The following is an 89,241-nucleotide window of genomic DNA, read 5'->3' on the forward strand; positions in this document are numbered from 1 at the left end:
CTACAATTGTTCAACCATTTGTTGATTATCCGGAAGATGTCGAGGTAGCAGTTAAAGAAGAAGCGAATAAAATCGTTTATCATTTAACGGTTAATCCTGAAGATGTTGGTAAGGTGATTGGCAAGAATGGTCGAATTGCTAAGTCAATTCGAACAGTCGTGTATGCCGCGTGTACAGATACAAAGAGACGTGTCTATCTTGACATTATGTAAGTCTTTAACAGGGGAAGGGAGAACCTTTCCCTGTTTTCTGTATAAAATGAACCCTCAATCAGGACATTAGCGTCCGTTATCATCCACCTGAATGATTTACCCATTCTCTCTATTTTGAGGTATGTGTTTAACGAACAGTTTTCTGTGAGAAACTGTATATGGTTAATAAAACAAGATAATTTTAAATGGTTGATTAATATCAATTAAGTCTTTAGCGCCATCAATTTACTTAGACATAGAAGCTGACTTGACAAATAGTCCAGCTAAAGACTTAACAAGTAGCATGATAGCAAAGAATCGCCAATTATTTGCAAAAGTAGGTGAAAAGATGACAACATTTTTTAATGTAGGTAAAATAGTCAATACCCATGGCATTAAAGGCGAGGTTAAAGTTGTCCGCATTACTGATTTTGAAGATCGATTTAAGGTAGGAAATATCTTATATTTATTTTTAAAGCATTCTCAAGAACCAATCAAGCTAACGGTTAAACAACATCGCAAACACAAGCAATTTGATATGCTATTGTTTGAAGGTTACACGTCGATTAATCATGTTGAACACTTCAAAGAAGGTATGCTAAAAGTCCATAAAGATAATCAGACCGCACTTGATGACGGCAGCTATTATTATCATGAAATTATCGGTTGCCACGTCTATACGGTCACCGACGAATATATTGGTGAAATTAATGAGATTTTATCGCCAGGAGCAAATGATGTTTGGGTGATAAAAAAAGAGGGAGAAAAGGATCTATTAATTCCTTATATTACCCCCGTTGTCAAAGAGGTAGATATTCTTGAGAAAAAAATTATAATTCAACCAATGGAAGGATTATTGTCATGATGAAAATTGACATTTTAACTTTGTTTCCTGATATGTTTGAAGGAGTATTGAATGCTTCGATAATGAAAAAGGCCCAAGAGCAAGAGGCGTTTCAATATCGTACCATTGATTTCCGTCAGTATACGACCAATAAGCATCAAAAAGTTGATGATTATCCATATGGGGGAGGCGCTGGTATGGTATTAATGCCACAGCCTATATTTTCGGCGATTGATGATATTGAAATCGATCCATCTAAAACACCTCGCATTATTTTAATGTGCCCTCAAGGTGAGCAACATACACAGGGAAAAGCTGAAGAGTTAGCTCAAGAAGACCATTTGATTTTTATCTGTGGGCATTATGAAGGATATGACGAGCGGATTCGTGAACATTTGGTTACCGATGAAATATCAATAGGAGATTTTGTATTGACCGGAGGGGAATTAGGGGCAATGGTGGTGATTGATAGTGTCGTGCGTCTTTTACCAGATGCCTTAGGAAATATTGATTCTGCAAAAGAAGACTCTTTTTCCACTGGTTTACTGGAGCATCCACATTATACAAGACCGGCAGAGTTTAGAGGTTATCAAGTTCCTGATATATTAAGATCAGGCCATCATGAGAAAATAGCAGAATGGCGAAGAAAACAATCATTAATTCGCACGAAACATAGACGGCCAGATTTGTTAGATAATTATCCACTATCTGAAGAAGAAAAGAATTGGCTAGGTGATGAATAAAACGGTTGTTTGTTCTTGAATCGCCCTTTTTTTTGTGTTATATTATTAGTTGTGCTTAAGTGAATACTTATGCAAGAAAACAATGTTCCGCTGTCATGAACTTATCTGGCATGAGCATTAGTTAAGAAGGAGTGTATAGACATGCAACAATTAATCGCAGACATTACTAAAGATCAGTTGCGTACAGACAGACCAGACTTTCGTCCTGGTGATACGGTCAAAGTTCACGTTAAAGTAGTCGAAGGTACACGTGAACGTATTCAGGTATTTGAAGGTGTTGTCATTAAGCGCCAAAATGGTGGAATTAGTGAAACATTTACTGTACGTAAGATTTCTTATGGTGTTGGTGTGGAACGTACTTTCCCAGTCCATTCACCACGAGTAGATAAGATTGAAGTAACGCGTCGTGGACGTGTTCGTCGCGCTAAACTTTACTACTTGCGTAATTTACGTGGTAAAGCAGCACGTATTAAAGAAATTCGCTAATTTTAAAGGTGAAAGAAGCTTGAAGATTCAAGCTTCTTTTTTCTACGTTAGGAAATAATTAAAATGTCGTCACAGAAGTGGCAAGCACCGAAGTACACATTTAAAAGGGCTAGGTATTAGAAAAGCGAATCCACTAATGTAAAGATGGTCGAAGTTATAAAACGCAGCTTCAATCCGTGAGCGTTTCATGGGCGGTTCTTTGATAAAATAGGCACTGGTGATTTGCAGGAATTGTAATTTAGGGGTGATAATATGACGATTCAATGGTTTCCTGGCCATATGGCTAAAGCCAAAAGAGAAGTACAAGAGAAATTAAAATTAGTTGATTTTGTCATTGAATTAGTTGACGCTCGAGCACCTCAAGCATCACAAAATCCAATGCTTCATCAAGTACTACAACAAAAACCAAAAATGCAAGTGTTAATGAAAAAAGATTTGGCTGATGCTAGCATAACTAAAGCATGGTTACTTGAGATTAAAGGAAAAGGTAATCAAGCGATTGCTGTTGATGTTCAAAAAAAAGAAGATATTCAACAGGTGATTGAAGTTGCTAGAGAAATGATAGTGGATAAGATGATGCGTTTACAGAAAAAAGGTGTTCGTCCTCGTCCCGGAAGAGCAATGATTATCGGCATTCCTAATGTTGGAAAATCAACTTTAATTAATCGATTAGCCCATAAAAAAATAACTAAAACAGGTGATCGGCCAGGTGTCACCACAGCTCAACAGTGGATAAAAGTCAAAAAAGATTTTGAATTGTTAGACACACCTGGAATATTGTGGCCGAAATTCGAAGATGAAGCTGTTGGCTACCGCTTAGCAGCATTAGGTACCATAAAGGATCAACTCTTATCTTTAGAAGATATAGCCAACTATCTGTTGCAGCATATGAGTCGTTTCTATCCTGAATTGTTAAATGAACGGTATCAACTCGAAGATACAAGAGCTGATGTCGTAAAAATGTTTGAACATATTGGTCAATTGCGAGGAGCACTTACAACAGGAGGAAATGTTGATATCGACAAAACAGCTGAATTAGTCATTCGAGATTTTCGTTCGGGTAAGATAGGGTCTATATCTTTAGAGCGGCCAAGCGAAGGTATCTAGAGCTAGAAACGCAAGCGGGATCTCACTTATCCCACTTGCGTTTTTGTATTTCATAAAAAGAACAGTAATTCGTTTAGCGACTTCAAGATGGTTTGATTTGGTCGATATATAAATTAAATTAAAGCAGAGGTGTAGACATTGGCTGATCGGACAATAAAAGAAATAAAAGCATTATTACAGACAGAGAAGGTAAGTGATGACTTATTAAGATCATTAGAGACTGATCAACGCCAAGGTGTAAAACAAGCGGTAACAACCTATAAAAAAATGCTAGAAAAAGAAGCAAAGTTGCAAGAACAGTGGCAATCCATGCAAGAGTATGAGCGTTATTACTATGATAAAGGAAAGCATTATATTGCTGGTGTCGATGAAGTCGGGAGAGGACCATTAGCGGGTCCTGTGGTGGCTGCGGCTGTTATTTTGCCAGCTACGTGTCAATTAGTTGGATTAACAGATTCAAAGAAGCTTTCAAAGAAAAAACGCGAATGCTTTGCAAAACAGATACAGAAGCAAGCGATTAGTATTGGCATTGGTCGCGTTGATAATGAAGTGATTGATCAAATTAATATATATCAAGCGTCACTATTAGCTATGGAACAAGCGATTAAGCAACTTTCACCAGTACCAGATCAATTATTAATTGATGCGGTTTCTTTACCACGCTTAACGATTGATCAAGACCCAATTATTAAAGGTGATCAAAAAAGCATTTCAATAGCAGCTGCGAGTATTATAGCTAAAGTGACAAGGGACAAAATCATGCTAGACTATCATCTTAGCTATCCTTATTATCAATTTGATAAAAATCAAGGTTATGGCACGCGTGCGCATTTAAATGGGATGGAGCAGCATGGCATCACTGCTATTCATCGTCAGTCATTTGCTCCTGTTCGAGACTATATTTAAGGAGGTATAACGATTATGGATTCCAGGCTTTCTACTATTTCTTCCTATGTTCAATCAGCAGAGACATCGCAGAACTCAAAGCCTTTAGCGCTTCGCCAAGGGCAGGTTATGTTAGGGAAGATAACAAAGTTGCTTCCAAATCAAGTGGCGACGGTTCAATTGGGAAATCACGAAGTGACGGCTAAACTTGAGACTGCCTTATCAATAGGGAAGGCCTATTTATTTGAAGTCGTCTCCATTGATGATATACCTCAGCTAAAAGTAGTACCAACACCTGTTACCGAATCGAATGTATCTGATCAAATTGTAGCATTATTAAGCAAGCTTGGCTATGCAGATGCAAAAGAAATGCAAGGGTTTTTGCAAGATCTTATGACCCAGCAAACACCCTATAAATTGCAAGATTTAAGTGAAGCTCTGTCCATTATAAAGCAATATCCGAGTGAGCAAACGAAGGCAGTACTGACAGACATGCTAAAGAAACAAGTACCTATTACAGAAGCAGCATTTCAGGCTGTAAAAGCAACGGAAGCTGATTCGATTGAAAGCCAGTTAACAAAGGTATTTCAAACGCTTAATCAACAAACGTCACTCAATCATGCTGAAAAACAATTATTATCTGAGCTTTCTACTTTACTTAATAAAAACACCTCGGACATTGGGCAGACAAATGATCAACAACAAGTCAATTTACCTACCAGTCATACCAATAAATTAACAAATCCTACCTCGGTGCGTTCAGATAATGCGGAACAAGTCGTAAGAGGTTCAGGAAAGCAAATAGCAAATCAAAATATTTTTCTATCGGATTTTAACAAGCAATTACCTTTAAGTAATAAATTAATTTACCAATTTCAAAAAGTTTTAACACTGATTTCTAATGATCAGCATCAGCCAGGTTCATCTGATCAAGGTTTACAGCAATTAGTGAAGTTATTAAACAATAATATAACTTTCACAAAAATAACGGCGCATTTAAATAGTCAAGTTATCACTGAGTTAGAAGCATTTGTTGAAGAACCTACGAGGCAGCAATTTTTAAAGGTAGCTGAACCGTTAGAACAACTGTTTAAAGCCCAATATCGGACAAGTGAGCAACCTGAACATTTTCACTTATTAAATCAATTTACTAATGCGTCTAAGGATCTGTTTTCAACACGTGATTTATTCCTCATTAAAATGAAAGATTATTTCCAAAATAGTGGGCTTGATTATGAATATAATATTAATAATCAAATAACACGTGATGGTGAGCATTCAACTCAGCTGAAGCAATTATTACTTCAGGTGATAAATAGTCCATCTAGTTCTACTCGAGAAATTGAAAGTGCATTAAATACGTTTACAGGACATCAATTATCCCTTATAAATGAAGATGCAAGTTTTATTCATATTTCTACACAAATCCCAGGAATGTTTGGTGTTAATGAAGATATCGGCCTAGAATTCTATAGTAAAAAGGATGAAAATGAAAAAATAGATCCTAACTATTGTCGAATTGCCTTTTATCTTGAATTAGACCAACTCGGCACGACTATGGTTGATATGAATGTCCAAAATCGATTTGTACAGATGACTGTCTATAACAATGAAGATATATCTAAAAGCTTACACGTTTATAAGCCGACATTAAAAGAAGGATTAGATAAATTAGGTTATACGTTAGCTACGGTGCATTATAAGCCTTTACCAGATGATCCTTCTGAATTATCAATACGGCCTGAACTCACTAAAGAAGTCAATCAATCGAGTCGTTTGGATGTGAGAATTTGAAAAAGGATAATTATTATAAGAAAGCAGTAGCACTCCAATATAATCAAGAAAAGAAGACAGCGCCGGTGGTAAAGGCAACAGGAAAAGGCTATGTTGCGGAAGAAATTTTGAAGCGAGCAAAACAGGCTGATGTTCCTATCCAGCAAGATAAAAGCCTCGTTGAAGTATTAGCTGAATTAAATATAAATGATCGTATACCAGAGGAACTCTATCAGGCAGTAGCAGAAGTCTTTGCTTATATATATAAAATTGACAAAAGTAAAAATGATGATAATTAAAAACACGAGTCTTTCAAGTATGTGGTGCTTGTCCCTTTTGTGAAACTGGCAGTATATCCAGCGCTTAAGACAGTAAATAATGACTGCTCATTATTTTATAAAACGACCTTCACTTAACGTCCGTTAGTTCCCGCCTAAATCGATAAGTTCTATTCTCTATTTTGAGGCGGGTGTTTTACGGACGATTATTTGTGATGAATGGCATACTGATTCAGTTTGCATCCAACTTATGTCATTTAATTATAGACAAATAAGCTAAGATTCAATAAACTGTAGATAAATATAAATAATAAGGAGTGTCTAGTATTGAATGACCCACGCTGTCGTCTGATTTACCTTGCCCAAAATCCACAGTTATCACGTTCGCTTCTTCTTACATTTCTAAAAGAAGACCACACATTAGAACCCCTCTTTACAGCTTCCGTGAAAGACTTAGCTAATAAATATCATTTGCCTGCCTCAAAAGCGCATACACTATACGGTTATGTTCGAGACAAAGATAACTTTGATCGTTTGCTGAGTCGATTGTCTCGTTTTAAAATTTGGACAATTCTTGACTCTGATTTTCCTTTACTGTTAACCTTAATACCTGACCCACCGCTTGTATTATATGGTTTAGGACAGGCTTCTTTAATAGATCAAATGCCTTCACTGGCTGTTGTGGGTACCCGACATCCATCAAAAACAGCTAAAAAGCACATGTATAAATTATTAAAGCCGTTGGTTGATAATAATTGGGTACTGATTAGTGGAATGGCGTATGGGATTGATGGTTATGCCCACCGATTAGCTGATTATTATGGCGGAAAAACAATAGCTGTTCTTGCAGGCGGATTAGAGTATCCTTATCCGCCTGGACATTTAAATCTCTATAACCGATTGATTGAAAATCAGTTAGTTATTTCTGAATACCCACCGTTCGATAAACCAAAACGCTATCAATTTCCTGAGCGCAATCGACTAATAAGTGGACTTAGCTTTGCGACATTAGTCATTGAAGCCAAACATAAAAGCGGTTCTTTAATTACCGCAGATCAAGCCCTAGAGCAAGGGAAAGATGTTTTTGCTGTCCCTGGAGCGATTAGTCAACCACAATCACAAGGCTGTCATGAATTAATTCAAAATGGTGCAAAATTAGTTCAAAATACCTATGATATATTACAAGAATGGGAATCATTTAACCGAAAATGGTGTCGAATGATGTTAGAAAGCAATCAAAATCCCGCTCTGGGATAAAATTTATTTACTGATAAATTTGACAAATACTTAAAAAGTATTTAATAATAGTGAAGATTTATTTCATCTCGTTTCAATTAAATAGAAAACCTCTTGGGAGGGAAAATGATGGCAGATTATTTAGTAATTGTTGAATCACCAGCTAAAGCAAAGACAATTGAACGCTATTTAGGCAAAAAGTATAAAGTAAAAGCTTCGATGGGACATATTCGTGACTTACCTAAAAGTCAGATGGGAGTGGATGTAGAAGACGACTACACACCCAAATATATTACCATTAGAGGAAAAGGCCCTGTTTTAAAAGAATTAAAAACAGCGGCGAAAAAAGTTAAAAAAGTATACTTAGCAGCTGACCCCGATCGCGAAGGAGAAGCTATTGCTTGGCACTTGGCGCATAGCTTAGAGATTGATGACCAATCTGATTGTCGCGTTGTTTTTAATGAAATCACTAAAGATGCTATAAAAGATTCTTTTAAACATCCAAGACGTATTAATATGGATTTAGTAGATGCTCAACAAGGGCGTCGAATTTTAGATCGCTTAGTCGGTTATAATATTAGCCCGTTACTTTGGAAGAAAGTTAAGAAGGGACTAAGTGCTGGTCGCGTTCAATCGGTCGCTGTTAAGATGATTATTGACCGAGAAAGAGAAATTGAGAATTTTAAGCCTGAAGAATATTGGTCGATTGATGGTCAATTTCTAAAAGAGGCTGATCAATTTGAAGGTTCATTTCACAGTTTAGACGGTAAAAAAGTTGATTTACCTAATAAAGATGAAGTCGATCGCATTTTAAGTCGACTATCAAATAAATCTTTTACAGTTGATCAAGTAAAGAAGAAAGAACGCAAAAGAAATCCGGCTTTACCTTTTACGACTTCCTCGTTACAGCAAGAGGCAGCTAGAAAACTAAATTTTAGAGCAAGAAAAACAATGATGGTAGCTCAACAATTATATGAAGGTATTGATTTAGGTAAAAAAGAAGGTGGAATTACGGGTTTAATTACCTACATGAGAACTGATTCCACGCGATTATCAGAAACAGCACAGTCTGAAGGAAGAAACTATATTACAGAACAATATGGTGAAGCGTTTTTAGGAGCCGCAAGGAAAAATAAAAATGCTGAAAAGGCTCAAGACGCGCACGAGGCTGTCCGGCCAACATCGGCTTTTCGTGATCCGAATTCGTTAAAACCCATTTTATCTCGAGATCAGTATCGACTATATAAATTAATTTGGGACCGATTTATTGCAAGTTTAATGGCACCAGCGATTATGGACACGATGACGGTCCATTTAGTGCAAAATGGTGTACAGTTCCGAGCTACCGGATCGAAAATAAAGTTCAAAGGTTTTATGAAAGTCTATATTGAGGGTAATGACGATAATAAAAAAGAGACAGATAAGTTATTACCAGCTTTGGAAGAAGGAATGGTTGTTAAGGCGGAAAAAATAGTGCCAAATCAACATTTTACACAGCCACCTCCACGGTATACAGAAGCACGTTTAGTAAAAACAATGGAGGAGAAGGGGATTGGACGACCTTCAACTTACGCTCCTACCTTAGATACCATCCAACGAAGGGGCTATGTAACCTTAGATAACAAAAGGTTTATACCAACTGAACTCGGTCAAATCGTCATTGAACTCGTGATTGAGTTTTTTCCAGAAATTATCGATTTAGACTTTACTGCAAAGATGGAAGATGATTTAGATGCTATTGAGGAAGGGACGACCAACTGGGTAAAAATTATCGACCATTTCTATCAAGATTTTGAAAAGCGCTTAGAGAAGGCTGAAAAAGAGATGGAAAAAGTTGAAATAAAGGATGAACCTGCAGGTGAAGACTGTGAGAAATGTGGTCACGAAATGGTCTACAAAATGGGGCGTTATGGGAAGTTTATGGCATGTTCAAACTTTCCAGATTGTCGTAACACAAAGCCGATTCTAAAAGAAATAGGTGTTGAGTGCCCCAAATGTAAGAAAGGGCAGATTGTCGAGCGTAAGTCAAAAAAACGTCGAACTTTTTATGGCTGTGATCAATATCCAGACTGTGATTTTCTGTCCTGGGATAAGCCTATTTCACGTCCATGTCCTAAGTGTAATGAATTGCTAGTAGAGAAAAAAGTGAAGAAAGGTATGCAAATTCAGTGTTCATCTTGTGATTATAAAGAAGAACCACAAAAGTAATCAATTAAAACTGTGCAATTGGGGGTAGGTATCCTTAGGGTCGATCCTCTTTTGCGCAGTTTTATTTTAATGTCCTCGTTTCAAATATAAGGTTTAACATTCAGGTGAATTTAAGGCAAAGCATGACATGTCCAGTTACTTTAAAAGTAATATTATTTTATTTGTTGACATAGACAAACAATAACGATATACTTACCCGTTGGTAAGTGTATTTGCTTGACAGGGTTTGAGTATGCTAAAATCATAATTAATAAAGGATTCAGAACTTTATCATAATTCGGTAAATGAGTTGCGTTAATTTCCATAATATGATACGGTTTAATCGCCTACTATAATGAGGTGAAAAAGTGGTAGTATATGATTCTATTGAAAAACAATTTTCTTTGTATTTACAAATTGAAAAGAATGCTTCTCCATATACATTAATAAATTATAAACAAGATTTAAATATTTTTTTTCAATTTTTACACAAAGAACAAATGAAATCATTAAATGAAGTAGATGATCGTGTTGTACGTCTCTTTTTAACTAATTTATATGAACAAAAGCTTAGTCGAAAAAGTGTTGCGCGTAAGATTTCAACTTTGAGAACGTTTTACCGATATTTAGAACGTGAAGAAATTGTAGAAAACAACCCTTTTTTGTCAATCGCTTTACCTAAAGCGGAACAACCATTACCTCACTTTCTTTATAAAGAAGAGTTAGCGCAGCTTTTTATGGCTAGTGATTTGTCATCGCCATTAGGGCAACGAAATCAAGCGCTACTAGAATTAATGTATGCTACAGGTATCCGTGTCAGTGAATGTCAGGGTTTGACCATTGATGCACTCGATTTCTCTTTACATACTGTACTTGTTTATGGGAAGGGAAGAAAAGAGCGTTATGTTCCATTTGGGACTTTTGCAGCTACAGCATTACAACGATACATAGCGGAAGGCAGACAGCAATTATTAACTAAGAGCAATCTAGATAGCTCGGCTGTTTTTTTAAATGCCAAAGGAACACCACTAACGGATAGAGGTATCCGTTTTATTTTAAATAAGATAGTTAAAGATGCTGCATTGACCATTCATATTCACCCACACGCTCTACGTCATACGTTTGCTACGCATCTATTGAATGAAGGCGCTGATTTGAGAAGTGTGCAAGAGCTGTTAGGTCATGACCATCTTTCGTCAACGCAAATATACACCCATGTGACGAAAGATCGCTTAAAAGATGTTTATATGAAAAATCATCCTCGAGCAAAGAAACGATAATAAGTAATGAGGTGAATGTATGGAAACACAATTTCATGCGACAACAATTTTTGCTACCCACCATAAGGGCAAATGTGCGATGAGTGGGGATGGTCAAGTTACTATGGGGAACGCCGTTGTTATGAAGCATAAAGCTAAAAAAGTCCGGAAGCTATTTAGAGGCCAAGTTCTTGCTGGATTTGCAGGCTCTGTAGCTGATGCTTTCACCCTATTTGAAAAATTCGAAGCTAGACTGGAAGCGTTTAATGGCAATTTAGAGCGTTCTGCGGTTGAGCTTGCTAAAGAATGGCGTAGCGATAAAACACTCCGTAAGTTAGAAGCGATGTTAATCGTTATGAACAAAGAAACGCTTTTGTTAGTATCGGGCACGGGTGAAGTTATTGAGCCTGATGATGGTATATTGGCGATTGGTTCTGGGGGACAATATGCTTTAGCAGCTGGTAGGGCATTAAAGCGTTACAGTCCGGATAAGACAGCAGCTGAAATTGCTAGAGCAGCTTTAGAAATAGCCGGTGAAATTTGTGTGTTTACCAATGATCAAATTGTTTTAGAGACACTCGATTAAGTCGCATTGGAGGTGGAGGGGTTGAAAGCAGATCTTTCGCCCAAAGAAATTGTTAAAGAATTAGATCGATATATTATTGGGCAGAAACAAGCCAAGAAGTCTGTTGCTATCGCCTTAAGAAATCGAGTAAGACGAATGAAATTAGAAGAAAAAATGAGAGAAGAAATTGTTCCAAAAAACATCTTGATGATTGGGCCTACAGGTGTCGGTAAAACAGAAATTGCTAGGAGACTTGCTAAATTAGTTGGTGCCCCTTTTGTGAAAGTAGAGGCAACGAAATTTACTGAAGTAGGTTATGTCGGACGTGATGTAGAATCGATGATTAGAGATTTAGTTGAGATGGCGATTCGAATGGTTAAACAAGAAAAGATGCAAGAAGTCCAATTAAAAGCTGAGGAGCAGGCGAACGAAAAACTAGTAAAATTACTTGTTCCAATAGTAAAAAAGCAGCAGAACCATATAAAAAACCCATTTGAAGTCTTTTTTTCACAAAACGATCAAGAGGATGACAGTGACGAGCAGTCGCAAGTAGATGAGGAAAAGCTTCAAAAAAGGAAACAACTCGCTCACCAGCTTGCGCTTGGAGAACTTGAAGATACAATGGTGACGATTGAAGTAGAAGAGCAACAAAACACAATGTTTGATATGATGCAAGGATCAGGCATGGAGCAAATGGGCATTAACATGCAAGATATGTTTGGGCAATTTATGCCGAGGAAAACAAAGAAGCGAAAATTGCCGGTTAGTGAAGCGCGCAAAGTATTATCACAACAAGAAGCACAAAAGTTAATTGATATGGATGAAGTTGCACAGCTTGCTTTAGATCGTGTGGAGCAATCTGGGATGGTGTTTATTGATGAAATAGATAAAGTAGCAGGTAAAAGTGATCATCAAGCAAACGTATCCCGTGAAGGGGTTCAGCGCGATATTTTACCGATTATCGAAGGTTCAACTATTGTAACGAAGTATGGGGCTGTGAAGACAGATCATATTTTATTTATAGCAGCAGGAGCTTTTCATATGGCGAAGCCTTCAGATTTAATCCCTGAACTTCAAGGGCGTTTTCCAATTAGAGTTGAATTAGAGAAATTATCCGTAGATGATTTTAAACGTATATTAAAGGAGCCATCGAATGCGTTACTTAAGCAATATCAGGCCTTATTAAAAACGGAAGACGTTCAAGTCCATTTCACTGATGAAGCCATTATAAGAATAGCAGAAGTGGCCTTTCAAGTTAACCAAGAGACAGATAATATTGGAGCAAGAAGGCTTCATACGATACTGGAAAAGTTATTAGAAGATCTATCGTTTGAAGCTAATGATATTACCATGCCATCAATTGAGATTACACCACAGTATGTAGACGAAAAGCTAAGTTCAATTGCAAAAAATAAAGATTTAAGTCAATATATATTATAGCTATAGTTACCACGAATGGAGGAATAACATGGAGTTATTAGATCGTGCAAGAAAAATAAATTCAATCTTACAAGGGACCACAGGTAAATCTGTAAACTTTAATGAAATGGCGGTCACACTGCAAGAGATTATCGCTGCTAACATATTTGTTGTAAGCCGAAAAGGTAAACTTCTTGGTTTTTCAATTAATCAACAAATAGAGAATGCACGTATGAAAGCAATGTTAGAAGAAAGACAATTTCCAGAAGCTTACACAGAAAGCTTGTTCAATATTCAGGATACGACACCAAATATTGATATAGATAGCCCGTATACTGCCTTTCCAGTAGAGAATAAGGATTTGTTTAAAGAAGGGTTAACAACGATTGTCCCAATTATCGGAGGAGGAGAACGATTAGGGACGTTAATTCTTAGTCGTTTAAATGCCGACTTTAACAATGATGATCTGTTGTTAGCAGAATACGGTGCTACAGTAGTCGGTATGGAGATTTTACATGAAAAAACAGAAGCAATAGAAAAAGAAGCGCGATCTAAGGCTGTTGTTCAAATGGCGATTAGTTCACTATCTTATAGTGAACTGGAGGCAATTGAGCATATATTTGCGGAATTAGATGGTAAAGAAGGGCTATTAGTAGCAAGTAAAATTGCTGACCGAGTTGGCATTACACGCTCAGTAATCGTTAATGCCCTTAGGAAACTTGAAAGTGCTGGTGTTATTGAATCCCGATCTTTAGGCATGAAGGGAACATACATTAAAGTATTAAACAGTAAATTCCTTGTAGAATTACAAAAATTAAAGACAAATAATGATTAAAGAGGCTTTGCATGAGGATTCATGCAAAGTCCTTTTTTTATGGAGAATAGTTATAGATTTATCACAGGTAGCCGTCCATAAAACGCCTGCCTCAAAATAGAGCGTAGAGCAAATCTATTTAAGCGGGAGATAACGGACGCTAATGTCCTGATCCGCTCAGCTACCTAATCAGTGGGAAAAGAATGAAGCCCTCACGGATTGAAGGTTGATTTTATCTACGACATACAACAGGATTGAATATTGCACTAAGTATTATTTTCTAGGTAACAAGTTTCATATTATTCGTGTATTAGTTAAGGGCGAGTTGGGTTTATCAATAAATACATGGCTTCATCCAAGTATTTACTAGTAAACGCTATTATATAGGACATTTTAATTAAAAAACCAAAAATGATTCGTTTGTCCTATTAATAATCGATAAAAGTCAACAGTTGGAAGGAAGCTGTGTCCTTTGTTTCACTAGCTGTTTATAAAAATATTGTGGTTTTTTGCTGGTTAATGTTGAATGAATGCTTATATGACAAGAACTTCGTCTGATAAAAATCATTCATAAATCATTTATACAATCAAAGCTGTGATTCCAGACTAATTGAAAAGATTTAGTACGATAGTATCAAATTGTACAAAATAGGTCTGTAACTTTAGTCAGAATATATCAAAACAGCGTAGACAGGGGCATTGTTTTACAATACAATGACAATTAGATTACGAAAAAAATGTAGAAGAACAGTAAAGGAGGTTGCATCATGTCAATATTTGGAGCTTCAATTAACAATATTCAACACGGTTTAGATTACGCAATGGCAAAAAACCAAACGATAAATAATAATATTGCTAATGTTGACACTGCCAATTATAAAGCTAAAGATGTTCAGTTTAAAAGTTTACTAGAGCAACAAACAGCGAAAAACTTCCAAGCGAAACGAACGCACCCTCAGCACATAGACTTCGGTAATGATGCACAAGGATTTCGCGTAACTACTAACCAGAATACCCAATATAATCATAATGGAAATAACGTTGATATTGACAAAGAAATGACAGAGCTAGCAAATAACCAAATTTACTATCAAGCGCTCATTGATCGGTTGAATGGCGATTTTGGTAACTTACAAAATGTTATACGTGGAGGGCGTTAATTTTGAGTATATTTAACGGAATCAACACTAGTGCATCAGCGCTAACTGCTCAACGGCTAAGAATGGATACGATCTCTTCAAATATTGCTAACGCCGAAACCACTCGTGCGACCATTAATGAAGATGGTGAATTCGAACCATATCGGAGAAAAACAGTTAGATTTCAAGAACAAGGTCAGTCTTTTGCTAATCAACTAAGTAGAGTGCGTAATCGTCAGGGGAATGCAACGAGTAATGGTGTGAAAGTAGCTTCAATTAACGAGGACGACGAACCATTCGTCATGGTCTATAATCCAACACATCCAGACGCTAACGCTGAAGGCTATGTGGAAATGCCAAATGTTGATCCTTTGCAAGAGACGGTCGACTTAATGAGTGCTACGCGTTCATATGAGGCAAATGTAACGGCACTAAATGCCAATAAAGGAATGCTGATGAAAGCACTTGAGATTGGTAGATAATCAAGAGAGGGTGACTGAAAATGAGTGTTAATCTTCAATTTTTACAATCAATCCAACCAACGACTCGTATGCATACAAACGAAGAGGTTGAACGTTCCGCATCACCACAACAATTTTCAAATCGTCTAAAAGAAGCGATAAATCAGCTAAATCAATCACAAGTTGAGACAGAAATAAAAACCGAAATGTTAGTCAATGGTGAAATCGATGACTTACATGATGTGATGATCACAGCGCAAAAATCGACAATGTCTATGAGTTTAGCCGTTGAGGTGCAAAGCAAAGTTATAGATGCCTACAACGAAATGATGCGTATGCAAATTTAAATTAAAGCACTTCACTTGAAGGTTGTTTGGTATGGAGGCACATAATGAAAGAGAAAATGAATGAATACAGGATCAAAACAATTGAATTATGGAACTCAAGAACGAGAAAGCAAAAAGGTTTAATCATATCATCAATTTTATTATTTATGTTAATTGTTATCGGTGGTAGCTTCTTAGCAACACGCTCCACAATGGTTCCACTATATAATAACCTTACTGTACAAGAGGCAGGACAGATTAAGGAAGAATTAGATGCTCGAGGGATTCAAAACGAAGTCAGTGACTCTGGGACAACAATACATGTTCCGGAGGGAATGGCAGACAGCCTAATCGTTGATTTAGCTGCACAAGGTATCCCTAATAGTGGAAGTATTGATTACTCATTCTTTAGTCAAAACACTTCTTGGGGTGTTACAGATAATGAATTTGATATTATGAGACTTGACGCTATGCAAACGGAGTTAGGAAATTTGATTACGGGCATTACAGGTGTTGAACATGCAAATGTTATGATTAATTTGCCACAACAACAAGTCTTCGTTAGTGATGCTCAAGAAGAAGGCTCTGCTTCGATCGTCTTAACGATCGCACCTGGATACCAGTTTGAAGCTGATCAAATTAGTGGCCTTTATCATCTTATATCTAAATCTGTACCTAACCTGTCTCCTGATAATATCGTCATAATGGATCAAAACTTTAATTATTATGACCTCGATCAAGGGAATCAATTTTCTAGCGGCGACATCTATGCCAATCAACAGGAAATCAAACGTGATATCGAACGTGATATTCAACGTCGTGTTCAACAAATGTTAGGCACAATGATTGGTGGCGATAAAGTCGTCGTTTCTGTGACAACAGATATTGATTTTACACAAGAAGAACGGATTGAACAATTAGTTGAACCTGTTGATGAAGAAGAAATTGAAGGCTTACCTGTTAGCATTGAGACCATTCACGAAACATACTCTGGCGAGGGAGCTTTTGCTGGCGAAGTTGGTGCAGGTGAAGAAGATATTATGAATTATCCTGCTGGTGAAGCAGGAGAAGGTGACTATGAGTTAATCCAGGAATCGATCAATTATGAATTTAATAGAATTCAAAGAGATATTAATGAGAGCCCTTATAAAATTAGAGATTTAGGTATTCAAGTTGCTGTTGATAATCGCAGCCACGTATTAAACGATGAAGGTGAACCAGAATTACTAACAGCTGCAGAACAAGCTGAAGTAGAGGAAGGTATCGCTTCAATATTAGATTCAATAATTTCAACATCAGTAGATGCGAGTTATGGAGAAATTGATCCAACTCAAAATACTTCTATTGTTTTTCAAGAGTTTACTGGTTTAGATACAACGCAACAACCAACGGCAACGGGTATACCTCTTTGGATCTATATTGTTGGTGGTATTTTACTCGTAGCAGTGATTGCACTTATTGTTTTGTTGGTTCGTAACCGTAGGAATCAAGAGGATGAGCTTGCATATACAGAAGAACTTGAAGAACAATCTAATGAAGTACCGGAGATTGAAGAACCTGAAGCAACTGAAGGTGCTATAAAGAAAAAACAACTCGAAAAAATGGCAAAAGACAAACCAGACGATTTTGCCAAATTACTTCGATCTTGGATTTCAGAGGAATAGGGGGAGAGCTTGATGGCTAGGCAAAACCAAAAACTTACCGGACGCCAAAAAGCAGCAATTCTGCTTATTTCACTGGGTCCCGATGTATCTGCACAAGTATATAAACATTTAACTGAAGAAGAGATTGAAAAGTTAACATTGGAGATTTCTTCAGTGAAAAAAGTGGAAACAGAACAGAAAGAGGAAATTCTTGAGCAATTTCATCAAATCGCATTAGCCCAAGATTATATTACCCAAGGTGGTATTGGATACGCTAAAACAGTACTGGAGAAGGCTGTTGGAAATGAAGAGGCGCAAAATATTATTTCTAGGCTAACTTCATCACTTCAAGTGAAGCCGTTTGACTTTGCGCGGAAAGCAGATCCTGGACAAATACTAAACTTTATTCAAAGTGAGCATCCACAAACAATTGCACTCATTTTGTCGTATTTAGACAATGAGCAAGCAGGTCAGATTCTTTCTGAATTACCTCAAGAGATGCAAGCTGACATTGCCAAGAGGATTGCCATTATGGATTCTACTTCACCAGAAATTATCTATGAAGTAGAACAAATCCTAGAGCGAAAGCTCTCTGCAACGGTTACACAAGATTATACACAAACTGGCGGTATTCCAGCAGTTGTAGAAGTGTTAAATGGTGTGGATCGAAGTACAGAACGAACGATATTAGATGCTCTTGAGATTCAAGATCCAGAATTAGCTGAAGAAATCCGCAAGCGTATGTTTGTCTTTGAAGATATTGTTACGCTTGATAATAGAGCTATTCAACGCGTTATTCGAGAAGTTGAGAATGATGACCTCCGTCTTGCGCTGAAAGTGGCTAGTGAAGATGTTCAGGAAATTGTCTTTAGCAACATGTCCTCACGAATGGCAGAAACCTTTAAAGAAGAAATGGAATTCATGGGTCCTGTTCGTTTACGTGATGTAGAAGAAGCACAAACGCGAATTGTTGCAGCTATTCGTCGTCTAGAAGAGGTTGGCGAAATTGTCATCGCTCGTGGTGGAGGAGATGATGTTATTGTCTAACATGCACCATGACACTCCACAAAAGAAAAAAGTTATTGGATTAAAACCAATTGTATTCCCTAGTCAAGATATTGATCAAGAAGATGATCAAGCGAAGCAAGCAGAGAATTTAGCTGATCAAGTTGAATCAGCTAAACAACAGCTAGCAGATATTCAAGATAAGATGGATCAGAAAAAACAACAAACAGAAGAGCAAATAGCCCAAGCCAAAGAAAGTTGGCTATCAGAAAAACAAACATTGATAGAAGAGGCGAAGAAGACCGGGTTTAAAGAGGGGTTCAAACAAGGGGAAGAAGAAGCAGAACAAACGTTTAAAGATAAATTAATGCTTGCTGATCAAATAATAGAAACGGCAGAAAAAGAACGGGTTGCTGTTATTGATCAAGGTGAACCGGTGATTTTAACTTTAGCAATGAAAGTGGCAAGTAAAATTATTGGCTACGAAGTAAATGAGAATGCAGCATTTATCAACATGGTTAAGAGAGCTATTCAAGATGTTCACAATCAGCCTTCTGTAAAATTGCAAACGAGTGTCAATCAATTTGAGTTTGTTAGAGACCGTAAGGAGCAATTGATGTCCGTACTTGAACCGGATGTTAGTTTGACCATTTATCCGTCAGATAAACTGAACGATGGGGATTGTATTATCGAAACGCCCTATTCACGTTTAGATGTTTCAATTGATCAGCAATTGAATAAGATACGAACCGGTTTAATGGAGTTAATGGAGGAGATCAACCGTGGACATCAATAGTTATATTGAGACAATTGATCATATCGATTCGTATAGACGCTATGGGAAAATTAAAAGAGTCGTTGGTCTTATGATTGAATCGATTGGCCCAGCCGTTAATATAGGTAATGTTTGCTATATTCATTCAACAAACGGTGATCAAATCATGGCAGAAGTCGTTGGATTTAATGATGAGAATGTACTTTTGATGCCATATGGTCAAATGACGGATGTTGGACCTGGTAGTTTAGTAGAGGCGACCAATAAGCCGCTTATGATCAAAGTAGGTAGACCTCTAGTTGGTAGTGTCGTTAATGCATTAGGGATGCCATTAGATCAGTCGCAATTACCTTTAGGGTTGAATTATGTCAATACAGAACAAATGCCTCCCAACCCTTTGATGCGTCCGCGTATAACCGAACCAATAGAACTAGGGGTTAGGTCAATTGACACACTACTAACCGTAGGTAAAGGGCAAAGGGTAGGGATTTTTGCTGGAAGTGGTGTAGGAAAAAGTACATTGTTAGGTATGATTGCCCGAAACAGTGAAGCAGATATTAACGTCATCGCATTAATTGGAGAGCGAGGACGTGAAGTCAGAGAATTTATTGAAACAGATTTAGGACCTGAAGGTTTAAAACGTTCGATCGTCGTCGTAGCTACATCTGATCAACCTGCGTTAATGCGGATAAAAGGTGCCTATACCGCAACAGCAATTAGTGAGTATTTCCGAGATTTAGGTTATAACGTTAACTTAATGATGGACTCTGTAACACGTGTAGCTATGGCGCAACGCGAGGTAGGTTTAGCAACAGGAGAACCCCCTACAACAAAAGGTTATCCACCATCTGTATTTGCTACACTACCTAAATTACTAGAAAGAACCGGAACCAGCGACCAAGGTACGATTACCGCTTTTTATACCGTATTAGTTGATGGTGATGATTTAAATGACCCAATTGCTGATACAACAAGAGGGATATTGGATGGGCATTTTGTCTTGGATCGCAAACTTGCTGAACAAGGCCAATTTCCAGCAGTTAACGTTTTGAAATCGATAAGCAGGGTAATGCCACAAATTACAAATGAAGATGAACAGCAATTAGCAACACAAATGCGATCATATCTTTCGACCTATGAAGAAAATTATGAATTGATCCAAATAGGTGCATATAAAAAAGGAACGAGTAAGGCAGTTGATCAGGCTATCCAATTGCACCCTAAAATCATCTCATTCCTAAAACAACACGTTGATGAAAAATGTTCTAGAACGGAAGCTGTAGATTTGATGAAAACGGTCTTGCATGGGGGAGTTAAATAATGACAACAGTAAAAGCTTTTCATAAAATTCTTAACCACCAAGAACGATTGAAAAATCAAGCATACCTTGATTATCAAGAAGCTGTTAATGCATTTGAATTAATTGCTGAACAACTTTATCAACTTTTATACAAAAAAGAGCAAGTTGAAAAAGAGTATAACTATTATTTAACTTCTTCAGGTACAGTGACAACATTGGCTACGCATTATGCTTTTATTGAACAAATTAAGCAGAAAATATACGAAGTTGAAATGGAAGTTAATCGAAAGCGTTCAATCATGGAGCAAAAGCAACAAAAGTTAACGTCTGCTCATGTTGAAGTCAAGAAATACGAAAAAATAATTGAGAATAAACAAAAAAGAGCAGAGTTAAAAGTCAAATACCTTGAAAATCAAACAATGGACGAGCTGTCGTCGAGACAGCACTTTAATTATGGAAATAGGTGAATAAGATGGCGGATCCTACAACAACTAAAAATGAAAAGAAAAAAATGAAGGTCTTTCAATGGTTATTCCTTATCCTGGTTCCTTTAGTATTAGCTATTGTCATTTTATTCATTGTATTATCAATGCTCGGGATGGATCCTATTGGAAGAACAAAAGAATTTGCTAACTCAATCCCTGTCGTTAGTAATTGGATTACAACTGATGAAGAAGCTGAAATTGAACGAAAGCAACGTCAATATGAGAATAAAATTGATAGCCTTGAAGAGGAACTAGCTGCAATGGAAAGTGATTTGAGTTCAAAAAAATCTGAAATTGACCAGTTAAATCAAGAAATTGTCAGATTAACTGCTCAGATTGAAAACACTATTGAAGAAGACGGTGAAGAAGAAAGTGAAGTCGAAAATTTAGCGAAGCTCATTGAAAGTTATGATGAGATGAATCCAGCAAACGCAGCAGTGATCTTATCTAATTCATCAAGTCAAGTTGCTTTAGCGATCTTACAAGAAATTGATGATGCACATCGAGCAGCTATATTAAGCGCAATGGACCCTGAACAAGCAGCAACATTTACTGAACAATTACTAGATTGATTTAATTGAAAGGAGGTGAAATAGTGAATATCAACTCATTACTTTTTAATCCGCCCACCCCATCTGTTGATGCCATTCGTGCTAAAGTGACAGTGGATCGTAAACAGGCAAACATATCATTTGGACAACTACTTGGCTCTTCTACCATGTCGTCTGAAATACTTACAACTAAAGAAGGTTTGGAAACTGAAGCGTCAGATAGTGATAAATGGAGTGAATTTATTCAATCTTTGGAAGAAGAGGAACTTGATCATCTTTTCGCTTGGTTTCAAGAAAAAACGGGTGAAACGATTACTGATATAGAAGGTGTTGTTGAGGCGGCTAAATTAGTCGAAGAACAGGCTGAAGAAATTGATGATGATCTCGTTAACCAATTTGTTTCCTTATGGATACCAGAACAACCTGTTTCCAGCCCTCCAACTGAAGTCGATTTGAACATGATCTTTAGTGGTTTAGAAGGCGTGAGTGATCTTAAGATTGATTCCTCTTCGTTAAAGAATTCAATTGAGCAATTGATTAGTCAATTTGATGAGCTTAGTCAAGATGAAGCAAAGCAATTGCTTGTGTTGTTGAAGCAGTGGACAAGTGTTGGTCAAAACGATGCGACGTTAACAAATCAATTTATCAATGATAATGAGCACAAACCTCATTTCAAAGCTTTTTTACAAGTGCTTAATAATTATCAAAACAAAGAAGTATTAAGTCAAAGAACAACTTATCAAGCAGATACAACAGTAACTTCAGAAGACGTTATGAAGTGGGTCAAATCAGCCGTTGCAAGACATAACAATCCTGCTAACGAACAGTCATCAAGTTTTGGAGCGTTATTTAACCAACAGCAAGGATTCTCAGCAATTGAACAATTGACGTTGCACTTAAATAGTCAGACAGAAACGGTTGATCAATTATCTGAACAATTAATGGCTAAGTTAGAAGAAGCACTTGAACAAAGTACATTCTTACAAGGGAAAAACGGGACCAACCAGTTGCTCGTTAGGTTGGCACCTGAATCATTAGGGAATATTGTGGTTGAGTTAACAGAAGTGGATGGGGAAATGTTGGTTAAATTAACAGCATCTTCTCAAATGGCTAAAGAAGCTTTAGAAGCTAACATAAGAGAACTTCGTCATATGTTTTCACCTCAAAATGTTGTGGTTGAAAAACAAGAAGATTCAGCACTAATATTTGAGCATCAATCACCACTCGATCATTTTAATGATGAGCAAGAGTCCCATAAGCATGACCAAGAAGCGACTATGGATCAGCAAGACCAGCAAGAGGAGCCAGAGATGAGCTTCGAAGATATTCTTTTCAATGAAAGGGTGTAAAGTATGACATCTATTGATCCGTCTTATTATTTGAAAAATCAACCGAGAAGTACACCAAGTGGCGAGTTAGGTAAAGAGGAATTCTTGAAGATATTAATGGCTCAAATCCAAAATCAAGATCCACTAGATCCAATGGATGATCGAGAGTTTATTGCACAAATGACAACATTCTCTCAACTTGAGCAAATGCTTAATATGAATACTTCAATCTCAAAATTGGTTGATAATCAAATGATGTCACCTGTGATTCAATATAGCCATCTAATTGGTAAAGAAGTACAGTATTATGCCCTCGATGATGAGACAGGTAAAATCATTGAACCGAAGGAGCTAGCAACAAGCACGGTGGTTGCGATCAGTGAGCGCGAAGGGTATGCTGTTATCGAATTAGAAAACGACCAAAAAATATATACAGATGAAATTTTACGTATTAATGAACCTTCTGTAGATTAGGGGGGATCAAATGGATCATCGGATTCAACATATACCGAGCCAAGCGTTACTATCCAATACACGATCACAACATGTAAAACCAAAGTCGCGTGGTGAATCATTTAAAACTTTATTTAACCAAGCACAATCCGCGCTAAAGATAAGTAAACATGCGCAAGAACGATTAACCGAACGTGGTATTGATATTTCAGACGCTAAATGGCAGGAAATTGCCAAACACGTTTCAGAAGCAAAAACCAAAGGGATTACCGACTCACTCGTGATTACAGAAGAAGCAACTTTACTTGTCAGCGCTAAAAATAATACCGTTGTAACTGCAATGAATCGCAACGAAGCGCAAAGTCGGATTTTCAATAATATTAATGGAACCATCATTTTAGATTAAGGCTGGACCGTCATAGGAGGCCGTTGACACTGTTGATTGAAAGAGACAGTAGTCTTTATAAGGAGGAATCGTTAAATGTTACGTTCAATGTACTCAGGTATTGCAGGTATGAGAGGATTTCAAACGCAATTAGATGTTGTTGGTAATAACATTGCCAATGTCAACACTGTAGGCTTCAAAAAGGGGCGTACGACATTTCAAGATATGATGAGTCAAACCGTGTCAGGTGCATCTGCACCAACAGCTATTCGTGGTGGGATTAACGCACAACAAGTAGGTTTAGGCTCTCAAATTGGTTCGATTGATAATATCCATACACAAGGTAACCGTCAAACAACTAACCGTGCCCTTGATCTGGCACTTGAAGGCGATGGTATGTTTGTGTTTGGAACGGATTTAGTAGACGGTGGTGCCGGCATTGATTTACAAGGAAGTCAATTGTTGTATTCACGTGCAGGAAACCTTTATTTAGATGATGAAGGTTACATCGTTAATGCAAATGGTCAATATTTAATTGGTCATGATAATGATGGTAACCCATCACGAATTAACTTACCTGAAAACATTGGTAGCTTCAGTATTCAAGGTAATGGTGTGGTTAATTACATTGATGAAGATGGTGAAACACAATCAGCCGGTCAAATTATGTTAGCGAGTTTCTCAAATCCGGGTGGTTTAGAGAAAGTCGGTTCAAATATGTATCGTTCTACTGTTAATGATGGCATGATTATGGACGGTGGAGTCGTGCAGTTAATTGCACCAGAATCAGAAGGGACAGCCGGCATCGTTTCCGGAGCACTTGAAATGTCAAATGTCGATTTGGCTGAAGAATTTACTGACATGATTGTTGCACAACGTGGATTCCAAGCCAATACACGTATTATTACAACTTCAGACGAGATTCTGCAAGAATTGGTCAACCTTAAACGATAGATAGGAGGAGGGAGCAAGTTCACTAACTTGCTCCTACCATAACATTATGATCGAACTAACAAACTTTAAAGGTGAGACGTTTACATTAAATGCATACTACATCGAGCGCATTCAATCCTTTCCAGACACGACCATAACATTAGTGAATGGGAAAAAAATGGTTGTTAGAGAAACCGAAAAAGAAGTCAGAGAGCTATCTATACAATTTTATCAAGCAGCTGGGATAAATCGCTGGCAAGAAAAAGTGGGTGAACATAGTGAATAGTAAAGTGTTTAAAATTATATTGGCTGTATTAGCTATTATAGCTATCTCAGGCATGGGTGCAATCATCTTTATTTTAGTGAATGAAGATGACCCAGATCGCGAATTAACCATCGATGAACAGGTTGAGTATTCATACACAACTGAACAAATAAGTGTTGATTTGCTAGATGGGCGATTTGTTCAACTTCAATTTAACCTCATTACGAACAATAGCGATGCAAGAGAAGAAGTAGAAAAGCGTCAGTTTCAATTTAACAATATTTTAATTAAAGAATCAGTTGACATGACATCAGATGATCTTCAAGCAGGTTTGTCAGAATTAGAAACGAATTTAAAAAATGAAATGAATGAATTAATGGAAGAAGGGGAAATTACCGACATTTACATTGTGGGTAAAATTGTACAGTAATTTAGCTCCTTAATGGGAGGTGAGAGCAATGGCAGAAGAGGTTTTGTCCCAAAATGAAATTGATGCGCTATTATCAGCACTGTCATCAGGCGAAATGGATGCTAATCAATTGAAGCAAGAAGAACAGGATAAGAAGGTTCGGGTTTATGACTTTAAACGCGCACTTCGTTTTTCGAAAGATCAGATTCGTAGTATTTCCAGAATTAACGAAAATTACGCTAGATTGTTAACAACATACTTTTCAGCACAGTTACGTACTTATGTACATATTTCTGTTGCTTCTGTTGATCAGATTCCATACGAAGAATTTGTTAGATCTGTACCGACCATGACTGTTTTGAACATATTCAGTATGGCACCGTTAGATGGTCGAATTATATTTGAAATCAATCCAAACATTGCTTATGCAATGCTAGATCGCATTCTTGGAGGAAAAGGAACGAGTTTAAACAAAATTGAGAACTTGACTGAAATTGAGTCAACAATTATGACTAATTTATTTGAAAAATCGTTAGATAATTTGCGTGATGCATGGGCATCTGTTGCAGAAATCGATCCAATGTTAGAAGAATTTGAGGTCAATCCACAATTTTTACAACTGGTTTCTCCTAATGAAACAGTAGTTGTTGTTTCATTAAATACAACCATAGGCGAAAGTAGTGGCATGATCAATATATGTATTCCACATGTTGTGTTAGAGCCAATTATGCCTCGTTTGTCTGTACACTATTGGATGCAGACGGAAACACAAAAAGAAAGAAAGCCTGAAGAGTATGAAAACTTGACCAAGAATATTGAAGCGACTGATATAGATTTACAAGTAGTTCTTGGTAAAACCAACATATCGGTACATGATTTATTAGCATTACAGGCTGGAGATGTATTAAATTTAAATCAATCGATTGATGAACCGTTAATTATGCAATCTGATGATGAGTCACTTTATTATGTTCAACCTGGACATAAGCGAAATAAGGTTGCTGTACAAATATTAGAAGAAATTAAAGGGGGGTCCCCAGATGATGAATGATGGTATGCTTTCTCAAGATGAGATTGATGCATTGTTAAATACGGATGAAGAAGGTCAAGATGAAGTTGTGGAAAATGGTGAAGGTCAAGATGACGACATTACCACAATTATGTCAGATCTAGAACGAGATGCTTTAGGGGAAATCGGTAATATTTCTTTTGGTAGTTCTGCTACAACCCTATCAACTTTACTTAACCAAAAGGTTGATATTACAACACCAACCATTTCCGTTATTCGCCGTAATGAACTAGAGGATGAATTTCCACATCCACATGTAGGGGTTGAAGTTGAATATACAGAAGGCTTTGAAGGTGTTAATTTATTTGTAATCAAATCAAATGATGCTGCAATTATTGCAGACTTAATGCTTGGTGGTGATGGTCAAACAGAAGCTACAGAGTTAAGTGATATCCACATGAGTGCTGTCCAAGAAGCAATGAATCAAATGATGGGCACGGCTGCAACAAGCATGTCAACTGTATTTTCTAAAAGAGTTGATATCTCCCCACCATCTACAATGATGATTGATGTGAAAGATGAATCAAGTGAGCAACACATTCCAGGGGATGACATCTTAATTCAAGTTAGTTTTCAACTCAAAATCGGTGACCTCATTGATTCGAAAATAATGCAACTACTCCCTACACATTTTGCTAAAGAAATGGTGGACGGTCTATTGAATGCACCAACTGAAAAAGTCGATAAACAAGAAACGAAAAAAGTGGAGAAACCAATGAATTCAACACAAAATCAAGAAGTAAGTCAGAATACGGAGAAAGTTAATCGTGAACCTCGTAATATTGGGGAACCAGCACAAGCTGGAGCTGACGTACAAAATGCTTCATTTTCAAGTTTTGAAGAGGTAAATTTGCCTGAAACAGAAAAACGCAACTTAGATATGCTGTTAGATATACCGTTGCAAGTAACGGTTGAACTTGGAAGAACTAAGCGTGCAGTTAAAGATATTTTAGAGCTATCATCAGGATCGATTCTAGAGTTAGATAAACTGGCGGGTGAACCTGTTGATATCCATGTTAACAACAAACTAATTGCACAAGGTGAGGTTGTTGTTATCGATGAAAATTTCGGGGTGCGAGTTACTGATATTGTCAGTCAGTCAGATCGATTGAAAAAGTTAAAGTAAAAGTTAAGGAGGAAATAGGATGGCACACTCAGTATTAATTGTTGATGATGCAGCGTTTATGAGAATGATGATCAAAGATATTTTAACAAAAAATGGTTTTAACGTGGTAGGAGAAGCACAAGATGGTCAGCAAGCAGTCGAAAAGTTTACAGAGTTAAAACCAGACCTTGTTACATTAGACATTACGATGCCAGAAAAGGATGGAATAACGGCTCTTAAGGAAATGAAAGAAATTGAGCCTAACGCAACGATCATTATGTGTTCAGCCATGGGTCAGCAAGCAATGGTAATTGATGCTATCCAAGCAGGGGCAAAAGATTTTGTTGTAAAGCCGTTTCAAGCTGAACGTGTTATTGAGGCAATTAATAAAGCATTGGACTGATTGAATGAAAAAGATTGTTATACTAACCCTATTGCTTTTTCTAATGACGCATATAGAACCGACTTTAGCTAATGCAGATAATGATTCAGTATCAGATTTTTTTAACCAAGAACAACTTGAATCGCCAGAACCAGATCAACAAGATCAACCTATTGTTGATCAAGGTGATGAAGAGATCACGACACAATTGACGAACAATCAAACCAATATAGTGGTGTTAATTTTTCAAATTATTATTGCACTCGCTCTAATTATTGGATTGATCTACGCGTTGTTAAAATTCTTTAATCGCTCGGGCCGTTTTAGTAAACAAGGCGACAGTTTGGAAAGCTTAGGTGGGCTTTCTTTAGGGACTAGCAAATCTGTTCAGCTGATTAAAATTGGGACAAAAGTGTATTTAGTTGGTGTAGGGGATGATGTTTCATTATTGACAGAGATAACTGATGAAGAAGTTAGACAACAGTTAATTGACCAGAAGTATACTGATCGATCGACTCAAATTCCTTTTTTAAATCAAATTAAATTTAAATCGTTACAGAAAAGTAGAAATCAACAAGATAATGATGAAAGTTCAAGTGAAGATACAGCTTTTGCTTCGTTGTTTAAGGGAGAACTTGATGCTATGAAGAAAAAAAGAGCAGAAATTAGAGCGAATTATAAGGAAGAAGAATAATTATGAATGATTTTATTGATATCTTTTCTGGGACAGATCCTGAAGCTGTATCAACTTCAGTTCAATTACTTTTACTGTTAACGATTTTCTCACTTGCGCCAAGTATCTTAATATTAATGACAAGTTTCACCCGAATTATTATTGTGCTATCTTTTACAAGAACATCATTAGCGACGCAACAAATGCCACCTAATCAAGTCTTGGTTGGAATTGCACTATTTTTAACTTTTTTTGTCATGGCACCAACGTTTCAAGAAATTAATCAACAAGCCTTGTCACCATTAATGAATGAAGAAATTAGTTTAGAAGAAGCTTATGATCAAGCAAGTGCGCCAATTAAAAGCTTTATGGCAGACCATACGCGTCAAAGAGATCTTGCTTTATTTCTAGACTATACTGATACAGAAAACATTGAATCGATTGATGATATTCCGTTAACTGTACTCGTTCCTGCTTTTGCTATTAGCGAATTGAAGACAGCTTTTACGATGGGTTTTTTGATATTTATACCTTTTCTCGTCATTGATATGACAGTGGCTAGTATTTTGATGTCAATGGGTATGATGATGCTACCACCTGTTATGATATCATTACCGTTTAAAGTATTACTATTTGTTATGGTGGATGGTTGGTATCTGATAACAGAATCATTATTATCAGGATTTAATTAGTGAGAAGGAGAATGTAGTGATGAGTGGAGAATTAGTTATAACACTTGCTGAACGTGGCATACTTACTGTTTTAATGGTAGCAGGTCCCCTATTAATTTTAGCATTGGGTGTAGGTTTGCTTGTTAGTATTTTTCAAGCGACTACTCAAATCCAAGAACAAACATTAGCATTTATCCCGAAAATTGTTGCTGTATTAATGGGTCTTGTCTTTTTTGGACCATGGATGCTTACGAGGGTGATCGAGTTTACAGCTAGTATACTGCAGAATCTCAATCAATATGTAGGTTAAGCAATGTTAACATTAATAGACTTGAATCTTTTACCTGCTTTTCTACTCATCTTGGCTCGAATCATTGCATTCATTGCTACAGTTCCAATTTTTTCTTATCGAAATATCCCCAATACATTTAAAATTGGCATAGCTATTTTTATGAGTTGGATTTTATTGTTTACAATTGATATTCCAGATATTTCGCTTGATTTATCTTTTGTACTGCTTGTTTTTAAAGAAGCTTTTGTTGGAATGATTTTGGGGATGGTCGCTTATGTGATTTTGACTGTCGTTCAAATCGCAGGTGGATTTATTGATTTCCAAATGGGATTTGCAATTGCTAATATTATTGATCCTCAAACAGGGGCGCAAAGCCCAGTGATTGGCCAATATTTCTATACGTTTGCTATATTGTTTTTACTGGCTGTAGATGGTCATCACTTACTCATTAATGGTGCTTTTTATAGCTTTGAACTCATAGCGATTGATCAATTTATCAATATAGGATCAGAAAGCTATATATTAACCGTGTTAACTATGTTTAACCAAATGTTTTTAATTGCTTTCCAGATGGCCATTCCGATTGTAGGCTGCTTATTTTTAGTAGATGTAGCTTTAGGGATTATTGCACGAACCGTTCCTCAACTGAATGTTTTTGTTGTTGGTATTCCATTAAAGATTACGGTTTCGTTGTTTGTGATTAGTATGTTTATTGTTCTGTATATGGGACTTGTTAGAAGTCTTTTTGGTTATATTATTGAAATGATGCATGTATTTATGCAAGTGCTAGGAGGGGTGTAGTCATGCAATGGCTTGCTTTAGATCTACAGTTTTTTTCCGGGGAAAAAACAGAAAAAGCTACACCTAAGAAACGTCAAGATACAAGAAAAAAGGGGCAAGTTAGCAAAAGTCAAGATGTAAACACTGCTGTACTACTCTTTTTTATGTTTATCGTTTTTATCATTATTGGTCCTTTTTGGAAGGAGCGTTTTACAGGCCTGTATCAGCAAATTTTCACTGAATACATGCTCTGGGAGTTAACTCCTGATCATTTGCGCATCATATTTATTGATATCATTACTTATATGGGATTTACGATTGCTCCAGTTATGGGTATTGCTATTATAGCTGGACTTGTTTCAAATTTAATGCAGATTGGTTTTTTATTTACGACAGAACCATTACAAATGAAGCTGGACAAATTAAATCCAATCTCAGGAGCAAAAAAGATTTTTTCAATTCGAGCAATAGTTGAATTGGTCAAATCAATTTTAAAAATTACTGTGGTTGCAACGGTCACGTTCTCAATATTATGGATGAATAAAGATGAGATGATGATGTTGGCCCACGGAAACCTTGATGGAGCGTTATCTTTTTTTGGTTCTACAGTAACATTAATGGGAATTTCAGCATCGCTAGCTTTACTTGTCCTATCGGTTATTGATTATATGTATCAACGTTTTGATTACGAAAAGAATATTCGAATGTCGAAACAAGATATCAAAGATGAGTATAAGAATATTGAAGGAGATCCTTTGATTAAATCTAAAATTAAAGAACGTCAGCGTCAGATGGCAATGCGCCGTATGATGAGTGAAATACCAAACGCTGATGTAGTTATTACGAATCCTACTCACTACGCTGTAGCGATTAAATATGATGAATCAAAAGCAGATGCTCCTTATGTTGTTGCTAAAGGCGTCGATTATGTAGCATTTAAAATACGTGATATAGCCAAAAATAATAAAGTGGCAATTGTAGAAAATCGTCCTTTAGCAAGAGCATTATATGCCGAAGTTGAGATTGGCCAAGCTATTAATGAATCGTTTTATCAAGCTGTAGCTGAAGTTTTGGCTTATGTCTATCAAATTGAACAAAAAGCTTAACACAGCTTGTAAGGAGAGGGAATAATGAAGGCAAAAGATCTATCCGTACTATTATTTGTAATCACAATTATTATTATGCTAATCATCCCGTTACCTGGTTGGTTATTAAGTATTTTAATATTGACAAATATATCCTTGGCTTTAATTGTTATTTTAGTTGCCATGAATACAACTGAACCATTGCAATTTTCAATTTTACCTTCGTTATTACTACTTTTAACATTGTTTCGATTAGGTTTGAATGTTTCTACTACGCGTTCAATTTTAGGTGAAGCAGACGCTGGGAATGTAGTGGATACATTTGGAACTTTCGTTATTGGTGATAGTCCACTTGTAGGTTTCGTTGTGTTTGCAATTTTAATTATTATCCAATTTCTTGTTATAACGAAAGGTAGTGAACGTGTTTCTGAGGTAGGTGCACGATTCACCTTAGATGCAATGCCTGGTAAGCAAATGAGTATTGATGCTGATTTAAATGCAGGATTAATAAATGAACAACAGGCTAAAGAACGTCGACAAAAAATTGAGCGAGAAGCCGATTTCTATGGAGCGATGGACGGTGCCAGTAAGTTTGTAAAAGGGGATGCCATTGCTGGTATTGTTATTGTACTTATAAATATCATTTTCGGGCTTGTCATCGGCATGCTTCAATTAGGAATGAGCTTTGAAGAGGCTATATCTACCTACATGCAATTGACAGTTGGGGATGGGTTGGTAAGTCAAATTCCAGCATTATTAATTTCAACTGCTACGGGTATCATTGTTACACGTGCCGCATCAGAAGGTAACTTAAGCAGTGATGTAACGGGACAATTGCTTCAGTATCCAAAGTTGCTTTATATTGCCGGGGGTACTATATTCCTGTTCGGTTTAACACCTATTAATTTTTGGTTAACGACAGCAATAGCTGGGACATTAATTTTTGGTGGTTTATTATTAGAACGGCCTGCAAAAAATATAGAAGTTGATCACGCTTTGGAAGAGGAAGAAGAATCAAGTAGCCAGATGAAATCCCAAGAAAATGTAGTCGATCTAATTAGTATGGATCCAATTGAATTTGAATTTGGTTATGCGTTGATCCCACTGGTTGATGCAAGTCAAGGTGGCGACCTTATGGACCGAATCGTTATGATTAGAAGACAATTAGCCATTGAATTTGGCATTGTTATTCCCGTTGTAAGAATTCGTGACAATATTCAACTACCTCCGAATGCTTATCAACTTAAAATAAAGGGTAATGAAGTAGCACAAGGTGAATTAATGTTGGACCATTATTTAGCGATGACCCCTGGGATAGATGACGATGATCTTGATGGGATCGAGACAAAGGAACCTGCTTTTGGCCTACCAGCAAAGTGGATTACGGAAGAAGTGAAAGATGATGCTGAACTGGCAGGTTATACAGTTGTTGACCCTCCGTCTGTCGTTTCTACACATATAACAGAAGTTATTAAAAAACATGCACATTTACTATTAGGGCGTCAGGAGACTAAACAATTAATTGATCATTTAAAAGAATCCTATCCAATCTTAGTCGAAGAGGTTACACCAGAACCGTTAAATGTTGGAGATGTTCAAAAGGTTCTTGCTAAGTTATTACGCGAACAAGTATCTGTCAGAAATTTACCTGTTATTTTTGAGACATTAGCAGATTTCGGAAAAATGACAAATGATCCTGAATTACTTGGTGAATATGCAAGACAAGCATTAGCATCACAGATCACAAAGCAGTATACGGAAGGCTCCAAATCATTAAGGGTCATTACCGTAGCTGGAGAAGTAGAACAAATGATTGCTGATCACGTTCAACAAACAGAGCATGGAAATTATTTAGCATTAGATCCTGATACCCAACAGCGAATTATTCGTTCAGTAACAGAGAAGGTGGAACAGGTATCCTTACAAGAAGAAATCCCAATTATATTATGTTCGCCAACTATTAGAATGTATATGAAGCAACTGCTAGATCGCTTCTTTCCACATGTTGTGGTGTTGTCTTATAATGAATTAGAACCAAATCTAGATGTTCAAAGTGTTGGGGTGGTGAACGCCGGATGAAAGTGAAAAAATATGTGGCAGCGACAATGCCTGAAGTGATGCAAAAAGTAAGAAAGGAATTAGGAAGTGATGCTGTTATTCTTAATTCTAAAGTGATTTATACCGGAGGGTTTCTTGGGTTATTTAAAAAAAGAAATATTGAGGTGGTAGCAGCCATTGAACCTGAACCTGTTAGAAGGTCTCCAAATCATACGGTTAAGTCACCAGTCAAACACCATTTCAAAATAGAAAAGGAAACAAAGGATAAAGAGCAAAAGATTGTCCTGGAAGAGTTAAGGTCACTAAGGAAATGGATGGAATCAAAATCAGAAGATGATCAGCCAGTTTTCTCGGCGGCCTTTGAATCCGTCCGTGACCATTTGTTAGCCCAAGAAGTAGACCAAACGATTACCGATCAATTATTAAAAACCGTCTATGAACAAGTGAATCGTGACGATTTAACTTATCAAGAGGCGAAGCAGTCAGTCGAATCACATCTGGTATCTTTTTTTGCAAATTATGAATGTGGGGCTATCACTTATGAAAAAAGATTTGTTCACCTCGTCGGTCCTACAGGGGTGGGTAAAACAACAACCATTGCTAAGCTCGCTGCAAACAGCATGATCAAGGACGGAAAAAAAGTAGCGCTTATTACGACAGATACCTATCGAATCGCAGCAATTGAACAGTTAAAAACGTATTCGAAAATTTTAGATATCCCATTAGAAATTGCTTATACGATGGAAGATTACCAAAAAGCCAGGTTGAAATTTCAACATTATGATGTTGTTTTTGTTGATACAGCGGGGAGAAACTTCCGTGATCCAAAGTATGTCGCAGAACTTGGACAAATTGTAGATTTAGAACATGATATTGAGACTTACTTGGTTCTCTCTTTGACAGCTAAATCGAACGATCTAGTCTCCATATTCAAGCAATTTCACGCCATTCCATTGAAAAAGCTTATTTTCACAAAGACCGATGAAACGATGTCTTATGGTGCAATTTTGAACTTAATCAGCCATTATCAAATAGGTATTGCCTATTTAACACATGGTCAGGATGTACCAGATGATATTAAAGAAGCTGAACCGGGGATGTTAGTAGAGCTGTTAATGGGGTCACATGATGAAAATGTATAATGATCAAGCTGCAAATCTTCGTAAAAAGATGGAAAAGCGAAGTTCAAATAAACAAGCTAAAACAATTGCTGTTGTAAGTGGAAAAGGTGGCGTCGGAAAATCAAATTTCACATTGAATTTTGCTCTTAGCTTAGCTCAAAAGGAAAAAGCCGTACTGATTGTTGATCTTGATATAGGTATGGGAAATATTGATATTCTGCTTGGTTTACAAGCTAAGCAATCGATTGTTCAAATGTATGAGAATAATCTTTCTATTCATGATATTATAGAAACAGGCCCACATGCTCTTGCTTATATTGCAGCTGGTTCCGGACTTTCAGAAGTGTTTAGCATGAGCGATGAGAAATTTAATTATTTCTTAGAACAATTTGACCAAATCACTCATGATTATGATTATATCTTTTTTGATATGGGAGCTGGGGCGACACATGATAGCTTATTTTATATATTAGCTGCTGATCAATGTTTTGTTGTAACGACACCTGAGCCTACTGCAATGATGGATGCTTACGCTATGGTTAAGCATATTTATTTAAGAAATCCAGAACTACCCTTTTATTTAGTTGTTAATCGAAGTGAATCTTTTAAAGATGGTAAGATGATTATGAAAAGACTTCAAAAAGTTATTGAACAATTTTTATCTAAATCGGTTACACCTTTAGGTATTATTCCCTATGATAAGGTGATTTCAAGGGCTGTTGTTCAACAAATTCCGTTTACGTTATTTGATTCACGTGCTCAAGCCTCAAAAGCTGTTAATCAAATCGCTACTCAATACTTGACGAATTCAATCAATATAAATAAGAAAACGACATCAACATTTATAACAAAATTAAAGAAATTCATGACAGAAAGGTAGGGCAATATGGATAAAGTAAAGGTACTCGTTGTCGATGACTCTGCATTTATGCGCAAAATGATTTCTAACATATTGGAATCGCATATAAAGATAGAAGTCGTAGGAACCGCTCGGAATGGTCAAGATGCACTAGATAAGATAGATACATTACACCCTGATGTGGTCACTTTAGATATAGAAATGCCTGTAATGGACGGCTTAACCGCTTTATCCCATATTATGAAAAATAAACAGCGCCCTGTTATCATGCTTTCTAGCTTAACTAAAGAAGGTGCTGATAAAACGCTTGAGTCAATGGAATTAGGTGCAGTGGACTTTGTTACTAAGCCTTCTGGGTCTATTTCTCTAAACATTAAGGAAAAAGAAGCCGAAATTATAAGTAAGGTCTTACAAGCCGCTCATGTTAAAGTTACATCTATTAAACCTAAAAGTTATCATTCTCCTGTTATTCAATCATTTAATAGGGATAGAAAACAACGATCTAAGTTAAATGGTACGGATAATTTTATTATAGCTATAGGTACATCGACCGGGGGACCTCGCGCCCTTCAGCAAGTAGTAACCCGATTACCGGCAGATATACCTGCGCCTGTTGTTATTGTCCAACACATGCCAGCTGGTTTCACCAAATCATTGGCTAATCGTTTAAATAATTTATCCCATATATCTGTAAGAGAAGTAACTGATGGTGAGTGGTTGGAAAAGGGGACAGCTTATATTGCGCCAGGTGGCTATCAATTTAGGGTGGTGGAGTCATCAATGGGTTTGAAAGCTAAAGTGACAAAAGAAGAGAATAGAAATGGTCATCAACCGTCTGTTGATGTATTATTTGAATCTTTAGCTGAATTGAACAAGCAACAGCTATTAAGTGTTATCATGACCGGCATGGGGACTGATGGGGCGAATGGAATTATTAAGATGAAAGAAAAGAAAAGTAATACGATCGTTGTATCTGAAGCTAAGGAAACTTGTGTCGTCTATGGCATGCCCCAAGCTGCTGAAAAGACTAAATTGGTAGACTTTGTCGTTGAACTTCCAAGTATTGCAGATACAATTGTCAATCAACTGAAAGTCAGAGGTGAATAGCATGGAAATGAATGAGTACTTAGATGTATTTATTGAAGAGAGTAAAGAACATATTCAGTCCTTGAATGATCAATTATTACTGCTTGAAAAAGATCCGGAAAATCTGGATATTGTTAGTGAAATCTTTCGATCAGCTCATACATTAAAAGGTATGTCGGCAACAATGGGTTTTCAAGACCTCGCTGAGTTAACTCACATAATGGAAAATGTACTTGATGCTGTAAGGAATCATCAGTTGACATTAACACCTGAAATTATTGATGTTGTTTTCAATGCTGTTGATGCACTTGAGTCAATGGTTCTTGATATTATCGATGGTGGTGAAGGAAAGAAGGATGTATCAGACTTAATTAAGCAACTAGAAGCTATAGAAAATGGTGAATTAGTTGGAGAAACCAAGTCAGTTCATCCAGCAACAAGCTCAATCAATACGACGATTAATGTTAATCAGGACCTAGACCAATTTGAATTAGCTGTTTTACAGCAATCACAAGAAAAAGGTTTTAAAAACTATCAAATCACCGTTCAACTTCAAGAAACATGTTTACTTAAAGCAGCTAGAGTATACATGGTCTTTGAAATTTTGGAGCAAATTGGTGAAGTTATTAAGTCAACACCAACGGTAACTGAATTAGAAGACGAGAATTTTGAATATGACTTCTCAGTCATATTAGTAGCTAATGATACGCCAGAAGCTATTCAGCAAAAGGTGATGAAGGTATCTGAGATTGATCAAGTTCAAATTAATGAAGTAGAACTTGGCAATCAATCAACTACTGATGTCTCAGAAGAAGTAACACCTCAAAAAGGTAAAGAAGAGGATACATCGAAAAAAGAAGCTTCTAAATCTCAACTAACAAGTAAAACCATCAGAGTTAATATAGAACGTTTGGATGCACTGATGAACCTATTTGAAGAATTGGTTATCGATCGTGGTCGTCTTGAGCAAATATCCAGCTCTTTACGTGACAATGAGCTTCAAGAAACGGTTGAGCACATGTCTCGCATCTCAGGCGATCTGCAAAATATAATTCTTAACATGCGAATGGTGCCTATTGATCAAGTCTTTAATCGTTTCCCAAGAATGGTAAGACAATTAGCTAAAGATCTTGATAAGAAAATCGATTTGCAAATTTACGGTGCTGATACGGAGCTTGATCGAACGGTTATCGATGAAATTGGTGATCCATTAGTACACTTGATCCGGAACGCATTAGATCATGGAATTGAGACACCAGATGTAAGAAAACAAAAAGGGAAGCCAGAAGAAGGTATTTTAAAGCTGAATGCTTACCACAGTGGTAATCACGTTTTTATCGAGATTTCAGATAACGGTGCTGGTATTGATCGTGACAAAGTGGTTAATAAAGCAATATCAAATGGTGTTATTACGCAGGAACAAGGACAAACATACACGGATAATCAAGTTTATCAACTTATTTTAGAAAGTGGTTTCTCTACTGCTGATAAAATTTCTGATATTTCAGGACGTGGTGTAGGACTAGATGTTGTTAAGAATACGATTGAATCATTAGGTGGTTCCATTACAATTGATTCTACTTTTAATGAAGGTTCAACATTTTTAATCCAGTTACCATTAACCCTTTCAATCATTTCTGTTATGTTAACTGAAGTACAAGAAGAAAAGTATGCAATACCGTTGTCGTCAATTATTGAAACAGCTATCGTTCATAAAAAAGATATTATGCGTGCGCATAATAAACAAGTGATTGATTTTAGAGGTAAGGTGGTACCACTTGTTTCTTTACAACACGTATTCGATGTACCTGGAGAGCCAAATGACGAAGAATATTATTCTGTTGTTATTATACGTCAAGGTGACAAAATGGCTGGGCTCATTGTTGATACGTTTATTGGTCAACATGAAGTGGTGCTAAAATCTCTCGGTAATTATTTGACAGATATATTTGCAATTTCTGGTGCAACCATTCTTGGTGATGGGCAAGTAGCATTGATTGTTGATACGAATGCATTAATTAAATAACAAGGGGGAAAATGAGATGGCAGAAGTGACAACAGAGTATTTAAAGTCTATTGTCTTTCAATTAAATGATGAAGAATATGCAATGCCTGTTGATCTAGTAGGTTCAATTGAGCGTATGATGCATATTACAAGAATCCCAGGTGCAGCTCCTTTTGTCAAAGGCGTTTTAAATCTAAGAGGCGTGGTCACACCTATTATTGATTTGCGAACAAGGTTCGGATTTGAGTCAGTCGATTATTCAGAGAGTACGCGTACGATTATTATTCACCATAACAATATGGACGTTGGTCTTATTGTTGATGCGGCTTATGACGTCATTGATATACCTAAAGATCGGTTAGAACCGGCACCAGAAATAGTTGGGTCTGTTTCAATTGAGTATATTGATGGTGTAGCTAAACATGACGATCGATTATTAATTTTATTAAACATTGATAAAGTTCTAGCAGATGAAGCACTGGCAAGCAAAACAGCTTTTCAAGATAAGCAGGTGTAATCATGTCATTTATTGAATCTTTAACAGATTATCAGTTGGACGCACTTAAAGAAGTCGGTAATATAGGCTCTGGCAATGCAGCAACATCATTGTCAATGCTGTTAAATCATAAAGTGGATATGAAGGTGCCGGCAGTTCGAATCGTTGATTATAATGAAATGATGGAATTGGTCGGTGGACCCGATAAGTTAATTGCTGCAGTTTTTTTGCGTATCGAAGGAGAAGCGCCCGGTAATATGTTTTTTGTCCTTTCTCCAGAGGAAGCAGAAACTTTTGTTAAGCAAATGACGGGAAGTGAAGATTTTTCAGTGCAAGAACCCCCTTTTGATGAGATGGCCATGTCTGCATTACAAGAAATGGGGAATATATTAGCAGGCTCTTATCTTTCTGCGTTATCTGATTTTATCAATGTTTTATTGCAGCCATCTGTTCCTCTATTAACGATTGATATGGCAGGGGCAATTTTAGCTGAAGGACTATTAGAACTATCTCAAGTAAGTGACTATGCAATAATTATCGATACGATTATTGACGATCATGAAGATGAAAACAAACCGATACAAGGTCATTTCTTTTTACTACCTGATCCGGATTCATTCCCTAAAATTTTCAATAAATTAGGTATACCTGATCAGTGAACACGCTTGAAAGTAAATTGATTAAGGTAGGGATAGCTGATTTAAAATTTGCAAAATCACCGGATGTTTTGCGGACATCAGGTTTAGGATCTTGTGTTGGGGTGGTTATCTATGATGCATCAGCAAAAATAGCTGGCATGGCACACGTTATGCTTCCGGATTCTAAATCGTCAAAAAAATCAGAGCTTAATCAATTTAAATATGCAGATACTTCATTACCGATTTTAATTGACACATTGATTAAGGATGGAGCAAGGAAATTTGCCCTAAAGGCTAAAATAGCCGGTGGCGCACAAATGTTTTCGTTTAGCTCATCTAATGATATGCTTCGCGTAGGTCAACGTAATGTAGAAGCGGTAAAGACAGTGTTGAATCAATACAGAATACCTATTTTAGCAGAAGATGTTTATGGTAGCAGTGGACGGACCATTGAGTTTTCAATAGATACGACATTGTTAAATGTTCGAACCGTTAGTCAAGGAACAAAAGATATTTAAAAAATAATGAAAGCGAGGCGATTGGATTGCTTGATAAGGCGCTAACCATCGATCAACATTGGAAAAACTGGATAGAAGATAAAGATGCATTTGCGGCCGATCGACTCGTTGAACATTATTTGTATTTAGTGGATTACCATACGAATCGAATAGCCAGTCACTTACCTAAAAATGTTCTGAAAGATGATATTCGTAGCTTGGGCTTATTTGGTTTATATGACGCTTTGCAAAAATTTGAACCCGAGCGTGATTTGAAATTTGATACGTATGCATCATTTCGAATTCGTGGTGCAATTATTGATGGACTAAGAAAAGAAGATTGGCTTCCAAGGTCAACACGAGAAAAAGCAAAAAAAATTGATCAAGCTTCACATGAATTAATTCAAAAGTTACAGAGGAATCCATCCGTTACAGAAGTAGCAGAACATCTTAATATGAAAGTTAGTGAAGTAGAAACAAGTTATAAAGATGCATGGTCTGCTCATTTACTTTCAATTGAAGAGAAAGTTGGTGAATCTTCTGAAGACCATAAAGAAGGCATTGGTTACACAATTGTTGACAAAGACCAGCTTTCACCAGAAGATAAAATTTTAAAAGATGAGAATTATGAAGAACTCGCTCAATCGATTAAACAGTTAAATCAAAATGAACAAATGGTTATTAGCCTTTTCTATCACGAAGAGCTTACTTTTACGGAAATTGGACACGTCTTGTCCCTCACGACATCAAGAATCTCTCAAATTCATAAGCAAGCGATATTTAAGTTAAAGCATGTATTATCTTGATCTAACATATTAAGTCACGAAGGAGATATGAAAATGGAGGATATAAACGATTACTTTGACCTACTTATATCTGCTGATAAGATGTCTGCAACACTTCAATTAAGGGCAGAGTACAATCCCGATGAGCTTGGAGAAAAAGTATTTAGAGAATGGTTAGCAAGTGAAAACATTAAGTTTGGCTTGGATGAAGAAGCAATAAAAAAGATTGTTAGTCAGTATGACACCTCGATCTTTCCAATTAACATTGCGAAAGGTGTTACAGCCCAACACGGTGAAGATGGCAAGATTGATTTTGTATGTGATCAAGATGACTACTTTGATTTAGATGAGAAGAGGAATTTTCGTGATGTGAAAAAGATTCCCTCACTTAAAGAAGGTGAGAAGATCGCTGTCATAACGGACCCAGTTAAGGGGCAATCAGGGCGTGATATTCTAGATAAAAAGCTACCAGCTAAGCAAGGGAAGCCTGTCAAGATGCGGGCAGGAAAGAACGTACGTTTTGATGAGCAAACCAATACATTCTTTGCCACAACAGATGGTCAATTAAGTGTAGGTGCTAATAAGATAAACGTTTTTGATACATATGAATTAAATGAAGATCTATCAATGAAAACAGGGAATGTTAATTTTATTGGCTCTGTTGTTATCCGAGGCAATGTCCCTGCAGGTTACCGTGTTGAAGCGGATGGAGACGTTCACATATATGGACTTGTAGAGGATGGCCATGTTATAGCTGGAGGCAATGTTATTATTACTGAAGGTATTGCTGGGCTGAAGAAAGGATCCATCAAAGCAGGTGGAGATGTGACCATTAGTTATATAAATCAAGCAAAAGTAGAAGCAGAAAATAATATTATTGTTCAAAATTCAATTATGCATAGTCATTGTGTGGCGAAAGATCATATCTATTGTAAATCTGGTAATATTATTGGTGGTGCTTGTTCAGCAGGAACATTAATCGAAGCTAAAGATGTTGGTAACAAAATGGACACAAAAACAGAAATAGCCATTGGTATCGATCAAGAGCAATATCAAATAGAGAGTCAATTAAATGCAGCTAAAGAAACGCTAATAAATGACATAGAAAAATTAAAGGCCTTAGGTGAGAGTTTAGAAAAGAAAGCAAAAAATGGTTTATCCTCGAAAGAGCGTATTTTACTTTTAAAGCAAAAGAACACCATGCAAGTCACGGAGAACAAGCTAAATAAAATCGAAGAGAAGATTGCATCATTGCACGTGCAAATTGGCGATGAGGAAAAAGCGAGGTTAATTGTTAAAGGTGTACTTCATCCCAATGTCGATCTGCGGTTTGGTAAGTATCAAAGGACCACCGATAAGGAGTACAAATTTACTCAAGTTTTTCTTGATGAAGGGGAAATCCAGATTTCACCTCTTTAAGTTGAAAGGAAGTGTGTGCTGTGAGTTGGAAAGGGATCGAATTACAAGTTGCATTGCCTCGAACGTCCGATGCCGGTCGAATTCAAGAGCAAATTCAGCAACGAGGCCAATTTATGCAAGATGTGATTGCACAGGCTCAGTTACAGTCAGAAGAAGTAAAACGTCGGCAAGTGAATGACCTTGAACAAAAGCAAAAATTGAAGAATGATCGGCACGATAAGAAGCAACTGAATTCAGACACAGAAGAAAATCAACCCAAAGAGGCGCAAAGCCACATCAAGATAGAGCATCCATACTTAGGGAAACGAATTGATATTAACGGTTAAGAGGGATTTAAAATGATGGAATATAGTTTATTGTTTATTAGTTTTCTTACCCACGGAATTACATTTATTATTATCCGGCAATTAAAAAATAAGCTTGATCAACCGAGTCAAATTCAAGAAAGTTTAACTAAGCAGCAGAAGGAAATGGAAGAACTTCTTGCTGTTTATTTATTAGAAATACGAGAAGAAAACGAAAAATTATTGAAGCATATCGAGAATAATAGGACGCTAACGAAGACTAAGGAAGAAGTAGATACAAGACATAGTCAACCAACACAACAGAAACCAAGCGCTGAGGCTGATAATAGTCACCCAGATAAATATCAGAACTATCAGCCACCAGTCCAACCTGAACAAGAAGAACATGTTGAACAGTCATTAGCAGCCCAAGTCCTTGCTTTACATGCTAAAGGAGAAACGACAGAAGCTATTGCTAAAAAACTAAACCGTGGAAAAACAGAGGTAGAGTTACTTGTTAAATTCCAACAAAAAAACAAGTAAAAAAACTTGCTAGAAGTGAAGCGTTATGATATATTTGTTCATGGTGTTAATTACACACGCTTATGGATGATGGAGATGGTGCTAATATAAACATATATTAGTTTCTCTGTAAAGATGAAATAAGCGGAGGGAAAAAACCAAAATAGGAGGAAGTTAAAATGGCAGTTATTTCAATGAAACAACTACTTGAAGCTGGTGTACACTTTGGTCACCAAACACGTCGTTGGAATCCAAAAATGAAAAAATACATTTTCACGGAAAGAAACGGCATCTACATTATTGATTTACAAAAAACAGTGAAAAAAGTTGATGAAGCATACAACTTTATTAAAGAAGTCGCTGAAAATGGTGGAACTGTTTTATTCGTAGGAACGAAGAAACAAGCACAAGAATCTGTTAAAGATGAGGCAATTCGTTCTGGTCAATATTTCATCAATCAGCGTTGGTTAGGTGGAACATTAACTAACTTTGGCACAATCCGTAAGCGTATCAATCGCTTAAAAGATATTGAGCGCATGGAAGAAGATGGTACATTTGATGTACTTCCTAAGAAAGAGGTTGTTGGTCTTTTGAAAGAAAAAGAACGCCTTGTTAAATTCTTAGGTGGAATTAAAGAAATGAAGAAAATTCCTGACGCTTTGTTTATTGTTGATCCTCGTAAAGAGCGCATTGCTGTAGCAGAAGCACATAAATTGAACATTCCGATTGTAGGTATTGTAGATACAAACTGTGATCCGGATGAAATCGATTATGTTATCCCTGCAAATGATGATGCGATCCGCGCGGTTAAATTATTAACAGGTAAAATGGCTGATGCTATCTTAGAAGTTAAACAAGGTGAAGAAACTGAAGAAGCAGAAGAGGTTTCAACTGAAGAGACAGTAAACGCTGAAGAGGTTGCTACTGAGCAAGAATAACAAAGGTTTACAGAGGTGATAAGAGGGGAACCTTTTATCACCTTTTTTACACGCTAGTAAATGGTGAGATTTCGAGATTGTCTTTATCAAAGACAGACAGAAAACAAACCATAGCAGAGCGAATGAATAATTAAGTTAACAAATCAATTTGATGCAAAACCAGTCATATCGATATGAAATGAAGTTAGATAACTATTAAGGAGGAATTACAAATGGCAGTAACAGCAAGTATGGTAAAAGAACTACGTGAAAAAACTGGGGCAGGAATGATGGATTGTAAAAAGGCATTACAAGAAACAAATGGTGATATGGAACAAGCTGTTGATTATCTTCGAGAAAAAGGGATTTCAAAAGCAGCTAAAAAAGCTGATCGTATCGCTGCTGAAGGTTCAGCATATACATTAACAGAGGGAAATACAGCCGTATTATTAGAAGTTAATTGTGAAACAGATTTTGTAACAAAAAATGACCAATTTAAATCATTGTTAGATGAGTTAGCTAAACATTTGCTAACTCAAAAACCAGAAACATTAGAAGAAGCTTTACAACAACCTCTTCATGGCGATGGAGAATCTGTTGAAACGTTTATCAATAATAACATTGCAAAGATTGGAGAAAAATTGTCTCTACGTCGCTTTGTTGTTATTGAAAAAACAGATGCAGATGCTTTTGGTGCTTATATCCATATGGGCGGTAATATTGGTGTGCTAACAGTTGTTGAAGGTACAACTGATGTTGCGTTCGCTAAAGATATTGCCATGCATATTGCTGCAGTCAACCCTCGTTTTGTTTCTCGAGATGCTGTTGATGCTGAAACGGTTGATAAGGAACGTGATGTTCTTAAGCAACAGGCGTTGAATGAAGGAAAGCCAGAGAACATTGTTGAAAAGATGGTAGAAGGTCGACTTGGCAAATTCTTTGAAGAAATTTGTTTGTTAGAGCAAAGTTTCGTTAAAGATCCTGATCAAAAGGTGAAAAAGCTAATTGCTGATAAAGGGGCTACAGTAAAAGATTTCACACGCTATCAAGTAGGAGAAGGTATTGAAAAGCGTGAAGAAAATTTTGCAGAAGAAGTAAGAAATCAAATGAATAAATAATCAATCTATCTATCTGTATGGAATACGACTGGTGATGCCAACGTCCCCAATACTTTCGTAGTTAGAAGTATTAAGTACAGTTAAGTTATAGGGAGCACATCGTGTTCCCTTTTCTTGAGGGTATGGAATTTAGCAAAGCAGTGGGGAACGGATCGATTAAAGTTTTTAAGTGTCGAGCATTATAAGGCTCACATCTTCATTAAAGGTCTAGCAATTTGCTTTTTTCAACATGTGTTAACGCTAAATCCTTTTAGAGAGCGTATTAGTCAGCAATGATTTGGCAAGTTAAGAATGGAATCAATTAAATAAATGTAAGAAGATATTTTTTGAATGAGTATACTTCGTTTGTTTCATAACTAAAGATAGTGTAAGATATAAGTAAATTATACATAATGGAGGTTATTATGGCGACAGCACGTTATAAAAGGATTGTGTTAAAATTAAGTGGAGAAGCTTTAAGTGGAGACCAAGGTTATGGTCTCGAACCTAATATTATCCAATCTATAGCTAAGCAAGTTAAAGAAGTAGCCGATTTAGGCGTTGAGATAGCTATTGTTGTTGGAGGAGGTAATATTTGGCGAGGTAAGGTTGGCAGCGAAATGGGCATGGATCGAGCTAACGCTGATTATATGGGTATGTTAGCCACCGTTATGAATTCGCTCGCTTTACAAGATAGTCTCGAGAATTGTGGTATTGAAACGCGAGTTCAGACATCAATTGAGATGAGACAAGTCGCTGAACCTTATATACGTCGGAAAGCCATTCGCCATCTTGAAAAAAAACGCGTTGTCATTTTTGCTGCAGGAACTGGTAACCCATATTTTTCAACAGATACTACCGCTGCGTTGCGGGCAGCAGAAGTGGATGCGGAAGTGATTCTAATGGCCAAAAATAACGTTGACGGCGTTTATAATGCTGATCCTAAATTTGACACAAGCGCCCAAAAATATGATCAACTTACTTACATGAAGATGCTTAATGATGAATTAGGTGTAATGGATTCAACTGCTTCATCATTATGTATGGATAATGATATACCTCTGTTAGTTTTTTCAGTTACTGAGAATGGAAATATTAAACGAGCCGTCTTAGGAGAAGAGATCGGTACTATGATTAGGGGGAAATAAAAAATGTCTGATTCAATTATTAAAGAGTCTAAACAAAAGATGAAACAAGCGATTCAATCTTTTTCAAAACAGTTAGCAACCGTACGTGCAGGTAGAGCCAACCCTGCGATTCTAAATAGTGTTCTCGTTGATTACTATGGTGCGGCTACACCATTGAATCAACTTGCAACGATTTCGGCACCCGAAGCCCGATTGTTATTAATTACTCCTTTTGATAAATCAGCTATTGGGGAAGTTGAAAAAGCCATTCAGAAAGCAGACCTTGGCTTAGCTCCATCCAGTGATGGGAATGTCGTTCGAATTGCTATTCCACCATTAACAGAAGAACGTCGTAAGGAACTTGTGAAAGTAGTTGGGAAATTTTCCGAGGAAGCAAAAGTGCAAGTTCGAAATGTGCGTCGTGATGCTAATGATCAACTGAAAAAGGCTGAAAAGAATGGTGACTTAACAGAGGATGATCTTCGAAGTTATCAAGATGATGTTCAAACTGAAACCGATCAATCAATAAGTGAAATTGATAGTCTTGTTAAGGACAAAGAAGCAGAAATTATGGAAGTTTGATTCATTTAGCAAAGTGAGGTGTAGCAAAAGCTCGATCTTTTGCTACACCTTTTTTCTATTAGTAAAGTTTCTTAGTGAATCTGAAGTGATTACATGGTAAACTGTAAAAAGGCAAGTAAACAATAGCCTAATTTCAAATTGAGTAAGTTAGTGTTAATAATGGGGGATATAAAATGGCATTCATTAGATGGCCTTTTAAAAATAGAAATAAAATGATCTATCAGTCAAATGATGAGATTACAATCATGCCTAAACATGTAGCGATTATTATGGATGGGAATGGACGCTGGGCGAATGAACGTGGATTACCACGATTTTCCGGGCATAAAGAGGGGATGGACAATATCAAGCGTATTGTCAAAGTCGCCAATAGCTACCGAATTCAAGTGCTTACTTTATATGCTTTCTCGACAGAAAACTGGAAACGACCGAAACAAGAAGTAGATTACATAATGAAATTACCAAAAGAGTTTTTAAATGTATATTTACCGGAACTGATTGAGGAGAATGTGAGAATTCAGACAATAGGAGATTTTGAAGCATTGCCTCATCATACCAAGAAGGCCGTTCAGCATGCCATTGATCAAACAAAAGATAATACAGGGTTAATTTTAAATATTGCATTGAACTATGGAAGTCGTTCTGAAATGGTCAAAGCTATCCAGTCGATTGCATCAGATGTTAAGAATGAGTATTTGGATATTAAAGATATTAATGAAGATATCATGAACAGTCGTTTGTTTACCGCTAACTTGCCTGAGCCAGACCTTTTAATTCGTACAAGTGGCGAAATAAGGTTAAGTAACTTTTTATTGTGGCAACTTGCTTATACAGAATTTTGGTTTACTGAAGCTTACTGGCCTTCATTCACCGAGAAAGAATTTGAAGCTGCACTCATGGCTTACCAGCAAAGAAAAAGAAGGTACGGTGGTCTTTAAACATAAAAAAGGTGTGAAAGTAATGATAACAAGAATAATTACAGCTGTAATTGCAATTTTGGTGTTTTTCCCGTTCGTTATTATAGGTGGCTGGCCCTTCTATTTAATAATGTTTCTGATTAGTACAATGGGGCTCTATGAGTTATTAAAGATGCGTCAAATGACAAAATATCCTATTCCTATGACTTTTACAATGATATTACTATGGTCATTGATTTTGCCAGATATAGATTGGCCCGTATTTAATTGGCTTTTTACGCATCAACTTGAAGTGTTATTAATTATTGCGTTACTTTTATTAAGCTATACGGTTTTAGTAAAGAATAAATTTACTTTTGAAGATGCAGGATTTATGTTACTGTCAGCGGTATATATTGGATTAGGATTCTATTATTTTGTTGAAAGTCAGGCAAGTGGTTTGCATTATATCTTTTATGCAATAGTCGTTATTTTAGCTACAGATACAGGGGCCTATTTCTCAGGGAGATTATTCGGAAAACAGAAGTTATGGCCAGAAATTAGCCCAAATAAAACAATTGAAGGTGCAATTGGAGGGACGATTATTGCAATGTGTTCTGGTGTGATTTTCCATATTATTGTACCTGTTCATGACTCCATATGGGTGGTTGTGATCGTCTCTTTATTTGCGAGTTTAATGGGGCAAATTGGTGATTTAGTTGAATCTGCTTTTAAGCGATACTACAATGTTAAAGACTCCGGTCGTATTTTACCTGGACATGGTGGTATATTAGATCGATTTGATAGTTGGTTATTTGTGTTTCCATTCTTGCATTTTATTCAATTTGTTTCATAAAGTAGAGGAGTGAGCCATTGAAGAACATTACTTTATTAGGAGCAACTGGGTCTATCGGGGTTCAAACCTTAGAAGTGATACAAGCCCATCCTGAACAATTTTCAATTTACGCATTAGCTTTTGGAAAGCAGATTGATATAGCTATTCCACTAATTAAAACGTTTCAACCTAAAAAAGTAGTCGTACAAGATGTTGAAACAAGAAATGAATTAAAAACGTACTTACCACAGCTGGATATTCTAGTAGGGGTTGAAGGTGCAATTGAGGTTAGCACAGATCAAGCGGTTGATGTAGTAGTCAATGCGGTAATGGGAAGTATTGGTTTAGCCCCTACGTTACAAGCAATTGAAGCGAACAAAACGATTGCTATAGCGAATAAAGAAACGTTGGTAACAGCTGGCCATTTGGTGACCGCACGAGCAAAACGGAAAAACGTTCGTTTATTACCTATTGATAGTGAACATTCCGCTATCTTTCAATGTTTACAAGGTGAAAGCGAGAAGACAATTAATCGTCTGGTTATTACTGCATCTGGTGGCAGTTTTCGAGATTATACACGGGACCAATTGAAAGATGTGACTGTTAAAGATGCATTAAAACACCCTAATTGGTCAATGGGAGCAAAGATTACGATTGATTCTGCCTCGATGATGAATAAAGGATTAGAGGTTATTGAAGCATACTGGCTATTTGGAATTGAATATGATAAAATTGACGTTATTTTACATAAAGAAAGTGTTATACATTCAATGGTTGAATTTGCTGATCGGAGTGTCATTGCACAATTAGGCTTAGCGGACATGAGAATTCCAATCCAATATGCACTAACCTACCCAAATCGGCTAAGATTAGATGATACAGAACAACTTGATCTTGCTTCCATTAGCCAATTGAATTTTCAGAATATGGATTTCAATCGTTTCCCATGTTTGAAAATGGCTTATCAAGCCGGGAAAATAGGGGGATCAACCCCAACTGTATTAAATGCAGCTAATGAACAAGCCGTTTCCTTATTTTTGGATGAGCAGATTTCTTTTCTAGATATTGAAAGGTTAATTGAAAAAATGCTTGATCAACACCAGAATATCGCTAACCCTAATTTAGCTACCATCCAAGCAATTGATTTGGAAACAAGAAGAAAGGTTCTTGAACAACTAAAAAGGTAGAATAAAGGAGAGACGTTCGATTGAACACGATCATAGCTTTTATACTAATGTTTGGTTTATTAGTATTTGTTCATGAATTTGGTCATTTTGTTTTTGCGAAAAAAGCAGGTATGCTCGTTCGAGAATTCGCAATTGGTTTTGGACCAAAGATATTTTCAATTAAAAAATCAGAGACATTATATACGGTGCGTATTCTACCGATGGGTGGGTATGTACGTGTAGCTGGAGAAGATCCAGAAATTGTTGAGTTAAAACCAGGACAACATATTGGTCTCACTTACAATGCTGAGCAAAAAGTTAACAAAATCATTGTTAATAATAAAGACAAACATCCTACTGCCCAAGTCATTGAAGTGGAAAGTGCGGACCTTGTCCATGATTTAACGATTAAAGGTAGATTAGCTGGTGAAGAAACACTTCAGACATTTTATGTGGCCGAAGATGCGGACTACTTAATGAATGAGGTAGAAACCCAAATTGCACCTTATAATCGCCAATTTGCTTCAAAAACAAAACGTCAACGAGCGATGCAATTGTTTGCAGGCCCATTGATGAACTTCATATTAACAGTTGTTTTATTTTTAATTTTAGGTGCTATGCAAGGAGTTCCTGTTACTGAGGCAAGACTTGGAGAGATTCAGCCCAATAGTCCGGCTGAAGAAGCTGGCTTACAGCCTGGAGATCACGTTGTTTCAATTAATGATACGTCAATAGCCGAATGGATTGAATTTCAAACCTATGTTAGTGAGCGCCCAGAACAGCAACTATCAATGATTATTAATCGGGATGGTGAAGAAATTGAGCTCGCTGTGGTACCGAGAGCGGAACAAATGGGTGATCGTGAAGTAGGACGTATTGGTGTGATGCAGTATGTGGAAAAATCTTTTGCACGAGCGATTCCGTTTAGCATTCAAGAAACTTACGAATGGTCTAAACTTATTTTAGTTAATTTAGGGATGTTGGTCACTGGCCAATTTTCAGTTGATATGCTATCTGGACCAGTAGGGATCTATGATGCAACAGACCAAATTGTTCAAACAGGTATATGGAATTTTATACAATGGACAGCGGCTTTAAGCGTTAATTTAGGTATTATTAACTTGTTGCCGTTACCAGCACTTGACGGTGGACGCCTTATGTTCGTAGGCATAGAAGCTATTCGAGGTAAACCGATTTCGCCAGAAAAAGAAGGTTTGGTTCATTTTGTTGGCTTTGCTTTACTTATGTTATTAATGATTATCGTGACTTGGAATGATATTCAACGCTTGTTTTTATAAATAGATCAAAGGATAGAAAAGGTGGATTGTACGATGAGACAAAGTAAAACATTAATTCCAACTTTAAAAGAAGTACCTGCAGATGCCGATGTTGCTAGTCATCAGTGGTTATTAAGAGCGGGTTTTATCCGCCAGAATTTTTCTGGTGTTTATAGTTTTCTGCCTTTAGGAAAACGTGTGCTTGACAAAATAGAAACGATTGTACGTCATGAAATGGATCGCATTGGAGCTAACGAAATGTTGATGCCAGTGATTCAGTCAGCAGACCTTTGGCGCGAATCAGGCAGATGGGACAAAATGGGCGCTGAGCTGATGCGATTAAATGACCGTCATAATCGTGAATTTGTCTTAGGTCCCACTCATGAGGAAGTTGTTACGAGCATTATTCGAGATGAGGTAAAAAGTTATAAAAAATTACCTTTAACCGTATATCAAATTCAAAATAAATTCAGAGATGAACGAAGACCACGGTTTGGATTGTTAAGAGGACGAGAGTTTATTATGAAGGATGCTTATTCCTTTCATACCAGTGATACAAGTCTAGACCAAAGTTATCAGGAGATGTATCAAACATACAGTCGTATCTTCAAGCGATTAGGACTAAATTTTCGTGCAGTCATTGCTGATTCTGGAGCAATGGGTGGTAAAGATACGCATGAATTTATGGCACTTTCTAAAGTGGGCGAGGATACCATTGCATTTTCAACGGAATCTGATTATGCTGCTAATATTGAAATGGCTGAAGTCATCGACCATTATACGCCGGCTGTAGCAGATACAAAACCCTATACGAAAATAGAAACACCAAATCAAAGAACAATGCAGGAAGTTGCAGATTTCCTAGGTCATAAACTAGAAGAAGGTTTTAAATCGTTATTATTTAAAGTTGATGATGGTTACGTATTAGCTGTAACACGAGGGGACCATGAAGTTAATGAAATCAAACTTAAACATTACCTTAAAGCAGACAACGTTGAACTTGCAACAGAAGAGCAGACGGCTCACGTAATGGGAGCTAGCTTCGGATCACTTGGCCCGATTGATGTCTCAACTGATATTCGAGTTATTTGTGATTATGCGATACGTTCTGTTGCATCAGCAAGTTGCGGTGCAAATGAAGAAGGTATGCATTATGTTAATGTTAACCCTACGCGTGACTTGAAAAATGTTGAATACACAGATTTAAGATTTATTAAAGAGGGTGACCCATCTCCAGACGGTAAAGGAACAATTGAATTTGCAGAAGGTATAGAGATTGGTCAAGTTTTTAAATTAGGTACATTTTATGCTGATCAATTAGGTGCAACATATTTAAATGAACAGGGGAAAGCGGCGACGGTGATGATGGGCTGTTATGGCATTGGTATTTCTCGTACAATGGCTGCTATCGTAGAACAATATCATGATGATAAAGGTATTGTTTGGCCAAGCTCAGTCGCTCCATTTCAAGTACATCTGCTTGTGCTAAATAGCAAAAAGCCTGAGCAAAGTCAGTTAGGTGATATGCTTTACAACAAATTGTTGGATGCGGGATTTGAAGTCCTTTACGATGATCGAAATGAACGAGCGGGTGTGAAGTTTGCCGATAGTGACTTAATTGGCATCCCTCATCGAATAACGGTTGGAAAGCAAGCGGCTGACGGTATTGTTGAATGTAAAGTACGCCATTCTGGTGAACAATCTGAATGTCATGAAACAGAGGTAGTCGATTATTTAAACAGAGCATTACATTAACAATTAACCCTTGTCTATGAAAAAAACGGACAAGGGTTTTCCAACTTTATTACTGATACTGAATCTGGAGGTTAAGAAATGAGCTTATCCAGTCATGAAAAAATGAATCTTCTACTAGAGCAAATAAATATAAATGAACAGGACCAAGCAACGTATTTTGCCAATGCACAATTATTGAAATTAGAGGTATTTAAAAAAGAACGAAGCTGGCTCTTTCACTTTAATATTGAAAAAGTCTTACCGACTCAAATCTATCGTTTGTTACGCTTGAAATTACAAGAGACGTTTCAGTCGATAGCTGAGGTTGACATGATTATCACTTGTGATGATCAATCGATAACCAATGAACAAATGTCTGGTTACTTTAGAGACTTTATTGAGACAGCTCAAGACCTGTCACCAGCGTATGCTGATTTACTAAAGGCACAGCAACCTGTTATACAAGAACAAAAGCTAGTCATAAAAACACGAAATGAAACGGAAGCAACGGTGATAGAAAATCGACTGAATACAAGCTATCGTGCTTATTGCCAACGTGTCGGTATACCAATTTGGATCATCGATACAATCGCAGATCAGACCAAAGAGGATTTAGCTAAATTTAAAGAACAAAAAGCGTTAGAAGATAAATTACTTGTTAAGAAAGCAATGGAAGATAAAGAAAAAAGAACAGATAAAAAGGAACAACAGGCTTCGGATCAGCCATTGATGATTGGTTACCCAATCAAAGAATCACCATTACAAATGAAAGACATTGTAGAAGAAGAAAGACGTGTCATCTTGCAAGGCTACATTTTTGATGTGGAAGTTCGAGAGTTAAGGTCAGGTCGTCATCTTCTCATTGCCAAAGCAACAGATTATACGGACTCCTTTTCATTAAAAATGTTTTCAAAGGGAGATCAAGACCAAGAAAAGTTTAAATCAGTTAAACAGGGCATGTGGGTTAAAGTAAGAGGGAGCATCCAAACAGATACTTATACAAATGAGCTAACGATGATGCTCAACGATTTGAATGAGATAAAGCCGAAAGTAAAGCAAGATTTAGCTGATGATGATCAAAAACGTATTGAATTACATGCACATACAACCATGAGTCAAATGGATGCTGTTGTTTCTGTTTCAAAACTAGTTGAGCAAGCTGCTAATTGGGGGCATCAAGCAATTGCTATAACAGATCATGCAGTTGCACAGGCATACCCTGAAGCGCATGCGGCAAGTCAAAAGCATGGTATTAAGATGATATACGGTGTAGAAATTAACTTAGTCGATGATGGCGTGCCAATCGCATATAATGAAGTCGACCTTGAGTTAGATGAAGCCACCTACGTTGTGTTTGACGTGGAAACAACGGGTTTATCTGCAGTGTATGATACAATTATTGAATTGGCAGCTGTTAAGTTCAAAAATGGAGAAATAATTGATAAGTTTGAGCGCTTTGCTAATCCACATAAGCCGTTATCTCAAACGATCATTGATTTAACAGGTATTACCGATGATATGCTTAAAGATGCCCCAGAGGTTGAAGATGTATTAAGCGCGTTTCGTGAATGGATCGGTGATGATATTTTAGTTGCTCATAATGCAAGTTTTGATATGGGTTTTATTAATCAGGGATTTGAGCAACATGGTCTGCCCAAAGCGCTTAATCCAGTCATTGACACGTTAGAGTTAGGTCGATTTATTTTACCACAATTAAAGAGCCATCGACTCAATATACTATGTAAGCATTACGGGATTGAACTGACACAGCACCATAGAGCGATTTATGATACAGAGGCAACAGCCTATTTATTATGGAAATTAGTTAAAGCCGCAGAAGAAAAAGACATTACCAACCACAATCAATTTAATCTGCATATGGGGGAAGGGAATGCTTATCAACGTGCTCGGCCATACCATGCAACATTATTGGCTAAAAATGAGATCGGGTTAAAAAATATATTTAAGCTTATTTCAATGGCCCATATTGATTACTTCTATCGCGTGCCGCGCGTACCTAGATCGAAATTAACGGCCCATCGTGAAGGGATTCTAATAGGGACAGCTTGTGAAAAAGGTGAAGTCTTTGAAACGATGATGCAGAAATCAGCAGAAGAAGCGGAAAAGGTAGCCAGATTTTATGATTATATTGAAGTTCAACCACCAGAAAATTATTATCCGTTAATTGAACGAGAATTGGTTCAAAATGAAGCACAGATATACGATATTATCCGTAACATTGTTAATTTAGCTGATCAACTAAATAAACGATGTGTAGCAACTGGAAATGTCCATTACTTAGAGAAACAAGACAAGGTTTATCGTAAAATTCTAATTAAGTCACAAAATGGTAACCCACTAAGTAGGCAGAAATTACCGGATGTTCCTTTTAGAACGACAGATGAAATGTTAAGTTGCTTTGAATTTCTTGGTGAAGACAAAGCAAAGGAAATTGTCGTTGACAATACACAAAACCTAGCTAATGAGATTGAACAAATAAGCCCTATAAAAGAAGAGTTATATACACCGAATATTGAGGGTGCTGACAAAGAAATTAGAGAAATGAGTTATGCATTTGCGCACAATTTGTATGGGGAAAAATTACCTGATCTTGTTGTAGAAAGAATGGAAAAGGAACTAAAAAGTATTATTGGTCATGGCTTTGCGGTTATCTATTTAATCTCTCAAAAACTAGTAAAGAAATCATTAGATGACGGCTATCTTGTAGGGTCGCGCGGGTCAGTAGGTTCTTCATTAATTGCAACCTTTACTGAAATTACCGAAGTCAACCCGTTACCGCCACATTATGTCTGTCCAAAGTGTAAACATCATCAATTTTTCACTGATGGAAAATATGGGAGTGGTTACGATCTTCCTGACCAAAATTGCCCGGAATGCGGAACGGAATATAATAAAGAAGGGCAGGATATTCCGTTTGAAACCTTTTTAGGGTTTAAAGGGGATAAAGTACCAGATATTGATCTCAATTTTTCAGGTGCATATCAACCCGTTGCCCATAATTATACGAAGGTTCTATTTGGTGAAGACAAAGTTTACCGAGCTGGAACAATCGGTACAGTTGCCGAAAAGACTGCTTATGGTTACGTTAAAGGCTATGCCAGTGATCGTGATCTGCATATTAAGAATGCAGAAGTTGATCGATTAGTTAAAGGTTGTACAGGTGTAAAAAGAACAACAGGGCAACATCCAGGCGGTATTATTGTTGTTCCTGACGACATGGATATATACGATTTTACCCCGATCCAATATCCAGCTGATGACCGTAACGCTGAGTGGTTAACGACACACTTTGATTTTCATTCTATACATGATAATTTATTGAAGCTTGATATACTAGGACATGATGATCCGACGATGATTAGGATGCTTCAAGATTTAAGCGGTATTGATCCAATGACCATCCCAACTGATGATGATGAAGTAATGAAAATCTTCTCATCTCCTGAAGTATTGGGCGTGTCAGCTGAACAAATCATGTGTGAAACAGGTACATTAGGGGTTCCAGAGTTCGGAACACGATTTGTGCGACAAATGTTAGAAGATACAAACCCTAAAACTTTTGCAGAACTTGTTATTATTTCTGGGTTGTCGCATGGAACGGATGTGTGGTTAGGTAATGCACAGGAATTGATTAATCAAGGCATTTGCAAGCTTCCTGATGTTATTGGCTGTCGTGATGATATTATGGTTTACCTCATGCATAGGGGACTAGATGCATCTTTAGCATTTAAAATTATGGAATCTGTGCGTAAAGGTAAAGGGTTAACCGACGAGTGGATCGTTGAAATGAAAAAGCATGATGTACCAGACTGGTATATTGATTCATGTAAAAAAATAAAATACATGTTTCCTAAAGCACATGCGTCAGCTTATGTTCTAATGGCGATTAGAATTGCTTATTTTAAAGTCCATCATCCCATTCTTTTCTACGCTGCATACTTTACTGTGCGTGCCAGTGATTTTGAATTAGACACAATGGTGAAAGGGTCTGAAGCGATTCGAACACGAATTGAGGAAATTTACAAAAAAGGAAACGATGCTGCACCTAAAGAAAAAAGTTTAGTTGTTGTACTAGAACTGGCATTAGAGATGAATGAGCGTGGCTTTAAATTTGGTAAAGTTGATTTATATAAATCAAGTGCAACAGATTTCCTTGTGGAAGGGGACCATTTAATACCACCATTTAATGCCATTGATGGCCTTGGCACTAATGCGGCATTAAATATTGTTAAAGCTAGAGAACAAGGAGAATTTTTGTCTAAAGAAGATTTACGTGAACGCAGTCGTATTTCAAAAACAGTGATTGAGTATTTAGAGAATCATGGATCCTTAAACGGCATGGAAGAAAAAAATCAATTATCATTGTTTTAGTAAAGAAACCCTTTTGATTTACTTGCTTTATATACCAATATATGATATATTTTATATGGATTTAAATGAGCGTGCTACAAGAAAGAGTGGGGAAACCCACTCTTTCTTCACAGCTTAGTGCTTTTGTGTTTTTTATGGTGATGGGAATCCCTTGTCGATTTTGACAAGGGATTTATCATTGCACGATAAGTGCGATAAGCTTTAAGTGCTACATAAGCTTTATGAGTCTTTCGGTTAATAGGTTAGCGGATTTAAATCAATAATGAAAATATGGTTTAATGCGTAGACTATAAAAAGATAGGCTTGTATACACCTAACACTTAATATATGAATGAAATAAAGGAGGCGATAAGATGAGTGGTCATGTCATACAACAAGCAGAAATATTGGTTACACCAATTTTAACAGAAATGAATTTAACACTGGTTGATATTGAATTTGTTAAGGAAGGAAAAAGTTGGTTTTTGCGTGTTTTTATTGATAAATCAGGAGGCGTAGACATTGAAGAATGTGGGCGTGTATCTGAACAGTTAAGTGAGCGTTTAGATGAGCAAGACCCGATTTCTGTACCTTATTATCTAGAAGTATCATCACCTGGAGCTGAGCGACCATTAAAAAAGCAAGAGGATTTACGTATGCATGTAGGTGAGCATATTCATGTTAAATTGTATGAACCGATTGATGGAGCAAAAGTGTATGAGGGCCGTTTGGTTACCTTTGATGAAAATGAGGTAGCTACACTTGAAGTGAAAGATAAAGCAAGAACTAAACAAGTTAAGATACCGTACAATAAAATGGCTAAGGCTCGCTTAGCGGTATCATTTAATTAAAGGGGGATCTATTGTGAGTAAAGAGCTTTTTGATGCCATTCATTATTTAGGTAAAGAAAAAGGTATTGATAAAGATGTTTTAATAGAAGCGTTAGAGGCTGCACTTATTTCAGCTTATAAAAAGAATTTTAAATCTGCTACAAATGTAAGAGTGGACCTTAATGAAGAAACCGGTAGTATGAAGGTTTTCTCACGTAAAGAAATTGTTGATGAAGTTGAAGATACCCAACAACAGCTTGGAATTGATGAAGCGAAAGCAATTGATCCAACTTATCAAGTAGGAGATGTTGTTGAGGTTGAAGTAACACCTAGAGACTTTGGACGTATTGCTGCACAAGCAGCTAAACAAGTGGTGACACAAAGAGTTAGAGAAGCAGAACGTGGCGTTATTTACAATGAATATATTGATCGAGAAGAAGATATCATGAATGGTATTATTCAACGTGTTGATTCTCGTTTTGTTTATATTGATTTAGGAAAGGTTGAGGCCAAATTAGCTGAACCGGAACAAATGCCAACTGAGAATTACCGTGTGCATGACCGTATTAAAGTATTTGTTACAAAGGTAGAAAACACCAACAAGGGACCTCAAATCTTTGTTTCCCGATCACATCCTGGTTTACTTAAACGCCTTTTTGAAACAGAAGTACCAGAAATTTATGACGGTATTGTCGAAATTCGTTCTGTTGCAAGAGAGGCTGGTGACCGATCGAAGATATCTGTTTATGCCCAAGATCCTGATATAGATCCCGTCGGTTCTTGTGTAGGTCAAAAGGGTCAACGTGTTCAAACGGTTGTAGATGAATTGAAAGGTGAAAAGATTGATATTGTTGAATATTCAGAAGATCCTATCGTCTATGTATCTAATGCGTTAAGCCCATCAAAGGTAACGAAAGTTATTGTTGATGAAACAGATAAGGCGACAACGGTGGTTGTACCAGACAATCAATTATCGTTAGCAATTGGTAAGCGTGGTCAAAATGCACGCTTAGCTGCAAAATTAACAGGCTGGAAAATAGACATTAAAAGTGAGACCGAAGCAAAAGAATTAGGTATTCTCACAAGCAATGTTCAGGGTGAAGAAAACGGTGAGCCACTTTTTAATGCGGATGAAGATTTATTTGAGTAAGGAGGAGCTTTATTATGCCTAAAAAAAATAAAAAAATTCCGTTGCGAAAATGTATTGTTACCCAGGAAATGAAGCCTAAGCAAGCATTAATTCGGGTAGTTAAAACAAAAGATGGGGATGTTTTTGTTGATCCATCTGGTAAGAAAAATGGACGTGGCGCCTATGTCTCTCATGATTTAAGTGTTGTCGATCAAGCAGAAAGTAGTCAATCAATAGAACGCCATTTTCAAGTTAAAGCGATAAAGGAAATTTATCAAGATTTAAGAAAAGTAATACAAGGTGAAGACGTTGAGTAACGAGCAAAAATATCTAAACATGATCGGTTTGGCGACAAGAGCCCGTCAAATAGCTGTAGGAGAAGACCAAATTATTAAAGCGATTAAACAAAGACAAGCCAAGCTTGTTCTAATCGCCAGTGATATTGGCCTTCAAACACATAAAAAGCTTACAGATAAGTGTAAGTTTTATCGTGTACCTTATCGGACAGTTGTCGATCGTGATACATTATCACATGCGATTGGTAAGGCTGGGAGAGTGGCTATTGCTATAACGGATGAAGGCTTTGCTGAGAAGATTTGCTCATTACTCGATTAAATAATATTCGGGGGTGACTGTATGGCTAAAGTAAGAGTATATGAATATGCCAAAAAGCACAATGTATCAAGTAAAGACGTTATTAATCAGTTAAAAGAGATGAAGGTAGATGTGACCAATCATATGTCAACGATCTCAGATGAGATTGTCACTAAGTTAGATGAGATTTATAGTAAAGACAACAAACAATCAAAACCTAGTCAAGAGAAAAGCTCAAATAATCATAAGACGCAAACGGCTGAAAAACAAGAGGAAACAAAGCCTCATTCATCTAAACAAGATGAAAAAGTGATTAAATATACGGGAACGTTAACCGTTGGAGATTTAGCTGAAAAACTAGGGAAAGATACAAGTGAAATCATTAAGAAACTAATGTTTTTAGGTGTTATGGCAACCAAAAATCAAGATTTAGATGATGATTCTATTGAATTAATTTGCGGGGAATACGGTTTAGCTGTTGAAAAAGAAGTACAGATTGAAAAGACAGATTTGCTTCAATATATTGAAGCAGATAAAGAAGACCAACTTGTTGAACGTCCCCCAGTTGTTACAATAATGGGTCACGTTGACCACGGTAAAACAACTTTGCTCGATTCTATTCGACATACTAAAGTAACTGAGGGAGAAGCAGGCGGCATTACTCAACATATTGGAGCATACCAAATTAAAGCAAATGATAAAAAAATCACGTTTTTAGATACACCGGGGCATGCTGCTTTTACAAGTATGCGTTCACGAGGTGCGCAAGTAACAGATATAGCAATCTTAGTTGTGGCGGCAGATGATGGTGTCATGCCTCAAACGATTGAGGCGATTAACCACGCGAAAGCAGCAGAAGTTCCAATTATTGTTGCGGTGAACAAGATGGACAAAGAAGGGGCAAATCCTGATCGTGTCATGCAAGAGCTTACAGAATATGAGTTAATTTCTGAAGACTGGGGTGGCGAGACTGTATTTGTTCAAATGTCTGCGATTCAAGGCGAAGGTATTGATGACTTGTTAGAAATGATTTTACTCGTCGCAGAAGTAGAGGAACTTAAAGCCAATCCGAATAAGCGTGCTGACGGTACAGTAATTGAAGCAGAACTTGATAAAGGGCGAGGTTCAGTAGCTTCTTTACTTGTTCAAAATGGTACCCTTCATGTTGGTGATCCTGTTGTTGTCGGTCATACATTTGGACGAGTAAGAGCTATGGTTAATGATTTAGGACGCCGTGTTAAAAAGGTGGGTCCATCTACACCAGTTGAGATTACTGGTTTGAATGAAGTGCCACAAGCTGGTGATCGTTTTGTTGTATTTAAGGATGAAAAGACTGCTCGTCAAATTGGCGAACTTAGACAACAGAAGCAAATTGAAGAGCGTCGTGGAAATCAATCAAGAGTGAGCTTAGAAGACTTGTTTGATCAAATCAAACAAGGCGAAATAAAAGATATAAATATTATCTTAAAAGCTGATGTTCAAGGATCTGCTGAAGCTTTGGCTGCTTCACTGAAGAAAATCGATGTAGAAGGTGTAAAGGTTAACATCATTCATACAGGCGTAGGGGCAATTAAAGAGTCAGATATTATTTTAGCCTCTGCTTCCAATGCTATTGTGATTGGTTTTAATGTTAGACCTGATAACAATGCTAAGAAAGCAGCTGAATCGGAAAATGTTGATGTTCGCTTGCACCGTATTATTTATAAAGCGATTGAAGAAATTGAAGCTGCAATGAAAGGGATGCTCGATCCTGAATTTGAAGAAAAGGTGATTGGTCAAGCCGAAGTAAGAGAAACGTTTAAAGTATCTAAAATCGGTACCATTGCAGGAAGTTATGTTACAGATGGGCGTATAACACGTGATTCTGGTGTACGAGTTATCCGTGATGGCGTTGTTATTTTTGAAGGTGAAATTGACTCACTAAAACGTTTTAAAGACGATGTTAAAGAAGTCGCTCAAAATTATGAGTGCGGTATTACTTTACAAAACTTCCACGATATCAAAGAGGGCGATGTTTTTGAATGCTACATCATGGAGGAAATCAAGCGCTAATGTTGTTATACGTTGACATCGAGTGTTTTATTTATCAATCTCATTCTTTGAAAGAGAAACGCTCAGTCTTAAAGCGTGTCATAACGCGACTTCAAAATAGCTTTAATATAACGATTAGTGAACTTGATTATCAAGATTTATGGCAACGTACAAGGATAGGAATAGCTACTATTTCTTCAGATCGTGTGCGTTGTGAACAAGTCATTGATGCCTGTTTAGCTAAACTTGACTCTTTTCCTGAAATAGAATGTCTACGTGTAGAACGGCATTGGTTCGGGTAAAGCTATACTGTATAGTAAGATATAGAAATTGAGGTGAGCGTTAATGAGTGAAATGCGTGCAAATCGTGTTGCAGAACAAATGAAGAAGGAACTAGGAGATCTCATAACAAGAAAGATCAAAGATCCAAGGGTTGGCTTTGTAACGATTACAGATGTAGAAGTGACAGGGGATCTACAACAAGCTACTGTATTTCTAACTATATTAGGAGATAAGCAGGAGCAGCAAGATACCCTAGATGGTTTATCTAAGGCGAAAGGTTTCATACGCTCAGAGATTGGGCATCGTATTCGTTTGCGAAAAACACCTGAATTGTTTTTTAAAATAGATGAAACCATTGAGACGGGTAATCGAATTGAGAAGTTATTACGTGATTTAAATCAGTCGGATCATTAACATTTTACTTCGCAAAACCCTTGTTCTATAATGAAACAAGGGTTTTGCTTTGCTTAATATATCATATGACATGTTTGGCAAGGATTTTAATAGCCGATAACGATAGAGAAGCTTTATTCTTTTACATAATAAATGCTATGAAGCAAGTTGGAGGAACAGTAATGAATGGTATTGTCCCATTATGGAAGCCTGCAGGGATAACATCACATGATTGTGTGATAAAATTACGTCGATATTTCTCAACAAAGAAGGTTGGACACACGGGGACGTTAGATCCTGAAGTTGAAGGTCTATTACCTATTTGTATAGGTGAAGCTACTAAAATTGTCCCTTATTTAACAAATACGACAAAGACATATCAAGCTGAGGTAACCTTAGGCGTGTCTACAGATACAGAAGATCAGACCGGGATGCCGACTGAACAGGTGAAAATAGACCAGTTAATCACTGAATCAGAAGTGAAAGAAACGCTCGTTAAGTTTCAAGGAGAGATTACTCAGCTTACACCACTTTATTCAGCAGTTAAAGTAAAAGGCAAGAAATTGTATGAATATGCCCGAACGAATCAGCCTGTTGAACGGCCAGTTAGATACGTATTCATTCATGCCATTAAATATCTAGAAAAAAGCCTAAACCAATCTAATGATAAGGTAAGCTTTGCTTTTGAAACAACGGTATCGAAGGGGACTTACATCCGTACGTTAGCTGTTGACATTGGGAAGGCATTAGGGTTTCCTGCCCATATGTCACACCTGGTTCGCACAGCTACTGCTAGCTTTGATCGAAGCCATGCAGTTACATTGACAGAGCTTGAACAGTTAAGTAAAGTAAATCAGCATACATCTGTTCTTTTACCTATTGAAGCAGGTTTAAAGCATCTTCCTACATTTGAGGTGAACCAACAATGGGCAGCGAAAGTTTTAACGGGGCAAAAGTTTAATCGCCCGAATGGATGGCAAGAAGACCAGCCTTATGTCATGATGTCATCAGGTAAGGTGTTAGCGATTTATTACGTTCATCCAACTAAACCAGAACAAATAAAGCCATTGCGTGTGTTTAAGCAGTAATGAGAAAGAGGTGAAAGCGATGGAAACCATCACGTTAACGTATCCGCACACCAACCTTCCAGATACAAATAATACATCTGTTTGTGCGATTGGTTTTTTTGACGGCATACATAAGGGGCATCAGAAAGTTATAGAGAGAGCTAAAGCTATTGCCGGTCAGAAAAATAAAAAATTAGCTGTTATGACATTTACTCCTCATCCATCAGCTGTACTTGAAAAAAATAATCGTCAAGTATCCTATTTAACACCACTAAAGCAAAAGCAAGCGATTTTGAAAAGTCTAGATGTTGATCTATTGTATATTGTTCAATTTGATTTATCTTTAGCTCAGCTTGACCCGCAATCATTTATTGATCATTTTATTGTTGATCTAAATATTTGTCACTTAGTTTGTGGTTTTGACTTTACATATGGCCATATGGGGAAAGGCAATGTGGATACTTTATTACAACATGCAAGTGAGCGTTTTGGTGTATCTATAGTTGGAAAGTATAGTGAAGATGATGAAAAGGTCAGTTCGACACGAATTCGTAAACTATTAGCTGAAGGGAAAGTTGATCTAGCTAAATATTTTCTAACAAGGCCCTTAACGACTGAAGGTAAAGTGGTCCATGGCTATAAAAGAGGAAGACAGATTGGCTATCCAACAGCTAATTTGGCGGTTGATCCTAAGCAAGCATTACCTCGAACCGGTGTGTATTATGTGAAAGTTGATATCAATCATCAACAATTGCATGGCATGGCAAGCCTCGGCTATAACCCAACTTTTGAAGATGACAAGGCCAAGGATAGGGTGAAATTAGAAGTGCACTTACTTGATTTTACTGGTGAACTTTACGACGAAACGCTAATTGTTCATTGGGAAAAATTTATTAGACCAGAATATAAGTTTGATGGTGTTGAGCAATTAATAACGCAAATTAACCAAGATGAAATTGAAATTCGTCAACTTTTTCAATGAAATCTGCTATAAGACTTGCAATTTGATTGAAAAAGCGTTAATCTATTTAACGGAAACCATCTACTTGGCAAAACGCTTCTCCAACGTTTGCTAGGGGATTGGGGATGTTTGAATATTAATAGGAGGTGAAACAAGGATGGCTATTTCACAAGAGCGTAAAAATGAACTTATTAATGAATTTAAAACGCATGAAAACGATACAGGGTCTCCAGAGGTCCAAATCGCTGTCCTAACTGCTGAAATCACAAGTTTAAATGATCACTTACGTACACACAAAAAAGATCATCATTCACGTCGTGGTTTATTGAAAATGGTTGGGAAACGTCGTAATTTATTAACTTATTTACGTAATAAAGACGTTACACGCTACCGTCAACTTATTGAAAAGCTTGGCTTGCGTCGATAACATACACAAAAGCGGGGGATTTCCCGCTTTTTCTGTATTCATATTTAATAAAACGGTTTCGAAAGACAAGTAGCTCCTAAGGTCCTTGCGCTCGATTCTGATCAAAGCGTTGTTAAGACATGCAACGTTTTGATCAGGATGGAGCAAGATGATGTTGATGCAATAGGATAAAGAAGCTATCTCTTTTGAACCGTTCATCGCGTTTGAATAAGTTATATTTGTCTGAGGTAAATTAACTTAATTAGCTTTTTATTTAATCTAACGTAAACGGTTTTAACGAGAGGGGTATAAAAAAGAATGACGAACAAACAAATATTTAAAACTGAAATTGCTGGCAAGCCGTTTGTTGTTGAAGTAGGAGAATTAGCCAAACAAGCAAATGGAGCTTGTATGATTCATTATGGTGACACCTCTGTATTAGCAACAGCTACGGGTTCAAAAGAACCAAAAGACTTACCATTTTTCCCGTTAACAGTGAATTATGAAGAGCGCCTTTATGCGGTAGGAAAGATTCCAGGTGGATTTATAAAGCGAGAAGGAAGACCAAGCGAAAAAGCGGTATTAACATCTCGATTAATCGATCGACCGATACGTCCACTTTTCCCTAAGGGATTTCGTAATGATGTCCAGGTTATCAGTATGGTTATGAGTGTGGATCAAAATGCGCCATCAGAAATTGCTGCGATGATTGGTTCATCTATTGCTTTAGGTGTATCTGATATTCCTTTTGGTGGACCAATTGCTGGAGTCATTGTTGGACGTGTAGATGGAGAGTTCATTATTAATCCGACGACTGAGCAACGTGAAAAAAGTGATATTGATTTAACTGTTGCCGGTACCAAAGATGCCATTAATATGGTAGAAGCGGGTGCGGATGAGGTTGCTGAAGATGTCATGCTTGAAGCAATTATGTTTGGGCATGAGGAGATTAAACGATTAGTGGCCTTCCAAGAAGAAATATATCAAGCTGTTGGAAAAGAAAAGATGGAAGTGAAGCTTTTCACTCTTGACCAAGACATCGAAGCGGCACTAGAAAAAACGGCAAAATCTCAATTGGTAGAAGCCATTCAAGTTGTTGAAAAACATGCGAGAGAAGAAGCAATAACTAACGTAAAAAATCAAGTGATTGAGCAGTATGAAGCAAATGAAGCAGATGAGGAAACGATTAGTCAAATTAAAGATATTTTAGAAAAAATGGTAAAAGATGAAGTAAGACGACTTATAACCAAAGAGAAAGTACGCCCAGATGGTCGTACTCCTGATCAGATTCGTCCTTTAACTTCACGTGTTAACCTCTTACCACGTACCCATGGTTCAGGATTGTTCACGCGTGGACAAACCCAAGCATTAAGTGTTTGTACACTTGGCGCATTAGGTGATGTACAAATTCTTGACGGATTGGATCTAGAGGAGTCTAAACGTTTTATGCACCATTATAATTTTCCTTCTTTCAGTGTTGGTGAGACAGGACCGATACGTGGACCGGGTCGTCGTGAGATAGGTCATGGGGCACTAGGAGAACGTGCATTAGAAAAGGTCATCCCTTCAGAAAATGAATTTCCGTATACCGTTCGTTTAGTTTCTGAAGTGTTAGAGTCTAATGGTTCAACATCACAAGCGAGTATTTGTGCTTCTACACTTGCAATGATGGATGCGGGTGTGCCAATCAAGGCACCAGTGGCTGGTATAGCGATGGGATTAGTTAAACAAGGTGAAGACTACACCGTATTAAGTGATATTCAAGGTATGGAAGACTTTTTAGGCGATATGGACTTTAAGGTTGCAGGTACTGAAAAAGGTGTAACAGCTTTACAAATGGACATTAAAATTGAAGGATTATCTCGTAATATTTTAGAAGAAGCTTTGCAACAAGCACGTGTAGGTCGAATTCATATTTTAAACCATATGGCAGAGGTCATTGCCACACCTAATGATGAATTGTCTGCTTATGCTCCAAAAATTCTAACCATGTCAATTAATCCTGATAAAATTCGTGATGTGATTGGGCCAAGTGGGAAGCAAATCAATAAAATCATTGAAGAAACCGGTGTAAAAATCGATATTGAGCAAGATGGTAAAGTGTTTATATCATCAACCGATCAGGCTATGAATGAAAAAGCTAAGAAAACGATTGAGGATATTGTTCGTGAAGTACAAGCTGGTGAAATGTATTTAGCTACCGTTAAACGTGTTGAAAAATTCGGCGCTTTTGCTGAATTATTCAAAGGAAAAGAAGGGCTGATTCATATATCAGAACTAGCGATCGAAAGAACGAACAAAGTAGAAGATGTCGTAAAAGAAGGCGACCAAATTATGGTTAAAGTTAAAGAAATTGATCGTCAAGGCCGGATTAATTTATCCAGAAAAGCGGTTTTACTCGAAGAACAAGAGAAGCAAAAGAAATCTGACTCGTAACTAAATAAAGCAAGTTCTTTACCACAAAGAAACCAATCTTGATCAGGAATGTTGTAAAATTGATCACGATTGGTTTTTTCTTATTCGCTTTTTTCATACCTTTATATGAGGGGGGGAATAAGGATGCGATATAAGGAATTGAGTAGCAAAGAAATTGTAAACTTAGAAGATGGCACGCGTCTAGGCGTGCTTGGACAAACTGATTTGGAAGTCGATCCTAAAACAGGGAAAATAAATGCCTTTATCATTCCAAGTTATAGCTTATTTGGAATGAAGCGTGATCAAAATGAAACGACGATTACTTGGAATCAAATTAAAAAGATAGGAAAAGACACCATTATTGTTCATCGCGCAAATAAATGATAAATGGAGCAAGTTAAATAATTAAAAAGCTGATCAGTCTAACTTGATCGGTTTTTTTATTACATATAACCGTTCGTAAAACAGGTACCTCTCAATAGCGCACAGGGATAAATCTATTTAGGAGGTAGATAATGGACGCTAATGGTCTGATAATTCACTTAACTAACAATCAGTAGGCGAAGAACAAAAACATCCACTGATTGAAGGTTTGTTTTATCTGAATTTTCCCTTGGTTGTATGACGTTTTACACAACTTATTGAGCGATCATGAATGGATGTTATAAGTATACAGAAATCCTTCGTATCTATCATTGTTAGATAAAAACCTATTTCGCCCTAACGATTGCACTGTCTACGTCTAGTCACATAATATAAAGAGAGATAACTGTCATTAACTATGTAACATTAAGAGGAAATGGAAGTGAGTGCGCAATGAATAGGAAATTACAAATAGCAATTATTGGTGGTGATGCTCGCTACTTAGAATTAATTAAAAAGCTAGCTGGTCACCCCTACTACCAAATTAAATTAATTGGCTATGATCAATTAGACCCTGGTTTTTTCAGTGTGAGCCATACAGATTTAACGCAGATTACACCAGAAACACTTGATGCTGTAATTTTACCGATCACCGGTATAAATGATAAGGGTGAGATAAATCCAGTTTTCTCAAGTCAATGCATTTCATTTCCTGAAGATTGGTTTGCAAGGCTGAATCAGCAGGCTTTAGTTTTTACTGGAATCACAACAACTTATTTAGATGAAGCGGTGAAAGAAAACCAAATTAAACTCTATCCATTAATGGAGCGGGATGATGTTGCAATTTATAATGCAATCCCAACGGCAGAAGGAACGATTTTATTAGCTATACAACATATGAAAATTACGTTGCACGAAGCCAATGTCATTATTCTTGGATTGGGGCGTGTTGGGTTAACGGTTGCTGACAAATTTGCCAAACTAGGGGCCAATGTCTGGGTTGGAGTAAGAAGTCCTAGTGACATAGCTAGAGCAAATGCACTGGGCTTTGGCGGCTTTCACCTTGATGGTCTCACAGCATATACTGAGAAGTGTGATCTATTGATTAATACCATTCCAGCACGGATTGTTGATAAATTAGTATTAAATACGTTAAAGACAGATGCTTTATTGATTGATTTGGCATCAAAACCAGGGGGCATTAATTTTGATTATGCTAGAGATAGAGGACTAAATACAATTCATGCATTAGGTTTACCTGCAAGGGTAGCACCAAAAACGGCTGGTGAAATATTAGCTAAGGTCATTGATCAATTGATCACAGATCATCAATAGAAAGTAGGTTGATTGCATCGTGTTAACAGACAAAAAGATTGGGTTTGGTTTAACGGGATCACATTGCACGTATGACCAAGTATTCCCGGTTATTGACAAACTAGTAGCCGACGGTGCAGATGTGTATCCAGTTGTGTCCTACACTGTTCAAAATGTTGATAGTCGTTTTGGCACAGCAGCAGAACATTTGCAAGTTTTAGAAGATAAAACAGGTCATACACCCGTTTCTTCTATTGTTGAAGCAGAAAAATTTGGCCCAGCTAATCCATTAGATGCGATGGTCGTAGCTCCTCTGACTGGTAATTCATTAAGTAAATTAGCCAATGCAATAACTGACAGCCCAGTACTAATGGCAACAAAGGCAACTATGCGTAATCAAGCCCCGGTCATATTAGCTATTTCTACAAATGATGCACTTGGACTAAATGGCGTTAATATAATGAGGCTTATGGCAACAAAGGGGATATACTTTGTACCATTTGGTCAAGATAATCCTTTTAACAAACCTAATTCACTTATTGCCAAAATGGACTATTTACAAGACACGATAGAAGCTGCATTAGAGAACAAACAATTTCAACCCGTTATCACCACTTATTAAACAGTATTTAAGCTAAGATTTAATAAATAACTTAAATCGAACATCCTCTTCTCCATAAGAATATGTTAAAATAGAAATTACAATTTATTTCGCTTGTGGAGAGGGGATTTTTATGTCAAATTCTAAATTATATAATATTGCGGTCGTAGGAGCTACAGGGGCCGTTGGGCAGAAAATGTTAGAAACTTTAGCCAAAAAAGACTTTCCAATTGGTCAGCTAAAACTCCTATCTTCTAGTCGATCAGCAGGAACGAAAATTAAGTATAAAGACGAAATATATACAGTTGAAGAAGCAACACCCGAGAGCTTTGAAGGTATAGATATAGCGCTATTCTCAGCGGGTGGATCAGTATCAAAACAACTTGCTCCTGAAGCAGTTAAAAAGGGAGCTGTAGTCGTTGACAATACAAGTGCATTTCGTATGGACGAAAATGTACCACTTGTGGTTCCAGAAGTTAATGAAGAAGATATTAAGCAACATAAAGGTATTATTGCAAACCCAAATTGTTCAACCATTCAAATGGTAGCAGCATTAAAGCCACTGCAAGAGCAATATGGTTTAAAACGTGTGATCGTCTCTACTTACCAAGCTGTTTCTGGTGCTGGGGCGGAAGCGGTTGAAGAATTGAAGGATCAAGCTGAAGCTTTCTTAGCTGGTGAAGATTTAACAGCGCATTTATTACCAGTAAAAGGTGAGAATAAACATTATCCAATCGCTTTTAACGCCTTACCACAAATTGATGTGTTTCAAGAAAATGGTTATACATTTGAAGAGATGAAAATGATTAATGAAACGAAAAAAATACTACACGACGATGCGTTAAATGTTGCAGCAACTTGTGTTCGATTGCCTTTCTTTACTTCTCATGCAGAAAGTGTCTATGTTGAAGTTGATAAGGAAACATCTGTTAAATCATTGCAAACCCTGTTAAGCGAAGCGCCAGGGATTACGTTAGCAGACGATCCTGACAAGCAAATTTATCCAACACCACTTGATGCTGCAGGAAAGTCAGATGTTTTTGTTGGAAGAGTTAGACGGGATTTAAATTATCATAATGGCTACCACATGTGGATTGTTTCAGATAATTTATTAAAGGGAGCAGCGTGGAATTCAGTGCAAATTGCTGAATCACTGATTAACCATAACTGGCTCTAGATTTGAGGTGAAGCGATGGATATATTAGTTCAGAAATTTGGAGGGACATCTGTAAAAGATAAAGCAACAAGACATAAAGCAATTAACCATATTCAATCAGCAAAAGGAGAAGGTTATAAAGTTGTTGTCGTTGTTTCTGCAATAGGTCGTGCACCAGAGCCTTATGCAACAGATTCGTTATTAGCATTAATCAATTATCCTAATGGTTATCAATCTAATCGTGAACAAGATCTCTTGCTCGCATGTGGTGAAATTATATCAGCAGTCGTTTTTTCAAATGAATTAAAGGAAGCTGGTTTAAAAGCGACAGCATTAACAGGTGCTCAAGCGGGCTTTATTACAACGAGTGATTTTACTGCTGCTAAGATTCAATCGATGGAGGTCGAGCGTCTAAAACATGAATTAGCGGCTAATGATGTGGTCGTCGTCGCTGGTTTTCAAGGTCAAACTTTAGATCATGAGACAACTACTCTGGGCCGCGGAGGTAGTGATACGTCCGCTGCAGCACTGGGTGCTGCCCTAGATGCGAAATTTATCGATATTTTCACCGATGTAGATGGTATTATGACAGCAGATCCGCGTGTTGTAAAAGAAGCACGTACCCTAGATGTCGTAACCTATAACGAGATTTGTAATCTTGCCTACCAAGGTGCAAAAGTGATTCATCCGCGTGCGGTTGAAATCGCAATGCAAGCAAAGGTTCCCATTCGTGTTCGCTCAACAGATCATGATCATATTGGAACACTGATAACCACTTCTATAGACGATGTTAAAGGTAAGGATATTCCGGATCGTCTCATAACAGGTATTGCTCATATGTCAGGTATTACCCAAGTAAAGATAGAAGCAGATCAACAAGTAGAGTTTATGCATGCTCGTATTTTTAAAGCAATGGCTGATGCTGGGATTTCAGTTGATTTTATTAATATTTTCCCTAACGGTATCGTCTATACGATTCCAGAAGTATTAAGTGAAAAAGCGCATCATTTACTTAAAGATTTAGGTTATCATCCTATCTTTACGCATCATTGTGCTAAAGTATCACTAGTGGGGGCAGGGATGACAGGTGTACCTGGGGTAACGGCTACCATTGTTCAAAGCTTAACCAATGCAGGAGTGAAGATATTACAATCAGCAGATAGTCATACCACCATCTGGGTCTTAATTAACGATGAGGACCTTACTCTAGCAATTAATGCCCTGCATGAGGCATTTGCTTTGAAAGATCAATTAGCAGATAATAAGTGAATGATTATTGTTTGAAAGAAAGGAAGGCAAATCTCTATGCAGTTTGGAAAACTCTTAACAGCGATGGTTACACCATTTAACGATAAGAATCAAATTGATTACAGTAAAGTAACCGAGTTAATGCATTACCTTATCGAAAATGGTTCAGATGGTTTAGTAGTGGCAGGAACAACAGGAGAATCACCAACATTAACCCATCAAGAAAAGCTTGAGTTATTTAAACATACGGTCGCAGTGTCAAATCGCCAGTATCCTATTATAGCTGGGACGGGTTCTAATAATACAGAAGAAACGATTAAATTAACAAAAGAAGCTGAAGCAATTGGTGTTGATGCCGTTTTATTAGTTACACCTTACTATAATAAACCAAATCAATCTGGACTCTATCAACACTTTCTTGCTGTAGCTGAAGCAACAGACTTACCGATCATGCTCTATAATATTCCTGGTCGAACGATGGTTCACTTAACCGTTGATACAATTGTAGCTTTATCCAAGATAGACAACATTATTTCGGTCAAAGAGTCCAGTGGAAACCTTGATGCGATCTCACAAATTATCGAAGAGACTAACGATGATTTTTCTGTCTATAGTGGAGATGACAGTTTAACTTTACCGTTGAAAGCAATTGGAGCTGATGGTGTTGTATCTGTAGCCTCACATATTGTAGGGAATGAAATGAAAGAAATGTTAAATCGATTTGATGAAGGAGAAGTTAAGCAAGCATCTGCTATTCATCGATCGTTGCTTCCTATTATGAGAGGATTGTTTATGGCCCCTTCTCCCGCACCTGTTAAAGCAGCGTTAAGAATGAAAGGTATCGAAACAGGTAGTGTACGTTTACCACTTGTTAATGTTAATGAGGTGGAAGAGCAGTTGATTCGAGATTTAATTTAAACGTTAGAGTACAATATCTTTTGCTTGGATATTGTACTCTTTTCATTTGAATAGCCATCAGAATCACAGATAAGCGTCCGTAATTGCTCGCCTCAAAATAAAGGGTTGATCATTTGTTTAACCGGAAGCTAACGTCCTGATACACAAAACTATTAATCAGTGAAAAGATTGAAAAAACCACTGATTGAAGGTTCGTTTTATGCCTGTTTTATGTGCTATAATAAGGGAATGAGAAGTTTAAGATAAGGAGATTTTTAGGATGGCTCGTAAAAAGAATAAACGCAAAACATCAAAAAATAAATTAAAACTACAATTGCAATATGAATTGTATGGTATTCTTTTTATTCTATTAGCGATTTTTGGTAGTGGTGCTGGTTCAATTAGTGATGGTCTTATTCCAGCATGGTTAGAAAATTTCTTTCGGTTTTTCCTAGGTTTTTGGTATATGGTAGCTTCACTAGCTCTGTTTGCGTTTGGGCTTTATTTAATGATTAAAAGACAGATTCCTCGATTAATGACAAGAAAACTACTAGGCGTTCTTATACTATTTTTAGGTTTGTTGCTTTTAAGTCATATTGATCAGTATCATGTCTATCGCAGTGGCGTTGAAGAATCATCTATCATTAGGGAAACGTGGGACCAGTATATTAACTACCTCAATGGACGCGCTAGTGCAAGTGTTTTAGGTGGCGGTCTAATTGGAGCGGTTCTCTACGCTTCATCTTATGTATTATTTTCCACTACTGGTGCTGTTTTTTTAGCTATATTTATGATTCTTGTGGGTATTATTTTCTTAACCCACTTTTCGATTGGGACCTTTTTAGAGAAGCAAACAACTAACTTCAAAAAATTTATTGAAACGCACTATAAAAATTGGAAAGCGAATCGGGAGCACAAGAAATCAATACAATTACAAGCAGAATCACAAGAAAAGGTAACTAATACTCAACCAAATGATAATCAACAATTGGAAGAACCTGTTATCGAAGCTTTCACAGAGATAGCTTATGCAGAACAAGAAATCGATATGTCAAAGGGCAAAAAGGAAAGTCATCAAAATCAAATGACCGATAATCAAGAAGCTGATGTACCCCTTGACGTTGCACCAATGACCGAATTGGAAAATGTTGATTATAAGTTACCTATGGTTAATTTGCTTAATGAACCAAATAAAAAAGCACATCAACAAGAGCGTGGGCAAATTCAAGCTGTTGTTCGAAAGTTAGAATCCACATTTAATAGTTTTGGTGTTAAAGCTAAAGTGACACGGGTACATGTTGGTCCAGCGGTAACGAAATATGAAGTTTATCCTGAGGCTGGGGTGAAGGTTAGCAAGATTGTTAATCTCCATGATGATCTTGCCTTAGCCTTAGCAGCAAAAGATATTCGAATTGAGGCACCGATACCAGGAAAATCAGCAGTGGGTATTGAAGTGCCAAATACAGAAGTATCTATGGTTACACTTCGAGAAGTTTTTGAAACAAAACAAGTGAAAGAAAGCTCAATTCTGTCTTTTGTATTAGGACGAGATATATCTGGGGACGCCATTGTTGCAGAATTAAATAAAATGCCACACTTACTTGTTGCTGGAGCAACGGGAAGCGGGAAAAGTGTCTGTATTAATGGGATTATCACGAGTATTTTAATGCGGGCTAAACCACATGAAGTAAAGATGATGATGATTGATCCAAAAAAGGTTGAATTAAATATATATAATGGCATCCCGCATTTATTAGCACCAGTTGTAACCGATCCAAAAAAAGCGTCGCAAGCATTAAAAAAAGTCGTCTCGGAAATGGAACGACGTTATGAGCTGTTTTCTGATACAGGTAATCGTAATATCGAGGGTTACAACAATTATATAAATAGATATAACGAAACAGTAAGTGTAGAAGAGAGACAACCTCTTTTACCATATATCGTTGTTTTAGTAGATGAGCTAGCGGATTTAATGATGGTAGCATCCAATGAAGTCGAAGATGCGATTACACGTTTGGCGCAAATGGCTCGTGCTGCTGGCATTCATTTAATTATTGCTACTCAACGACCATCTGTAGATGTCATTACAGGTGTTATTAAAGCCAATATTCCATCCAGAATTGCATTTAGTGTATCATCACAAACGGATTCACGTACCATTCTAGATACAGGCGGTGCTGAGAAACTGTTAGGAAGAGGTGACATGCTCTTTTTACCAGTAGGTGCATCGAAACCCACTCGTATTCAAGGAGCCTTCTTGTCGGATGAAGAAGTTGAAAATGTTGTTGACCATTGTGTCGAACAACAAAAAGCACATTATCAAGAAGAAATGATTCCAGATGAAATTGAACAAAAACCATCGCAGCCAGAGGATGACTTGTTTGACGATGCGGTGCAATTGATTGTTGAGATGCAAAGTGCCAGTGTATCCATGCTCCAAAGGCGGTTTAGAATTGGTTATACGAGAGCCGCGCGATTAATTGATATGATGGAAGATAGAGGAATTGTCGGACCTTATGAGGGATCAAAACCACGAACGGTGTTGATATCCGAATATTCAGAGTAAGCATGTGCTTAGACTTACTTCAAAATAGGAAATTGTCGTAATTTCTGTTTATTTATTTTTTGTAAAGTGGTATATTGTTAATGACCAATCAAACGCTATAACTTGGAGGATGTTTATATGGTGAATAACCTATACGATAATGACTTGTTTAAAAAGACATTAATAAAATTACGTAAAGATATTGAACAAGGCATCTATCCACCAAATGAAAAGCTTCATCCTCTCTATGAGCTGGCTACAATTTATCAAGTCACGCGTACCATTATGGAAGCTATTATTGATCAATTAGTTGAAGAAAATGTGGTAACAAGGCGGTTAGGAATCGGTGTATTTGTAAACCCTAAGCCCATCTACTCTTCAGGTATTGAAGAGTTAGGAAGTGTGTCAGATATGATTCGAAAAGCAGGTAAACAACCAGGCACTCAATATGTAGCTGCTGAAGTGGTCAAACCCACTGCACATGATCTTAATAACTTTAATGCAACAGATCTTGAAGCGATTGCCCGTGTTGAACGTGTGCGTACTGCAGATGGTGAGCCCGTCGTCTATTGTATTGACAAAGTTGATCATGCTCGAATTCCGATTGGTCAAATTCACAGTCAAAATTCAATTTTCAAATTGATAGAAGACTATACAATGATGCGTATTCAGTATGCCCATACATATATTGAGCCGATTGGTTTTCATGAGAAGATATCTGCGATTTTGAATTGTAGACCGGATCAGTCTTTGTTGCTACTCAAGCAAATGCACTATACTGAAGAGCACCAGCCGATACTCTATTCAGCGAATTACTTTAGAAGCGATGCATTTCAATTCCATGTGGTAAGAAAGCGATTATAGTATTTTGTTTAGGACAGCCTAACATCTTTTTTAGTACGTTATTTGGTCAACTATTAACTATTTGGGGGTATTTAAGTGAAGAACAAACATTGGTTAATTCTTGCTTTATTGTTTGCAGCAGTATTGACTCTAGGTGCGTGTGGAACAGCTGATGAAGATGACACAGCGACAGATGACGCCACGGAGACAGACGAAGACACTACAGAAGATACAATAGACTTCTCAGTTGCAATGGTTACTGATGAAGGTGGGGTAGATGATCGCTCATTTAATCAATCTGCATGGGAAGGTATTCAAGCTTTTGGTGCTGAACATGGACTAGAGCGAGGTACGCACTATAATTATGCACAGTCTGATGATGCTGCTGATTACATGCCTAACCTTAATAATTTGTTACAACAAGATTATAATTTGATTTTTGGTGTGGGTTTCGAATTGAGAGAAGCTGTAGAACAAGTCGCATCAGCAAATCAAGATACACACTTTTCTATTATTGATGAAGTGATTGAAGCAGATAATGTTGCTAGCGTAACGTTCGCTGAAGAGCAAGGCTCATTTCTTGTTGGTGTAGCTGCAGCGTTAAAAGCGGAATCTGATGAAGTTGGTTTTGTTGGTGGTATTTCAAGCCCATTAATCAAACGCTTTGAAGTTGGCTATGTAGCGGGTGTTAAATCAGTAAATCCTGATTTAGATGTTCGCATTAATTATGCAGAGTCATTTAGTGATGAGCAAATGGGGCGATCATTTGCTAATAGCATGTACGGCGATGGTATAGATGTTATCTACCATGCTTCTGGTGCTGTAGGTAATGGTGTTTTTACAGAAGCAAGAAATCGTATTGAAAACAATCCAGACCAGCCTGTATGGGTAATTGGTGTTGACCGTGATCAATACGAAGAAGGCCAACAAGGTGATCATAATGTTACATTAACGTCAATGGTTAAACGTGTAGACGTTGCTGTTCAAGAAATTTCAGAAATGGCTTTATCAGGAGAGTTTCCAGGTGGAGAACATATCATATTAGGTCTTGAAGACGAAGCAATTGCTGTAGCTGATACAAATAGTGATGCATATACAGATGAAATTCGTGAAGCGGTTGAAGAATGGAAACAACGTATTCTAGATGGAGAAGTTGTGGTTCCACAAACGGATGAGGAATTAGAAGACTATTTAGACTCTCTTTAATTTAACCGAGAAAAGGCTAGAGATCTTCTAGTCTTTTTCTCTGTCTAGGAAATGTTATACATTTTCATCATAGATAGTCGTGCGTAAAACACTGCCTCAAAATAGAGAACAGAGATAAAACGATTTGAGTCATGATAACGGTGCTAATGTCCTGATTCACTTAACAACATAGTGGGCGAAGAGCGAAACTGCCCACTATAGATTGAAGGTTCGTTTTATATAAATGATAGCGTTCGATGATTCAGGTTAAATCATTAAATGAAAAGCAGTTACTCTCCCCTTTTCATTTGACGATTTTACCTCATAAGCAATGGGATGGGTGAAGATCTTGTAAATGAAAAGTCAATAAACATTGACGGTAACCAACCTTATAAATAAGGAGTGAACATAATGAGTAATTATATTGTTGAGATGTTAAACATTCGCAAAGAATTTCCTGGGATTGTAGCTAACAACAATGTTAATTTGCAATTAAAAAAAGGTGAGATACATGCATTACTTGGAGAGAATGGAGCAGGTAAATCAACATTAATGAATGTGTTGTTTGGATTGTATCAACCAGAAAAAGGAGAGATTCGGGTCAAAGGAGAAGTGGTGAAAATTAGTGACCCTAACATCGCCAATCGATTAGGTATAGGCATGGTTCACCAACATTTTATGCTTGTTGATACCTTCACTGTCGCACAAAACATTATCTTAGGAAGTGAGCCGAAAAAAAAGGGTGTTCTTGTTGATTTGAAACAAGCAGAAAAAGAAATTACTGAGCTTTCAGAACGTTATGGTTTAAGGGTTGATCCAAAAGCAAAGATAAGAGATATTTCTGTTGGTATGCAACAACGGGCAGAAATATTAAAGACCTTATATCGGGGAGCGGAAGTTATTATATTAGATGAACCAACAGCAGTATTAACTCCGCAAGAAATTAAAGAGCTTATTGGTATTATGAAATCTTTAATTAATGAAGGGATCTCAATTATTTTAATCACACATAAATTAAAGGAAATTATGGAAGTCTGTGATCGTTGTACGGTAATTCGAAAAGGTGAAGGAATAGGAACTGTCAATGTGAGTGAGACAAATGTTGATGAACTAGCATCTTTAATGGTGGGGCGTGATATTGCTTTTACCACAGAAAAGACACCAGCACAACCGAAAGATACCGTACTTTCAATTAAAAACTTACAAGTTAAAGATTTTAGGCAAGCACTTATGGTAAAAGATTTAAATTTAAATATTCAAGCTGGTGAAATTGTCGGCATTGCGGGTATTGATGGTAATGGACAGTCAGAGTTAATCGAGGCTATTACAGGACTGAGGAAAGTGGAATCTGGAGAAATTTTTCTTCATAACAAATCAATTACTCATATATCCACGCGCAAAGTAACAGAGGCAGGTGTGGCACACATTCCGCAAGATCGCCATAAGTTTGGGCTAGTTTTAGATTATCCAATTGGCGAAAACATGGTGTTACAAACGTATTATCAAAAACCTTTTTCAAACTTTAAGGTACTTTCATTCAAAAATATTTATCAGCATGCTTCAAGGTTAATTGAAGATTATGATGTAAGAACGCCATCAACACGGACAAAAGCTAGAGCACTATCTGGTGGTAATCAACAAAAGGCGATTATAGCTAGAGAGGTTGATCGCTCACCAGACCTCTTAATCGCGGCACAGCCAACACGTGGATTGGATGTAGGAGCGATAGAAAATATCCACAAACGATTAATTAAGGAACGTGATAAAGGAAGAGCTATTCTTCTCGTATCTTTTGAACTAGATGAAATTATCAATGTGAGTGATCGCATCGCTGTTATGTTTGATGGCCAAATTGTAGCTGAAGTTAAACCGGAAGAAACGAACGAACAAGAGCTGGGATTATTAATGGCCGGTAGTAGTAAAGAGAAAGCAGGTGAGTTGTAATGTTTTCTAATCGAACGTTTAATTTAATCGTTCCCATCTTTTCTGTGTTACTAGGATTTCTAGTTGGAGCGATTGTGATGTTGGCTTTCGGATATAGTCCAATAGAAGGTTATCGTGCACTCTGGAATGGTGCATTTGGCAATTCCTACTACCTTGGAGAAACGATTAGACAATCGATTCCGTTAATGTTAACAGGATTAGCTATTGCTTTTGCTTTTCGAAGTGGTTTGTTTAATATAGGCGCAGAGGGTCAAGTGTTTGTAGGTTGGTTGGCCGCTGTATGGTTAGGGATTGTTGTAGACTTGCCGACCATCATTCATTTGCCGCTAGCTCTTTTAGTTGCAGGACTTGCAGGCGCTTTGTGGGCATTGATTCCTGGCTTATTAAAGGCAACACGAGGTGTCCACGAAGTTGTGGTAACCATTATGATGAATTATATTGCCTTACATCTAAGTAATCATATTATTCGCGCTTACCTCTTAGAGTCTGGATCACGAACATCTCGGATTAGTGAAACAGCTTCGTTAAGAACAGAAGGTTTAACAACGTTATTTGGTGGCTCTCAAGTTCATTGGGGATTCATAATTGCGTTTATTTCAGCTATAACTATGTGGTTTTTACTTGAAAGAACTACATATGGTTATGAACTGCGCGCTGTTGGATACAACAAGCATGCAGCTCATTATGCTGGTATCAATGTGAAGCGAAATATTATAATGGCGATGATGATTTCAGGTTTATTTGCAGGACTTGCTGGTGCAATGGAGGGATTAGGTACATTTGGGAGCATGCATACACACGCAAGTTTCTCTAACTTGGGATTTGATGGTATTGCTGTTGCATTGTTAGGAGCAAATACAGCTATCGGATCCGTTATTTCTGCCTTTTTGTTTGGAGCATTGAAAGTAGGCTCACTAAGTATGCCGCCCATTTCAGGCGTCCCTTCTGAGTTGGTCGAAATAATTATTGCAGTAATTATCTTCTTTGTTGCATCAAGTTACATGATTCGTTGGATTGTACTTCGCTTTAAAAAGGAGGAGAAATAAATGCAAATTATTGATTTATTGCAATCAATGATGCCAATGGTATTATTTTATTCTGCTCCACTCATATTCACTGCGATAGGCGGTGTGTTTAGTGAACGTTCAGGCGTTGTAAACATTGGTCTAGAAGGTCTTATGGTGATGGGGGCATTTAGTGGTATTGTTTTTAATTTATCATTTGCAGAAATGTTTGGTACATTAACACCTTGGCTGTCACTACTTGTAGCAGGTTTGGTTTCAGGAATATTCTCTATTATGCATGCTGTTGCAGCTGTTACATTACGTGCTAATCAAGTGGTTAGTGGTGTTGCAATTAATATGATTGCGCTTGGTGTAGGTGTATTCTTAACAAGAGAATGGTATGGAAGTGGACAAACGAATTCTATTACTCAACCCTTTTATACTCGGTCGGTTCGTTTTTTATCCGACATCCCTATTATCGGAGAGATGTTTTTTAGTGGTATTTACTATATTGCTTATATTGCTATTCTTTTTGCGATATTGGCATGGTTCATTCTTTATAAAACACCCTTTGGTCTTCGTCTTCGTTCTGTAGGCGAGCACCCAATGGCCGCTGATACGAATGGAATTAGCGTTACAAAGATACGTTATGTTGCCGTTATTATATCTGGCTTTTTAGCTGGATTGGGTGGGGCGACCTATGCATTAACGATTTCATTAAATTTTGGTGGGGCGACAATCTCCGGGCAAGGTTTTATGTCACTAGCAGCCGTTATTTTTGGGAAATGGCACCCACTAGGTGCAATGGGAGCAGCCATTTTCTTTGGCTTTGCTCAAAGTCTAAGTGTTGTTGGCCGCAACTTTCCAATATTGGCTGATGTACCAAATGTCTATCTAATTATTGCTCCGTATGTATTGACTATTTTAGCATTGGCAGGATTTATTGGTCGCGCAGAAGCACCAAAAGCAAATGGCGAGCCATATATTAAAGGTAATCGTTAGTCAAGCAAAGGCAATTTAACGTTAGTATCGTGATCATCTCGTCTTTGTCAAATACGTTAATGAAAAATAATAATACCGATTAAACGCATGCTCCACAGTAGCTCAGTACTGTGGAGCATATTTTGTTATCATTTTAAATGATGATTAGAGAGTGTGGTAATTGTTACCGGATTTTTTTTAGTGTAAAATATAGTGGTAAAGTTAAAGATAGGTATGATAAAGACAAAATGCACCGTTATTAAGGAGGCTATTTATGATTGAATTAAATGAAGAACAAATAGACAAGAAGGGTTACAAGTTACATATTGTTAATAGTAAAAAATTTAAAACTGTTCATATAACAGCAAAGTTTCGTTGTTTATTAAAACGTGAAACCGTAACAAAAAGGGCGCTTTTACCTTTTGTATTGCAACAAGGTACGAAAAGATATACAACATCAAATGCTTTTCGGAGAGCATTAGATGATCTTTATGGCGCAGTATTGTCCATGGATGGTACCAAAAAAGGCGAACAACATATTCTGACTGCGCGAATGACCATTGCCAATCAAAATTATTTGTCTGATCAACACAATATTTTAACGGATGGGCTAAATCTCTTTAAAGAAGCATTGTTCGCCCCGAATGTCATTAACAATCGTTTTGATCCTAAAGTTGTTGAACGGGAAAAGCAAACATTAAAACAAAAGATTGCAGCAATTGTAGATGATAAAATGCATTATGCTAATATGCGAATGATTGATGAAATGTGTAAAGAAGAGCCTTATCATTTGCATGTCCATGGTTATCCAGATGATTTAGAACGCATTACTGCAGAAGAGCTTTATTCATATTATCAGTCTGTCATATCAGAAGATCCACTTGACTTGTATGTACTGGGCGATTTCGAATCGATTGATATTAAAAAGTTAATTGGTAATTTATTCGATCGAGATCTAAGTAAGCATCTAGATTTAGATATATCATCAGAAACCCCAGTAGTCAATGAAGTAAAAGACATTATTGAAGAGCAAGAATTACAACAAGGTAAGTTGCACTTTGGCTATCGAACGCATACGAAATACGCGGATAAGGATTATCCAGCTTTACAAGTATTTAATGCTATTTTTGGTGGTTTTCCTAGTTCTAAACTGTTTATTAATGTGCGCGAAAAAAATAGCTTAGCTTATTATGCAGCTTCTCGCTTTGAAAGTCATAAAGGATTGTTATTTGTTTTTAGTGGTATTGCCCCGACTGATTACGATAGGGCAAAAGCAATCATCTTAGAACAGATGGAGGCTATGCGTGAGGGTCAATTCACCGAAGCACAAATCGACGAAGCTAAGCGCTTAATTATTAATCAATACAAAGAAACGTTAGATGATCCATTTGGTATGACGGAAGTCCTTTATAACCAACAACTTGCTGATTCATCTCGTTCAGTTTCTGAGTTTATCGATGCTGTTGAATCTGTGAATCATCAAGCTATTGTACAAATGGCCAATAAAATTGAATTAGATACTACCTATTTCTTAACGGCAAAAGGAGGTCAGTCCAATGCATAAAAAGCATTATCCACAAATAAAAGAAACAGTTTATCGAGAGACGCTACCTAATGGCTTGCGTGTTATTTTAGTTCCAAAAAATGAAATGGCACAAACATATGGTGTCTTTACAACGGATTATGGATCAATTGATCAAAGCTTTGTTCCGATTGATTCAGATGAAAGGGTTACTGTACCTGATGGAATTGCCCACTTTTTAGAGCATAAACTATTTGAGAAAGAGGATCGTGATGTATTTCAAGATTTTACAAAGAACGGAGCATCTGCAAATGCTTTTACTTCTTTTACAAAAACCGCGTATTTATTTTCAGCAACTTCCGAAGTGGATAAAAATACTGAGATTTTGTTAGATTTTGTACAAACACCATACTTCTCAGATCAATCGGTTGAGAAAGAAAAAGGAATAATTGCTCAAGAAATACAAATGTACGATGACCAAGCAGACTGGCGAGCATTTTTTGGGATTATAGGAACGATGTATGACGTACATCCTGTTAAAATTGATATTGCCGGAACAGTTGACTCGATACAATTGATTACAAAGGAAGATCTTTATTCTTGCTATCACACCTTTTATCATCCATCAAATATGACACTGACCTTAGTCGGGCAATTTGATCCTGAACAAATGATTGCATTAATTAAAGCGAATCAAGCACAAAAAACTTTTGAAAAAACTCCACATATTAATCGCTTCTATCCTGACGAAGCGTTAGGGGTAGCAAAGTCTGAAGATGCGATTGAAATGCCAGTTGCTGTAGCTAAGTGTATGGTTGGTATTAAAGAAGAACCTAAGCAAGATAGCCAAACGTTTATAAAAGAAGAATTATTGGCGGACATGTTATTAGATTATTTTTACTCGAAATCAGGTGAATACTATCAAGAATTGTATGACTTGGATTTGATTGATGGAAGTCTTGGGTTCGAATCAGAGCGTCAAAAGCAGTTTGCCTTTTCTGTTATTGGTGGAAACACTAGCGATCCAGATAAATTTGCTAAAACAGTAAAGTCACAACTTGAGTCATTCAAGTCTTATCAGCTCCGTAAAGAAGATTTTGAGCGAATGAAACGTAAGATGATGGGTGGCTTATTAAGAGATATGAATAGCACTTCAGAAATTGCTAATCAAGTTAGCCAATATCAAATGCTCGATATTGATTTTTTTGAGCTTTTACCAACTTTAGAATCGTTATCTTTACAAGATGCTAACCAATTTTTGAATAATTGGATTAAAGATGATAATGTCGCTATATTCCAAGTTAGGATAGCTGAGGCATCGTAACGATGGTTTATCATCTGCTTATTATTTGAGCAAGTGAAGAAATAGGCGCTAGTATTGAATCTGATGGGTGCATTATCACTAAACGATGAGGAACAGTAAAAGATGTTGCAAATTTAGTAACTTTTTTGCTTGATCAGAAGTCTAATTATATAAATGGAGAAAATATTGCTATCGGGTGATTGGCAATGAGGGGTAGGGAAAAAATAATTGTTCGATCATGACATTCTCCTCTTTTATAATGAGTGGAAATCATTTATTATAGTAGTAGTATGCTCAAGTAAAATGATAGTTGACAGTGATTAAGTAAACGGATGGTGTTATAGATGCAAATTGGTGAAAAATTAAAAGAAGCGCGTTTGGAGAAAGGTCTTTCCTTGGATGATGTCCAACGTTTAACTAAAATTCAAACGAGACATTTACAAGCTATTGAAAGGAATGATTTTTCAGTTATACCTGGAAGCTTTTATATACGTGCTTTTATTAAAGAGTATGCAAATGTTGTCGACTTAGACCCGAATCAGCTTCTAAGTGAACACCGAAGCGAAATACCAGCTCCAGAAGCGGAAAATGCTGTAGAATATACACGGATGCAACGGACAAGAGGAAAAACAACTTCATCAAAAACGTCACCATTTACTTCCTTGTTACCTACTGTATTTGTTATTCTCCTTATTGTTGGTGTAGGTTTCTTTATATGGCGGATTACGTTAGGTCCGGGGCAGCAAGATTCAGGAAATGGAAATGATCAAGTGCAAACGGACCAATCAGCTGGCGATGAAGTCTCATTACCACCTGATACGGATGAAGAAGATAATGGGCAAGAACAGTCCGATTCAAATGATAACGATGATGAGGAAGAAGAAGAGCAAGAAGAAGACAGTGAAGATCCAGAATTGACCTTTGTTTCTTATGAAAGTAACCAATCGATTTATCAATTGGAAAGTGAAGATGAAATGATTGAATTAAAGATTGAAACATCAGATAGTAATTGGTTGGAAATTGAAGATGATTCAGGTGAGCGTTTGTATTACTCCACATTTCAATCTAGTGAGTCACCGCTTACCATTGATGTTACTGATCAATCTTTTGTTTATTTGAGATTTGGAAATCCGAGTGTGATTGATTTCTCAATTAATGATTTAGACGTGGTTCTCTCCGAGGATATTGCGCCTACAGCTGTCCAACAGCTTTGGATCTATATTAATGAAGAGCCTGAGTCATAATTTTACACCAATTTTTAGCTTTTTCGAGACCCTTCTCATCAAGAGGTGAGAGGGGTTAACTTCTGTTACAGAATTAAGGTTTACATATAATTATCTAAGATAATTAACTGCCAATTAGTGTGGAGAACGAATGCGCCATTGATTGAACGTTCGTTTTATATCGCTTAATAAATGGAAAGGGTGGATGATTAAATGAACATTCCAAATCGGATCACTTTATCACGTATTTTTTTAATTCCTATTTTTATATTACTACTAACCTTGCCTTTGGATTGGGGGAGTTGGACGATTGGGTATCAGACATTACCAATTGTTGACTTCGTAGCAGCATTGCTATTTATTGTAGCCTCAGGCACAGATTGGGTCGATGGTTATTATGCTCGCAAGTATAATTTAGTAACGAATTTAGGGAAGTTTTTAGATCCAATGGCAGATAAATTACTGGTAACAGCAGCCTTTATCTTGCTGATAGAGATGGGTACGGCTTCGGCTTGGGTTGTGATCATTATCATTTCTCGAGAATTTGCGGTAACAGGCTTACGTCTTGTTGCAGCTGGGGAGGGGATTGTACTGGCTGCGGGACAGATGGGTAAATGGAAAACGACTTTTCAATTACTAGCGATCAGCGTCCTATTATTACATGATTTTCCTTTCTCTTACTTAAATTGGCCTGTAGGAACGATTTTATTATATGTTGCGCTTATACTTACTGTTGTTTCTGGTGTCGATTACTTTGTAAAGAATTGGCATGTTATAAAGGAGTCAAGGTAATGAAAGGAATCCAAGCAGAGATTGTTGCAGTGGGTACAGAATTGTTACTTGGACAAATTGCTAATACAAATGCGCAATGGATATCGCAACAGTTAGCGATTAGAGGGATCAGTGTCTATTATCATCATGTGGTTGGTGATAATGAGAAGCGGTTCTTAGAAGTCTTACAATCAGCAACGCAACGTTCTGATCTTATTTTAATAACGGGTGGCCTTGGACCAACGGATGATGATTTGACTCGAGAAACAGTCGCTCAATTTGTAGGGAAGCAGTTAGTTGAAAGTAAACAAGCATTGGCAGACATAGAAGCCTATTTTAAAAGAAGCAATCGTGTAATGGCTACTAATAATAGAAAGCAAGCACACGTTATACCTGGTGCAACCATTATTCCAAATCGATCTGGAACGGCACCAGGTATGATTGTCCCTCATCAAGATTGCCATCTTATTTTAATGCCAGGTGTTCCTGATGAAATGAAGGGGATGATGGAAGATACTGTTTTCCCCTATTTAGAGGATCGTTTAACACTCAATGATGTTATTACGTCTAAGATGCTTCGCTTCATAGGCATTGGTGAATCTGAACTTGAAATGAAAGTGAAGCACTTAATTGAACAGCAAACGAATCCGACTATTGCACCGTTAGCAACCGACGGAGAAGTAGCACTACGGCTAACAGCAAAAGCCGAGTCTGCTGATGGAGCAAACCAGTTAATTAATGTAGCTCAACAACAAATTGAAAAGGTTGTCGGTGACTATATTTATGGCGTAAATGACCAAACCATTAATCAAGTTATTGTTAATTGGCTTAATCGAAATCAGCAAACCATTGCTGCAGCTGAGAGTTTAACGGGTGGGCGCTTTGCAGACGCAATGGTATCTGTACCTGGTGCTGGTCATGTTTTTAAAGGAAGTATTGTAAGCTATACACCCGATGCGAAAGTAGCAGTGCTTGATATTGATCAATCTATTCTTGATCAGTATGGGATGGTTAGTGAACATTGTGCTTATCAAATGGCTAAACATGCAAAAAATAAATTCGATGCAACATATGGCATTAGCTTCACCGGTGTAGCTGGTCCCGATGAATTGGAAGGGAAAGACGTAGGTACGGTATATATTTGTTTTTATCATTCAGAAGACAACTATAAGATTGAGCAATTTTCCTTTCCAAAAAATAGAGAAATTGTCCGTAATCGCTCGGTAAAAAAAGGTTTAGCATTAATTTATCAATATTTGAAAAAAAACCATTAAGAAAGCTAATTATTTAAGGTTTTTCAACTATTCTATAAAAAGCAGCTGGTTTACTAACTAAAAAAATAAGAACATTCATTCGCATTTTGCTTGTTTAATTGTTTAAAACGGTGTATGATAGGTTTAGTTGAAATTATGAGGAGGAATTCTGGTGAGTGATCGCAAACAGGCCTTAGATATGGCTTTAAAATCGATAGAGAAACAATTTGGAAAAGGTTCTATTATGAAACTAGGTGAGCAAGCTGAACAGAAAATAGCAACGGTTTCAAGTGGCTCTTTAGCTTTAGATGTAGCTTTAGGTGTTGGTGGCTACCCAAGAGGCCGTGTTATTGAAATATATGGACCTGAATCATCAGGTAAGACAACAGTATCGCTTCATGCAATAGCAGAATCCCAAAAACAAGGTGGAACAGCTGCTTTTATTGATGCCGAACATGCCCTTGATCCGGTATATGCTAGAAAGTTAGGCGTGAATATTGATGAACTATTACTCTCGCAGCCTGATACTGGTGAGCAAGCATTAGAAATTGCTGAAGCTTTAGTGCGCAGTGGAGCGGTAGATATTATTGTTATTGATTCCGTTGCAGCCTTGGTTCCGAAGGCGGAAATTGAGGGTGAGATGGGAGATGCTCATGTTGGTCTTCAGGCTAGACTTATGTCACAAGCTTTGCGGAAGCTTTCAGGAGCGATTAATAAGTCAAAGACAACGGCTATTTTCATTAACCAAATTCGTGAAAAAGTGGGTGTCATGTTTGGTAACCCTGAGACAACTCCTGGGGGACGTGCGTTAAAATTCTACTCTTCCGTACGTTTAGAAGTTCGTCGTGCAGAGACGATTAAGCAAGGCAACGATATGGTTGGTAATCGAACACGGATAAAAGTGGTTAAAAACAAAGTAGCTCCGCCGTTTAAACAAGCTGAAGTAGACATTATGTACGGTGAAGGTATCTCTCGCGAAGGGGAAATGCTTGATATTGCCTCTGACTTGGATATTGTGATGAAAAGTGGAGCATGGTATTCATACAATGATGAACGTCTTGGACAAGGACGTGAAAATTCTAAGCAGTTCTTAAAAGAGAATACGGCAATTGCTACAGAAATCTACCAAGCAGTACGTAATCATTATAATATGGATGAACTTAATCCTGATGAAGAACCTATCATGGATGAACTTATTGAAGATGGTAAGTAAATAGAAAACGGATAAGACAGTGCCTTAAAGTTATGGTGACCCTAAAAGTTAAAGCTGAATTTAACGACTGGGGTTTGACTAAAGGTGCTGTCTTTTGTCTTGTCATTAATGGCGCTATACTGAATGTGGTGGTGTCCTCTATCGTGATAGTGTGCAAAAAAACACACGCATTCTCACTCCCTTTGTTATCCTAAAGTTGTCGAGACAATAGAAAAAGAGAGGGGCTATGAGTGCGGATTCATATGAAACGGAGTAAGAGGTCATTGTGGAAGTCGCCTTATAAATTGTCAGGGAAAGGACGAGAAAAGGTTGAGAAGCTTTTACAAATGGATCCACGCTTAAAAGAAGCGTATGAGTTAAAGAACAAATTAGATGAATGGTTTAAGACAAGTGATGAGAAGACAGCTAGAAAAGGAATGGCGGCATGTCTAGAATGGAAGCGTGCTTCTAACATTAATGCATTTCACCGCGTAAGAAAAACGTTTATACGTTGGAAACAAGCGATCTTACAATCGTTCATGTATCCATTTAATAATGGTTATATCGAAGGCATAAACAATACGATAAAGGTTTTAAAGCGAGACTCTTGGCATCAAAAATTTTCAACGTTTGAAACATAAAATATTATGGCAACAAGAGGTTAAAAAGGCTCTCGTTTGAAATAGCACATAGCAGAGGAAATATGCGAGACTC

General features: G+C 37.1%; 88 protein-coding genes and 1 pseudogene (1 of these 89 cut by a window edge). All 89 read left to right on the forward strand.

Annotated elements, in window-relative coordinates:
- A protein-coding gene (locus B494_RS0107970) for a KH domain-containing protein (protein ID WP_017471863.1) crosses the window boundary here: on the forward strand, nt 1-212 show its 3' portion. Its footprint begins 16 nt before the window's first position; only the last 212 of its 228 coding nucleotides appear in the window; its start codon lies beyond the left edge, outside the window; its stop codon occupies nt 210-212.
- A gap of 247 nt (nt 213-459) precedes the next feature.
- Nucleotides 460-1,056 (forward strand): ribosome maturation factor RimM, encoded by a 597-nt coding sequence (gene rimM, locus B494_RS0107975; protein ID WP_017471864.1) that lies wholly within the window; start codon nt 460-462, stop codon nt 1,054-1,056.
- Nucleotides 1,056-1,778 (forward strand): tRNA (guanosine(37)-N1)-methyltransferase TrmD, encoded by a 723-nt coding sequence (gene trmD, locus B494_RS0107980; RefSeq protein WP_026065189.1) that lies wholly within the window; start codon nt 1,056-1,058, stop codon nt 1,776-1,778. The genes rimM and trmD overlap by 1 nt, the downstream gene beginning before the upstream one ends.
- Before the next feature lie 141 nt (nt 1,779-1,919).
- Nucleotides 1,920-2,264: a 50S ribosomal protein L19 gene (gene rplS, locus B494_RS0107985; RefSeq protein WP_017471866.1), complete on the forward strand. Its 345-nt coding sequence runs from the start codon at nt 1,920-1,922 to the stop codon at nt 2,262-2,264.
- A gap of 252 nt (nt 2,265-2,516) precedes the next feature.
- A complete protein-coding gene (ylqF, locus tag B494_RS0107990; RefSeq protein ID WP_017471867.1) occupies nt 2,517-3,371 on the forward strand; it encodes a ribosome biogenesis GTPase YlqF in 855 nt (284 codons plus the stop codon).
- Between the two features lie 138 nt (nt 3,372-3,509).
- A complete protein-coding gene (locus B494_RS0107995) occupies nt 3,510-4,277 on the forward strand; it encodes a ribonuclease HII (RefSeq protein ID WP_017471868.1) in 768 nt (255 codons plus the stop codon).
- Between the two features lie 15 nt (nt 4,278-4,292).
- A complete protein-coding gene (locus tag B494_RS0108000; RefSeq protein WP_017471869.1) occupies nt 4,293-6,050 on the forward strand; it encodes a hypothetical protein in 1,758 nt (585 codons plus the stop codon).
- Nucleotides 6,047-6,328: an EscU/YscU/HrcU family type III secretion system export apparatus switch protein gene (locus tag B494_RS0108005; RefSeq protein ID WP_017471870.1), complete on the forward strand. Its 282-nt coding sequence runs from the start codon at nt 6,047-6,049 to the stop codon at nt 6,326-6,328. Before B494_RS0108000 ends, B494_RS0108005 begins: the two co-directional genes overlap by 4 nt.
- Before the next feature lie 306 nt (nt 6,329-6,634).
- A complete protein-coding gene (dprA, locus tag B494_RS0108010; RefSeq protein WP_017471871.1) occupies nt 6,635-7,564 on the forward strand; it encodes a DNA-processing protein DprA in 930 nt (309 codons plus the stop codon).
- A gap of 108 nt (nt 7,565-7,672) precedes the next feature.
- Nucleotides 7,673-9,751, forward strand: coding sequence for a type I DNA topoisomerase (gene topA / locus B494_RS0108015; RefSeq protein ID WP_017471872.1), 2,079 nt, complete (start codon nt 7,673-7,675; stop codon nt 9,749-9,751).
- Nucleotides 9,752-10,098: 347 nt separating this feature from the next.
- Nucleotides 10,099-11,010: a tyrosine recombinase XerC gene (xerC, locus tag B494_RS0108020; protein WP_017471873.1), complete on the forward strand. Its 912-nt coding sequence runs from the start codon at nt 10,099-10,101 to the stop codon at nt 11,008-11,010.
- Nucleotides 11,011-11,029: 19 nt separating this feature from the next.
- Complete coding sequence (hslV, locus tag B494_RS0108025) at nt 11,030-11,575, forward strand: ATP-dependent protease subunit HslV (protein ID WP_017471874.1); 546 nt, start codon at nt 11,030-11,032, stop codon at nt 11,573-11,575.
- Nucleotides 11,576-11,596: 21 nt separating this feature from the next.
- On the forward strand, nt 11,597-12,994 hold the full coding sequence (hslU, locus tag B494_RS0108030) for an ATP-dependent protease ATPase subunit HslU (protein WP_017471875.1): 1,398 nt from the start codon (nt 11,597-11,599) through the stop codon (nt 12,992-12,994).
- 28 nt (nt 12,995-13,022) lie between these two features.
- The gene (gene codY, locus B494_RS0108035) at nt 13,023-13,808 is read left to right on the forward strand and encodes a GTP-sensing pleiotropic transcriptional regulator CodY (protein WP_017471876.1); all 786 of its coding nucleotides are present in this window, start codon (nt 13,023-13,025) and stop codon (nt 13,806-13,808) included.
- 746 nt (nt 13,809-14,554) lie between these two features.
- Nucleotides 14,555-14,947 carry a flagellar basal body rod protein FlgB gene (gene flgB / locus B494_RS0108040; RefSeq protein WP_017471877.1) on the forward strand — a complete coding sequence of 131 codons (393 nt, stop codon included), beginning with the start codon at nt 14,555-14,557 and terminating at the stop codon, nt 14,945-14,947.
- Nucleotides 14,948-14,949: 2 nt separating this feature from the next.
- On the forward strand, nt 14,950-15,408 hold the full coding sequence (gene flgC, locus B494_RS0108045; RefSeq protein WP_017471878.1) for a flagellar basal body rod protein FlgC: 459 nt from the start codon (nt 14,950-14,952) through the stop codon (nt 15,406-15,408).
- 20 nt (nt 15,409-15,428) lie between these two features.
- Nucleotides 15,429-15,734 (forward strand): flagellar hook-basal body complex protein FliE, encoded by a 306-nt coding sequence (gene fliE / locus B494_RS0108050; RefSeq protein WP_017471879.1) that lies wholly within the window; start codon nt 15,429-15,431, stop codon nt 15,732-15,734.
- Between the two features lie 44 nt (nt 15,735-15,778).
- Entirely contained in the window at nt 15,779-17,377 is a 1,599-nt protein-coding gene (fliF, locus tag B494_RS0108055; RefSeq protein WP_017471880.1) for a flagellar basal-body MS-ring/collar protein FliF, read from the forward strand.
- A gap of 12 nt (nt 17,378-17,389) precedes the next feature.
- The gene (gene fliG / locus B494_RS0108060) at nt 17,390-18,403 is read left to right on the forward strand and encodes a flagellar motor switch protein FliG (RefSeq protein ID WP_017471881.1); all 1,014 of its coding nucleotides are present in this window, start codon (nt 17,390-17,392) and stop codon (nt 18,401-18,403) included.
- 1 nt (nt 18,404) lies between these two features.
- Nucleotides 18,405-19,157, forward strand: coding sequence for a flagellar assembly protein FliH (fliH, locus tag B494_RS0108065; RefSeq protein WP_241211411.1), 753 nt, complete (start codon nt 18,405-18,407; stop codon nt 19,155-19,157).
- Nucleotides 19,144-20,457, forward strand: a complete 1,314-nt coding sequence (fliI, locus tag B494_RS0108070) for a flagellar protein export ATPase FliI (RefSeq protein ID WP_017471883.1) — start codon at nt 19,144-19,146, stop codon at nt 20,455-20,457. Before fliH ends, fliI begins: the two co-directional genes overlap by 14 nt.
- On the forward strand, nt 20,457-20,903 hold the full coding sequence (gene fliJ / locus B494_RS0108075; protein ID WP_017471884.1) for a flagellar export protein FliJ: 447 nt from the start codon (nt 20,457-20,459) through the stop codon (nt 20,901-20,903). Before fliI ends, fliJ begins: the two co-directional genes overlap by 1 nt.
- 5 nt (nt 20,904-20,908) lie before the next feature.
- Nucleotides 20,909-21,493, forward strand: a complete 585-nt coding sequence (locus tag B494_RS0108080; protein ID WP_017471885.1) for a MotE family protein — start codon at nt 20,909-20,911, stop codon at nt 21,491-21,493.
- Nucleotides 21,494-21,516: 23 nt separating this feature from the next.
- Complete coding sequence (locus B494_RS0108085) at nt 21,517-22,821, forward strand: flagellar hook-length control protein FliK (RefSeq protein ID WP_017471886.1); 1,305 nt, start codon at nt 21,517-21,519, stop codon at nt 22,819-22,821.
- 3 nt (nt 22,822-22,824) lie between these two features.
- The gene (gene flgD / locus B494_RS0108090) at nt 22,825-23,274 is read left to right on the forward strand and encodes a flagellar hook assembly protein FlgD (protein ID WP_017471887.1); all 450 of its coding nucleotides are present in this window, start codon (nt 22,825-22,827) and stop codon (nt 23,272-23,274) included.
- A gap of 10 nt (nt 23,275-23,284) precedes the next feature.
- A complete protein-coding gene (locus tag B494_RS0108095) occupies nt 23,285-23,659 on the forward strand; it encodes a TIGR02530 family flagellar biosynthesis protein (RefSeq protein WP_017471888.1) in 375 nt (124 codons plus the stop codon).
- Between the two features lie 75 nt (nt 23,660-23,734).
- Nucleotides 23,735-24,592 carry a flagellar basal body rod protein FlgG gene (gene flgG / locus B494_RS0108100; RefSeq protein WP_017471889.1) on the forward strand — a complete coding sequence of 286 codons (858 nt, stop codon included), beginning with the start codon at nt 23,735-23,737 and terminating at the stop codon, nt 24,590-24,592.
- A gap of 46 nt (nt 24,593-24,638) precedes the next feature.
- Nucleotides 24,639-24,857 carry a flagellar FlbD family protein gene (locus B494_RS0108105; RefSeq protein ID WP_017471890.1) on the forward strand — a complete coding sequence of 73 codons (219 nt, stop codon included), beginning with the start codon at nt 24,639-24,641 and terminating at the stop codon, nt 24,855-24,857.
- Nucleotides 24,850-25,266, forward strand: a complete 417-nt coding sequence (locus B494_RS0108110; RefSeq protein WP_017471891.1) for a flagellar basal body-associated FliL family protein — start codon at nt 24,850-24,852, stop codon at nt 25,264-25,266. The genes B494_RS0108105 and B494_RS0108110 overlap by 8 nt, the downstream gene beginning before the upstream one ends.
- Before the next feature lie 28 nt (nt 25,267-25,294).
- A complete protein-coding gene (gene fliM / locus B494_RS0108115; RefSeq protein WP_017471892.1) occupies nt 25,295-26,296 on the forward strand; it encodes a flagellar motor switch protein FliM in 1,002 nt (333 codons plus the stop codon).
- On the forward strand, nt 26,286-27,440 hold the full coding sequence (fliY, locus tag B494_RS0108120) for a flagellar motor switch phosphatase FliY (RefSeq protein ID WP_017471893.1): 1,155 nt from the start codon (nt 26,286-26,288) through the stop codon (nt 27,438-27,440). Before fliM ends, fliY begins: the two co-directional genes overlap by 11 nt.
- Nucleotides 27,441-27,459: 19 nt before the next feature.
- Entirely contained in the window at nt 27,460-27,822 is a 363-nt protein-coding gene (locus tag B494_RS0108125) for a response regulator (protein WP_017471894.1), read from the forward strand.
- A gap of 4 nt (nt 27,823-27,826) precedes the next feature.
- Nucleotides 27,827-28,495 carry a flagellar biosynthetic protein FliO gene (locus B494_RS0108130; RefSeq protein ID WP_017471895.1) on the forward strand — a complete coding sequence of 223 codons (669 nt, stop codon included), beginning with the start codon at nt 27,827-27,829 and terminating at the stop codon, nt 28,493-28,495.
- 2 nt (nt 28,496-28,497) lie between these two features.
- Nucleotides 28,498-29,166 carry a flagellar type III secretion system pore protein FliP gene (gene fliP / locus B494_RS0108135; RefSeq protein ID WP_017471896.1) on the forward strand — a complete coding sequence of 223 codons (669 nt, stop codon included), beginning with the start codon at nt 28,498-28,500 and terminating at the stop codon, nt 29,164-29,166.
- 19 nt (nt 29,167-29,185) lie between these two features.
- A complete protein-coding gene (fliQ, locus tag B494_RS0108140) occupies nt 29,186-29,455 on the forward strand; it encodes a flagellar biosynthesis protein FliQ (RefSeq protein ID WP_017471897.1) in 270 nt (89 codons plus the stop codon).
- Nucleotides 29,456-29,458: 3 nt separating this feature from the next.
- Complete coding sequence (fliR, locus tag B494_RS0108145; protein ID WP_017471898.1) at nt 29,459-30,238, forward strand: flagellar biosynthetic protein FliR; 780 nt, start codon at nt 29,459-29,461, stop codon at nt 30,236-30,238.
- Nucleotides 30,239-30,240: 2 nt separating this feature from the next.
- Nucleotides 30,241-31,323, forward strand: a complete 1,083-nt coding sequence (gene flhB, locus B494_RS0108150) for a flagellar biosynthesis protein FlhB (protein WP_017471899.1) — start codon at nt 30,241-30,243, stop codon at nt 31,321-31,323.
- 24 nt (nt 31,324-31,347) lie between these two features.
- Nucleotides 31,348-33,381 (forward strand): flagellar biosynthesis protein FlhA, encoded by a 2,034-nt coding sequence (gene flhA, locus B494_RS0108155; protein ID WP_017471900.1) that lies wholly within the window; start codon nt 31,348-31,350, stop codon nt 33,379-33,381.
- Complete coding sequence (gene flhF / locus B494_RS0108160; protein WP_017471901.1) at nt 33,378-34,502, forward strand: flagellar biosynthesis GTPase FlhF; 1,125 nt, start codon at nt 33,378-33,380, stop codon at nt 34,500-34,502. Before flhA ends, flhF begins: the two co-directional genes overlap by 4 nt.
- Nucleotides 34,489-35,361 carry a MinD/ParA family protein gene (locus tag B494_RS0108165; protein ID WP_017471902.1) on the forward strand — a complete coding sequence of 291 codons (873 nt, stop codon included), beginning with the start codon at nt 34,489-34,491 and terminating at the stop codon, nt 35,359-35,361. Before flhF ends, B494_RS0108165 begins: the two co-directional genes overlap by 14 nt.
- 6 nt (nt 35,362-35,367) lie before the next feature.
- On the forward strand, nt 35,368-36,447 hold the full coding sequence (locus tag B494_RS0108170) for a protein-glutamate methylesterase/protein-glutamine glutaminase (RefSeq protein ID WP_017471903.1): 1,080 nt from the start codon (nt 35,368-35,370) through the stop codon (nt 36,445-36,447).
- A 1-nt stretch (nt 36,448) separates the two neighbouring features.
- Entirely contained in the window at nt 36,449-38,452 is a 2,004-nt protein-coding gene (locus B494_RS0108175) for a chemotaxis protein CheA (RefSeq protein ID WP_017471904.1), read from the forward strand.
- A 16-nt stretch (nt 38,453-38,468) separates the two neighbouring features.
- A complete protein-coding gene (locus B494_RS0108180; protein ID WP_017471905.1) occupies nt 38,469-38,948 on the forward strand; it encodes a chemotaxis protein CheW in 480 nt (159 codons plus the stop codon).
- 2 nt (nt 38,949-38,950) lie between these two features.
- Nucleotides 38,951-39,586: a chemotaxis protein CheC gene (locus B494_RS0108185; RefSeq protein WP_017471906.1), complete on the forward strand. Its 636-nt coding sequence runs from the start codon at nt 38,951-38,953 to the stop codon at nt 39,584-39,586.
- The gene (locus B494_RS0108190; RefSeq protein ID WP_017471907.1) at nt 39,583-40,083 is read left to right on the forward strand and encodes a chemotaxis protein CheD; all 501 of its coding nucleotides are present in this window, start codon (nt 39,583-39,585) and stop codon (nt 40,081-40,083) included. The genes B494_RS0108185 and B494_RS0108190 overlap by 4 nt, the downstream gene beginning before the upstream one ends.
- 26 nt (nt 40,084-40,109) lie before the next feature.
- A complete protein-coding gene (locus B494_RS0108195) occupies nt 40,110-40,868 on the forward strand; it encodes a FliA/WhiG family RNA polymerase sigma factor (RefSeq protein ID WP_017471908.1) in 759 nt (252 codons plus the stop codon).
- A gap of 33 nt (nt 40,869-40,901) precedes the next feature.
- Entirely contained in the window at nt 40,902-42,266 is a 1,365-nt protein-coding gene (locus B494_RS0108200; protein WP_017471909.1) for a DUF342 domain-containing protein, read from the forward strand.
- Nucleotides 42,267-42,286: 20 nt separating this feature from the next.
- Nucleotides 42,287-42,592: a hypothetical protein gene (locus tag B494_RS0108205; RefSeq protein WP_017471910.1), complete on the forward strand. Its 306-nt coding sequence runs from the start codon at nt 42,287-42,289 to the stop codon at nt 42,590-42,592.
- 12 nt (nt 42,593-42,604) lie between these two features.
- On the forward strand, nt 42,605-43,093 hold the full coding sequence (locus B494_RS0108210; RefSeq protein ID WP_017471911.1) for a DUF6115 domain-containing protein: 489 nt from the start codon (nt 42,605-42,607) through the stop codon (nt 43,091-43,093).
- Between the two features lie 158 nt (nt 43,094-43,251).
- Complete coding sequence (rpsB, locus tag B494_RS0108215; protein ID WP_017471912.1) at nt 43,252-44,010, forward strand: 30S ribosomal protein S2; 759 nt, start codon at nt 43,252-43,254, stop codon at nt 44,008-44,010.
- 212 nt (nt 44,011-44,222) lie between these two features.
- Entirely contained in the window at nt 44,223-45,107 is an 885-nt protein-coding gene (gene tsf, locus B494_RS0108220; RefSeq protein ID WP_017471913.1) for a translation elongation factor Ts, read from the forward strand.
- A 404-nt stretch (nt 45,108-45,511) separates the two neighbouring features.
- Complete coding sequence (gene pyrH / locus B494_RS0108225; RefSeq protein WP_017471914.1) at nt 45,512-46,234, forward strand: UMP kinase; 723 nt, start codon at nt 45,512-45,514, stop codon at nt 46,232-46,234.
- A 3-nt stretch (nt 46,235-46,237) separates the two neighbouring features.
- A complete protein-coding gene (gene frr / locus B494_RS0108230) occupies nt 46,238-46,795 on the forward strand; it encodes a ribosome recycling factor (protein WP_017471915.1) in 558 nt (185 codons plus the stop codon).
- A 173-nt stretch (nt 46,796-46,968) separates the two neighbouring features.
- The gene (locus tag B494_RS0108235; RefSeq protein WP_017471916.1) at nt 46,969-47,733 is read left to right on the forward strand and encodes an isoprenyl transferase; all 765 of its coding nucleotides are present in this window, start codon (nt 46,969-46,971) and stop codon (nt 47,731-47,733) included.
- Between the two features lie 22 nt (nt 47,734-47,755).
- Nucleotides 47,756-48,547, forward strand: a complete 792-nt coding sequence (locus B494_RS0108240; RefSeq protein WP_026065193.1) for a phosphatidate cytidylyltransferase — start codon at nt 47,756-47,758, stop codon at nt 48,545-48,547.
- Between the two features lie 17 nt (nt 48,548-48,564).
- Nucleotides 48,565-49,713: a 1-deoxy-D-xylulose-5-phosphate reductoisomerase gene (dxr, locus tag B494_RS0108245; protein WP_017471918.1), complete on the forward strand. Its 1,149-nt coding sequence runs from the start codon at nt 48,565-48,567 to the stop codon at nt 49,711-49,713.
- A 20-nt stretch (nt 49,714-49,733) separates the two neighbouring features.
- The gene (gene rseP, locus B494_RS0108250; protein WP_017471919.1) at nt 49,734-50,990 is read left to right on the forward strand and encodes an RIP metalloprotease RseP; all 1,257 of its coding nucleotides are present in this window, start codon (nt 49,734-49,736) and stop codon (nt 50,988-50,990) included.
- A gap of 33 nt (nt 50,991-51,023) precedes the next feature.
- Complete coding sequence (locus tag B494_RS0108255; protein ID WP_017471920.1) at nt 51,024-52,724, forward strand: proline--tRNA ligase; 1,701 nt, start codon at nt 51,024-51,026, stop codon at nt 52,722-52,724.
- A gap of 78 nt (nt 52,725-52,802) precedes the next feature.
- Complete coding sequence (locus B494_RS0108260) at nt 52,803-57,095, forward strand: PolC-type DNA polymerase III (protein WP_017471921.1); 4,293 nt, start codon at nt 52,803-52,805, stop codon at nt 57,093-57,095.
- A 353-nt stretch (nt 57,096-57,448) separates the two neighbouring features.
- Nucleotides 57,449-57,925 (forward strand): ribosome maturation factor RimP, encoded by a 477-nt coding sequence (rimP, locus tag B494_RS0108265; RefSeq protein ID WP_017471922.1) that lies wholly within the window; start codon nt 57,449-57,451, stop codon nt 57,923-57,925.
- 13 nt (nt 57,926-57,938) lie between these two features.
- Complete coding sequence (nusA, locus tag B494_RS0108270) at nt 57,939-59,054, forward strand: transcription termination factor NusA (RefSeq protein ID WP_017471923.1); 1,116 nt, start codon at nt 57,939-57,941, stop codon at nt 59,052-59,054.
- Nucleotides 59,055-59,068: 14 nt separating this feature from the next.
- Nucleotides 59,069-59,350, forward strand: a complete 282-nt coding sequence (rnpM, locus tag B494_RS0108275) for an RNase P modulator RnpM (protein WP_017471924.1) — start codon at nt 59,069-59,071, stop codon at nt 59,348-59,350.
- On the forward strand, nt 59,343-59,648 hold the full coding sequence (locus tag B494_RS0108280; protein ID WP_017471925.1) for a YlxQ family RNA-binding protein: 306 nt from the start codon (nt 59,343-59,345) through the stop codon (nt 59,646-59,648). Before rnpM ends, B494_RS0108280 begins: the two co-directional genes overlap by 8 nt.
- Before the next feature lie 21 nt (nt 59,649-59,669).
- Complete coding sequence (gene infB, locus B494_RS0108285; protein WP_017471926.1) at nt 59,670-61,679, forward strand: translation initiation factor IF-2; 2,010 nt, start codon at nt 59,670-59,672, stop codon at nt 61,677-61,679.
- Nucleotides 61,679-61,960, forward strand: coding sequence for a DUF503 domain-containing protein (locus B494_RS0108290; protein WP_017471927.1), 282 nt, complete (start codon nt 61,679-61,681; stop codon nt 61,958-61,960). The genes infB and B494_RS0108290 overlap by 1 nt, the downstream gene beginning before the upstream one ends.
- Nucleotides 61,961-62,003: 43 nt before the next feature.
- Nucleotides 62,004-62,354, forward strand: coding sequence for a 30S ribosome-binding factor RbfA (gene rbfA / locus B494_RS0108295; RefSeq protein WP_017471928.1), 351 nt, complete (start codon nt 62,004-62,006; stop codon nt 62,352-62,354).
- Nucleotides 62,355-62,515: 161 nt separating this feature from the next.
- The gene (gene truB, locus B494_RS0108300) at nt 62,516-63,421 is read left to right on the forward strand and encodes a tRNA pseudouridine(55) synthase TruB (RefSeq protein ID WP_017471929.1); all 906 of its coding nucleotides are present in this window, start codon (nt 62,516-62,518) and stop codon (nt 63,419-63,421) included.
- Nucleotides 63,422-63,440: 19 nt separating this feature from the next.
- Entirely contained in the window at nt 63,441-64,382 is a 942-nt protein-coding gene (locus B494_RS0108305; protein WP_017471930.1) for a bifunctional riboflavin kinase/FAD synthetase, read from the forward strand.
- 136 nt (nt 64,383-64,518) lie between these two features.
- The gene (gene rpsO, locus B494_RS0108310) at nt 64,519-64,788 is read left to right on the forward strand and encodes a 30S ribosomal protein S15 (protein WP_017471931.1); all 270 of its coding nucleotides are present in this window, start codon (nt 64,519-64,521) and stop codon (nt 64,786-64,788) included.
- A 297-nt stretch (nt 64,789-65,085) separates the two neighbouring features.
- Entirely contained in the window at nt 65,086-67,203 is a 2,118-nt protein-coding gene (pnp, locus tag B494_RS0108315) for a polyribonucleotide nucleotidyltransferase (RefSeq protein WP_017471932.1), read from the forward strand.
- Between the two features lie 123 nt (nt 67,204-67,326).
- Nucleotides 67,327-67,566 (forward strand): YlmC/YmxH family sporulation protein, encoded by a 240-nt coding sequence (locus tag B494_RS0108320; RefSeq protein WP_017471933.1) that lies wholly within the window; start codon nt 67,327-67,329, stop codon nt 67,564-67,566.
- A 432-nt stretch (nt 67,567-67,998) separates the two neighbouring features.
- Complete coding sequence (dpsA, locus tag B494_RS0108325; RefSeq protein WP_017471934.1) at nt 67,999-68,880, forward strand: dipicolinate synthase subunit DpsA; 882 nt, start codon at nt 67,999-68,001, stop codon at nt 68,878-68,880.
- 16 nt (nt 68,881-68,896) lie between these two features.
- Nucleotides 68,897-69,481, forward strand: a complete 585-nt coding sequence (locus B494_RS0108330) for a dipicolinate synthase subunit B (protein WP_026065194.1) — start codon at nt 68,897-68,899, stop codon at nt 69,479-69,481.
- A 112-nt stretch (nt 69,482-69,593) separates the two neighbouring features.
- A complete protein-coding gene (locus tag B494_RS0108335; RefSeq protein WP_017471936.1) occupies nt 69,594-70,637 on the forward strand; it encodes an aspartate-semialdehyde dehydrogenase in 1,044 nt (347 codons plus the stop codon).
- A 15-nt stretch (nt 70,638-70,652) separates the two neighbouring features.
- Nucleotides 70,653-71,885 (forward strand): aspartate kinase, encoded by a 1,233-nt coding sequence (dapG, locus tag B494_RS0108340; protein ID WP_017471937.1) that lies wholly within the window; start codon nt 70,653-70,655, stop codon nt 71,883-71,885.
- A gap of 36 nt (nt 71,886-71,921) precedes the next feature.
- The gene (gene dapA, locus B494_RS0108345; RefSeq protein WP_017471938.1) at nt 71,922-72,782 is read left to right on the forward strand and encodes a 4-hydroxy-tetrahydrodipicolinate synthase; all 861 of its coding nucleotides are present in this window, start codon (nt 71,922-71,924) and stop codon (nt 72,780-72,782) included.
- A 259-nt stretch (nt 72,783-73,041) separates the two neighbouring features.
- Complete coding sequence (locus B494_RS0108350; RefSeq protein WP_017471939.1) at nt 73,042-75,327, forward strand: FtsK/SpoIIIE family DNA translocase; 2,286 nt, start codon at nt 73,042-73,044, stop codon at nt 75,325-75,327.
- Nucleotides 75,328-75,444: 117 nt separating this feature from the next.
- Nucleotides 75,445-76,170 (forward strand): GntR family transcriptional regulator, encoded by a 726-nt coding sequence (locus B494_RS0108355; RefSeq protein ID WP_017471940.1) that lies wholly within the window; start codon nt 75,445-75,447, stop codon nt 76,168-76,170.
- 75 nt (nt 76,171-76,245) lie between these two features.
- Nucleotides 76,246-77,355, forward strand: a complete 1,110-nt coding sequence (locus tag B494_RS0108360; RefSeq protein ID WP_017471941.1) for a BMP family lipoprotein — start codon at nt 76,246-76,248, stop codon at nt 77,353-77,355.
- Nucleotides 77,356-77,745: 390 nt separating this feature from the next.
- The gene (locus B494_RS0108365; RefSeq protein WP_017471942.1) at nt 77,746-79,278 is read left to right on the forward strand and encodes an ABC transporter ATP-binding protein; all 1,533 of its coding nucleotides are present in this window, start codon (nt 77,746-77,748) and stop codon (nt 79,276-79,278) included.
- Nucleotides 79,278-80,324, forward strand: coding sequence for an ABC transporter permease (locus B494_RS0108370; protein WP_017471943.1), 1,047 nt, complete (start codon nt 79,278-79,280; stop codon nt 80,322-80,324). Before B494_RS0108365 ends, B494_RS0108370 begins: the two co-directional genes overlap by 1 nt.
- Complete coding sequence (locus B494_RS0108375) at nt 80,325-81,284, forward strand: ABC transporter permease (RefSeq protein WP_017471944.1); 960 nt, start codon at nt 80,325-80,327, stop codon at nt 81,282-81,284.
- A 253-nt stretch (nt 81,285-81,537) separates the two neighbouring features.
- Nucleotides 81,538-82,827, forward strand: a complete 1,290-nt coding sequence (gene yfmF / locus B494_RS0108380; protein WP_017471945.1) for an EF-P 5-aminopentanol modification-associated protein YfmF — start codon at nt 81,538-81,540, stop codon at nt 82,825-82,827.
- Complete coding sequence (yfmH, locus tag B494_RS0108385) at nt 82,820-84,109, forward strand: EF-P 5-aminopentanol modification-associated protein YfmH (RefSeq protein ID WP_017471946.1); 1,290 nt, start codon at nt 82,820-82,822, stop codon at nt 84,107-84,109. Before yfmF ends, yfmH begins: the two co-directional genes overlap by 8 nt.
- 323 nt (nt 84,110-84,432) lie before the next feature.
- Nucleotides 84,433-85,332: a helix-turn-helix domain-containing protein gene (locus B494_RS0108390; protein ID WP_017471947.1), complete on the forward strand. Its 900-nt coding sequence runs from the start codon at nt 84,433-84,435 to the stop codon at nt 85,330-85,332.
- Between the two features lie 192 nt (nt 85,333-85,524).
- Nucleotides 85,525-86,103 carry a CDP-diacylglycerol--glycerol-3-phosphate 3-phosphatidyltransferase gene (gene pgsA, locus B494_RS0108395; protein ID WP_017471948.1) on the forward strand — a complete coding sequence of 193 codons (579 nt, stop codon included), beginning with the start codon at nt 85,525-85,527 and terminating at the stop codon, nt 86,101-86,103.
- Nucleotides 86,103-87,356 carry a competence/damage-inducible protein A gene (locus B494_RS0108400; RefSeq protein WP_017471949.1) on the forward strand — a complete coding sequence of 418 codons (1,254 nt, stop codon included), beginning with the start codon at nt 86,103-86,105 and terminating at the stop codon, nt 87,354-87,356. Before pgsA ends, B494_RS0108400 begins: the two co-directional genes overlap by 1 nt.
- Before the next feature lie 151 nt (nt 87,357-87,507).
- Nucleotides 87,508-88,548 carry a recombinase RecA gene (gene recA, locus B494_RS0108405; protein ID WP_017471950.1) on the forward strand — a complete coding sequence of 347 codons (1,041 nt, stop codon included), beginning with the start codon at nt 87,508-87,510 and terminating at the stop codon, nt 88,546-88,548.
- A gap of 233 nt (nt 88,549-88,781) precedes the next feature.
- A pseudogene (locus B494_RS19890) lies at nt 88,782-89,208 on the forward strand (ISL3 family transposase); the annotation flags it as partial.
- Between the last annotated feature and the right edge of the window lie 33 nt (nt 89,209-89,241).

It is taken from the genome of Amphibacillus jilinensis Y1, assembly GCF_000306965.1.
Classification (GTDB): Bacteria; Bacillota; Bacilli; order Bacillales; family Amphibacillaceae; genus Amphibacillus_C; species Amphibacillus_C jilinensis.

What these genes read in the sequence shown, in the direction of transcription:
- flgB (WP_017471877.1), top strand. Translation starts at nt 14,555, where the DNA reads ATGTCAATATTTGGAGCTTCAATTAACAATATTCAACACGGTTTAGAT.
- B494_RS0108235 (WP_017471916.1), top strand. Translation starts at nt 46,969, where the DNA reads ATGGCATTCATTAGATGGCCTTTTAAAAATAGAAATAAAATGATCTAT.
- fliF (WP_017471880.1), top strand. Translation starts at nt 15,779, where the DNA reads ATGAAAGAGAAAATGAATGAATACAGGATCAAAACAATTGAATTATGG.
- fliM (WP_017471892.1), top strand. Translation starts at nt 25,295, where the DNA reads ATGGCAGAAGAGGTTTTGTCCCAAAATGAAATTGATGCGCTATTATCA.
- yfmF (WP_017471945.1), top strand. Translation starts at nt 81,538, where the DNA reads ATGATTGAATTAAATGAAGAACAAATAGACAAGAAGGGTTACAAGTTA.
- B494_RS0108170 (WP_017471903.1), top strand. Translation starts at nt 35,368, where the DNA reads ATGGATAAAGTAAAGGTACTCGTTGTCGATGACTCTGCATTTATGCGC.
- B494_RS0108095 (WP_017471888.1), top strand. Translation starts at nt 23,285, where the DNA reads ATGGATCATCGGATTCAACATATACCGAGCCAAGCGTTACTATCCAAT.
- flgD (WP_017471887.1), top strand. Translation starts at nt 22,825, where the DNA reads ATGACATCTATTGATCCGTCTTATTATTTGAAAAATCAACCGAGAAGT.
- B494_RS0108350 (WP_017471939.1), top strand. Translation starts at nt 73,042, where the DNA reads ATGGCTCGTAAAAAGAATAAACGCAAAACATCAAAAAATAAATTAAAA.
- B494_RS0108000 (WP_017471869.1), top strand. Translation starts at nt 4,293, where the DNA reads ATGGATTCCAGGCTTTCTACTATTTCTTCCTATGTTCAATCAGCAGAG.
- B494_RS0108375 (WP_017471944.1), top strand. Translation starts at nt 80,325, where the DNA reads ATGCAAATTATTGATTTATTGCAATCAATGATGCCAATGGTATTATTT.
- fliQ (WP_017471897.1), top strand. Translation starts at nt 29,186, where the DNA reads ATGAGTGGAGAATTAGTTATAACACTTGCTGAACGTGGCATACTTACT.
- fliH (WP_241211411.1), top strand. Translation starts at nt 18,405, where the DNA reads ATGCACCATGACACTCCACAAAAGAAAAAAGTTATTGGATTAAAACCA.
- flgG (WP_017471889.1), top strand. Translation starts at nt 23,735, where the DNA reads ATGTTACGTTCAATGTACTCAGGTATTGCAGGTATGAGAGGATTTCAA.
- truB (WP_017471929.1), top strand. Translation starts at nt 62,516, where the DNA reads ATGAATGGTATTGTCCCATTATGGAAGCCTGCAGGGATAACATCACAT.
- codY (WP_017471876.1), top strand. Translation starts at nt 13,023, where the DNA reads ATGGAGTTATTAGATCGTGCAAGAAAAATAAATTCAATCTTACAAGGG.
- rpsB (WP_017471912.1), top strand. Translation starts at nt 43,252, where the DNA reads ATGGCAGTTATTTCAATGAAACAACTACTTGAAGCTGGTGTACACTTT.
- B494_RS0108240 (WP_026065193.1), top strand. Translation starts at nt 47,756, where the DNA reads ATGATAACAAGAATAATTACAGCTGTAATTGCAATTTTGGTGTTTTTC.
- fliY (WP_017471893.1), top strand. Translation starts at nt 26,286, where the DNA reads ATGATGAATGATGGTATGCTTTCTCAAGATGAGATTGATGCATTGTTA.
- tsf (WP_017471913.1), top strand. Translation starts at nt 44,223, where the DNA reads ATGGCAGTAACAGCAAGTATGGTAAAAGAACTACGTGAAAAAACTGGG.
- flhB (WP_017471899.1), top strand. Translation starts at nt 30,241, where the DNA reads ATGCAATGGCTTGCTTTAGATCTACAGTTTTTTTCCGGGGAAAAAACA.
- dpsA (WP_017471934.1), top strand. Translation starts at nt 67,999, where the DNA reads ATGAATAGGAAATTACAAATAGCAATTATTGGTGGTGATGCTCGCTAC.
- B494_RS0108180 (WP_017471905.1), top strand. Translation starts at nt 38,469, where the DNA reads ATGGCAGAAGTGACAACAGAGTATTTAAAGTCTATTGTCTTTCAATTA.
- B494_RS0108400 (WP_017471949.1), top strand. Translation starts at nt 86,103, where the DNA reads ATGAAAGGAATCCAAGCAGAGATTGTTGCAGTGGGTACAGAATTGTTA.
- B494_RS0108260 (WP_017471921.1), top strand. Translation starts at nt 52,803, where the DNA reads ATGAGCTTATCCAGTCATGAAAAAATGAATCTTCTACTAGAGCAAATA.
- B494_RS0108365 (WP_017471942.1), top strand. Translation starts at nt 77,746, where the DNA reads ATGAGTAATTATATTGTTGAGATGTTAAACATTCGCAAAGAATTTCCT.
- B494_RS0108125 (WP_017471894.1), top strand. Translation starts at nt 27,460, where the DNA reads ATGGCACACTCAGTATTAATTGTTGATGATGCAGCGTTTATGAGAATG.
- B494_RS0108370 (WP_017471943.1), top strand. Translation starts at nt 79,278, where the DNA reads ATGTTTTCTAATCGAACGTTTAATTTAATCGTTCCCATCTTTTCTGTG.
- pgsA (WP_017471948.1), top strand. Translation starts at nt 85,525, where the DNA reads ATGAACATTCCAAATCGGATCACTTTATCACGTATTTTTTTAATTCCT.
- dapG (WP_017471937.1), top strand. Translation starts at nt 70,653, where the DNA reads ATGGATATATTAGTTCAGAAATTTGGAGGGACATCTGTAAAAGATAAA.
- B494_RS0108255 (WP_017471920.1), top strand. Translation starts at nt 51,024, where the DNA reads ATGAGACAAAGTAAAACATTAATTCCAACTTTAAAAGAAGTACCTGCA.
- flhA (WP_017471900.1), top strand. Translation starts at nt 31,348, where the DNA reads ATGAAGGCAAAAGATCTATCCGTACTATTATTTGTAATCACAATTATT.
- fliE (WP_017471879.1), top strand. Translation starts at nt 15,429, where the DNA reads ATGAGTGTTAATCTTCAATTTTTACAATCAATCCAACCAACGACTCGT.
- B494_RS0108185 (WP_017471906.1), top strand. Translation starts at nt 38,951, where the DNA reads ATGTCATTTATTGAATCTTTAACAGATTATCAGTTGGACGCACTTAAA.
- hslV (WP_017471874.1), top strand. Translation starts at nt 11,030, where the DNA reads ATGGAAACACAATTTCATGCGACAACAATTTTTGCTACCCACCATAAG.
- pyrH (WP_017471914.1), top strand. Translation starts at nt 45,512, where the DNA reads ATGGCGACAGCACGTTATAAAAGGATTGTGTTAAAATTAAGTGGAGAA.
- B494_RS0108335 (WP_017471936.1), top strand. Translation starts at nt 69,594, where the DNA reads ATGTCAAATTCTAAATTATATAATATTGCGGTCGTAGGAGCTACAGGG.
- B494_RS0108105 (WP_017471890.1), top strand. Translation starts at nt 24,639, where the DNA reads ATGATCGAACTAACAAACTTTAAAGGTGAGACGTTTACATTAAATGCA.
- ylqF (WP_017471867.1), top strand. Translation starts at nt 2,517, where the DNA reads ATGACGATTCAATGGTTTCCTGGCCATATGGCTAAAGCCAAAAGAGAA.
- B494_RS0108305 (WP_017471930.1), top strand. Translation starts at nt 63,441, where the DNA reads ATGGAAACCATCACGTTAACGTATCCGCACACCAACCTTCCAGATACA.
- B494_RS0108210 (WP_017471911.1), top strand. Translation starts at nt 42,605, where the DNA reads ATGATGGAATATAGTTTATTGTTTATTAGTTTTCTTACCCACGGAATT.
- fliJ (WP_017471884.1), top strand. Translation starts at nt 20,457, where the DNA reads ATGACAACAGTAAAAGCTTTTCATAAAATTCTTAACCACCAAGAACGA.
- rbfA (WP_017471928.1), top strand. Translation starts at nt 62,004, where the DNA reads ATGAGTGAAATGCGTGCAAATCGTGTTGCAGAACAAATGAAGAAGGAA.
- rplS (WP_017471866.1), top strand. Translation starts at nt 1,920, where the DNA reads ATGCAACAATTAATCGCAGACATTACTAAAGATCAGTTGCGTACAGAC.
- fliR (WP_017471898.1), top strand. Translation starts at nt 29,459, where the DNA reads ATGTTAACATTAATAGACTTGAATCTTTTACCTGCTTTTCTACTCATC.
- B494_RS0108080 (WP_017471885.1), top strand. Translation starts at nt 20,909, where the DNA reads ATGGCGGATCCTACAACAACTAAAAATGAAAAGAAAAAAATGAAGGTC.
- B494_RS0108130 (WP_017471895.1), top strand. Translation starts at nt 27,827, where the DNA reads ATGAAAAAGATTGTTATACTAACCCTATTGCTTTTTCTAATGACGCAT.
- pnp (WP_017471932.1), top strand. Translation starts at nt 65,086, where the DNA reads ATGACGAACAAACAAATATTTAAAACTGAAATTGCTGGCAAGCCGTTT.
- yfmH (WP_017471946.1), top strand. Translation starts at nt 82,820, where the DNA reads ATGCATAAAAAGCATTATCCACAAATAAAAGAAACAGTTTATCGAGAG.
- B494_RS0108175 (WP_017471904.1), top strand. Translation starts at nt 36,449, where the DNA reads ATGGAAATGAATGAGTACTTAGATGTATTTATTGAAGAGAGTAAAGAA.
- fliP (WP_017471896.1), top strand. Translation starts at nt 28,498, where the DNA reads ATGAATGATTTTATTGATATCTTTTCTGGGACAGATCCTGAAGCTGTA.
- B494_RS0108355 (WP_017471940.1), top strand. Translation starts at nt 75,445, where the DNA reads ATGGTGAATAACCTATACGATAATGACTTGTTTAAAAAGACATTAATA.
- dapA (WP_017471938.1), top strand. Translation starts at nt 71,922, where the DNA reads ATGCAGTTTGGAAAACTCTTAACAGCGATGGTTACACCATTTAACGAT.
- B494_RS0108200 (WP_017471909.1), top strand. Translation starts at nt 40,902, where the DNA reads ATGGAGGATATAAACGATTACTTTGACCTACTTATATCTGCTGATAAG.
- B494_RS0108290 (WP_017471927.1), top strand. Translation starts at nt 61,679, where the DNA reads ATGTTGTTATACGTTGACATCGAGTGTTTTATTTATCAATCTCATTCT.
- rpsO (WP_017471931.1), top strand. Translation starts at nt 64,519, where the DNA reads ATGGCTATTTCACAAGAGCGTAAAAATGAACTTATTAATGAATTTAAA.
- B494_RS0108165 (WP_017471902.1), top strand. Translation starts at nt 34,489, where the DNA reads ATGAAAATGTATAATGATCAAGCTGCAAATCTTCGTAAAAAGATGGAA.
- trmD (WP_026065189.1), top strand. Translation starts at nt 1,056, where the DNA reads ATGAAAATTGACATTTTAACTTTGTTTCCTGATATGTTTGAAGGAGTA.
- rimP (WP_017471922.1), top strand. Translation starts at nt 57,449, where the DNA reads ATGAGTGGTCATGTCATACAACAAGCAGAAATATTGGTTACACCAATT.
- rnpM (WP_017471924.1), top strand. Translation starts at nt 59,069, where the DNA reads ATGCCTAAAAAAAATAAAAAAATTCCGTTGCGAAAATGTATTGTTACC.
- topA (WP_017471872.1), top strand. Translation starts at nt 7,673, where the DNA reads ATGGCAGATTATTTAGTAATTGTTGAATCACCAGCTAAAGCAAAGACA.
- infB (WP_017471926.1), top strand. Translation starts at nt 59,670, where the DNA reads ATGGCTAAAGTAAGAGTATATGAATATGCCAAAAAGCACAATGTATCA.
- frr (WP_017471915.1), top strand. Translation starts at nt 46,238, where the DNA reads ATGTCTGATTCAATTATTAAAGAGTCTAAACAAAAGATGAAACAAGCG.
- B494_RS0108320 (WP_017471933.1), top strand. Translation starts at nt 67,327, where the DNA reads ATGCGATATAAGGAATTGAGTAGCAAAGAAATTGTAAACTTAGAAGAT.
- B494_RS0108390 (WP_017471947.1), top strand. Translation starts at nt 84,433, where the DNA reads ATGCAAATTGGTGAAAAATTAAAAGAAGCGCGTTTGGAGAAAGGTCTT.
- fliG (WP_017471881.1), top strand. Translation starts at nt 17,390, where the DNA reads ATGGCTAGGCAAAACCAAAAACTTACCGGACGCCAAAAAGCAGCAATT.
- flhF (WP_017471901.1), top strand. Translation starts at nt 33,378, where the DNA reads ATGAAAGTGAAAAAATATGTGGCAGCGACAATGCCTGAAGTGATGCAA.